The organism is Gilliamella sp. B2838 (assembly GCF_026536185.1).
Lineage (GTDB): Bacteria > Pseudomonadota > Gammaproteobacteria > Enterobacterales > Orbaceae > Gilliamella.
This window is the reverse complement of the sequence record NZ_JAFNOO010000010.1, coordinates 1-115,343: the sequence shown is the minus strand read 5'-3', so window position 1 is coordinate 115,343 and position 115,343 is coordinate 1. Positions and strand designations below refer to the sequence as shown.

The following is a 115,343-nucleotide window of genomic DNA, read 5'->3' as shown; positions in this document are numbered from 1 at the left end:
TTAGTGGTAAATTACTATCAATCAATTTGCCTTTTTCATGAAGTAATTCATAAACACGCATCGCAATTGCATTACCAGAGTCAATAAAAGTAGCGTGAGGAAAAATTACCTGCAACTCTTCTTTGATAAAAGGATAATGTGTACATCCCAATACAATAGTATCAGGGCAAACCGATAAACTTAGCCAAGGCTGTAATAACTGTTTAAGTTGCGGCATATTAACTGCCATACCTTGCAGTTTATTCTCTGCAATCTGTGCTAGTTCAGATAGCCCAAGTAATTCAACTTTACAATCAGGTGCAAACTGTTTAATCAAATTGTTTGTATAGGCTCTTTGAACTGTTGCTTTGGTTGCTAATAGCCCTATACATTTATTTTTAGTCATTTGACTAGCTGGTTTAATAGCTGGCACGACGCCAACAATCGGAAAAGAAAATTTAGCACGTAAACTAGGTAAACATATGGTACTTGCTGTATTACAAGCAATAACCGCTAAATCAATAGTATATAATTTGCTAATGTTATCAATAACATTAATTACTCTATCAATAAGAAACTGTTCTGATTTATCTCCGTAAGGGAACATTTCATTATCAAATGCATAGATATAGTGTAGATTAGGCATCTTTTTGTAGATTTCATTATAGACAGATAACCCACCGATACCCGAATCAAATATTAATATTGTTGGAGATTGTCTCGCTATGCTCATATTAAATAAAGATTAGGAAATTAAATCGACATTATCCTAAATTGAATAAAAATTTATGCAAGTAATTTTGTTTAAGGTAATACTGGCTTTTTTACTCATAAATTATTAAAATAGACGTCTAGATGGTAAAACTGCTAAAATAGAATACATCTCATCGCATATCAAGTATTGCATTTAATAAGTTAAAAGAAGGTATATCATGTCAGAATTTTTATTTACTTCAGAATCTGTTTCAGAAGGTCATCCAGATAAAATCGCCGATCAAATATCTGATGCAGTGCTTGATGCTATTTTAAAGCAAGATCCAAAAGCAAGAGTAGCTTGTGAAACTTATGTTAAAACTGGCATGGCTTTAGTCGGTGGAGAGATAACGACATCTGCTTGGGTAGATATTGAAGAGTTGACTCGCAAAACTATTCATGACATCGGATATACTAGCTCAGAAATGGGGTTTGATGCCAATTCATGTGCGGTACTCAATGCTATTGGTAAACAATCACCAGATATAAACCAAGGTGTCGATCGCAAAGATCCTCTTGAACAAGGTGCAGGTGATCAAGGCATTATGTTTGGTTATGCTACCAATGAAATGCCAAATTTAATGCCTGCAGCAATTAGTTATGCACATGATTTAATGCGTCGTCAGGCAGAAGTCAGAAAAAATGGAACGCTCCCATGGTTACGCCCTGATGCTAAAAGTCAAGTCACATTAATCTATCAAAATGGTCAGATAAAAGGCGTTGATACAGTAGTTTTATCAACCCAGCATTCAGAAGGTATTGAACAAAAAGCGATACAAGAAGCAGTAATGGAAGAAATCATTAAACCAACATTGCCTGCCAAATGGTTAACATCAAGAACCAAATACTTTATTAATCCTACGGGTCGATTTGTTATCGGTGGCCCTATGGGAGATTGTGGATTAACGGGTCGTAAGATTATTGTCGATACTTATGGTGGAGCTGCACGTCATGGTGGTGGTGCGTTTTCTGGAAAAGATCCTTCAAAAGTAGACCGTTCCGCTGCCTACGCAGCAAGATATGTTGCTAAAAATATTGTTGCAGCGGGACTTGCCGATAAATGTGAATTGCAAATATCGTACGCAATAGGCGTTGCAAATCCAACATCGATTTATGTCAATACTTTTGGCACAGAAAAGATTGATCATGATAAAATAGTGAATTTAATCAAAGAATTTTTTGATTTAAGACCTTATGGATTGATTCAAATGCTTGATTTGATTCAGCCAATTTATCAACAAACTGCTAGTTATGGCCATTTTGGTCGTGATATTTTCCCATGGGAAAAAACAGATAAAGCTACATTACTTCGCGATGCCGCAGGATTATAGACGAATACCCATTTTATTACATAATAAAGTCATGGCTTGTTTAAGGGAAAACCTAAGACAAGCCAGCCTTATTTTACACACCGTATTTCCTGAACCTAAAGTAATTTATAAAGTTAAAGGAAGTATTGCCGGTAGCGCACTGTTAACACGCTGGGAAATACAGCTTAATTCAATAATGTTAACTGACAATGGTGATACATTTATTGATGAAGTCGTTCCTCATGAACTTGCTCATCTACTGGTGTTTAAAACATTTGGTAAAGTTAAACCTCATGGCAAAGAGTGGCAATATATGATGTCTGAAGTATTAGGTAAATTACCAAAAGTAACCCATAACTTTACAATAAAGCGCAATAGCTATATGTACCGTTGTAATTGCCAAATCCACCATTTAACTAAAATCAGACATAATAAAATCCAAAACAATAAAACTAGTTATTTATGCCAAAAATGCGGTAGTATACTTAAACAAGTTATTCCAATTTAGACCATTACATGTGTAAACTCGATTTTCATTTTTATAAAAGTTCATTTTTTATTCTTCTCTTAGGTGTGTTTCTTTATATTTTCGGTAATTTTTATATTCCTCTATATAATGGGTTAACAGTTACACTTATTGAACACCTACAATCTCTCTTTTTATTATTTATGTGTGGTTATACGTTTTATTATGCAAAACGCGTACAACATCATGCTACCTTATATAAATTCTGGATTTGGACAATCTTTTGGTGGATTATGCTTTTTGGACGAGGAATCAGTTGGGGGCGTGATTTTTATCCTGACGTTCCACGTTTTTATTATAAAATCATTGCAGCTATTGTAATGGGTATACCATTACTGACGACTTTCTTACCAACAATCCGCAAAGAAATAGCACGGCGTTATAAATTTGAAAGTATTCCTTTTTGGCATATCTTTTTTGCATTTCTTTTTTTGGGAATTGCAGATATCGCAGAGCACCATCGTATGGGACACGAATTTTTAGTATTAACTCGAGAACGTAAAGATTTGATTGAAGAATTAATGGAAATTCCTTGCCTGCTCTGTATAGCATTAACAACTTTCTATATGCAAACAAATGAACAAAAAAGGTTGAGTAAATCATGTTAAGTTATCGTCATAGCTATCATGCTGGTAATCATGCAGATGTGTTAAAACATATTGTTTTAACCTTGTGTCTTGAATCGTTAAAAGAAAAAGAAAAATCGATTTTATATTTAGATACGCACTCTGGTGCTGGCCGTTATTTATTACAAAGCGAGCATGCTGAAAAAACGGGTGAATATTTATCAGGAATAAATTTAGTTTGGCAACAAATAGCTATACCAGAAGCTCTTACTCCGTATATTTCAGTGTTAAAACGATATAATCCTTTTGATACTTTGAAATATTATCCAGGTTCTCCTTTAATTGCTAAACAACTATTAAGAGAACAAGATAAATTGAATTTAACTGAATTACACCCAAGTGACTATCCTTTATTAAAGCAAGAATTTGCAAAGGATAAGCGCGCTAACGTGTTACGTGAAGATGGTTTTTTGCAATTAAAATCTAAATTACCACCACAATCACGTCGCGGCATTATTTTGATCGATCCATCTTACGAAATAAAAGAAGACTATCAAAAAATTCCAGCAGCAATTTATGAAGCTTATAAACGTTTTGCAACTGGAGTTTACTTGATTTGGTATCCAGTTGTGTCAAGAACACAAAGCCAAAAAATGATAGATGGAATTGTAAATTTAGGAATTAAACGAATATCACAATTTGAACTAGCATTAAAGCCGGATAATAATCATAAAGGAATGACCGCATCGGGCATGATTGTCATCAATCCACCTTGGAAATTGCATGAGCAAATGCAAACAATCTTACCGTGGTTATCCAATATTCTTGATACAGATAAGACGGGCAATATACTGATTAAAAAATTAGTGACAGAATAAATTGTCAGGTTAATAAACAAAATGCGAGGTTTTCTCGCATTTTAAATAATTATAAAGAAAACGTTAAAACTGAAATTATGGAAAAAAATGGCATGCAAATAAATAGATCCATAAAATAATAGTTAATAATAAAGATAAAAATACCGCTGCTGAACCATAATCTTTAGCTCGACCTGATAACTCATGTCTTTCCTTACCTATACGATCAACAACACACTCAATTGCACTATTAATCAGTTCAACAATCATGACTACACCAATCGAGCCAAGTAATAAAATACGTTCATAAATAGAAAAATCGATTAGCATCACAATAATATAAGCTACTATTAATAAAATTAATTCTTGACGAAATGCAGCCTCATACCTAATAGCCGATTTAAAGCCTTTTAAAGAATATTTGGTTGCATTAAAAATACGTTGTAAACCTGTAGATTTTTCCATCATAATATTCCAAATTAAAAATTATCTAACATATCCGTAATTCATTAGCCTTTGAAATCTTCTCTCCAATAAAACCGACTCATCCATATTTTCAAGCTCGTCAAGATCATTTAGTAGCTGCTTTTTCAATGAGGTAGCTACTGTACTATAATCACGATGCGCACCGCCAAGAGGTTCAGGCACAATAGAATCAATAAGATTTAATTTAAGTAATTTATCAGCTGTCATATTCATAGCTTCAGCAGCAACTGATGCCTTATCTGCGCTTTTCCATAATATAGAAGCACAGCCTTCAGGAGAAATCACAGAATAGGTACTGTACTGTAGCATATTCACTTTATCTGCAACACCAATAGCCAGTGCGCCGCCAGATCCACCTTCACCAATTACAGTACAAATTGTTGGCACTTTTAAACGTGACATTTCACGTAGGTTACGCGCTATGGCTTCAGCTTGACCTCGTTCTTCTGCACCAATCCCAGGATAAGCACCGGGTGTATCGATAAAAGTAATAATAGGTAATTTAAAGCGTTCAGCTAATTGCATCAGCCTTAATGCTTTACGATATCCTTCCGGAGCAGGCATACCAAAATTACGATATATTTTTTGTTTGGTCTCACGACCTTTTTGATGGCCAATAACCATAACAGCACGATCATCAATACGTGCAATTCCACCTACAATAGCTTTATCATCAGCATAAGCACGATCACCAGCTAATTCATCAAAATCAGTGAAAATCTCTTTAATATAATCTAATGTATACGGTCGGTTTGGATGCCGAGCTAGTTGTGCAACATCCCAAGGGGACAAGTTTGCAAATATTTTTTTAGTTAATTCACGACTTTTTTGATTTAACTGTTTAATTTCTTTATCTAAATTGATATCTAATTCCACTTGTTGTGAATCAATATTCTTTAAGGAATTAATTTTTGCTTCTAATTCCGCTATCGGCTTTTCAAATTCCAAAAAATTGCTCATAACGATTATGATTGCCTCTTGTGTTATTTGTATTTCCTAAAAAATACACTACTAAATACAGTATACTGACTATTTCTTAAGATAAAATTAAGCCAATTCTACTATGTAATACGCATTAAAGTCACCAATATTTATTTCAGTAAGCTTTAAGATATATTAAAATCATTTTACCTAATTCTATTGATATAAATTTTATTCTGAGTAGTTGATGAAAAATGCATCACTGATATATATGGGCTATTCGAACTCAAATTCAATACGCTCATTTCCAAGTAATGTTTTCAACTCTACGATTAAAGCATCTTCAGGAACTATACGCCAAGTTGTTCCAAATTGGATCCGAACGACCGAATCATCTCGATGATAATAAAGATTAACCGGTACACTTCCATGTCGATAAGGTTCTAAAATCTGTTGTAAACGCTGTAATATCGAACGATTAGCTTCAGCTTCAGTTAATGTAATAGCCAAGCCCTTAACATATTTAGCTCGAGCATCTTTCAAATCAACAATATCGCGAACAGACATCTTTAGTCCACCATTAAAATCATCGGGGCTAACTTGTCCTGACACTATCAGAATTTTATCTTTAACTAAAAGATGCCCAAACTTTTCTAAAGAATCGGCAAATAACATACCATCGATTCGACCAGAACGATCATCTAAAGTAAATAGACCAATTTTATTGCCTTTTTTGGTAATTCTAACTCTTGCATCAGCAACTATTCCTGCGAAGGTTGCTGTCTTTCCCCAACCAGTTGGCGCAGCTTCACTAATGCGTACGCCACCGGCATAACGATTGAGTTCTTTTAAATATTGCGTAACCGGATGGCCGGTTAGATAAAGTCCTAAAGCATCTCTTTCGCCATCAAGTAATACTTGAGCGGGTAATTCTGGTACTGCTGCATAAGCATGTTCAACTTGTTCAGGCTCTTCAGCTAATACGCCAAACATATCTTCTTGGCCAATATTTTGCGCTTTGGTATATTGCTCAGCTGCCTGCATTGCATCACTAATACTATGTAAAATTGCTGCCCGATGCGGTCCTAATTTATCAAAAGCACCGGCCATAGTTAGCTTTTCTAATACACGTCGATTGATTTTTTTCATATCTGTGCGCGCGCACAGTTCAAAAATATTTTTAAAATAGCCCCCACTATTACGAGCTTCAACAATTGCTTCAATTGGCCCTTCACCAACGCCTTTTATTGCACCAATGCCATAAACAATTTCGCCTTTGTCATTCACATGAAAATGGTACAAACCGCTGTTAATATCTGGAGGATTAACTTTTAGTCCCATTCGTAAGCATTCATCAACCAAGCCCACAATTTTATCGGTATTATCCATATCTGCTGTCATAACAGCTGCCATGAATTCAGCTGGATAATGGGTTTTCAGCCATAAAGTTTGGTAAGACACCAGTGCATAGGCGGCAGAGTGTGATTTATTAAAACCATAACCTGCAAACTTTTCAACCAAATCAAAAATATGCATTGAAAGTTCACCATCCACACCTTGTTTCTCAGCGCCTTCTTTAAAAACAGAACGTTGTTTAGCCATCTCTTCTGGTTTCTTTTTACCCATAGCACGACGCAGTAGATCAGCACCGCCTAAGGTATAACCGGACAAAGTTTGTGCTATTTGCATGACCTGTTCTTGATATAAAATAATCCCATAAGTTGGCTCTAAAATAGGTTTTAATGACTCATGTTGATATTTTATATCGGGATAAGAAACATCTTCTCGCCCATGTTTACGATCGATAAAATTGTCTACCATTCCTGACTGTAAAGGTCCCGGGCGAAATAATGCTACTAAAGCAATCATATCCTCAAAACAGTCTGGTTTTAAGCGCCGAATTAAATCTTTCATGCCACGCGATTCTAGCTGAAATACTGCGGTTGTTTCAGCTTTCAACAATAAATCGAAAGAGTCTTTATCATCCAGAGGAATGCGCGTAATATCAACAAGTTCTTTCCCTTCTCTAATCTGACGTTCATTAATCATTTTGATCGCCCAATCAATAATGGTTAATGTGCGCAATCCTAAGAAATCAAACTTAACTAAGCCAGCATATTCAACATCATTTTTATCAAATTGAGTAACAGGATGATGCCCTTCGGGATCACAATAAATAGGTGAAAAATCGGTAATTTTTGTTGGTGAAATCACAACACCACCCGCATGTTTACCTGCATTGCGAGTTACGCCTTCTAATTGACGAGCAATATCAATTAGCGACTTAATTTCCTCGTTATTATCATATAATTCTTGTAATTGTGGCTCAATTTCGAATGCTTTAGCCAGTGTCATACCTGGATCTAAAGGAATCAATTTAGAAATACGATCGACAAACCCATAAGGATGGCCAAGCACTCGCCCAACATCTCGAATTACAGCTTTAGCTGCCATTGTACCAAAAGTAATAATCTGTGAAACCGCATCACGACCATACATATCAGCAACGTGATCAATAACCAAATCACGTTTTTCCATGCAAAAATCGACATCAAAGTCAGGCATTGATACACGTTCGGGATTTAAAAAACGTTCAAAAAGTAAGTCAAAGGCTAGCGGATCTAAATCTGTTATTTTTAATGCATAAGCCACTAATGAACCCGCTCCCGAACCTCGACCTGGGCCAACTGGAATATCATTATCTTTTGACCATTGAATAAACTCCATCACGATCAAAAAATAACCGGGAAAACCCATTTGATTAATAACATTAAGTTCAGTTTCTAAACGCTCATCATATTCTGCTCGTTTTTGTGCTCTAATATCTGGATCAGGAAAAAGAAACTTTAGTCGTTCTTCAAGGCCTTCACGTGATTTATAGACTAGAAAATCTTCAGTAGACATATCCCCTGTTGGAAATTTAGGTAAAAAATATTCACCCAAACGTATAGTCACATTGCAACGCTTAGCTATTTCTACACTATTTTCTAAAGCCTCAGGAATATCTGAAAACAACTCACACATTTCCAGCTCATTACGCAGGTACTGTTCTGGTGAATAGTTCTTAGGACGATTAGGATCTTCAAGAGTGTTGCCATCATGTATCGCTACGCGAATTTCATGGGCCTCAAAATCAGAAGGTTGTAAAAAACGAACATCATTGGTCGCAACAACCGGCAACATATATTGTTCAGCAAGTTTTACTGCGCTATGAATAAACAACTCTTCGTTGTTACGTTTAGTACGAACTAACTCAAAATAAAAGTGATCATGAAAATTTTCTTTATAAAAATTGATAGCGTTACCGATTATAGACTCATTATTACGAATAATACCTATACCAATATCACTTTCCCGCCCAGCCAAAATTATAAGTCCGGTACGATATTGAGCTAACCACTGCTGATCAACAACTGGCATATCACCGATATATCCCCTTTCATAAGCTTTAGATATAAGTAATGTCAGATTTTTGTAACCTTCATTATTAGCAGCGAGTAGCGTTAATCGATAAATATCATCCGGTAATTGTGAGCTTCTGATTGCTAAATCAGCACCAATAATCGGCTTAATTCCTTTTGCCATCGCAGATCCATAAAACTTAACCAAACCACAAAGATTGGTAAAGTCGGTAATAGCAAAAGCAGGCATATGCAACTGGCTAACCTCATTAACCAGTGTCCCCACTTTAGCGATACCATCAACCATTGAAAAGTCACTATGTAGATGAAGATGAATAAACTTAGGCTCTGTCATATTTATCAGAAATAATTATGCTAAAAAATTGTTAGCGATTATATCACAAGCAATAGCAATATTCTTATTCTGTTTATCAACATGTTTTGTTTGAATTGAAAAAAGAAGGAATCTTTTGAATAACGTTGATCGATGAAAATGATTAAACTTATACCACCGATAATCTAATTTATCGGTGGGTAGAGATCAATTAAATTTTCTTAAATAACACTGAACCATTAGTTCCGCCAAAACCAAATGAATTACAAAGTGCATATTCTAAGTTTTTAACTTGACGAGCGGTATGCGGTACATAATCTAGATCACATCCATCATCAGGATTATCTAAATTAATTGTTGGAGGCACAGCCTGATCGCGTAATGCCAATACCGTAAAAATAGACTCAACAGCACCCGCAGCGCCTAGTAAATGACCAATCATTGATTTAGTTGAACTTACCATTACTTTGTTGGCATTTTCTTTAAAAATGCTTTTAACTGCTTGTGTTTCTGCTTTATCACCAGCTGGCGTTGATGTACCATGAGCATTAATATAGCCCACTTGCTCAGGTGTTATTCCTGCATCTCGAATAGCACATTTCATGGCTAATGCTGCCCCACTACCATCTTCTGGTGGTGAAGTCATATGATAAGCATCAGCACTCATACCAAAGCCGACAACTTCTGCATAAATTTTTGCACCGCGTTTTTTAGCATGCTCATACTCTTCTAAAAACATAATGCCAGCACCATCACCCAGTACAAAACCATCACGATCTTTATCCCATGGTCGACTTGCCGCTTTAGGATTATCATTATTAGTTGATAATGCACGCGCTGCACCAAAACCGCCAATACCAAGCGGTGTACTCGCTTTTTCACCGCCACCAGCAAGCATACCATCAGCATCACCATAGGCTATCATACGTGCTGCATGACCAATATTGTGTACGCCTGAAGAACAAGCTGTTGCAATTGTAATACTTGGTCCTTTTAATCCATAAATAATCGATAAATGACCAGCTATCATATTCACTATGGTAGAAGGAACAAAAAATGGACTAATTTTACGCGGGCCACCATTAATTAAAGCACTATGATTTTCTTCAATTAATCCAAGTCCACCAATACCTGAACCAATAGCACAACCAATACGTTCTGCATTTTCTTCCGAAATTTCAATACCCGCATCTTGCATTGCTTGTATACCAGCAGCAATGCCATATTGGATAAAATAGTCCATTTTACGAGCATCTTTACGTGAAATATTATAATCTTCGCCATTAAAATTTTTGACCATAGCGGCGAAGCGCGTTGCGAAAGGGGCAGTATCAAAGTGTTCTATTAGTTCAACACCACTTTGTCCAGCTAAAAGTGCTTGCCAAGTGGATTCAACTGTATTACCTACCGGAGATATCATGCCCATTCCGGTGACAACAACTCTGCGTTTAGACACATTGTCCTCCAGAAAAGGATTGAAATGAAATTTGAATCATTGAAAATTTTATGTTGAGTTTTCAATACATGAATATTAATTTTTATATAAAAATTAAAGATATAAATACAAACTAGGCGATCATTTGACCGCCTATTATGAAAACTCTGCTAACCTTATTGATTCGCAGTAATATAATCAATTGCTGATTGTACAGTTGTAATCTTTTCAGCTTCTTCATCAGGAATTTCAGTATCGAATTCTTCTTCTAAAGCCATAACTAATTCAACTGTATCAAGAGAATCAGCGCCAAGATCTTCAACAAAAGAAGATTCATTCTTAACTTCTTCCTCTTTCACACCAAGTTGCTCAACAATAATTTTCTTAACTCGCTCTTCAATAGTGCTCATACTCTTTTTTTTCCTATAAATATCGCCAAAAGCGGCGGTGAATGTAAGTTTATAAAATGTTGAAAAAGATGCAAATCATTTTTCAACCCAATTGCTTATTTTTTGCTCAAAAAGTCAAAATATTGGCTTATTCTACACTATTCTGATCAATTACACCATATACATGCCACCATTGACATGTAAAGTTTCACCAGTAATATAAGATGCTTCATCGGAAGCCAAGAATGCAACAGCATTGGCTATTTCTGATGGCTCTCCTAATCGTCCAGCTGGCACTTGTGCTAACGTCACGGCTTTTTGCTCATCGGTTAATGCTTCAGTCATATCTGTTGCAATAAATCCAGGCGCTACCACATTAACCGTAATACCTCGAGATGCAACTTCACGAGCTAATGATTTACTAAAACCAATTAATCCTGCTTTAGCTGCCGCATAGTTAGCTTGCCCTGCATTACCCATTGTACCAACAACAGAACCGATTGTAATAATTCGTCCATAACGTTTTTTCATCATAGATCGCATTAAAGCCTTAGATAGGCGGAACACCGAAGTTAAATTGGTATCTAAAATAGATTGCCACTCTTCTTCTTTCATTCGCATTAATAAATTATCACGAGTGATACCAGCATTATTCACTAAAATATCAATATCACCAAATTCAGTTTTAATAGCATTAATGACAGATTCAATCGATGCTTCATCAGTCACATTTAAAGCAAAACCTTTGCCATGTGTACCTAAATATTGACTGATTGCTTCAGCACCTTTCTCTGTTGTTGCAGTGCCAATAACAGTTGCACCACTAGCAACTAACTTTTCAGCAATCGCTTTACCTATCCCGCGACTTGCACCAGTAACTAAAGCAATTTTTCCTGATAGGTTCATAACTACCCCTTTTATCTTCTATTTAGTATTTTCTATTGCAACATCTAATGACGCTTTATCATTGACAGCACATGCTGATAACGAATCAACAATACGTTTAGCCAATCCAGTTAGTACTTTACCTGGCCCTATTTCAACTAACAGTGTTACACCTTGTTTCGCCATTTGCTCAACAGTTTCTGTCCAGCGAACAGGGCTATAAAGCTGCGCAATTAATGCGGCTTTAATTTTTTCTGCTGAGGATTCAATCTTAACATCAACGTTATTAATAACCGCAAATTTTGGCGTGTTGAAAGTAATTTCATTCAAGGCAATAGCTAATTTTTCAGCCGCGGGTTTCATTAACTCACAATGGGAAGGAACACTAACAGCTAATGGTAAAGCACGTTTAGCACCTGCTTCTTTGCAAAGTACGCCAGCGCGCTCTACAGCTTCTTTATTACCGGCAATAACAACTTGTCCTGGTGAATTAAAATTGACAGGCGCAACAACTTGGCCTTGCGATGCTTGTTCACACGCTTTACTTATTGACTCATTATCTAAACCGATAATGGCATACATCGCACCAGTTCCTGTTGGTACAGCCTCTTGCATAAGTTTGCCACGTAATTCAACTAATTTAATTGCATCTTTAAAATCAATCACGCCAGCACATACCAATGCCGAATATTCACCTAAACTATGTCCTGCCATAAATTCAGGTTGTGCACCATTAACACTTTGCCAAACTCTAAACGTAGCAACTGAAGCAGCTAATAAAGCTGGTTGTGTTTGCCATGTTTTGTTCAGTTCCTCAACTGGACCTTGTTGTACCAATGCCCATAAATCGTAACCTAATACTTGTGACGCTTCGTCAAAAGTAGATTTTACAATTGGATAATTGTCAGCAAGATCTTTTAACATACCGACGGCTTGTGAACCTTGTCCTGGAAAAACCATTGCAAATTTGGTCATTTTTAATTCCTTGAATACTCAAAATAATTTTTGTTTAAAATCTAACGAGCGCAGAGCCCCAAACAAAACCGCCACCAAAAGCTTCTAATAAAATTAGTTGGCCTCGCTTAATACGGCCATCTCGCACACCTGTATCTAATGCACAAGGGACCGATGCGGCTGAAGTGTTGCCTTGTTTATCTAAAGTAACAATAACTTTACTTAAATCCATATCTAAACGTTTTGCTGTGGCTGAAATAATTCTTAAATTTGCTTGATGTGGTACTAACCAATCTAAATCGGATTTATTAAAGGAATTTTCTGTTAGTAATTCATCGACTAAATTTGAAAGCTCTTTGACAGCAATTTTAAATACATCATTGCCTTGCATAGTCATATAAACGGGATCATTCATATCACGGCGATCAACATAAGGATATTTTAATAACTCGCCGTAACGACCATCAGCATGAAGATGTGAAGCAATAATCCCAGGTTCTTGAGAAGCACCAACCACAACAGCACCGGCACCATCGCCAAAAATGATAATTGTTCCACGATCTGTTGGATCGACACCACGAGTTAGCATGTCCGAACCAACCACTAATGCATATTTAATTGCACCACTTTTTATATATTTATCGGCAATATCAAGTGCATAGACGAACCCTGAACATGCAGCAGAAACATCAAAAGCAATGACATCTCCGATAGCTAACTTTGCTTGCAGTTCGGTGGCTGAGCTAGGAAAAGCATTCACTGAAGTTGCGGTGGCAACTATAATCATACCTATCTCATTTTTATCAATCTTTGCCATTTCAATAGCATTTAAAGACGCTTCATAAGCCATAGAAGTTACTGTTTCGTCTGGTGCTGCAATGCGTCGTTCTTTTATTCCTGTTCGTGTTGTGATCCATTCATCACTGGTATCGACCATTTTTTCAAGATCGGCATTGGTTCTTATCTGTTTTGGAAGATAACTCCCTGTTCCTAATATCTTTGTATACATCTAATTATTCGCTCTTAGGTAGTACGGAAGAAAGGCTGCTTGCAATCTTCTCAGGTATATTGGTTTGGATAGCCAAAATAGCTTGTTCTATTGCTGCAAAGAATGATTTTTGATTAGCGCTACCATGACTTTTAATCACAATGCTTTGAAGCCCAAGCAAACATGCGCCATTATATCGTCCGGGATCTAAATAACCAAAATTTTTAGACACCTTTCTTTGTAACCACTTACTTAATAGTTTCATTAATAATGAATTATGGCCAATAGATAGCTTAAATGAAGACATGAAAATTTTAAGTAAACCTTCTACTGTTTTTAATGTCACATTACCCACAAAGCCATCACAGACTAGTACATCGGTTTTACCAGTTAAAAGCTCGTTACCTTCTAAATAGCCGATATAATTAATATTATCATTCGATTTTAAAATCGCTGCTGCAGCACGTATTTTATCCAAACCTTTTGTATCTTCTTCACCAATATTAAGTAAAGCAACTCTGGGATGATCAATTTTAAGCACTGTTTTGGCTAAGATCTGCCCCATTATGGCAAATTGCACTAACATATCACTATCACACTGAGCATTAGCACCTAAATCCAATACTACTGTATTTTGATTATTTAATGCAGGAATGATGGCAACTAATGCAGGACGGTCAATACCAACTAGTGCATGTAATAATAGCTTAGACAGTCCCATTAATGCACCAGTATTACCAGCGCTAACGCAAGCTTGAGCTTGGTTATTTTTAACCAATTCTAGCGCTATTCTCATTGATGAGCCATGGCTATGCCGGATGGCATAAGCGGGTTTCATATCATTAGCAATAACAGATGTTGATTCGATCAACATTAGTCGATGGTCTTGTTGATATTGCTTGACAAACTTTGCATTTTCTTTAGATAAAAAAAGACTAATTTCTGCCGGATCACCCACCAGAAAAATAGAGAGATTTGGATAACAATTTAGTGCTTGTATTGCAGCAGGAACAATCACACGAGGACCAAAGTCCCCGCTCATAGCATCTAACGCAATGGTTAGATTATCCAAAATGTCACCTGAAGATTTCTAATGACTAAATAATTATTTAGAAATCACTTTACGACCACGATAATAACCATCAGCGGTTACGTGATGACGTAAATGTGTTTTGCCTGATTCATCAACTGAGATATTAGCAGCAGTTAATGCATCATGAGAACGACGCATACCACGTTTTGCACGAGTTTTACGATTCTGTTGAACAGCCATGGATTTACCCCTTATTCTTTAAACTAACTAAAATTGCAAATGGATTCGGCTTTTCATTCTCAACAGGAATTTCACCAAATACCATATCTGCCTCTGACACTTCGCAGTGTTTACTATCATGTACCGGCGCAATTGGTAACGAGAGAATAATTTCGTCCTCAAGTAACGCTAATATATCGACCTCGCCAAACTCGTTCATAAAAACGGGTTCATAATGTTCCGGTAACGCCTCTGCCTGAGCATCGCTCTTAACAGGACTAAATTTATTCATCACATGAACTTCAGTGATAAAAGGTTTGAAACAACGTTGACAAATAAGCTCCAACGTTATTTTTGCATCAATTGCGATAACACAAAGTTTCTGCTCATCATAATAAAAAGACAAACTACACTCAATATCGCTTTTCAGACTTTCAACCCTTGTTGCACTTTGCGCTGGATAGTATCCAACATAATCAAGTCGTTTTTGTGCCGCTTTGACAGGGTCAATTGTTAATGGCAATTTATTTTGCATAAGATAAGCTTGCTACCTTGAAAATTATTTTATGTAGTTAAAAACTACACAATGCCGTAAGGCGCGCATCTTACCTTTAAATGACCATTTCGTCAATGGGCGCAACTAATATTATTTGTATTAGTTATTGATTATTCCCTTAATATTTTATCAAATATATTTATTTTAATTTCGTAAAAAGTTTAATATAAAAAAATGCAATTTCGACTATTAACAATACCAATGACAGTTTAAGACAATCGTCCAAAGCTATCTTTGACGATAGCTTGGAAATCTTCAAAGGTTTTACTATTTAATAAACGTTTGGTTGAACGTTCCTTCACTAAATTGACAAACAAATTATAAATTCGCATCGCATCTTCATATTCATCCTTACTAATTGCTAATAAAAAAATGACGTGTGCGACTTCATTTTTATCCCATAAAATTCCTTGTGGCGCTAATATGGTTGTCACAACCGTCTTTTTGGCCAACAGACCTACTGAGTGAGGAATAGCAATATTTTCACCTAATAATGTTGAAACAATCGCTTCACGTTCAATGACAGAATGATAAAAAGATGCATCGACATATCCTTGCTTTTCTAAACGATGACAAACCACTTTAAAAAGTTCTGATTGTGTTATTGGTTTATCCATGATAAGAAAAAATTTTTTGTCGAAAAAACGCTCGATCATATAGGGCATTGTTCTGTCTATCATAGCCAATCGCCCTAATTGCTCGAGTTGATAGGCAGTTGGAAATGGCGCTATTTTAACAATTTGCTTATCTTTTTCAGTTAAGCGTACGGTTGAGACAATAAAATCTTCCTCAATATTTGTTAACTGCTCATATTCTCGATAGGAAAGTATACGACTAATTTGAATATGTGGAAAATCACGCTTAATTTTTGATTCAATCATACGTAAGGTTGCATTACCAAGATCACTCACTAATAGTATTTGAGCATATCTTTCATGACCAGCACTATAATTACGTTCTAATGCGACACCAATGTGCACAGCCAAGTAACTGATCTCATCTTCGGTCATTTTTGATTCGGTATATTTTTCCGTATTTGCTAGTGCTGATAAGGTAATATCATAAGCAAACGGATAATATTGTTTTATTTCTTGCAATAAAGGATTTGTTGTACGAATTTGATATTTCACACGCGATAGCATCGATGAAACGTGGATTGACATATCTTCGAATAATTTTTCATCCTTCAATAAATTATAGTGATAAGTATGATTAATATAAGATAAAATATGTTTTACAAGCGCTAAACTTTTTGCTTGATTTGGCGAATCAATAATGGTGCGAGACATGATTTGAACGCATAAATAATTCAACTCAGCTTGAGAAAGTACACTACCTAAAAAATAAGAAAACTCTTCCGATATCTCTTGAGATGCGCCAATAACAGTACTATTAATCTGATCTATTTGATAATCAATTAACTCATAACCTTGCGTAATTCGGCTAATTGAAACAGCACAACTATAGAGTAAATAACTTTTTCCTTCAGCGTTTAATTTTAATTCAAAACGCTCAATTTGATCTTGCAATACCTTTGCTAAATAATCCAACTCAATATCATTTAATATATGTTTTTGAAGTCTACCAATTGTTAAAGTATCTTCCGCCATATATCGTTGCCATAAAATATCGGTTAAACATGCTCGAATGGAAGACTCTTCACCAATTAAACGCATACCATAATAGGGACGGTTTTCTAATTGCAAATTATACTTATCTAAATATTGTTTAACTTCAATCACATCATTTTGCAACGTACTACGACTTAAAAACCATTTATCAGCAATATCATCTAATTTGACAGAATTAGATTGTGTGAGAAAAGCGATTATTAAAGCAACTATCCTTTCTTTGCTTGTTCTTGGAATATTTTCTATTGAATGCGAATTAGCTAAAGCTGCATAACGTTTAGCATCAGATATTAGCAGTTGATAACCAATATTTTTAGTATAATCAATTTGCGCGCCATAATGACATAAAATATCATTAAGTGCTGAAATGTCAGTACGAATAGTACGAGTAGATACCGAAAAACGGTTAGCGAGTTCCTGTTGAGGCAGCGTTTCGTTTTTTATGGTATCAAATAAATACGCTAATCGCTGATAAGAAAACAGCACTTTAGATGACATTATTCATCCTACCAATTTTTGTGTAATTGCCAAAAGTTTTTCAACATCAGCAGTGCGCGTTTCTCCTGTCGCTTGATTAATAATAGAACTATAAATATGTGGAATAATCCTTTTCACACCAGCATCTAAAGCTATCTTCAAAATGACTTCATAGTTGTCTAAATCGATTCCCCCTGTGGGTTCGAGATAAAAATCTTGTTCAGCACAACACTTTGCCACATATTCAAATTCGGCTCGATGTTTTAACCCACCCATTGGAAAAAATTTGATTGAACTTCCGCCCATATCTTTGAGTAATGCAATTGCTGTTTCAATCGGTACCTCGCTCTTGGTAGTTTTACTACTTAACGGACCAGTAGCAATATTGACCAATCCAATTCTACCCGTTGGTGATACTAAGCCATTAATCACAGTCTCTTTTTGACCTAACAATGCACGGCTAGCTCCCACACCAGTAAAGACTTGATTGACATGTTGTGGTTGAAGTACTGCTGATATTTCAGATACCATATCTGACTGATTCGGATCGCCAGCGCCCAACCCTATTGAAATAGCATTATCAATTGCTTGCGCATATTTTTTCATATCGGTTATTGCTGATTGATTATCACAATAGTTTTTCGATAAAATACCGACTACAACATGAGTTTGTGCTGCTTCATAAACGGCTTTAGCATTATCAATTGAGTTAGCCAGAACATTTAAACAGACACGATCATTATAATAATTAGGTGTCAACTGCATTATTTTACTCCTAGTATAATACGTTTAATTTTATTATAAATAATGTCAAGTTGAGCAGAAGTTACACTACGTACATCAACATCAACTTTACCTTCGTTAGCTTTATATTCGCGAAAATAAACAGCAATTTCACCTTGCTTCATTAATTCAACTATTTCGATAGCACTTTTACCTATTACAGTGCTATCAAATGCGATTTCTGTACGAGCAATATCTCGCCCTGCACTATCCCAAACCACGTTGGCTAATACGCCAGGTAAAGAATTAAGATTATCAATAAATGGGGTCATTTTACTCACCATTTGCTGACCAGTTTCTTGCTTAGGATCGTTTACATAAAGTTCAATGGCTTTAGTTAAACCTAAAATACCTTCTTTTCCCACCTTCATTGGGCGTCCAATGCCTTGAGATTGAAGTTTTAACCATTCAATTGCTTGATGACGACCAATCACTAAACCACTTGTCGGTCCTTCAATTGCTTTTGCACCACTATAAATAACTAAATCAGCTCCTTGCTGATAATAGATATATAAATCCTCTTCTGCGGCAGCATCAACAATCAGTGGTATATTATGTTTTTTGGCAATGGTAGCTGCTTGTGCAACTGTTAACATACTTTTTTGCACGCAATGGTGTGACTTAACATATAAAATGGCTGCTGTATCAGCATTAATTAATGATTCGATATGTTCGGGTTTACATTCGTTAGCGTAACCTGCCTCAACGACAATCCCGCCACCTAAAGACACCATTGTCCCAATTGGTGCACCAAAATTGACGTTATGTCCTTTAGGAACAATAATTTCACGAGGTACATATTTATCAGACGAATGTAGATTAAATAATAGATCGCGATCATCCTTAATAATTAACCCTGCAACAGCTTGTGCTATACCTGCTGACGCACATGAAACCACGACTGCACTTTCGACATTGAGTAATTTGGCAATATATTGCCCAGTTTTATCAACTAAATCTTTGATTTCAAAATATTCGCTTAAACCATGCGATACCGCATCCACCACTTCAGGTCTTGGTGTTGAAACGCCTAAAATAGTCATACGCCCTGACGCATTAATGACCTTTTTTAAATGATATTGACTATAAACGTCTTTTTCAGTTTGAGATTGTGAGCGCATTTTTACTACCTTCTTCTGTTATTTCTATGTATAACGAATGTTTTGTCGAATCAGCAACAATCGATGCTAAAGGCACGAATTGTTCATGACATCGTCTGACTTCACCTTCTGAATCAGCTAACTCAATAGCTTGTTGTTTAATATCAAAAACAGTCAAATCAGCATCATAACCAACTGTTAACTTGCCCTTATTTTTAAGACGCAAAACTTGTGCCGCATTTTGAGTAACACTATCAATAATTTTTTTTCGGCTATAACCAAGACAAATAAACTTGGTCATCACATTTGCTAAACTAAATACGGGACCTTGTAAACGATTTTTAGAATAAATGTCGGAACTAATTGTATTAGGATAAATATCTAAGCACTTAGCACGCTCAGCAACAGCAAAGCTAAAGCTTTCTCCACCATGGCCAATATCTAAAATTACGCCACGTTCAATAGCGCGTTTGATTGAATCGCGCAAATTGTTTTGTTTATCAAATATTTGATTTGGCTTACCATTAAAACAGTGAGTAATAATATCGCCTTTAGTTAATAAATCGGCAATTTCATCTAGTTCTGGCGGATTATTCCCTACATGAATCATCAGTGGTAAACCGGTCTTTTTCTGCATCTCTTTCGCTTTGATTAATGGTAAAATACCATTTTCACCCACCACACTACGGCTCATCCTAACTTTTATTCCAATAATAAAATGAGGATATTTAGCTAAAGTTTTGTCAAATAACGCGACATCAACATCTTGCATATCGGCAAGTTCATTTTGTCTAATTAAGCCAATTTTTGAAATATTCAAAAATGAATAAACATGAGTCTGCACTTGCTGAGCTAATTGATAGAATTCATCAACATCAAGTGCACCAACACTACCTGCATCCACAACAGAAGTTACGCCCGCTTTAACCCCAATTAAATCAGGCTCATCATGATAGATGGGTGAACGCGCAAAGCAATGAGTATGAGAGTCGATCCATCCGGCACTGACATAATATTTCTGTTTTAGGTCTAAAATGCGAATAGTTGGATCTGAAATGGCACTGTCTATTTTGACAATTTTTCCTTGATAAATAGCAATGTCGGTTATCGAGTCATCAATTAATATGGCGTTTCTTATAATTAAATCATACATAAGTTGTTCCAAATCCGCTGTAATTTAACCAACTACAGCGGAGAGTTAACATTAGACAATTGGAAATATTCCACCAAAAATCATCGCACCTAAAATTGCACCACCTGTAATTGGCTTTTTCCATACATAAAAAAGTAATGCACCAAGTAAAGAGCCAATACCAATAGGAATTGAAGCTACCATAGCTGATAAAATAATCATTGGTCCTAAGAATCGTCCAGAAGCATTACCGGCACCCATCATCACATCAGCACCAAAAGTCGATCCACTGCCACTATTAACAGTAAACTTTCGGATAAGAATAATAATGGCGCCAATCATTGCACCTAACACTAATCCTGTCGCTAATGCAGCTAAAAAGTTTTCAACAGGAAAGGTATAACCACCCGCTAACAATAATGCTGGTACACCTAATCCAATACCTGTTTGTAAAGCGCCACCAATATCCAATATGCCAACTAATGAACCTTCAATAACGCGGGCAAACAAAAAACTAGCGCCAAATGCTGCAACTGCACCATAATCACCGGTTGTCATTCCTGATTTGAGCATTGCAACAAACGCAATCTCATTAAATGCACCTATACCATATACATAAAAAGTATGCGTTCCAGCAAAAATACCTGCTGATAAAAGTCCACAAATAATCGGGAATGACCAATTGGCATACCAAAAACTTTTATTAATGGTTGTTTGAGTATTCATAATGTGTTATTCCCTATATTATTTAAACCAATAAGACAGACCATCTCGAAATGAATTTATCATCTTCATATCAAAACCGCGAAAATATCCACTCATCACAAATAGAACAATGATCGCAACTAACATAATCTTCATAACACGATTCCAGCCACTGTCATCTACGCCTTTACCAATTAGGATGCCTAAAACTAAGCCCGGTACAGCATTACCCATAATCAATTGAGCAAGTCCGCCAAACAATGTCCCCCAAAAACCACTACGACGACCAGCATCTAACGCTGCCAACCAAAAGATAACAGGCATTACGGTTGCCACAAGCAGATTTGCCGCAGGGACTAATACTTTCGTCGCGGTAATTTTTAGGGAATCAGGAATAACAGAAGTGGTGGTATTTAAAAATAACACCACAATGACGCCGACAAATGCACAAGCTAATGCCATTTTTTTAGGATCATGTAGCGTTTCGGCAAGATTACGATTTTTTATCATCAGTAACGATGCTCCCCAGTTGGGAATAATTCGGTGATCGACATCTTGGGTAAAAGAGCCCGCAGCCACTGATGATGCCCATGCATTAAAAAAGAAACCAAGACCAAATGAGAAATGCGCCGCAGGATCACCTTCACAAGAATTAAGTTCGCCAAGTGTTCGAAAAGCCCCCATACCTTGATAGGTTGGCGCATGAAACATTCGAGCAGCCCCGGCACCAACGCCAAAACCACAAAGTCCACCAATAATAATAGACTTTAATGCAATAATTAGAATTTCCATCATTTCCCTTATACGTTATGTTATTCAGATTTAAATTCAATATCCGCAAGATTAACGAAACTTACATTAACAGAGACATCAAGAGTGATGTCGTAAAGGGTTCTTTTCCTTGGCAGAAAAACAAACAAAAAGCGCTCAGTTGTTATCATTTGTTTTGCTGATACAACTTGAATATCTTGTGGTTCAATACGTAATACAATATCGCCGATATGGTTAAATACCTCTTTTTGAACCTGGCTTAATGCTATTGCAAATGCCCGTTGTTTAGATTCACCTTTACCATTTACCCTGACAGACAACTGTTGTGTTTTTTTCATTTTTATCTTCACACTTATGGACGTGGATTTTTTTTCAAAAATGCTTGTGCAATACGCTTGCCAAGTTCTTGTGTATCCATAAAACCAAAACCAAGAACTTTACAACCATCATTAATTGCGGTCTCACCTTCCTCTATTGATCGCATACCATGGCGTTGTGAATAGCCATATTTATTTTGTGCAGTAATCGCACCTGCGCCGCCGCTACCGCAAAACGATAAGCCCAAATCAGCATGCTTCTCATTCATGACATCACCTAACTTCATATCAGCTGCCATACCAGGAATAACAATTGCCCTACAACCTTCTACAGAGTTAATTCCTTCGGCAATCTTTTGCCCTTTTCCCATCCTATCGCCAATAACAATGACTACTTCAGTCATACTATTTCTCCTATTAATTATTGTTTTTTAATTGTCTAGTAATCTTTTCAATTTGCCTTAGCTACCTCATAATGCACAGCCAATAAATAGGCTTCTTCCATTGGCAAATTATCAAATAATTCTACTGTTCTGCGAGCTAGCGCTAAAGATTCCTGTGAAAGTTCATCAAATAAGCTTGGATCAATTTCTGGTAATTTTTCAAGTGTTTTTGCCCGTTGCACCATAGCTTTAACGTGCGAAAGTAACATAGCCTTTTGCACATCATTTTGCGTAATTTGCTGTTCAATCAACCAGCCATTTATAATTTTAATAATTTGTGATGTAACTAATTCTGGTTCAAGATTATCCTCGATCATGCGAAACTTTATTGATGACATAACACACATAATTCTCTTCTTTTTTAAGCATGGATTAAGCGTAAATGAAACCACAATTAACGTGGATAGAGACTTTTTCCGTCAACAACAGGAAATTAATTATCATTTATCGCAATAAATGGCGTCATCTGCGTTTATAGAGGGAAAAATTAAATTAAGCCAGAATAAACAGATTGTTAAATTTGTGAGTTTGATCATAAAAATGATACATAGAGAGAGAAGTGAAGATTTTTTATTTTTGGGATTTTATACGCAAAAGTTTTGGAATTTTTGTGGTTTTGCTTAAATTCAGGGTAGGATGCTATACTGAAACGTACTTATTTCCTTAAAATTCTTGACAACGTTTTTTGATTTTTGTTCTTTAGGATCTCGGACGTGAGTAATTTTGTGATTTTTTCATTTCGGTGCAAACGTCCGAAATCCTACCATACAAAAAATCTCTTTTAAGAAATTTAAAAAATACTATACCTTTATGTATAGCGCCCTTAAAATCTTTACCAACTACCAGAAGCACCACCGCCGCCACTGCGTCCGCCGCCTCCACCACCGAATCCGCCAGAACCACCAAAACCACCACTATTACCACCAAAACCTCCGCCACCACCGCGTCGGTTAATGCCCCCTCCACTTCCTTTAGCCATTAAAATACCACTTAAAATGGTACTTGCTACAAAAGCTAAAAATAATAGTGGTAATGCAATATATAGTGGAAAGCCATGCCATAATGTAAATCCGCCAACAGAGAGTCCATTGAGTAATCCTGTGCTTAAACTTCGTTTTGCACTGATTTTGCTTGAGTTAGATAAGATAAAGTTAGCAATGACAAAACAGATAAAAAATGAGACTAATCCATAATTAAAAACAGTTGCGCCAAAGTCACTTGCTAGCAATGAATTCAGATTCTGTTGTGAGTCATCATCGGTTGTAGTGTCTGAATTATCGATTTTTTGACTTAATACGGTTAAAGCGTCGTATATGCCTTGATAATAGTTATGTTGTTTAAACTGAGGTGCAAGTTGGTCACGAATAATGTGGCTAGCAATCAAGTCGGTAATGGTGCCTTCAAGACCATAGCCGACTTCGATACGCATACGTTTATCATCTTTAACGATCAGTAACAATATGCCATTATCACGACCTTTTTTACCAATTTTCCAGTCAATAAAAACCCTATCGGCATATTGCTCAATCGTTTCATTATCAAGCTTCGCTATCATCAATATCGCAATTTGTGCACCATCAGTACGTGGTTTTTCAAACGCAATTAAACTTGATTCTAGCTTATCGATTTGTGACGATGTCAGGGTATGCGTGATATCAATAACACGTTGGCTAAATACGGGGATCTCAGTTAACCCATAACTCAGCCAACTGATCATCAATAGCACGCTGAATACAAATAACCTTTTCATTTATATTTACTGTCCAAAATTGACAGCAGGTGCATCAGAGATCTGTTTTTCATTATCAACCGTAAATTGTTGCTTAGGTTGTTGACCTAAAATATCTGCAACCCATTTAGTTGGTAGCGTACGGATATAACTGTTAAAATTTTTAACCGTTTCAATGTAGCGTCCTCTTGCTACTGTAATACGATTTTCTGTACCTTCAAGTTGGCTCATCAAATCTTGGTAAAGTGTATTAGCTTTAAGATCGGGATAATTCTCACTTACAGCAATAAGCCTGCTTAATGCTGAACTTAAATCGGATTGTGCTTGTTGGAATTTCGAAAATAAAGCAGGATCCGTTAACTGATCAGCATTAATTTGAATCAATCCAACTTTAGCTCGTGCATCAGTGACTTGTGTTAATACTTCTTTTTCATGAGTTGCATAACCTTTTACTGTATTAACCAAATTAGGCACTAAATCAGCACGTCTTTTATATTGGTTAATAACTTCTGACCAAGAAGCTGCAACCGCCTCATCTTGAGTTTGAATACTGTTATAATCTTTAAAAAAGATAAATCCACCAATAATAATGAGTACAAGAATAACTAACAAAGATTTTGATTTCATTATAAACCTCTTATAAAGTACTTAACTTTGGTTAAATGTGAATACTAAGTAATTAAGCAACGATGAAAAATAACTTATTCTGACATCCAGTTACTGCTTTAAATAACCATAATGCACAAAAGCAAATGGCGTAAAAACAACAATAGACAACTTAATCGATAAAGATGAGATTATTAGAGATAAAGACAAAAATTTATGTCGCTAACTGATTGTTATCATTCACTATATTTCAGTTGCATACCACATAGTTTAAATTAACTGTTAAATATTATATCGAGTTTTAGCAAACTTGCGAAGTATAATCGAAGGAATTTATGCAAAACACTTCATTGCTTTATTAATGGTTGCTCACAAAGCCATTTATTATAAGTATAACAATCTTTTAATTTTTACCGATAATTATAATCAGATTATTGGCTATAAAATCACTTCAAAGCATTCAAGCTCTGCTGGCGCAAAATAGATATCATGATTATTTGACCGATTATTGGTATTTCGATGAGTATGTTTGAAATGTTCAGAGTTTACCCAAGCGTCAAAATCCGCTTTAGTTTCCCACTCTGCAAAAGATGAAAATAGTGTATAGCTTTCTTCAGTTTTTCCTTGTAAGAAATAAAAACGATTAAATCCTTTCATCTCTTTCAAATGGCTATCACGATTTCGCCATATATCAATAAAAGTATCTTCGCTACCACGTTTAATTTTAAAACGATTCATGACTATATACATAAATATCTCCTTTTAATTTACTTATGTCCGATAAAAAAATAGCACGTTTACACGTGCTATTTTAAAAATTAAATCAACCAATTATTGATTGTTGTTTTCTTCCGCTGCAGAGTTAAGTAATTCAGCTAAGTTTGCTGTTGCTTCTTCAGCAGAAACAGTTGTTTGAATGTCATCAGTTGATGGCATTGCACGTTTACGTAAACGCTCTTTATGGTAAGCATAACCCGTACCAGCCGGAATTAATCGACCAACAATAACGTTTTCTTTCAAGCCACGTAATTCGTCGTTTTTACCCGCAACTGCTGCTTCAGTTAATACGCGAGTCGTTTCTTGGAACGATGCCGCAGAAATAAATGATTCAGTAGTAAGTGATGCTTTAGTAATACCAAGCAGATCATGCAAGTAAACAATTGGTTCTTTACCTTGTGCTTCAAGTTCACGATTAATAATTTTCAAGCGTGATACTTCAAGTTGTTCACCGTCAAGTAGACGAGAACCACCCGGATGAATAACTGTCGCTTTACGTAACATCTGACGAACAATGACTTCAATGTGTTTATCATTGATTTTTACACCTTGTAAGCGATAAACTTCTTGAACTTCGTTAACGATGTAACGTGTCACTGCATTAACACCACGTAAACGTAAAATGTCATGTGCAGATTCTGGACCGTCAGAAATCACATCACCACGTCCAACTTGTTCACCTTCAAATACGTTAAGTTGACGCCATTTTGGAATCATCTCTTCATATGGATCACTACCATCAAGTGGAGTGATAATTAAGCGACGTTTACCTTTGGTCTCTTTACCAAACGAGATAATACCATCGATTTCAGCAAGAATTGCTGGCTCTTTCGGTTTACGTGCTTCAAATAAGTCAGCAACGCGTGGTAAACCACCGGTAATATCTTTGGTACCAACCGATGCCTGTGGAATACGTGCAAGGGTATCACCCACATTGATTTCAGCACCATCTTCTAATTGGACTAATGCTTTACCAGGTAAGAAGTATTGCGCGAGCATTTCAGTGCCAGCAACATAAATATCATTACCTTTTGCATCCACAATCTTAATTGCCGGACGTAAATCTTTACCTACCCCAGTACGTTCAGCCACATCTAAAATTGCAATTGATGATAAACCTGTCAATTCGTCGGTTTGACGAGTAATAGTTTGACCATCAACCATATCTACAAATTTGACAAAGCCTTTCGCTTCAGAGATAACTGGCATGGTATGTGGATCCCAGTTAGCGATTGTTTCACCAGCATCAACTGTTGCGCCATTACCTTTGGTTAAAATCGAACCATAAGGAACTTTGTAAGTTTCTTTCATTCGACCCAATTCATCAATAATGGTTAACTCAGCATTACGAGATGTAATAACCAGTTTCTTATCTGGGTTAGTTACAAATTTAGCATTGGTTAATTTAATGCTACCTTTGTTTTTCACTTGAACACTCGATTCTGCTGCCGCTCGCGATGCCGCACCACCAATATGGAACGTACGCATGGTTAACTGTGTACCTGGCTCACCGATTGATTGTGCTGCAATAACACCGATTGCTTCACCTTTATTCACCAAGTGACCACGGGCAAGGTCACGACCATAACACTTCGCACAAACCCCAAAATCAGTATCACACGAAACCACAGAACGGACTTTCACACTATCAACTGATTCAGCTTCGAGTAAATCACAATAACTTTCATCAAGTAGTGTATTACGAGGAATTAAAATATCTGCACTACCTGGTTTTAATACATCTTCTGCTGTTACACGACCTAATACACGTTCACGAAGTGGCTCTTTAACATCTCCACCTTCGATAACGGGTGTCATTACTACACCTTCTAACGTGCCACAGTCATCTTCAATAACAACGAGATCTTGCGCCACATCAACTAAACGGCGAGTTAAGTAACCTGAGTTCGCTGTTTTTAATGCGGTATCGGCAAGACCTTTACGCGCACCATGGGTCGAGATAAAGTACTGAAGAACGTTCAACCCTTCACGGAAGTTTGCCGTAATTGGGGTTTCGATGATAGAACCATCCGGTTTTGCCATCAAACCACGCATACCTGCTAACTGACGAATCTGAGCGGCAGAACCACGAGCACCTGAGTCGGCCATCATATAGATGCTGTTAAAAGAAGATTGTACTTCTTCTTTGCCTTCACGGTTAGTCACTTTTTCAGTTGATAAGTTATCCATCATCGCTTTTGCAACACGTTCATTGGCTGCTGCCCAAATATCGATAACTTTATTATAACGTTCACCAGCGGTAACTAAACCTGATTGGAACTGTTCTTGAATTTCAGCAACTTCAATTTCAGCTTCATTGATGATTTGCGATTTTTTCGCTGGAATTTCCATATCATCAATACCAACTGATACACCTGAACGAGCAGCATAAGCAAATCCAGTGTACATTATTTGGTCAGCCAAAATGACGGTTTCTTTCATACCTAATTGACGATAACAGATATTCAAGATACGAGAAATCGCTTTTTTACCTAGTGGTTGGTTAATCACAGAGAAGCTCATACCTTTCGGCATAATTAACCATAAGATAGCACGACCAACTGTAGTATCTACCACAGAGGTTGTTTCTTCCCACTCACCAACACTGTTACGTTGGCTTTCTGTTATACGTACTTTAACTTTCGCATGTAACTCAACTAAACCTAAACGATACAGTTTTTCTGCTTCTTTAGGACCAGTTAAAACCATGCCTTCACCTTTCGCATTGATTTTGTCACGCGTCATGTAGTAAAGACCTAATACCACGTCCTGAGAAGGAACAATAATAGGCTCACCGCTCGCAGGTGAAAGGATATTATTGGTTGACATCATCAACGCACGCGCTTCTAATTGCGCTTCTAACGTCAATGGAACGTGCACCGCCATTTGGTCACCATCGAAGTCAGCATTGAATGCCGCACAAACTAATGGGTGTAATTGAATCGCTTTACCTTCAATTAGAATAGGTTCAAATGCCTGAATACCTAATCTATGTAGTGTCGGCGCACGGTTTAGTAATACTGGATGTTCACGAATAACTTCATCTAAGATATCCCAAACAATTGCATCTTCACGCTCAACCATTTTCTTGGCTGCTTTAATGGTAGTTGCATAACCACGACGCTCTAATTTACCGTAAATAAATGGTTTGAATAGTTCAAGTGCCATTTTCTTCGGTAAACCACATTGATGTAATCGTAAATATGGACCTACAGTAATTACAGAACGACCCGAGTAATCGACACGTTTACCTAATAAGTTTTGACGGAAACGACCTTGCTTACCTTTAATCATATCGGCAAGTGATTTTAATGGACGTTTGTTTGAACCAGTAATAGCACGACCACGGCGACCATTATCTAATAATGCGTCGACAGATTCTTGTAACATACGTTTTTCATTACGTACAATAATATCTGGCGCAGCTAAGTCTAATAAACGTTTTAAACGGTTATTACGGTTGATCACTCGACGATAAAGATCATTTAAATCTGATGTTGCAAAACGTCCGCCATCAAGTGGTACTAATGGACGTAAATCAGGTGGCAACACAGGTAATACGTTTAAGATCATCCATTCAGGTTTATTTTCTGATTGAATGAATGCTTCGATAATCTTAATCCGTTTAGTGATTTTTTTCCGTTTTGTTTCAGAGTTTGTCGTTGAAAGTTCGTCACGTAGTGCTTCACATTCCGCTTGCACATCAATATTACGTAATAATTCTTGAATAGCTTCCGCGCCCATACGAGCATCAAATTCATCGCCAAACTCTTCTAACGCATCTAAATATTGTTCTTCTGTTAAGATTTGACCACGTTCTAAGTTTGTCATTCCGCCGTCAAGAACCATAAATGATTCAAAATAAAGCACACGTTCAATGTCACGAAGTGGCATATCTAATAATAGACCAATACGTGATGGTAATGATTTTAAGAACCAGATATGTGCAGTTGGTGATGCAAGCTCAATATGCCCCATACGTTCACGACGCACTTTAGCTTGTGTGACTTCAACGCCACATTTTTCACAAATTACACCACGATGTTTTAAACGTTTATATTTTCCACATAAACATTCATAATCTTTAACGGGTCCAAAAATACGCGCACAAAATAATCCATCACGTTCAGGTTTGAACGTACGATAGTTAATTGTTTCAGGTTTTTTAACTTCACCAAAAGACCATGAACGAATCATATCAGGAGAAGCAAGGCCTATCTTGATAGCATCAAAGTCTTCTGTTTTTGTTTGTGCTTTTAGAAACTTTAGTAAGTCTTTCACAATTGGCTCCTATGGAGTTAAACCAATTAGATAACTTATCATTGCTGATAAGTTATCCCTATAAATAGAAATCATTTTTAGTTAGTGAAGATTACTCTTCATCTAACTCGATATTAATACCTAGCGAACGAATCTCTTTTAACAATACATTAAATGATTCTGGAATCGCAGGTTCCATACGATGATCACCATCTACAATATTTTTATACATCTTAGTACGGCCGTTTACGTCATCTGATTTGACCGTTAGCATTTCTTGTAGTGTGTAAGCAGCACCATAAGCTTCAAGTGCCCATACTTCCATCTCACCGAAACGCTGACCACCAAATTGAGCTTTACCACCCAATGGCTGTTGAGTAACCAGACTATATGAACCTGTAGAACGTGCATGCATCTTATCATCAACTAAGTGATTTAATTTAAGCATGTACATATAACCTACCGTTACCGGACGTTCAAACTGTTCACCCGTACGGCCATCATATAATGTAATTTGACCTGAAGTCGGTAAATCACCCAATTCTAGTAATGACTTGATTTCTTGCTCTTTTGCACCATCAAATACTGGTGTAGCAAGTGGCATACCATTACGTAAATTTTGTGCCAATGTCATCACTTCTTGATCGGTAAATTCTGCAACATTAACTTTTTGTGCAGCACCTAAACCAAGATCGTATGCTTTTTGGATAAACTCACGTAATTTAGCAAGTTCTTGCTGTTCTTTAAGCATTGTATCAATTTTTTGACCAATACCTTTAGCCGCCATACCTAAGTGGGTTTCGAGAATCTGTCCAATATTCATACGTGATGGAACCCCTAGTGGGTTTAACACGATATCAACTGGACGTCCTTTATCATCATATGGCATATCTTCAATTGGGTTGATTTTTGAGATAACCCCTTTGTTACCATGGCGACCCGCCATCTTATCACCAGGCTGAATTTGACGTTTAACCGCTAAATAAACTTTAACAATTTTGAGCACTCCAGGTTGTAAATCATCACCTTGAGTAATCTTCATGCGTTTAGCTTCAAGTTTTTTGTTAAACTCAACTTTAATTTCTTCGTGCTGCTCGGCAAGTTGCTCTAATTGTGCTTGCTTATCTTCATTAGCAATCCCAATAGTTAACCATTTTTCACGTGGCAGAGCATCTAATTTATCTGCTTTGATACCACCAGAAATTAACACATCACGAATACGTGCAAACAATGCTGCTTCTAAGATCTTAAGTTCTTCAGTCAAATCTTTTCGTGCTTGTTTAAGCTGCATCTCTTCGATTTCAAGTGCACGTTTATCTTTTTGTACACCATCACGCGTAAAGACTTGAACATCAATAACTGTACCAGAAACACCATTTGGTACACGTAATGAAGTATCTTTAACATCAGATGCTTTTTCACCGAAAATAGCACGTAGTAATTTCTCTTCTGGTGTTAATTGTGTTTCACCTTTAGGCGTCACTTTACCAACCAGAATATCACCACCTTTTACTTCAGCGCCGATATAAACAATACCAGACTCATCGAGTTTAGAAAGTGCTGCTTCACCCACATTTGGAATATCAGCAGTAATCTCTTCAGCACCTAATTTAGTATCACGAGATACACAAGATAACTCTTGAATATGAATCGAGGTGAAACGGTCATCTTGTACCACTTTTTCAGAGACTAAAATCGAATCCTCAAAGTTATAACCATTCCATGGCATAAATGCCACGCGCATATTTTGACCAAGTGCTAACTCGCCTAAATCCGTTGATGGACCATCTGCAAGCACATCGCCACGCTCAACTTTTTCACCTAACTCCACACATGGAATTTGGTTAATACAAGTATTTTGGTTAGAACGGGTGTATTTGGTTAAGTTATAAATATCAATCCCTGTTTCACCAGCATACATTTCGTCAGCATTGACATTGATTACGATACGTGATGCATCAACATATTGAACAGTACCACCTCGACGAGCAACAGCAGTTACACCTGAGTCAACCGCAACTGCACGTTCCATACCTGTACCAACAAATGGTTTTTCCGCTTTTAATGTCGGTACTGCTTGACGTTGCATGTTTGCACCCATCAAGGCACGGTTCGCATCATCGTGCTCAAGGAATGGGATTAATGAAGCACCAACAGAAACGATTTGTTGTGTTGATACGTCCATATAATGAACTTGTTCCGGGCTATATAAACCAGATTCACCATTTAAACGACAAGTCACTAAATCTTCTTTAAAACGACCATCATCATCTAAATTTGAGTTTGCCTGTGCAATAACAAATTCACTTTCATCGATTGCTGATAAATAGTTAATCTCATCAGTTACAACGCCATCAATGACTCGGCGATATGGGGTTTCTAAGAATCCATACTCATTAGTACGAGCATACACCGCCAATGAGTTAATCAAACCAATGTTTGGACCTTCAGGTGTTTCAATCGGACATACGCGACCATAATGAGTTGGATGTACGTCACGCACCTCAAAGCCTGCACGTTCACGCGTTAAACCACCCGGACCTAAGGCAGAAATACGACGTTTATGCGTAATTTCAGATAATGGATTGTTTTGATCCATGAACTGCGATAACTGACTCGAACCAAAGAATTCGCGAATTGCCGCTGAAATTGGTTTAGCATTAATCATATCTTGTGGCATTAATGAATCAAGATCGCCTAAAGATAGACGCTCTTTTACAGCTCGCTCAACACGAACTAAACCAATACGGAATTGGTTTTCTGCCATTTCACCAACACTACGAATACGACGATTACCTAAATGGTCGATATCATCCACTTCGCCATGACCATTACGGATAGCGATAAGTTTCTTCATGACATCAACGATATCGCCTTTGGTTAACACGCTTTCGCCTTCGATATCTTCACGCCCTAAAGAACGATTAAACTTCATACGACCTACTGCTGATAAGTCATAACGTTCGTCAGAGAAGAATAGATTATCAAATAGTGCTTCAGCTGCTTCTTTTGTTGGTGGCTCACCAGGGCGCATCATACGATAAATTTCAACTAATGCACCTAAACGGTCACGAGTTGAATCAACATTTAATGTTTCAGAAATGAATGCACCATGATCTAAATCATTGGTAAATAATGTTTCAATTTTTTTATGGCCAGCATTGGTTAATTCAAGCAATAGCTCTAACGAAATTGGCGTGTTAGCAAAAGCAATAACTTCACCAGTCTCTTCATTAACATAATTTTTTGCTAATACTTTATTAACGATATATTCAACTGGTACATCAATCTTAGTTACTTTATCTTTTTCTAGTTCACGAATGTGGCGTGCGGTTATACGACGGCCTTTTTCAGCATAAACTTTACCTTTTGATTCAATATCAAACAGAGCCGTTTCACCACGTAAACGCTCAGGAACCAGATCCATTTTTAATTTTGATTTGCCAACTTCAAAAATAGTTTTTTCAAAGAAAATATCTAAAATTTCTTCTGTTTCATAACCAAGCGCTCGTAAAATAATTGTCGCTGGAAGTTTACGACGACGGTCAATACGAGCAAAAAGATTGTCTTTTGGATCAAATTCGAAATCAAGCCAAGAGCCACGATAAGGAATAATCCGCGCATTATATAAAACTTTACCAGAAGAGTGCGTTTTACCTTTATCACTATCAAAGAACACACCCGGACTACGATGTAATTGTGAAACGATAACACGTTCAGTGCCGTTAATCACAAATGTACCATTATCCGTCATTAAAGGAATTTCGCCCATATAGACGTCTTGCTCTTTAATATCTTTAACTGTTCCTTCTGGCGCATCTTTATCATAAATAACTAAACGTAATTTAACGCGCAACGGTGCTGAGTAAGTGATCCCTCTAATTTGACATTCTTTAACATCAAACACAGGTTCGCCCATTTTAAAGCTCACGTATTGTAACTCAGCGTTACCACTATAACTTTTTATCGGAAATATTGAACGAAAAGCGGCTTCTAAGCCGTACTGACCTTCTGGATCTTGCTCAATAAATTTCTGGAACGAATCAAGTTGAATAGAAAGAAGATACGGTATATCCAAGACTTGTGGACGTTTACCAAAATTCTTACGAATTCGTTTTTTCTCGGTATAAGAGTAAACCATTAGTTCCTCAACTTGCTTATCTGCTATTTTAGCATGATTAAATATTCATCAGGGGTATTACTATCTATCAAATAAGAACGCCTGACACCTCATCGAAAATATCTATAAATATCAATTGATTAGGCTTAATAAATATACTATTTCTTTATTACTTTTTATTGATAGTCTTCAAATAAAATTCTTTGACTTTTTACAGCGCAAAAAGGCTGGAGGTAAAAACCCCCAGCCACTTAGCTTACAATTGATAAACTTATTTAAGTTCGACAACTGCACCAGATTCTTCAAGTGCCTTTTTAAGTTCATCTGCATCAGCTTTGCTAACGCCTTCTTTAACTGTTGCTGGAGCTGATTCAACAAGATCTTTCGCTTCTTTTAAGCCTAAACCTGTTGCACCACGAACCGCTTTGATAACAGCGACTTTGTTAGCGCCAACATCTTTTAAGATTACATCAAATTCAGTTTTTTCTTCTGCTGCTTCAGCTGGACCAGCTGCTGCAACTGCTACAGCTGCCGCTGCAGAAACGCCAAATTTTTCTTCCATCATTGATACAAGTTCAACAACATCCATTACAGACATTTCAGCAACTGCATCTAAAATTTGTTCTTTAGTGATAGACATAATATAGTTTCCCAAATTTACAATTTTTTAATTAATAATATTCACAATCACACTGCCAATTAAGCAGCTTGTTTTTGATCGCGAACTGCTGCAAGAGTACGAACCAATTTGCCAGCTGCGGCTTCTTTCATGGTTGACATCAAGCGAGCTAATGCTTCTTCATAAGTAGGTAATGTTGCTAAGCGATCAATGTTCGCTGCAGTAATCAACTCACCTTCAAAGGCTGCGGCTTTAATCTCAAATTTTTCATTTTCTTTTGCAAACGCTTTAAAAATACGCGCAGCAGCACCTGGGTGCTCATTTGAAAATGCAATAAGAGTTGGACCAACAAACGCATCTTTTAAGCACTCGTATTGAGTTCCCTCAACAACGCGGCGTAATAAGGTGTTACGAACAACACGCATATAAACACCCGCTTCACGAGCAGATTTACGTAATGCAGTCATCTTTTCTACAGTTACGCCACGAGAATCAGCAACAACTGCAGATAGCGCACCTTTGGCGATTTCATTAACTTCAGCAACAATTTCTTGTTTATTTTGAAGATTTAGTGCCATTGGTATTGCTCCTGGATTATATACTAGGCAAAGCCTAGACTTATTTTAACTAACTACACATGTAGCTAGCACAACCACGATGAGCAGAATCCCTCTATTATATCTTATCAGGTTCTGTCACCGTCTACGTAGGAAGATTAAGTAATTAAATATCAATTACACCTACGGTCTTGGACGGGGTCTGGTTAAGGCCAGACACCAACCGATTTTTTTGTTTAATTATCGAAATAATTAAACTGTTGCATTTAATGTCGCTTGATCGATAGCAACACCTGCGCCCATTGTAGTAGATAGGCTAACTTTCTTCACAAATACACCTTTAGCAGATGCAGGTTTTGCTCGTTTTAACGCAACAAGTAATGCTTCTAAATTCTCTTTAAGTTTATCTGCATCAAAATCAGCTTTACCGATAGTGGTATGGATAATACCATTTTTATCATTACGGTAACGAATTTGACCAGCTTTAGCGTTTTTGACTGCTTCAGCAACGTTAGGTGTTACAGTACCCACTTTAGGGTTTGGCATTAAACCACGAGGCCCTAAAATTTGACCTAATTGACCAACAACACGCATAGCATCTGGTGATGCGATAACCACGTCAAAATTCATTTCGCCTTTTTTGATTTGATCCGCTAAATCGTCCATACCCACTAATTCAGCGCCAGCTTCTTTAGCGGCATCAGCGTTTGCACCTTGAGTAAAGACTGCAACACGAATACTACGACCGGTTCCGTGTGGAAGTACAATTGCACCACGCACATTTTGGTCTGATTTACGTGAATCAATACCTAAATTAACTGCAACATCAACGCTTTCTGTAAATTTAGCAGTGGCAAGTTCTTTTAATAAAGCAATTGCTTCGTTGATATCATATTGTTTAGTCGCATTCACTTTTTCGCGGATAAGTTTAGCTTTTTTAGATAGTTTAGCCATGAATTAACCCTCCACTTCCAAGCCCATTGAACGTGCAGTCCCTTCAATAGAACGCATCATCGTTTCAATGGTAGCACCATTCATATCTGCAGCTTTTAATTCAGCGATTTCGCGAATTTGCGCACTCGTTACTTTACCTACTTTTTTCTTGTTAGGTTCGCCAGAACCAGACTTGATTTTAGCAGCTTTCTTTAATAATACTGCCGCAGGTGGAGTTTTAGTAACAAAAGTAAATGAACGATCAGAATAGACTGTAATAACAACAGGAATAGGTAGACCTTTTTCCATGCTTTCTGTTTTTGCATTAAATGCTTTACAGAATTCCATAATATTAACACCGTGTTGACCAAGTGCTGGACCAACTGGTGGACTAGGATTTGCTGCACCAGCTGCAACTTGCAACTTGATGTAAGCTTGTACTTTTTTTGCCATTTTTAGTTTCCTTTTCTCGGGTGCAAACGCCTCTATTAATAAATAGACAGCTCCCCTAAGTTAAATGAGGGCAGAATTATCCTACAATCGATTAATAAATGCAAGATTTATTTATTACACATAAAAGCAGGCAATATTTACCGCCTGCTTTTATTTAATAACAATGTTATTCAAGAATTAAAGTACATTAATTGCATTAAGCTCTTTAAATGCAAGTTCTAAACGTGCAACTAATGATTCTTGTCCTTTACGTAACCATACACGTGGATCGTAATATTTTTTATTTGGAGCATCAGGTCCTTCTGGGTTGCCTAATTGACCTTGTAAATATGCTTCGTTGGCTTTGTAATAATCTAAAATACCAGCCCAGTTTGCCCATTGCGTATCAGTATCGATATTCATTTTAACAACACCGTAACTAACTGCTTCAGCAATTTCTTCAGGAGTAGAGCCTGAACCACCATGGAATACAAAATTCAATGATTTTTCAGGTAAGCTAAATTTTTCAGAAACATATTTTTGTGAATTATCGAGAATTTTTGGTGTTAACTTAACATTTCCTGGTTTATACACACCATGAACATTACCAAATGATGCTGCGATAGTAAAACGTGGACTAATTGCACTTAGACGTTCATAAGCATAAGCGACATCTTCAGGTTGAGTATAAAGTGCTGAACTATCCATATGGCTATTATCAACACCATCTTCTTCACCACCAGTACAACCAAGCTCTAACTCTAATGTCATTTTCATTGCTGACATACGAGCAAGGTATTGGCAACAAATATCAATATTGTCTTTTAAAGTTTCTTCTGATAGATCGATCATGTGAGAAGAAAATAGTGGTTTGCCAGTTTTAGCAAAATGCGTTTCGCCAGCATCAAGTAACCCATCAACCCAAGGCAGTAATTTTTTTGCACAGTGATCGGTATGAACAATCACTGGTACACCATATTTTTCAGCCATTAAATGCACATGTTTAGCACCAGATACAGCACCTAACACTGCACATTCTTGACCTTCAAGTTTTAAACCTTTACCCGCAATAAATTGTGCACCGCCATTAGAAAATTGCACAATAACAGGCGAACCAACTTTAGCTGCTGTTTCAATAACCGCATTGATTGTATTAGTGTCAACACAGTTTACAGCTGGTAATGCAAAATTATTTTCTCGTGCAATTTGAAATACTTTTTGCACATCATCACCAGTTACCACACCAGGTTTAACAACATCAGAAATCTTTGTAGCCATTTTATTACCTATAAATTTATTTATATAAAAAGTAAAGGATGAGTGATTGGCTCATCCTTTTTTATTAAATGTCTTAATTACGCTTTAGCTCTCGCTTCTAGCATTGCAACAGCCGGTAATTTTTTACCTTCCACAAATTCAAGGAAAGCTCCACCACCAGTTGAGATATAAGAGATTTTATCTTCAATTCCGAATAAATCAATTGCAGCTAATGTATCACCACCACCTGCGATTGAAAAACCTGCACTATCAGCAATAGCTTTCGCTACAATTTCAGTGCCTCGACGGAAATTCGGGAATTCAAACACACCAACAGGGCCATTCCATAAAATAGTTTTGGCTTTTTTGATGATATCAGCTAATGCTTCTGCTGATTTATCACCTAAATCAAGAATTTGTTCATTTTCTTTAACATCTTTTACTGATTTTTCAGTGGCTGTAGCCGTTTCGCTAAATTCAGTAGCCACACGCACATCAGTTGGAACAGGAATATGGCAATTTGCCATTAATTTTTTTGCCTCAGGAATTAAATCTGCTTCGTAAAGTGATTTACCAACATTATAACCTTCAGCAGCAATGAAAGTATTTGCGATACCACCACCAACGATAATTTGGTCAGCGATCTTTGATAAAGAATCAAGTACTGTTAACTTAGTTGATACTTTAGAACCCGCAACAATCGCAACCATTGGACGAGCTGGGTTATCAAGCGCTTTACCTAAAGCATCTAATTCAGCAGCTAATAATGGACCTGCACAAGCAACTGGCGCAAATTTACCAACACCATGAGTAGACGCTTGAGCGCGATGTGCTGTACCAAAAGCATCCATAACATAGATATCGCAAAGTGCGGCATATTTTTTTGATAAAGCTTCATCATCTTTACCTTCGCCGACATTAAAACGTACGTTTTCAAGCACAACAAGTTCACCTTCTTTAACGTCAACACCGTTAAGATAATCTTTAACTAGGCGGACAGGAAATGAAACATGTTCTTTTAAATAATCAACAACAGGTTGCAGTGAAAATTCTGGATTATATTCTCCCTCGGTTGGACGCCCAATATGCGAGGTTACCATTACTTTAGCACCTTTTTTAATTGCCTCTTCAATTGTTGGCAATGATGCTTTAATACGTGCATCAGAGGTTACTTTACCATTTTTAACTGGCACATTAAGATCTGAACGAATAAATAGACGTTTTCCTTTTAGATCAAGATCTTGCATTCTAATAATAGACATGAGACATCCTCTTATGAAATATAAATAAAATAAATTTTACATTATTCTAACATAAAAAATAAGATTAGGTTACTTTCATTAACGCTTAAATAGTAAACATTTACGTTAAATACTTAATCGAAAAGCCACAAAATTTTTTTATCTAACAGCATTGACAAAAGAAAGAAAATCAGGCATATTTTGCCGCCTTATTAATATCTAATTTTTCTAAATTTGGGAGTTGACTTTGGCTAATATCAAATCAGCTAAGAAACGTGCGGTTCAATCCGAAAAACGCCGTAAACATAATGCTAGTAACCGTTCAATGATGCGTACTTATATTAAAAAAGTTTACGCAGCTGTTGCAGCTGGTGATAAACAAACAGCTGAAGTAGCATTTAAAGACATGCAAGCAGTTATTGACCGTCAAGCGGCTCGTGGTCTAATCCACAAAAACAAAGCAGCACGTCATAAAGCGAATTTAATCAAACAGATAAAAGCATTAGCTTAATACTTTATTCTGTTAGTTACTATAGTTAATTAAGAACCTAGCAAAAAGTGGTGAAAACCACTTTTTTTATTTATGTGCTAATCATTTATCAATAACAAATAAAAACAAAGAGAGTTTATTGTGGTTCAGCGTGATTATGTGAGAAAAAAGAGCCAATCTAAAAAAAATAAGTCACGAAATATGCCTAATTTAATGATATTATTAGCTATTATCATTATTATTCTGTTCTCTGCTATTCTCTACTTTGTTTCAAATAATAAACCTACGCAAATTACTGAACAGCCCAAAGCGAAAACTCAACCTCCGGCAATCACGTTACCAGAACAACCCCAAGAAAGATGGACATATTTAAAAGAGTTAGAAACGCCAAATGCTAGCTCTAACGCTCAAACAAATTCTGTTGCAAGTGAACGACAACAAATTCTTGATAGTTTTGTCAATAATTCACGTCCTGTTACAACTACACAAAATGCCAATAACACGAATAATGCTAACACACAAATAACAACGACTTCAGCCCCATCACAAACAAGTCAAATAGTGAATACCTCAAATAAATGGTCACTACAATGTGGAGCTTTTAAAGATAAAGCTAATGCTGATACACTAAGAGCCAAACTTGCTATGACAGGAATAAGTGGTAATATTTCTGCAGGTCAACTGTATCGTGTGACTGTCGGACCTTTTACCAACAAAAATGAGGCTGATAAAACAATGAGCTCGTTACTCAGTAATGGTATTAACAATTGTGTTGTTTCTAACAAATAAAAACGATGAAAACATTTAAGCACATACAACTGTTCTCAAAAATGTTATGGTGGCGGATCAACCATGACCGTTTAACGACATCATCTGCAGGGTTAGCTTATACCACGATACTCGCACTGGTACCGTTGATTACGGTAATCTTTTCTTTACTGTCTGCTTTTCCAATGTTTAGTGAAGTGAGTCGATCATTGAAGCAGTTAATTTATAGTAATTTAGTACCAACAGCCAGTGACACTATCCAAAACTATCTGGAACAGTTTATTGCCAATACAAAGAAAATGACTGTGGTTGGGATAATCGGACTAATTGTCACATCGTTATTATTGATCAATTCAATTAACACAGCTCTCAATCATATTTGGAAAACAAAACGCAAACGCTCATTAATTTATAATATAACCATTTATTGGACAATATTAACCTTAGGCCCTATTTTGGCTGGCAGTAGCGTAGCGATAAGTTCATATATTTTTTCGTTAAAATGGATTTCTACAGCGATAACCAGTAACCTACTAATTAGCATTTTACCATTTCTTATTTCTGTTATTGGTTTTTGGTTACTTTATAGTATTATTCCTACCGAATCTGTCCCTTTTAAAGAGTCATTTATTGGCGCAATCGTCGCTGCAGTCTTATTTGAAATAGGAAAGCGAGCATTTTCACTTTATGTTAGCTCTTTTCCTACCTATCAATTGATTTATGGTGTGGTATCTTCGATACCTATTATGTTGGTTTGGATTTACTGTTCATGGTGTATTGTGCTATTTGGTGCAGAGTTTGCCGCGACATTGACTGACTATAACCGCCAACAAAAACAATCTATTGAAAATCAGTCTCAAGTGGAATAATAAAATCTATGATTGCCTTAATACAACGCGTTACGCAAGCCAGTGTTACTGTTGATAAACAAATTATTGGACAAATCAACCATGGCCTACTTATTTTATTAGGTGTTGAGCAAGGTGATGATCAACAAAAAGCCACTCGATTATGTGAAAAAGTTCTAGGCTATCGTATTTTCAGCGATAGTGAGGGAAAAATGAATTTGAATGTTCAGCAAGCTAAAGGTGAGGTATTAGTTGTTTCTCAATTTACACTTGCTGCTGATACCCAAAAGGGAATGCGACCTAGTTTTACTAAGGGAGCAAAACCCGACGAAGCCAATAAACTCTATCAATTTTTTGTCGAGCAATGTAAAAAACAAATTAATACCCAAACTGGGCAATTTGCTGCCAATATGCAAGTATCATTGATTAATGATGGTCCGGTTACTTTTTGGTTACAGACTTAAAATATTATTCATGCCTCAACAAATAGATTAACTAAAAAGTGAATTATTTTACCGTAAAAGACGAATAAACAATTTCAGTAAAATTGTTATTTATCACCTTTATAATCATCTTAAATTTTTTAACATATCTATTGCTGATGCTTGAGGGGATAAACCTAATTTATTTAGCTTAGTAAGATAATATTGTTTTACATCTTCCCAATAGTAGTAAGGATAATGTTCAGTTTTGACAGGAAGATGCACTTCCTGCTCATTTAACAGAATCTTTACCAGTATCGGTTGATCTACTTTTTTACTTTTATAAAAAATCCATTGCATATTTGCCATCATAGGAATAATTTTATCTGCCTGCCAAACCAAAGGATATTGTACTATCGGATTTGCAACTGTTGCAGTCCCTTCTATTTCAAGTAAAGTCGCCAAAGGCGATACGGTTTCGGCATGGGCAAAACGCAAATTAGCGTCAATATTATTATTCTTTATAGCAAAATCTGCTGTATTTAACATATCCCATAGTAAAGGTGCAGCTATTTTAATCTGAATACCATTTGCATCAAAGGCTGGACCTATTTGTAGATAATTTTTTACAGTAACGATATTATTAAATTGTGTTTTTTCATCTTCATGAAAAAATGAATTAAGATCCACATGATTTTCTGCTAATAATTGTGGAGAAAAAGCGAGTAATTCTTGATACAACTGATAAACTGCAATAACAAAATCCATTGATTTTATGGATGAATTTTCATTAATTTCAAGACCTTTATCTAAATATTTTTGGATAAACTCATCACTAAAAATTCGGTGTAAAAAATGGTACCCCATCTCCCATGAATCTGGCATATTTTCAATCAATTTTATTGCATTTTTCACTTTTTTACTTTGTTTAAATTCCTCATAAGCGGGGGAATACTCGAAAAAACGCAATAATGTTTGTTGATCTTCTTGCTGTTGCGTGACGTTGATTTGAGGATATTTTGAATGAAAAGCTTCAACAAAAATGTTTGCTGTCTCTTTAGCTCTGGGTGAACTTGAAGAGATAACCTCAATTTTCTGACCTTTAAAAACAGAAGGATAATTATTCAACATCCGCTGACTGATTAAACGAATATTTTGTCGTCCCAGATCGGTTAGAGCGCCATAATGGCCTTTATTCAATTGTGTAATACGGCTAATTTGGTCAAGCAAATCTTTACCAAGATGCGTCAACTGACCCTTATTTTCAGCGATTAATAAAGTTTGGTAGGCAATATCTTCATATTTTGATTTGCTAATATAACGCGATCCATGCCGCCCAACATGATCAATATAAAAAGCATCGTAACCATCAGGCGCTGGTGTGTATGTGTATTTCGAATCAAAATGATATGCAGTTTTAGATCCTGCCGCTATTTGCTGTTCGGCAAATCCCATACAAGAAAAGGCAAATAAACACAGAGCACAAATTTTTTTGGCATAATCCATAAAAATACTCCTGACAATTAAATATCTATTTACCAAACTTCTCAGTAAAAAATTAACTTATATAACACAATAAACGTTTAATTATAATGTAGCCAAATTGAATGTTTCAGATAGTATTGTGATCAGTCGAATTAAATCATTTAATTTTTATTCTACCTATTATAAATGGCAAGGTCAAAAAACAGATTATTATTTTAAGTCATCTCTTTTTAATTTTTGTAAAAAGGATTATCTTATTACCCATTAAAAATAACCTTTGCTTAATTGATAAAAAAACTAATGAAATTATATGGATTTACTGGTACTAAAATTTGTTGTGCTTTCATTTCGGCATGTATAACAACCCCTTATAACCTCACTCGCTTTTTTAAAGACCTTATTGCAGGCATTACAGTTGGTATTATTGCAATTCCGCTAGCAATGGCACTAGCTATTGCCAGTGGTGTACCGCCTCAACATGGACTTTATACGGCAATTATTGCAGGATTAGTCATTGCATTAACAGGCGGATCGCGTTATAGCGTTTCGGGTCCAACTGCTGCTTTCGTTGTTATTTTATATCCAGTTTCGTTACAATATGGATTAGCTGGATTATTAGTAGCGACACTATTATCCGGTTTTTTTCTAATTTTAATGGGCGTTGTAAGATTAGGTCGATTAATTGAATATATTCCTCTACCCGTGGTTTTAGGTTTTACATCTGGTATTGCAATTACTATTGCCACCATGCAGATCAAAGATTTTTTTGGCTTAACACTCGAACACATGCCCGAAAATTACATTACAAAGGTCATTGAATTAGCAAAAACATTACCCACTATCAACATAGCCGATACCCTAGTTGGAATCGTGACATTAATTGTCTTAATTGTCTGGCCAAAATTTCGAGTAAAAATATCAGGTCATTTACCTGCCTTAATTGCTGGTATTGCCGTTATGTTTATTTTTAAACAATTTGGTTATCAAATTGAAACCATCGGTTCTCGATTCACTTATACGTTAGCCGACAATAGTATTGGTCATGGCATTCCATCGGTGTTACCTGAATTCATTTTGCCATGGCAATATACGGATTTTAATTTAGACTGGTCTACGCTCTCCGCGCTGCTCCCCATTTCACTCACTATGGCGATGTTATGTGCTATTGAATCACTGCTTTGCGCTGTAGTATTAGATGAAATGACTCATACCAAACATCATTCCAATAGTGAATTGATCGGTCAAGGATTGGGAAATATCATTGCGCCATTTTTTGGTGGAATTTCAGCAACAGCAGCTATCGCACGTTCTGCCGCCAATGTCAAAGCGGGTGCGACATCCCCTGTTGCTGCAATGCTACATTCAATCATTGTTTTATTAGCGCTTATCTGCTTTGCTCCACTTTTATCTTATATCCCGCTTTCAGCCATGGCAGCATTATTATTAATCGTGGCGTGGAATATGAGCGCAGTACAACGCGTAATTTATATCATTAAACGCGCACCTAAAGATGATATTTTGATTATGCTTATTTGTATGTCTTTAACCGTATTATTTGATATGGTGATTGCTATAACACTTGGCATAGTCTTAGCTTCAATTCTATTTATGCGTCGCATTGCACATATGACACGTTTGGTTGAAATCAATCGAACCAATGAAAAAACATTAGTTCTCCGCATTAATGGACCACTATTTTTTGCCGCTGCTGAGCGCACCTTTTCGGAAATTTACCAGAAAATAAATGGCTATGAGCATATTGTATTACAATGGGATGCGGTGCCTATTCTTGATGCTGGTGGATTAAATGCATTAATTCATTTTATTGATGAATTACCAAAACAGGTTGATTTATCAATTTGTGAATTACAATTTCAGCCGCTAAAAACAATAGCGAGAGCTAAAATTGTACCTGTTCCGAATAAATTGATGTTTTTCTCAACACTTGATGAAGCACTGAAAGATAAAGAATAATTTTATATTTAGTTTTATTATATTAACGCTATAAAAAACACAACAAAACTCAACCCTAATCATTGTTGTGTATATTGTATTAAACTGTAATAGCTTATCTTTTTTCGTCAATCGTTATTGGCAAAATTATTGATAGGCATATACCCAACAACATAAATTAATCATGACAATATAGGAAATGCATATGATAACTGATTTAAACAATATTAATAATCTCAAACAAAAATCAAACTGGTTTATTTTAGTTGGTATAATTTTAATCGTGTTAGGATGTTTAGCACTAGGCTATCAATTCGTCGCAACTGTCTTTTCAGTGTATTTTATTGGAACATTAATTTTAATTGCAGGTATTGCTCAAGCAGTACACTCTTTTAATATTAAAGGTTTTGGACAATCAGCGTTATGGGCTGTAATGGGCGTTTTATATATTTTTATTGGTTTAATGTCATTTTTCCAACCTATCGCTGTATCATCAGCGTTAACATTAGTGGTTTCTATTCTACTGATTATGAGTGGCTTTACTCAAATCTTTGCGGCAATGAACAACCGCTATTTACCACGCTGGGGATGGGTTTTAACCTCAGGAATCATCACATTAATTTTAGGATTTATGATACTTGCAGGTTGGCCATATAACAGCCTTTGGGTATTAGGCATGTTTTTAGGTATTGATCTTATATTCCAAGGTTGGGCATATGTAGCAATTGGTTTTGCACTTAAAAATCGATAGTCTAAACTCAAAAGTTGCTCACTAACTTAGTGTATAAATTATGTGAGCAACAACTTTCACTACAATGATGTCATACTCTATAATTGATGTTTGGCAAATACAACCAAATAACTATTTGTAATTTTTATTCGTTTTTGCTTTGACTTCTTTCATGGATTGTAAAATTCGATGATAGTTATCAAGCCTTGAAGGGGCTATTTTTCCATCAATAACCGCTTGTTGCAACACACAACCTGGCGTTGTCAAATGATCACAATCACGAAATTGGCATCCCCCTAAATAATCAGCAAATTCTTTAAAACCACTAATAACCTGCTCAGGTTCTAAATGCCACAAACCAAACTCACGAATACCTGGAGAATCAATAATGTCGCCACCATTAGGCAGATGATATAACCTCGTTGACGTGGTGGTATGTTGACCAAGCCCAGATATTTCTGAAACATCGCCTGTGAGTGCAAATTGCGATTGATGAGGTAATAATAAGTTAATAATACTTGATTTTCCCACCCCTGACTGCCCAACTAAAATAGATACCTTATTTTGTAAGGTCTGTTGTAACGCTATAATGCCCTGCTGATCTTGACAAGAAACAAAAATCACCTGATAACCAATTTGGCGATATATGGCTAATTGACTTTCAACGTCTTTACGTTGTGAATCAGTAAGCAAATCAATCTTGTTTAACACAATAATTGGCGAGATGTCTGTTGCCTCACAAGCAACTAAATAGCGATCAATAATATTAAGCGATAATTCAGGCAAAACAGCTGAGATAATGACGATTTGATCGACATTCGCAGCGACCGGCTTAACACCATCATAAAAATCAGGACGAACCAACTCTGAATGGCGAGGGTAAACGGCCTCGATAATACCATTGGTATTTGGCTCTAAACTTTCACGCCAAACCACTTTATCGCCAGTCACCAATGAAGGTAAAGTTCGACGAATACTACATCGACAAATTTTGCCTAAACTATCCTCCACATCCGCAGACTTACCAAAACGGCTAACAACCACACCATCACTTGGTGACGTGAAGTTGGCTAAGTTTTCATCTGACTTTATGGCTAAACGTTGTTGATGTTTCGCAGCCATGCGTCTTTTTTGATTTTGAGATAATTGATTTTTTGCCACAGTCAATAATTTTTACTAAAACAGTTTGACAGTTATGCTACACTAGTCAGCATTAAAAAGAAAATTTCTATGACATATTATGACTACATCATCACAAGTTAACAGTAATAATCTTATCTGGATTGACCTTGAAATGACAGGTCTGAATCCCACTGTTGATCGCATCATCGAAATCGCCACAATTGTGACTGATTCAGATCTCAACATTGTTGCTGAAGGTCCTGTTATTGCCGTACATCAATCCGATGAACAACTGGCGCTGATGGACGATTGGAACAAAAATACCCATGGAAAATCAGGTTTAATTGAACGCGTTCGTCAAAGTCAAATCAATGAACAGCAAGCAGAACAACAAACCATCGAATTTTTAAAACAATGGGTACCAGAAAACTGCTCCCCCATTTGTGGCAACACTATTGCACAAGATCGTCGTTTTTTATTTAATTACATGCCTAATTTAGAACGTTACTTTCATTATCGTTATTTAGATGTCAGCACTATTAAAGAGTTAGCCAAACGTTGGAAACCTGAGATATTAAAAGGAATAAGTAAACAAAGTACACACCAAGCGCTTGATGATATACGCGACTCAATTGCTGAACTTACTTATTATCGTAAGTATTTTTTTAATGTAACCCAATAATTAGACATGTTGGATAATTGTTATGCAAATTCTATATAATGTCCTGTTATATATTATCCAACCATTAATATGGATAAAATTACTGTGGCGTAGCCGTAAAGCACCAGCTTATCGCAAACGTTGGTTAGAACGCTATGGTTTTTGTAAACACAAAGTCAAACCAAATGGCATTTTAGTTCATGCCGTATCTGTTGGTGAAACCATTGCCGCCATTCCGCTAGTAAAAGCGTTACAGCAGCGATATCCCGATTTACCTATTACTGTTACTACAATGACGCCAACGGGTTCAGAACAAGTAAAATCATTATTAAAAGATAGTGTCAGCCATGTCTACTTGCCTTACGATCTACCTTGTGCATTACATCGATTTCTTAAAATCGTATCACCTAAATTGGTGATTATTATGGAAACAGAACTTTGGCCCAATTTGATATCCCAGTGCTATAAACGCCATATCCCAGTGATTATTGCCAATGCTAGGTTGTCAGAGCGATCGGCTAAAAGGTATGCTAAGTTAGGAAAAACGATTAGCCACTTATTGGCTAAAATTAGTACTGTCGCGGTACAAAATCACCAAGATGGCGAGCGTTTTATATCGCTAGGCTTGCCAAAAGAACATTTGTCCATCACCGGCAGTATCAAGTTTGATATCAACTTAACAAATCAACAGCAACAACAAATAATCGCATTAAAACAACAATGGCAATTAAATCGACCGGTATTAATTGCAGCAAGTACACATACTGGTGAAGATGAAATTATCTTATCTGCTTTTAAACTATTACTGCAAAAACACGCTAATCTTTTATTAATTTTAGTACCCCGTCATCCTGAACGTTTTAATACTGTTGAAAAGTTAATTAATAATGAAGGTTTTAATTACATCAAACGCAGTAATCAACAAATACCAACGCCCCAAACACAAATAATTTTAGGCGATACAATGGGAGAGTTAATGGTGCTTTATGGTATTGCCGATATTGCCGTAGTTGGAGGTAGTTTCGTCAAACACGGTGGACATAATCCATTAGAACCCGCTTTACACCATATTCCTATTATCAGCGGAGAGCACTATTTTAATTTCAACGTTATTTGTGAACAGCTCATTGCTGATAATGCAATGATTATTAGTGATAGTTCAGCCAATAAATTGGCTTTATTCGTTGATAATTTATTAACTAACCCAACTCACTGCAAGCAAATTGGCGAAAAAGCACACTATGTGTTAAAACAAAATCAAGGTGCTTTAGCTAAGTTACTTGCTATTATTAACCATTATCTTTGTTAATCGAAGGGTGATTTGTGGATAATAAACAAGGCTTATTATTAGTGAATCTAGGCACACCTAGCAAATTAACACCAGATGCAATAAAACAATATTTAACAGAGTTTTTATTGGACAAGCATGTGGTCGATTTACCTTATTTGTTATGGTATCCCATTTTAAAATATCTAATATTACCCAAACGTGTTCCCTATATTATAAATCACTATAAAAAAATATGGGTCAATAACTGCTCACCTTTACTCCACTACAGTCAATTATTATGTGACAAGTTACAACATGAGCTACCAGAAACTCACTGCGAGCTGGCAATGACTTATGCTCAACCCGATATGCAGTCGGCACTCAATAATCTTAAATCATGCAATAAAATTACTGTATTACCCTTGTTCCCACAATACTCTACCACGACAACGCTTGCAGTATTGGATAAATTAAAACAGATGATTAAACGTGATAGTCATTTTAATAATATTAACTATATTCGCGATTATGCTGACAATCCATGTTATATTCACGCGCTTTATACACAAATTGAACAGGCAATTTTAAAAAATGGAAAGCCGGAAGTATTACTACTTTCTTATCATGGTATTCCTGAACGTTACCGCAAAAGACGTCAAGAAGATTATATTGAGCGTTGTCAACTCACTACCGAATTATTGATAAAAAAATGTCATCAAAGTGGTCTTGATTTATCAATTCAGATGGCTTATCAATCGAAATTTGGTAAAGGAAAATGGGTCGAACCTAACACCAGTGATATCCTACAAAATCTAGCGAATACTGGTATCAAACATGTACAAGTCATGTGCCCTGGCTTTTCCGCTGATTGTATTGAAACCCTATACGAAATCGATGATGAAAATCGGCAAATATTTCTACAATCTGGTGGTGAACAATTCTATTATATTCCAGCACTAAATGATTCTCGTTTACATATTGAATTAATAAAAAGTTTGGTTAATTGTGATAAAACCTATCCTTTAACCTAAATTAGTCGACATAATGTTAAACATTAATCATAACCACTAATCAAAAGGCTAATCACTTAAAACGCATATATGCTTCAATTATAAATTCGAAATTGATTACAATTAATGCGAAATAATGAGCGGCCAACAATATTTGATTTAACGTGTGGTAGGATAATAAATATCAATATTATTAGCAGTAAGGAAAAATAGATGAAAATAATTATTATCGGTGCTCAAGCAGCTGGAGCAAGTGCCGCAGCAAAAGCTAAAAGAATCAATCCCGAGGCAACTATCCGTATTTATGAAAAATCCGATATCGTATCGTTTGGTGCTTGTGGTTTACCCTACTTTATTGGTGATCACTTTAGTGATGCCAACGAAATGATATCACGAACACCCCAACAGTTCGAAAAAGACGGTATTGACATAAAAATTCTTCATGAAGTTGTTGCAATAGATACTCTATCTAAAAAATTGAAGATAAAAGATCTGACTAATGGACACTGTTTTGAAGACACTTACGACAAATTACTTTTAGCGGTGGGTGCAAGTCCAATCATTCCACCATTTTCAAATGATAAACTCAAAAATATTTTTACACTTCGTGATCTCTATGATGGTCAAGCAATTAAAAAAACGCTAAATGATGCTCAAGTTAACAATATTATTGTGGTTGGAGCTGGTTATATTGGACTAGAATTGGTCGAATCACTTGTTGCATTAAACAAAAAAGTTAAGTTGATTCAATTGGATGATAGAGTATTAGTTGATGCATTCGATGCGCAAATTACCGATATCATAGCTGAAAATATCAAGCAATATTGCGATTTACATTTGCAAGAAAAAGTACTTGGTTTTGGTGGACAAGATAAAGTCACCCACGTGATAACCGACAAAAACCAGTACCCAGCCGATATGGTTATTATTGCAACAGGTGTAAAACCCAATAGCTGCATTTATAACAATTTAGGGATTAGTACCTTAAAAAATGGTGCGATTATTACTGATGCGTTAGGCCAAACCAATATTTGTGACATCTATGCAGCAGGCGATTGTGCCGCACTTTATCACAAGGTTAGCCATGATATGGTCTATATTCCATTAGCGACCGGAGCAAATAAACTTGGCAAAGTTGTAGGTGAAAATTTAGCCGGCGGACACTGTCAATTTCCTGGAACCTTAGGTACATCAGCATTAAAAGTGTTTGATATTGAAGCTGGTCGAACAGGTATTACAGAAAATGATGCTAAAAAAGCAGCCATTGCCTATAAAACCGTTGTAGTAAAAGATAAAAACCATAGCAACTACGTTGCTGGGCAAACCAGCATAACCGCTAAACTAATTTATCATGCCGAAACTCGTATTATTTTAGGTGGACAAATTGCCGGGGGGGTTGGAGCAGCGTTAAGAGTCAATGTGTTAGCAACAGCAATATGGGCAAAAATGACCATTGATGAATTAACTATGTTGGATTTTTTATATGCTCCTCCTTTTTCTAGGCCATGGGATGTTTTAAATATCGCAGGATCCATCGCAAAATAGCGAATACATAATCAATCAGGGTTATCGAACAACTATATTGCAAATTAGCGATTAATATTCAATTAAAGTAAACACAATACTGAAATATACCCATTGATAGATTAATTAAATCAGAAATTTATTTTATAACCGATATATTTACATTTTTTATTTGATAATTAAATTTATCAGCAAAGGCGAGGTTCAACTATGTCAGATGCCATTTTTCAAGGAACTTTTTTTGAAAAGTTCTTATCCATAACTCATTACCAAACCTTAATTGGAATTGGACTTTTACTTGTCTGCTTTTTTGCTGTAATGAGGCCATTACAAAACCGAAAAGTCAATTTTTCGATTCGTATGTTAGTCGGATTAATACTTGGCGCAGTACTTGGTTTAGGCATCCAAGCTGCTGCTGGATTTCCTGATACATCAAGTGTTTGGATGCAAGAAACAGCAACATGGTATGGTCTTTTTGGGCGTGCATTTATTGCCTTTATTCGTATGCTAGTTATTCCACTCATCTTTGTATCCATCGTTAAAGTCATCATTGATTTTTCCGGAAAAGACAATCTCCCTCAGATTGCTTTTAGAGGTATCTTTTGGTTACTCTTTACTACGGCTATCGCTTGTTTGGTGGGTATTATACTTGCCAACCTATTTTCCCTCGGTGAAATGAGCAAAGCATCAGAACTTCAAGCTCAAGCAAAACAATATACCAATATAATTGATACGTTTATCAACCTAATACCCAGTAACATTATCGCCTCAATGGTTAAAGAAAATATTGTTGGTTTAGTCATCTTTTCTGCTTTGATGGGAATTGCTGCCAATCGAATGGAAAAGAAAAATCCTAAACCAATCGAACTATTTAAAACATTTATCGAAGCGCTATACAAAATTGTCATGTCAATTGCTATGACAGTAATAAAATACATGCCTTACGCGGTAATAGCTTTACTTGCCCGTACCATCATTTCTAATGGTATACCGGCTATTATTCAAGTTTCCAGTTTTGTCGTTGCCATTTATGTTGCGACCTTAATTATGCTAATTGTGCATATTGCTATTGTATTAACGCATGGTATATCACCAATAACATTTATCAAAAAAGCGTTGGGTACATGGCTATTAGCCTTTACCAGCAGGTCATCTGTTGGCACATTACCTATGACAATTTCTACATTAACTGTCAGAATGGGGGTTAATACCGGTACAGCTAATTTAGTCTGCTCGCTTGGTAGTACAATGGGGATGAACGGCTGTGCTGGCTTCTTTCCAGCATTACTTGCAGTCATGGTTGCACATATGGTTGGTATTGATACTAATATTCAATTTTATATTATGTTAGTGATTGTCGTTGTGATTGGTTCAATCGGTATTGCGGGTATTCCTGGCACCGCAACCGTTGCGGCAACTGTCGTATTATCTGGAATGGGCATGGCTGAGTATTTTCCGTTGATTGGTATGGTCCTTGCTGTTGATCCAATTATTGATATGGCCAGAACTTTAGCCAATGTATCTGGTGCAATGACCGCGGCGATTGCCACTGATCGTGAAGTAGGTTTGATGGACTTGAACGTATATAATGATCCTAATGTGACACTTGAAAATGAATCAACAGATGCCTAATTAGGTTGCTATTATTAAATAGTAAGCTAAATGTCAGCTGAGATAAACACAATCAATATTTTAACAAATTACACTAATGATAAAGTGGAGTAGATTACAAATAATCATTTAGATTGAAAATCTACAAATTGTGTACATCTCAATTAATAAATTCAAAATAAAAAAGGTGCGAAATGCACCTTTCTTATAATCCATTAATGACAGTAAAAACATTAAAGCGTTTTAAGCCAAGCTTTTACATCATTACCTAAACTTTTGTGACGCATTGCGTATTGTACAAAAGTTTGAACATAACCTAATTTATTACCGCAATCATGGCTACGACCTTTTATACAATAAGCATCAACCGGATCTTCTTCTAGTAACATTGCAATAGCGTCGGTTAATTGAATTTCACCACCAGCTCCTAAAGGCGTTTTAGCAAGTAATGGCCAGATTTTTTCAGATAATACATATCGTCCGACAACTGATTGATTAGAAGGCGCAGCGTCAATGGTCGGTTTTTCAACTACACTATACATCTGAGCAGTATTGCCTGCTAATAGCGCTTCACCACGGCAATCGACAATACCATAAGAAGAGACTAACTCTTTTGGCACTGGTTCGACCATGATTTGACTACGTTTGGTTTCTTGATAGTTACTAATCATCGCTGCTAGATTGTCTGTGCTAAGATCACTATCATATTCATCAATAATTACATCCGGTAACACGACCGCAAATGGCTCATCGCCAACTAAAGGGTAAGCGCATAATACTGCATGACCAAGCCCTTTAGCTAAGCCTTGACGAACACTGGTTATCGTCACATTTTTTGGCAAAATACCTTGCACTTCTTGGAGTAATTGACGTTTAACTCGGGCTTCTAGCATAGCTTCTAATTCAAAACTTGTATCAAAATGATTTTCGATAGAATTTTTTGATGAGTGCGTTACAAAAATAATTTCTGTGATTCCAGCTGAAATACATTCTTTAACGACATATTGAATAAGTGGTCTATCCACAACAGGCAGCATTTCTTTAGGGATGGCTTTAGTCGCAGGCAACATGCGAGTACCCAGCCCTGCAACAGGGATAACTGCTTTTTTTACTTTTCCATTTACTGATGGTTCAAAATTTAGTGTCATTTTATTTCCTTAAAAACAAATTAACTGACAACGCTGTTATAGCTATAAATACTATAACAGCGATTAACAAAGGTATTTTTGATTGGTATAAACTTTAGCATACAAGCAATCGAAATACTCAAATAAATTATTGCTACAAAATTTGATATTAGATAAGCCACTTTGGTTTTAGATTGTAATACAAAATCAGTCAGAACGGTATTAGATATCAATAAAACATCTTAGATTAATCTAAAAATATTTAACAAAATTAGCAAAGGCTTATTTCAGCTTAACAAGCAATAGACACCATTATCGTTTATCTTAAATAAGAACAAATCGCCATTTGATGCTAGCGAAAAAATCCAACGATAACCAATGAGAGAATTAGATGATTAATATAAAGTAAGAATGCAACTCAATTTCACAAAAAATTACTCAAATACGATATAAAATAAGGTCAACCAAGCAAAACCTATTATCAGTCGATTAACAAATATCGCAATGAATTTTGTTCTCTCATATAATGCCTATTTATTTATCGATATCTCATTAGACTCAATTAATAAAGGGTTATCTTTATCTTTGGCTAAAGAATCAATAGCAATATAAACAATTTGGCAATTTTGTAAAATTGCTTGTCTAACAACAAATTTTGCTTTGCGATCGCGTTCTTGTTTTTGTGCAGGGCTAATATAAAGATCATCGTAACCGTCATCATACAAGGTAGCCCTATCTAATAAACTTTGTGTTCGCCAAAAAGTTTCCTTAGGATAATCACGTGTAAAAATCTGATCGGTTAGCTTGCCTTTTATACCTGCATAACTTGAAGATAAATGCTTACTAGCACGACTTTGCGCGATATAAATTGATTGGTAACTTTTTTTATTGGAAGGAAGTAAATTTAACGAAAACTCAACGCCTGCGCGAGTTGAGTATTGGCAATTATGCATAACTGAGGGTGCAGTTCGAAAATTTAATGAACCACACCCAACAAGTAAAAAAAACACGACGAAAATAATAAGACGCTTCATTTTTACTTAAGTATATTCACAAAATAACCGTTTTCACATTTACCTTGCAAATAGACTACTTTGTCTTATTTACATTTTATCGCTAACTTTTTCAGCAGTATTTGAAATAGCTTTACCGCCAGATTGAACATCTTTACCTACACCATTTACTGTATTACATCCAGTAACTAATGTTGTCATTACAAGACCGAACACAATAATTAACATTTTTTGCAACATTTGATACTCCTTTCATTATTTACATTGTTATTTTAGTGTAGCAAATGCTTCTGCCACACGATGAATGTTATGGTGATTTAACCCAGCCACACACATTCTTCCGCTGCCCACCAAATAAACAGCAAAGTTATCTTTTAATTGTGTAACTTGATTTTGGGTAAATCCAGTGTAACTAAACATACCACGTTGTTTAACTAAATAATCAAAATTACGGTCTAACGATTTGTTTTTTAATAATTCAACTAAGGTTGATCGCATTGTCACAATACGATTACGCATTGATGCCACTTCTTTGAACCATAACGCTTTAAGATCATTATTATTTAAAACATAAGACACAAGATGTGCGCCATAAGCTGCTGGACTTGAATAATTACGACGAACGGTCGCTTGAAGTTGCCCAAGCACATGACTTGCGACTTGGCTATTATCACATAAAACCGACAAACCACCAACTCGCTCACCATAAAGGGAAAATGTTTTAGAAAAAGAGTTACTGATAAGTCCACACAATCCTACTTCTGCGGCCTTTCGAAGCGCATATGCATCATCGTCAATATTTTCACCAAAGCCTTGATAAGCAATATCCATAAAAGGAATTAAATCTCGATTTTTTAAAACTGCTATGACTTTATCCCATTGATCGTGCGTTAAATCAGCACCTGTTGGGTTATGGCAGCAAGGATGCAGTAAAACAATGCTTTTAGCCGGTAATTGGTCTAAAGTTTGAAGCATAGCATCAAATTTTACGCCACAGGTTTTATCATCGAAATAAGGGTATTGATTGACCTTAAAACCTGCCCCACTAAAAATGGCAATATGATTTTCCCAAGTAGGATCACTTACCCAAACCTGAGAATATGGAAAATAGCGATATAAGAAATCGGCACCAATTTTTAATGCACCCGATCCACCTAGTGTTTGAATAGTTGCAATTCGCTTATCTTTATAAGCGCTGTGATTTTCACCAAAAAGCAAAACTTGAATAGCTTGACAATAAGCAGGCAATCCACTCATCGGTAAATAAAGTTGCGCACCTTGATTATGCTGATAGATATAATCGCGAGCAGCTTTAATACATGATAATTGTGGGACGACACTGTTTTCATCATAATAGTAGCCAATACTTAAATTGGTCTTGTTTTCTCTATTATCATTATTAAATTCTGCGACCAAAGATAAAATTGGATCGCCCGCATACGAATCGATTTTTTCAAACATATTGACTACCTACTAACACAATCAACACTGACTAATAGTTGTAGATTATTACATCAACTTAATTGTCAATCAATCACTAAATAAAAGTTTAACAACAAATAATTAGAGCGATATTTACTGAGTAAATAAAGGCAAAATATTCATTCTTAAACTATAAAAATAGACCAATCTATACGCAATTAGCTCAATCTATTAGTTATAGTTTATTTATCGTAAGCATTAGCACTTTATGGTGCTAACAGAATATGTCACGCTTATTTAACTGCAATCACTTCAATTTCTACTTTTGCATCTTTAGGTATTTTAGCTACTTGTACGCAAGAGCGTGCCGGAAATGCCGCATTGTTCTTAGTAAAAAATGACTCATAAATAGCATTCACTGCGGCAAAATCATTCATATCTGCTAAAAATATAGTTGTCTTGACAATATTATTGATCTGATAACCCGCAGCTGTCACAATTGCTTTAACATTAGCTAAACTTTGTTTGGTTTGTTCCTCAATAGACGTTGCCATTTGACCAGTAACAGGATCGAGTGGAATTTGCCCAGATGCAAATAACATATTACCTAAATCAACCCCTTGAACATATGGACCAATTGCAGCAGGCGCTTTATCGGTACTAATCACTTTTTTTACCATGTTTGATTTTCTCCTTTTTCATCTTGTCTGGTTAATCATTCATCTCAATACATTCATTTATTTTGTCTATTGCCATTTCAACAGTAACCTAATTTACTGTCAAGTTTGTACTTGATTATGATCGTGGGACTTCTGACAAATTTCTGCTATGATAAACATAATTTTTTTATTTATTGAGAGTTAACATGTTTGAGAATTTAACCGACCGTTTATCACAGACATTTCGCAATATCAGTGGGCGTGGGCGTCTGTCTGAAGATAATATTAAAGAAGCACTACGTGATGTGCGCATGGCATTACTTGAGGCCGATGTTGCTTTGCCTGTTGTTCGTGAGTTTATAAATCAAGTTAAACAAAAAGCTGTCGGCTTAGATGTTAGTAAAAGTCTAACACCAGGCCAAGAGTTTATCAAAATAGTCCAAGATGAACTCACTCGTGCCATGGGCGAAGTCAATAGCTCACTGAATTTGGCAACCCAACCCCCAGCTGTGATTTTAATGGCGGGTTTACAAGGTGCAGGTAAAACGACCAGCGTCGCGAAATTAGCGAAGTTTTTAAAAGAAAAACAGAAAAAGAAAGTACTCGTCGTTTCTGCCGATGTCTATCGTCCTGCTGCGATTAAACAATTAGAAACCTTAGCTAAAGCGATTGATGTTGAATTTTTTCCTTCCGATATTAACGAAAAACCAGTCAATATTGTTAATAAAGCAATTAACCATGCTAAATTACAATTCTTTGATGTGCTGATTGTCGATACCGCAGGCCGTTTACATGTCGATAATGACATGATGGACGAAATCAAAGCACTACATCAAGCAATTAATCCAATTGAAACCCTATTTGTGGTTGATGCGATGACGGGTCAAGATGCCGCTAATACAGCTAAAGCTTTTGATGAGGCTCTGCCGTTAACCGGTGTTATTTTAACCAAAGTCGATGGTGACGCACGTGGCGGTGCTGCATTATCAATTCGGCATATTACAGGTAAACCAATTAAATTCTTAGGCATGGGTGAAAAAACTGATGCTTTAGAACCATTTTATCCTGACCGTATTGCCTCTCGAATTTTAGGCATGGGCGATGTGATTTCTCTGATTGAAGAGTTACAAAGCAATGTCGATCGAGAAAAAGCAGAAAAAATTGCTAAAAAACTCAAAAAGGGTGACAAATTCGATTTTAACGACTTCCAAGATCAACTCAAGCAGATGCGTAATATGGGTGGAATGGGCGCCATGTTGGCTAAACTACCGGGTGTTGGTCAATTACCAGACCATATCAAAGCTCAAATGGATGACAAAATTACAATTAAAATGGAAGCCATTATTGGATCGATGACACTAAAAGAACGCGCCAATCCTGAAATTATTAAAGGATCGCGTAAACGTCGTATTGCTAATGGTTCGGGTACGCAAGTGCAAGATGTTAACAAACTATTAAAACAGTTTGAAGATATGCAAAAAATGATGAAGAAGATGAAAGGCGGCGGCATGATGAAAATGATGCGCCAAATGAAAGGACTTATGGGCGGGGGAATGGGCTTACCAAGACGCTAATGCGCAATTATTGCAATATATAATTGCGTCTAACCTATTCAATTTTCTAATCTAAACAACACATCGCACCCAATATTAGTTTTGCGATGTGTTTTCTGAGTTAATGACTGGCTTGATCGATTTAATCTTAGCCGGTCGATTCATCGCCAATACGGTTCCTATTGATGAGATAATAATTAACCCAATAGCAAACCATTGATAATGAGTTAATTGCTCATGCAACACTATCAAACCTGAAAATGCTGCAAATACTGGCGATAAACTCATTAGCGTACTAAATGTTTGAGCCGGTAACCTTGGTAGTGCAACCATATCTAAGGCATAAGGTATAGCCGACGCTAATAAAGAAACGACAAAAACTAACGGTAATAAGTCTATCGAAAACATAGCACTGCCACTTTGCCACACACCAATTGGAAATAGCAAAAATGACGCAATAATAGATCCAATTGCAACACTTGATGAACCGTGAATAGCACCTGATTGACGCCCAAAGAGTATATAACATGCCCAACATGCACCGGCGGATAATGCCAACAAAATACCCATCGGATCTAAATCATTGGATGCTTGATGAATCGGTAATAACATCGCTAACCCGACAACCGCAATGGCTAACCAGACAAAATCAGTCAAACGACGACCAGAAAACATCGCTACCATAATAGGACCGGTTAATTCAATGGCAACAGCAATACCTAACGGAATACGAGCAATAGCATTATAAAAGCTCAAATTCATACAGCCCATTGCAACACCATAGCAAAAAATATATTTGAAAGCTTGTTTGGTTATTGGTTTACGCCAAGGCTTGAAGATAATCGATAACATAACCGATGAAAAAGTCAGTCGCCAAGCGGTCATCCCTTCTGGACCAAGTACAGGGAACAAGTATTTCGCCATAGATGCACTACCTTGAACCGAAATCATCGAAATAAATATTAAAAAAACAGGCCAAGTACGGTTAAACATAAAGTATTACTCTGACAAAATTTGACAATGATTATTCAAATAGTGAATATCAAACAGTTTAAAGAAAACGATGCTGCTCAGCATCAAACACAAACATGCTCAGTCAGCTTAGTTTTCTCTTTTAACAGATAGCAAAGCAAGATCTTGCAGCGCTTTTTTGTAAGGTGAATCAGGTAAAATTGCAATAACATCAAAGGCTTTTTGGGCCTCCTGCTGTGCAGTTTGTAACGTAAATTCGAGAGATCCACAGTCTTGCATAATCTGTAAAATACGATCTAACAAATGTCGCCCATTACCTTGTAAAATAGCTTGACGAATTAATTCAGCATCATCACTGTTGCCAGCATTATGCATAGCATGTAACAACGGTAATGTTGGTTTACCTTCATTAAGATCATCACCTAAATTTTTACCCAATTTTTGATTACTATCAGCACTATAGTCCAATAGATCATCAATAATTTGAAATGCGGTACCTAAAAATTTACCATACTCTTGCAAGGCTAATTCTTGCTGCTCATTAGCGCCAGCTAATACCGCAGCAGAATGGGAGGTGGCTTCAAATAAACGCGCGGTTTTGCGATAAATAACTTCCAAATATTGCTCTTTAGTAATGTTTGGATCATTACAATTAATTAACTGTTGCACTTCACCTTCAGCAATAACATTTGTTGCCGCTGACATGATAGTCAACACTTTAAACGATTCGGTGCGTACCATCATTTGAAATGATCGCGTATAGATATAATCGCCAACTAATACGCTAGCGGCATTACCAAAAAGTGCATTAGCGGTTGATTTTCCACGTCGTAAATCAGATTCATCAACCACATCGTCATGTAGCAATGTCGCTGTATGAATGAATTCAATAAAAGCAGCAGCAATAATGTGTTTATCGCCCTGATAATTAAGCGCCTTAGCAATTAATAATGCGATAACAGGGCGAATACGTTTGCCGCCGCTACTAATAATATAATTACCTAATTGATTAATTAAAGCGACATCAGAGCTAAGCTCTGCCTGTATTGCTGCGTTAACTTTTACTAAGTCATCTTTTATAAGATCGAGAATTTGATTCATTGATGGATTATTCATCAGCCTAACCGCTAAAAACAATAGAAATTTATTGACTATTATCTGATAAATCTTTTTGTGCAACAAGTTATTGATATATCATCTTTAAAAAAAAACTACAAATGATAAGCATTTTCATTTAAAATGCCATCCTTAAGTAAAAAATGATAATTATTATGAAGATTAACTTTGATATTGATATCAATACTGAAAAAGATCCGCAAATTGTTGCTCAGAAAAAGCCGAAAGGTACTTATTTATTTACCTCCCTTTCGGTCGCTTCACACTTATGCTTATTCGCCTTATTATTTAGCTCCGCACTATTTGCCAAAGATATCATTGTTGAAGAAGGAGACAACTCAATCAAAGCTGTGATGGTTGATTTATCACAATTAGCAGCGCCTGAACAATCTTTAGTTGAAGACAAACCTGAAATAAAAGGTGACAATAACAGTGATGTTATCGACAATAAACCTATTGAAGAAACACCAGTAGAACCAGTTGTTGAGCCAGAAGTTATTGAAGAAAAAAAACCAGAGCCAGAACCCGTTAAAATACCGGATAAACCAGTTATCACACCTGAAAAAGAGGTGGTAAAGCCACAACCCAAACCAAAGAAAAAACCACAACCGACACAAAAATCATCACAACAACAAGTTAGACAAGAAGTTGCAAGTGAAAATATGGCTAGCACTTCGGTCGCACCTAAAATATCGGATAATCGCCAATATTCGGCAAGCGCTTCTCCAATTAGTCGAAATCAACCAGAATACCCTAGACGAGCACTCGATATGCGTTTAGAAGGATATGTCATTGCTATGTTTGATGTTAATAGCGAAGGGCGTGTTGAAAATATCAGAATTATTGAAGCGCAACCCAATAATATTTTTAACCGATCGGTAATTAATGCCATGAAGACATGGAAATACAAACCTATTGCTGCACAAAATTTAAAAATCAAAATTGTATTTAATCGGGATAAATCAATTAATTTAGACTAATAATCAAACGCTAGACTATATACAATTCATTAACAATAATTAAACTAAAAGCCATAATCTTTTTAAACAATGATTATGGCACTTTTTATCACTCAATAACCGATGCTTTATTGGCCATCAGCTTTTCAATTTCACTAGGCTCTTTAGGTACAGCAGAAGTGAGCACTTCGTTACCCGATGAAGTAATTAAAATATTATCTTCAATACGAATCCCAATCCCTTTATATTGATCAGGTACATCGGCATTTTGGTTAATATATAATCCTGGTTCAACAGTCAACACCATACCTGGTTTTAAAAGATAAAGGCGATCACTTCCTACATCGTGAACATCAATGCCTAACCAATGCCCTAAACCATGCATATAAAATTCAGTATACGCCTTATCAGCGATCAATTTATCCACATCGCCTTGCATAATACCTAATTTTACCAATCCCTCGACCATAATTTTAATCACGGTCTGATTAACTTGGTTAATTGAGTTTCCGGGTTTTAAGAGCTTAATTGCGGCATATTGTGATGCCAGAACAATATCATAAATTTCACGTTGAGCCTGACTAAATTTACCGTTTATAGGGAATGTTCGCGTAATATCACCCGCATAATGCTGATACTCACATCCCGCATCAATGAGTACCAAATCACCCTCTTTCAATGGTGCACTATTATTTTCATAGTGTAAGATACAGCCATTATTACCGCTTCCAACAATAGTATTATAAGCAGGATATCGGGCACCATGACACGCGAATTCATATAAAATTTCTGCCTCTAAGTGATACTCATACAAGTTTGGCTTACATTTTTGCATAGCCCTTCGGTGAGCTTGAGCACTGATATCACAAGCCTGCCGTAAAATATTTATCTCAAAATCTGATTTAAACATTCGCATTTTATGCACAACAGGCCGCCAATCACTGATTGAAATTGGTTTTAAACCAGTGGATTTACCTTCTTTGATTAAAGCTCGTAATGCTTTTTTAATAATCTTATCCGCGTATTGATACTGCTCATCGGCATAATAAACGATATCTTTTCCCTTCAAGATTTTTGGTAAATTAGCATTAATGCTGTCAAAACAATAAGCCTCATCCACCCAAACTGTGTCTAAAGCAAGCGCTTGCCCTAAACGATAACCGGTCCATGTTTCAGCTAAAGGATCTTTTTTTCGATTAAATAAGACATAACGTGCCTGATTATCATGTTGTTTAATTACTACAAAAACCGCTTCTGGCTCATTAAAACAAGTAAAATACCAAAAATCACTATTTTGCCGATAAGGGTAATGCGTATCGTTACTTCGAACAACTTCTGGCGCTGCAAAGAAAAGTGCCACACTATTGGTTGCCATTTTAGCAAGTAATGTTTCACGACGATTACACAGTTCAGTTTTAATATCTGTATCTATCATTTTAATGATCCTAAAAAGAAATGATTATTCCAATTAATGAATAGTCGGTACAATATCTGATTCATTAAATTCATCGTAGCACAACATTGAGGTGATACGGACATACTCTTTAATTTCTTCAAAAGCAAAACCAAGTTCTTGCTGATCCTCATTTTCATCATAACCAAGCTTGACTATTTGACGTAAATCATAAATCGCTTCGCCAACATCACCTTTTAATCGGTTAATCGTTGGTTGAACTAAACCTATTCCCAGTAAAAAATGATTAACCCAACCAACTAATTCATCGATCTGCGAAAACAGATCATGCTCACTAAGTAATAACTCAAACTCAAAATTTTCATTAGAAAATTGCTGTTTGGTTAAATCATAAAGCTTTTTAATTTGTTGCTCTAATGGTTCTGCAATCGCCTCTCCATTATTTAACATATCCTTGACTAATGGACGCCAACTTTCATCATGATTACCACCCGCTAAAATCCCGGATATAAAACCATGTAATTCAGCAGCATTAATCCCAATGTTACATTCGATTAATTGACGATTTAATTCGTCATAGTTAATAGTATCAGTCATTACCCCACCCTGATCTTGTCACGTCAATAAAATGCACCCTGCACTTTCACTAATAATTAGTATATAATTCATACCTAGTTATAAATAATAAACAGGTTACCAAGCTTTATAAAGGAATTATTTTGAACATTGCAAGTTTATTCATCAAATTTCCCCTGCTATTTATCACGTTTGCTTTAACATTAACAGCCTGTAGTTCATGGTCATCAAACAAAGGTGTTATTATTCTCGATCTACGCGATAAAACCCATACCTATGTAAAAAGCCAAGATTTACCAAACCATTATAAATTAGGAACGAGTGAACAAGAACTGCAACGATTTGAAACATTCTGTGAGCAAGAAATTAAAATTTCAAAGCATGATGGTAGCGAAGAGGCCGTTTTTGAAAACATTAAACATGGTGTTCATGGGCAAGTTGAATTCAAAAAGTGTAGTGATAAGATCACTCGAATTTACCAATATTGATAAAATATGACTAATCTTGAGGTATTACTAAAAATAATATTAACTGTTTCAAAGTTATATTAAATCTTACTGGCGTTTCTGGCAGTTTTTATTTATATTGTTCGCGTAAATGATAATATTTTTGGGAGTAAAAATAACTATGTACAAGCAAGATGTCACAATTACTGCATCGAATGGTCTTCATACCCGTCCTGCTGCACAATTTGTCAAAGAAGCAAAAAACTTTAACTCTGAAATTACAGTTACATCCAATGGTAAGAGCGCAAGTGCTAAAAGTTTATTTAAATTACAAACTTTAGGATTAACACAAGGAACAACAATTACAATTTCTGCTGAAGGCGAAGATGAAAAAGAAGCAGTACATCATCTAGTAAAATTAATTCCAGAATTAGAATAATAACTCCCAATTAGCTATGAACAGTTTTAAAATTGAATAAGGATTAAATGTTATGGTATCAGGTATACTTGTTTCTCCCGGTATCGCTTTTGCAAAAGCGTTATTATTAAAAGAAGAGCCTATTGTTATTAATAATAAACAAATTCTTGATAACAAAATCGATGCAGAAATTGAACGTTTTAAAGAAGCTCGTCAAAAGTCTAGCGAGCAACTTAACGCTATCATGGAACGAGCTAAATCAACATTAGGTGAAGATAAAGCGGCTATCTTTGAAGGTCATATTATGCTTCTTGAAGATGAAGATCTTGAACAAGAAGTTATTTCACGAATCGAAAGTAAACACTCAAGCGCCGATGCGGCAGTACAATCTGTATTTGAAGCACAAGCAAAAGAGCTTGAAAATTTAGACGATGAATATCTAAAAGAACGTGCAGCAGACATTCGTGATATTGGTAAACGATTACTAAAAAATATTTTAGGCATCGAAATTGTCGATTTAAGTGCAATAAGCCAACCTTGTATTTTAGTTGCAACGGATCTTACACCCTCTGAAACCGCTCAATTAAATTTAGAAATGGTGTTAGGCTTCATCACTGATGCAGGTGGACGCACTTCACACACATCAATCATGGCTCGTTCATTAGAAATTCCAGCAATCGTGGGGACATCTAATGCAACACAAGAAATCAAACAAGGTGATTTTGTAATTTTAGATGCCATCAACAATGCAATTTACATCAATCCGGATCATTCAACTCAAGAAAAGCTAAAACAAGTTCAAGCAAAATATCTTGCCGACAAAGAAGAACTCGCTAAATTGAAAGATTTACCAGCTGTTACCCTTGATGGGCATCAAGTGGAAATTTGTGGCAATATTGGTACCGTACGCGATATCGCTGGTGCAGAACGTAATGGTTATGAAGGTGTTGGTCTTTATCGTACTGAATTTTTATTCATGGATCGTGAAAGTTATCCTGATGAAGAAGAACAATTTAAAGCGTATAAAGAAGTAGCACAAGCCACTAATGGTTTATCTGTCATCGTCCGTACTATGGATATTGGTGGTGATAAAGATGTTCCTTATATGCATCTTCCAAAAGAAGAGAATCCATTCCTAGGCTGGCGAGCGATTCGTATTTGCTTAGATAGAAAAGAAATACTTCATGCTCAGTTGCGCGCTATTTTACGTGCATCAGCATTTGGTAAACTTCGCATTATGTTCCCAATGATTATTTCTGTTGAAGAAATTCGTCTATTAAAATCAGAAATCAATATTCTAAAAGAACAATTAAATGCAGAAGGTAAAGCATTCGATAAAAATATCGAAATTGGTGTCATGATTGAAACGCCAGCTGCTGCGGTAATTGCACATCATTTAGCGAAAGAAGTTGATTTCTTTAGTATTGGTACTAATGATCTAACACAATATACATTAGCCGTTGATCGTGGTAATGAGCTTATTTCACACCTTTATAATCCACTTTCACCATCGGTATTAACTTTAATTAAGAAAGTTATCGATGCGTCTCACCAAGAAGGTAAATGGACAGGAATGTGTGGTGAGCTTGCTGGTGATGAAAGAGCCACTATCTTATTACTTGGTATGGGGCTTGATGAATTCAGTATGAGTGCGGTATCTATTCCGAAAATTAAAAAATTAATTCGTAATACTAATTACCAAGAAGCGAAAAAATTTGCAGATACAGCATTAGAAAAAGCAACAGCTAAAGAAATTCTTGATTTAATACAAACTTATACCGCTGAAAAGCAAATTTGTTAGGAGACAACGATGGGACTGTTCGATAAAATAAAGCAATTTGTGTCCGATGATAGTAAAAATAGCATCGAAATTATTGCGCCACTAAGTGGTGAAATTGTCAAAATCGAAGATGTACCTGATGTGGTTTTTGCTGAAAAAATTGTCGGTGATGGTGTTGCAATCAAACCTTCTGGGAATAAAATTGTTGCGCCATTAAGTGGTAAAATTGGCAAAATCTTCGAGACCAATCATGCTTTCGCCATCGAATCAGACGAAGGTATTGAGCTTTTTGTGCATTTTGGTATTGATACAGTAGAACTAAAAGGTGAAGGTTTTACACGTATAGCCGAAGAAGGTCAGCAAGTTAAAGTAGGTGATACAATTATAGAGATTGATTTACCATTACTGGAAAGTAAAGCAAAATCAGTCTTAACACCGGTTGTCATTTCCAACATGGAAACCATTGCCGAACTAACTAAATTATCGGGCACTGTCGAAGCAGGAAAAACACCAATAATGCGAGTTAAGAAGTAATTACTGATCTTGTTAGCTATAAAAAAAACCTTCAGTCCAAAAACTGAAGGTTTTTTATTGGTTCAACTATATTGAATCAATAAAATCAGATTAACGCCACTTTTTATACTGATTAATTAAGTTATTGGTTGATTGATCGTGAGAACTTACCGGCTTATCATCAGCCAATTCAGGTAAAATTCGACCCGCTAACTGCTTGCCAAGTTCAACGCCCCATTGATCAAAACTAAATATATTAAGGATAACACCTTGTGTGAAGATTTTATGTTCATACATCGCAACTAATGCACCGAGAGTATAAGGCGTAATTTTTTTCACTAAAATTGAATTAGTCGGTTTGTTACCTTCAAATACTTTAAATGGCACAACGGATTTAACTTCATCTAAACGTTTACCTGCTGCAATAAACTCTTGTTCAACTTGCTGCGCTGTTTTACCAAAAGCCAATGCTTCTGTTTGAGCAAAAAAGTTAGATAACAATTTTGGATGATGGTCCCCAACCGGATTATGGCTGATAGCTGGTGCGATAAAATCACAAGGGATGAGCTTAGTACCTTGATGAATGAGTTGATAAAACGCATGTTGCCCATTGGTTCCTGGTTCGCCCCAAATGATTGGACCAGTCGTATACGTTGTTTTATTACCATTACGATCAACACTTTTACCATTTGACTCCATATTTCCTTGTTGAAAATAAGCAGCAAAGCGATGCATATATTGATCATAAGGTAAAATAGCTTCGGTTTCAGCACCACAAAAGTTATTGTACCAAAGCCCTATTAACGCGAGTAATGCAGGAATATTTTTATCAATTGGCGCACTTTGGAAATGTTTATCCATAGCATGACCGCCAGCTAAAAATTGTTTGAAATTATCAAATCCAATAGATAAAACAATCGATAACCCGATTGCTGACCACGATGAGTATCGCCCACCGACCCAGTCCCAAAATTCAAACATATTTGCCGTATCAATGCCGAATTTTTCAACTTCTTTGGCGTTAGTTGATAACGCGACAAAATGTAATGCAACCGCTTTATCATCTTTTGCAGCATCAAGTAACCATTTACGTGCAGTTTGTGCGTTGGTCATGGTCTCTTGGGTAGTAAACGTTTTAGATGCAACTAAAAATAAGGTTGTTTCAGGATTTAATCCTTTGAGCGCTTCAACAATATGCGTACCGTCAACATTCGATACAAAATGCATGGTTAAATGATTTTTATAAGGGCGTAAAGCTTCTGTAATCATATGTGGACCAAGATCCGAACCACCAATACCAATATTGACAACATCGGTAATTGCTTTACCGGTATAACCTTTCCACTCACCGCTAATCACTTTTTTACTGAATGACGCCATTTTTGCCAGTACGGCATTAACGTCATCCATGACATTTTTTCCATCGACATAGATCGGGTTATTTTCTACATTACGCAATGCTACATGTAAAACAGCACGGTTTTCAGTACGGTTAATTTTTTCACCACTATACATCGCTTTAATTGCGCTATTTAAATCACATTCTTGCGCCAATTTGTAGAGAATGTCCAATGTCTCTTGTGTCACACGATTTTTTGATAAATCGACCAAAAATTCATCTTCAAATGGAATACTGAGTTTTTCAACACGATTAGGTTCATCTTTTAAGATCTGTGCAATAGTTTTATTATGGTGTTTTTGGTAGCTTGTTTGCAGTGACTTCCAAGCGGAAGTAGTAGTTGGATCAATTGACTTTAACATAATAAATTCCTTAAATAATATAGCATTACTAACCATAATATAACTATGACTAACATGATGCAAGATAAGGATCTTTTATCTTTTATTTTTAAATTAATCACGCTAAAAATTTATCAAAAGCGCTATCTAATGGTCCTTTCAAACAATTTTTCAATCTTCCTTCTGCAACATTGTCATCTGACTTGGCTTACCAAATATTCAGTTTTTGGGTTGCGAAGTTCGGGAAGTTCTTGTACTGAGTTTGACAGCGTTCTTAATGGGGATCAAATACCACAAAATCGGTGACACCACCGGCTACCTATCATCCCTTTGCCCCATGCGCCGACTTTTTGCAGTATTTTAATAAACTTACTTGCCTTCACTATAGGTATATACAAGATAACAAATTGACTCATGCCATTAGTTAACGCGCCAGCGATGAAACCTAAGTGAGGTGTATGGAAATTTAGCGTTTCACCAATCGATTTATAATGGATAATTTCTGCATAGACCCGAGGTAAAAAAACGGAAATACCCAATTAATTAAGGTGCTATCCCATAAAAATCAAAGTTGTTTTCTACCCATCTCGTATTCCGTCCAATGACAGAAAAATTCAATTTATAAAATAGACATCAAACGACATTACATAGATAGTGAATGATTAACACCAAACCAGTTAATTTAGTACTATTTCTTTAAATGAAGACATGATTTATTTTCACTTAATCATCAATAGTTAAATTACGTGTGGTTAAATCATATGGTGTTAATTGATAAACGTAATAGTTCAGCCAATTACTAAATAATAAATAAGCATGGCTACGCCATGTCGCTTTAGGAGCTAACTCAGGATTATTGTCAGGAAAATAGTTATAAGGTATTTGTGGATTAATACCGGCTTTTAAATCACGAAAATATTCATTAGCTAACGTGAAAGAATCATATTCCGGATGGCCAGTCACAAACGCCATACGTTTATCGGCTGTTGCCATTAAATATGGTCCGGTTATCTCAGATTCTGCCAAAATGGTTAAATCAGTGTAATGTTTAATTTTATCAACAGGAAAATCAGCATAACGCGAATGAGGGGCTAAGAAAGTATCGTCAAAACCGCGTGTTAAAATGGCATTAGGCTGAGCGATTTGGTGCTGATAAACCCCAGATAGTTTTTGGGTGCGTGTAAATTTTGGCAAATCATATAAAACATTTAACGCTGCTTGTACCGCCCAACAAACAAATAAGGTGGAAGTCACATGATCTTTCGCCCATTTGATAATTTCAGTCAATTTAGGCCAATAAACAACATCTGAAAATGCAACTTTGCCTAATGGCGCACCGGTAATAATAAGCCCATCAAAATTCTGATCTTTTATATTATCAAAATCACAATAAAAACTATTTAAATGCTCAGCCGGTGTATTTTTTGATTCGCGTTGATCAATACGTAATAGCTGGATATTAACTTGTAAAGATGAGTTGGAAAGTAAGCGTAAAAATTGATTTTCAGTCTCGATTTTTTTAGGCATTAAATTAAGAAAAAGAAGCTTGAGTGGACGAATTTCTTGAGTATTGGCCCGAGATGAAGTCATAACAAATACATTTTCATTACGTAATACATCAACCGCAGGTAATGAGTCAGGAATACAAATTGGCATAACAAAAGCTCCTAAAAACAATGAGTTATTTTTAAACACCTAAAATAGACGTCTAGAAATCCATATAGCTAAATATAGAGTGTTTTATATTATTTGTCGAGATTTTTATTTAATCAATTAGCTAACATAATTCACAAAAAATCATGAGAATAGTTAACCGTTATTATAGGATAGATGAAAGCTTATCGAGCTAAAGATGATATAAGAAAAATCAATACACGTTAAAAAGCTCGGGTATCAGTTCGCCAGCTATCTGCGGTTAACGCTTCACCAAAATAACTATTAATTAATTTTTGGGTAATATCGCTTAACGGCGATGCTAACACTTCTGCTGTGTTACCATACTCAACAACATCCCCATTATGCATAACTAAAATTTCATCACTAATATGCTTCATCATACCAATATCTTGTGTGACATAAACATAAGAAATATTATGCTCGGCTTGTAGTGATAACATTAAGTTAACAATTTGAGAACGCATTGAAATATCTAACGCCGCCAAAGCTTCATCAAGAATAATGACTTTAGGTTTTAATATTAATGCCCTAGCTAATGCGACTCGCTGTTTTTGCCCCGCCGCCATAACCGAAGGATAATAAGCAGCATGCTCAGGTAATAACCCAACTTGTTTTAATACATCACTAATTAATCTTTCACGCTCATAAGCATTATATTTAGTATTATGTTTTAAAGGTATTTCTAACAATTGACCAATGCGTAATCTTGGATCAAACGAACTTTCAACATGTTGAAATATCATGCGAATAAGTTGACAGCGATAATGATAATCGCCATATTCAACCTTATTACCGTCAAGCCAAATATCGCCACTATCTGGTTTTATCATACCAACCAACATTTTAGCCAACGTCGATTTTCCCGATCCATTTTGCCCAATAATGGCTAACGTTTTTCCTTCATTTAACGAAAAAGATACCGGATTAACAGCATTAATTAGCAGCGTACCCAACAAGCCTTTAGGTATTTTAAAACGCTTCGATAAATTACGCACTTTCAGTATTGGATTCATGATCTGTTCCTATTTTATATAACTACTCATCCATATTTAACGGAAAATGACAAGCAACAGAATGATCTTTTATCGAGATAAGGTCAGGTGCTTGAATACATTTTTTTTGAGCATAAGGACATCGTGGACCTAAACGACAACCGATAGGTAAGTGTTCGAGTGATGGAATTACACCCGGAAGTGTATTTAATGGGCTTTTGTGTGGCATAGCTTTACCAAAATCAGGAATAGCATAAATTAAAGCTTGAGTATAAGGATGATAAGGCGATTTAATTAAATCTTCGCTGTCAGCAATTTCAACCGTTTGCCCACAATAAAGGACATTGATCCGGTCGGTCCATCTGGTGACCATCTGTAAATCATGACTAATAAGTAAAATCGTCGTACCAATATTTTGATTCATACTGGCAAGTAATCTAAATATCTGCGCTTCTGTGGTTGCTTCCATCGCATTAGTTGGTTCATCCGCAATTAATAGTTTAGGTTGATTGGCTAACGCAATAGCAATCATGACTTTTTGGCACTCACCTTCTGTTAATTCAAACGGGTAAGATTTTAATATCTCTTTATGGTGTTTAATCCCTACTCGGTGCAGTAATTCAACTGCACGATTTTTGCGCCAAAATAGCCGCTGCCACCAATGTCCTTTAAACGTTCGCCTTGGAATTGCATCAACTAATTGCTGGCCAATTTTCATAGACGGATCTAAACAAGATTGTGGTTCTTGAAATATCATCGAAATATGTGCGCTAATGACCTTGCGACGTTGCTTTGTCGTTAGTTTAAGTAAATCAATATCATTAAAATAAAAACGATCGGCTGAAATCTTCCAATTATGATTCGTCACACCCAAAATAGCTTTAGCAATCAGACTTTTACCTGAACCCGATTCACCCACTAATCCACGAATTTCACCTTCTGATAATTTCAAATTAACACGATCTATCGCGCGTAATAGTCCATCTGGGGTGATAAATTCAATGGTTAAATTGCGAATATCTAACAAAGCCATAATTAATGTCCTGCTCGACGGCCATATAAACCAAAATTGAATAGATAAACAAACGTAATTGTCGCAGACACCGCTAAACCTGGAGCTAGAAATGCTAAATAATTACTATCAATAATATCTTTCATTTTAAACATCATCATACCTAAATCTGGTCGTGAAAGATCGTTGGCAAAGCCTAAAAAAGTGATAGTCGTTATGGCTAAAATAATTGAACCAAATAGCGAGACAATCTCAGTCAAATATACAGGTAAAATATTAGGTAAAATATAATGATTTAAAATTGAAAATGGCGATAAGCCATCAAGACGATATGCCGTGATATAAGTTTTATTCCATTCATTAATCGCCCGTTGATGAATATTATAAATAAAACGTGGCGTATAGGATAAGCCAACGACAAATAACATATTGGTGATATCATCTTCCCATAATAAGCTAATGACAATCACACCTAATAGTGGTGGAACTACCATACAAAATCGAAAAATAAATATGACAAATGGGCGTATAAACGAAACAAAAAACATAAGGTAATTAATTAAACCACCAATTACTACCACATAAAATACCGCTTTTAGTGTCATTGATATTGTGGAACGATATCCAATAAGCAGATAATCAAAAATATCTTGCCCATTAGCATTGGTACCTAAAATATGATTCAAATCCCCATTTGCCCACCAAGCTGGCGGTAATAATGTTGGATAAATAGGATTTAAATTGGCATGAAAAAACCACTTCGTTGATAACGCCACAAAAGCGATAGCTAATATGCCATAAAATCCGACAATTGAATAAAGATTACTATGCAATCGATTAAAGCATAATTTTATGTTTTTAAATAATTGTGCAACCTTAGACATAGTGTTCCTTATGGCGCAAAGGATAGATAGCAATTGCCGTAATATCGCCTAATAAGGTGAGTAGGCTTATTACAGTACCACAAGCAAGAATCGCAATAGAAATAATAAAATAATTATGGTGATGATAAGCAATCATCACCCATTGCCCTAATCCCACTCGATTGAATAGAATTTCAATCACCATCGTTGAAAATAATAGTGTTGTTGTATTGTAAGTCAATTGTGGAATTGTCGCAGGAATGGAATTAGGTAACAAATGGCGACGTAAAATTTTAAAAGGTGATCGCTCCCGAATAATCGCCATTTTAATATAATTTTGTCGTGAAGTACTTTTAACATTTTGACTGACTAACTGAATCGTCATAATGCTCGGTTGAATGGCTAAAATAATGATAGGCAATAACAAATGATGCAACTGATCAAGCAGAGCGGGTAATTTGACTTTTTTAGATGAAATTAATATATCCAACAAAGAGGTACCAGTAATAGATGGTGATACATTAAAATTCATTGATACCGACCAAGTAGGCGATAACAAGTACATAATAATGATAACCAGCATAACGATTGGGCAAGAATATAGCAATAAACTCACTAAACGAATGGCGGTATTTAACCAGTTAATATTGCTTAAACCCAGAAAGATACCTAAAGGTAATCCAACAAACAAAGCGACCAATAAAGCCAAAATACAAAGTTCAAATGTTGCCAACAGTGTATGAAAAAACGGCACAGTTTCACCTGTTATCAATTTAAACTGCCCTTGAAGCAATTGCTTAAAAAAAGCACTGTAGGCATCAACAAAACTTAGACTATTGAAATTAAACATTGAATTAGGCGCAAAATAGACTAAACAGAAGCTAATCTGAGCCAATACGCAGATAATAAATAAAAACGTCACTATTTTTTTGAAAATATAGATAATCATTGTTTATCTTTATCGCTAGTATAAATAAAACACGGTAGTAGCTATTACCGTGTTTTATTTAGTTGATTGATTAATCAGGTATAACCGGTTTACTTGCTGCGGCATAAGCATGATCTTGCGCACTTAAACCGCCAGCATTACCTTTTCCTTGATATTGATAATCCGCTTCTTGACGTGATTTTATACCCGTTTCCGATATCACATAATCAGGTGCAGGGGCTTTTGTCATCACTGACGAAGAGTAGCCGGTTGAATGCGTAATTGTATTATCCAATTTACTCTCATTGGTATTTTGTTCGATATCATTAAAATCAAACTGCAAATTACCTTCAGGTTGATTCGATACTGACACCGTATCATTAACCACTGGACCATCACTTGCCACTTGATCTTCTTTAATAATAATCGGCAATAATAATGAAGGTATCACTGCCACAGCAGCATTAGGTTCATCCTGAGTCAATTGACTATAATCAATCGATACGCGTCCTAAAGCTAATTCTAATGATGCCGCAGCAAATGGCAACGGCATTGGTGACTGCTTAAGTTCAGTATTTTTAACTCGTCGCTTATTACGTTGACCGTTCATACGTAAATGCCTTGATGTACGTCGTTGGCGTTTAGGTTGTACATCAGCAATAACATTATTATCCGTTGGTTCAGCGGCAATAACTGGCAACAATAAAGTTGGAATAATGACTCTTTCATTTGTTGTTCCGCTTTCAATTTGATGTTGAGTAATTGTCTCAACATTTTTCACGCGAACGCTTTTGGTTAATGTGCGCTGTTGTCGTCTTGGTTTAACCTCTTTTGGCTTACTTGGTGCTGTTTCGTTCGCCACTTTATCTGCTTTCGTTGCATTAACAGCAGTTGCCGAATTTGCATGACTATTTTGTTTACTTCGACGATGATTAGTTTTATTACTCGCTTCTTTTACTACAGCTTCAGAAGAAGATGGCGTTGTCACTAACTCATTATTGGCGTTATTGACGGTATTATTTTGACGATTATTACGTTGACGCCTGTTATTTGAACGCTGATTATCGCGTCGTTTGGCCGGTTGAGGTTTGACTTCTGGCTGTGGTTTTTCTTTTTCACCTGCAAATAATTGGCGTATCTTACCGAATAACCCACCGAAAAAGCTTCCTGAATTTTCAGCTTTTTTAGTTTCAACCTTAACTTTTGTAATGGTACTAGCTTCGACTTTAGGACCTGATAAGACCGCTTGTTCAACAACCACTTCCGTTGCCTGATCTTCTTCCTCTTCTTCAAGTTCACGGATCAATTTAGGCAGATTATAACTTAGTACATCAGTCTCTTCTCCACTTCGTTTACGAATCACTTTATAAAGTGGCGTTTCCATCTCTTCATCACCTGCTATGACAATTTTCACATCTGGGTGCATTCTTTCAATATTAGTGATGGCGCGACGTTTTTCATTAAGTAAATAACTGGCAATAGGAACAGGAACAATTACATCAATCTGAACAGTATTATCCTTCATTGCCTCTTCTTGGATTAATCGCAAGATAGAAAGTGATAATGAGTTATTATCACGAACCGTACCCGTCCCTTGACAGCGAGGACAGATATGATGCGTGGCTTCTCGTAATGAAGGGCTTAAACGTTGACGTGACATTTCAAGTAAACCAAAGCGCGAAATACGAGTGGTTTGAATCCTTGCACGGTCAGTTTTCATCGCTTCTTTTAAACGATTTTCAACTTCGCGTTGGTTACGAATTGGGGTCATATCAATAAAATCGATAACAATTAACCCACCTAAATCGCGCAAACGTAACTGACGGGCGATTTCCTCTGCGGCTTCAAGGTTAGTATTAAACGCGGTTTCTTCAATATCACTACCACGGATTGATTTGGCTGAGTTAATATCTATCGCGGTTAAAGCTTCGGTTGCATCAATAACAATCGAACCACCAGAAGGTAAGCGAACTTCTCGCTGGAATGCTGATTCAATTTGTCCTTCGATTTGGAAATGATTAAATAACGGCACATCACCATCATAAAGTTTTAATCGGCTAACATATTCTACTCGCCCTAAATCAACAAGCCGTTTTTTAGCAATTTCAAGCACTTTAGGATTATCAATTAAGATATCGCCCACATCATCACGCAAATAATCACGAAATGCCCGAGTAATAATGTCACTTTCTTTATGAATTAGGCTCGGCGCTGGATGATTTTTCGATTCGTTTTGGATCGCTGTCCAATAGTTAACTAATGCATCTAAATCTTGCTGTAACTCTTCTTGGCTTTTACCTACACCAGCAGTTCTAGCAATAACGCCCATACCTTTAGGTTTTTCAATCGCATCAATAATCCGTTTTAAATCGGCTCGCTCTTCACCCTCTATTCGTCGTGAAACCCCACCTGCACGAGGATCGTTTGGCATTAAAACTAAATAACTCCCCGCTAAACTAATGTAAGTGGTAAGCGCTGCACCTTTTTTGCCACGAATTTCTTTTTCGATTTGAATTAAAACTTCTTGGCCTTCTTGTAAATTTTTAATACTTCGACGACCAGTCACATTAGAGGGGAAATAGCTATCAGCAATCTCTTTTAGGGGTAAAAATCCATCACGTTCACCACCATAAGAAACAAAAGCCGCTTCCAAACTTGGATTAATTTTAGTAATTTTGCCTTTATAAATATTGGCCTTTTTTTGCTCATGCCCAAGACTTTCGATATCTAAATCATATAAGCGTTGGCCATCAACAAGAGCAACACGCAGCTCTTCTTGCTGGGTTGCGTTGATTAGCATTCTTTTCATTATTCTACACTCTTAATTAATCTTAATTAATTGTAGGTAGAACCTTACTATTAATAAGTGCTTATTTTCACAATGATCATTAATGGTACTTAACTAAATATTTTGATATGGTATTCATTATTTTAGTTGTGTTATTTTTGTTATTATTTTATGTGAATCCAATATCTGTTACACAATATCTATACAAAATTTTAGGCATCATTAGAATTCAAAAATCTTGCATACTTTTTGAACTATTCCTAAACATATAATTCATCGATATTATTACTTTGGTTAATTTGCAAACCGCAGTGAGGTTATCGACCTTGGCTAACAAACTAAATCTTTATGTGATTGTTTAAAATAAACATATTATTTAATTATAATGATTCTACTTACGCTATTTTATTTTTGATAAATTGTAATGTCTAACGCCATTGCTGCATTACAAGGATAAAAAATCCTGTCTTATTATTAACGTTTCAGCAAAGGATAGCAAGTAAATTAAACTTCAAATTTTATAGATAGTTAGCAAGTTATTTTAAATGCCTTATAAATACTGTTGAGTCAATAGTCAAAAACTAAGCTTATTCCCAATATACTTTATACTAAAACATCATAATAACCTGAAATATTTTTACAGTTTTTTTATTCTGTGATTGATAACGCAAAATCGAGAATCAAAGCTCACTCGCTTAGTGCATATCTAAATCGATTGAGTATAATGACTGTCAAACAATGGTTAAAGAGAACACCTTACTTTATGGATAATTGTGAAAAAAATGCATTAGTCGAATTTACTTCACGTTGGATACATCAATTTGATGGCGCGCCGCACAATGACGAACTCCACGCTCTGCCCTCTCCTTGTATCATAAAAACCCAAAATTTATCGGTTTATTGGCAACCTTTTTTATTACAGCCACCGAAAAATCTAATGATTATTGAACAAGTCGTTGGTCTTAAATTACACCCAAGTGCTCATCTTTTTTATGGTAGCCAATATGCTGGCAATATGAGTGCAATCTTTGACAATATTGAATTACTCTTAATACAAGCTTGGAATGATGATGATTTTTCGAATCTGGAACAAAATTTAATTGCGCATCTAACCCAACAAAAAAAATTAAAAAGGATCCCCACTATTTTTATTGCGTCAACCAATGACAGTACCGAAATTATTGCAATAAATAATTTAACAGGGGAAGTCGTCAAAGAGGATTTGATTAGTGGAGAATTGACAACGTTAAGTCAGGATTTAACCGCTTTTTTAAATAAATTAATTGTTACTTGTTAAACAATAATTGTATACCAATAACGCATTAATTATATAGATAATAAACAAAATTAACTATTATCGAAATTGTATCTTACAAAATAATGTGTATATAATGCATTGAAAGTCATTAGATCAGATAGGTGAATTATGTTTGAAAATTTAACAGCAGCTCCCGCCGATCCCATTTTAGGATTAGCAGATCTTTATAATAAAGATGAACGCACTAACAAAATTAATCTTAGCGTTGGTGTTTACAAAGATGAAACAACTAAAACACCTATTTTAGAAAGTGTAAAAAAAGCAGAACACTTTTTATTAACTGATGAAACGACCAAAAGTTATTTACCTATTGATGGTGTCAATGCTTTTAACGTAGCAACTCAAAAACTTCTGTTTGGTCGTGAAAATGAACGTGCAAGAACCGCGCAAGCGCCGGGTGGAACGGGTGCATTACGAATTATGGCCGACTTTTTAGCACGCCGAACTAAAGTAAAACGAGTTTGGGTCAGTAATCCATCTTGGCCAAATCATCGCAGTGTATTCCAAACAGCAGGGCTTGAAGTGCGTGAATATCATTACTATGACCCACAAAACCATGAACTTAATTTTGATGCAATGATGAGTGATTTAAGTCTAGTTGCAGCTGGTGAAGCTGTGCTATTTCATGGTTGTTGCCATAATCCGACAGGCATTGATCCGACCACAGAACAATGGCAAGCCATTGCCGATTTAGCCTTAAAAAATGGTTGGTTACCGCTTTTTGATCTGGCTTATCAAGGTTTTGGTCAAGGCATTGAAGAAGATGTTTACGGATTAAAGTTGTTTGTCGAAAGTCAACCAGAACTACTGATTGCTAGTTCTTATTCAAAAAACTTTGGCCTGTATAACGAACGCGTTGGCGCATTTACCTTAATTGCTGCCGATAGTGAAATTGCCGATCGCGCTTTTAGCCAAGTTAAAACCATTATTCGAGCAAATTACTCAAATCCACCTGCGCATGGTGCAAAAATCGTTTCTTATATTTTAAACAATGATGAATTAAAAGAAGAATGGATAGATGAATTAACCAATATGCGACAACGTATTCACCGTATGCGTCAATTATTTGTCAAAACCTTACAAGAAAAAGGCGCTAACCAAGATTTTAGTTTCATCGCTAAACAAAATGGTATGTTCTCATTTAGTGGTTTAAGTGAAGAACAAGTACTAAAATTGCGTAACGATTATGGCATTTATATTGTCAATTCAGGACGAATTAACGTTGCAGGCATGACGTTAGATAACATGTCAAGACTGTGTGAATCAATTGTAGAGGTTTTATAAAATTTATTTTGCTATAAAATTGGGGTGAATTAATTCAATCTTTCATAAGATAAAATTAGTATCACCTACCGATTTTTTAGCAACTGCACCATATTACTGAAAATATAGCGGCTTGATAGCACTATTTTCTGACCTTTTAAGGCATTGTATAACATCCATCCATAATTATCGTGCCATTATTCACAATATTGCTTCTTAAAATATCTTCTCTACTACAACACATAACACGATATTCCTTTTAGTTATAACAATAGACAAACTGATTATTAGACGATGATCGAATTATTATGAATAATTATTAAACAGAGTAGAGAATAATTATTGAGGGTGATTTAGTGGCATCACACGTTATAGATTTTTTGATTTTAGGTAATAATTTTGGCACGAGTGAAATGCGCGCCATTTGGTCAGAACAACATCGTTTAGAAAAACAAGTACAAGTTGAAGTCGCCCTGGCGCAAGCACAAGGTGAACTGGGTGTGATACCACGCGAGGTTGCTGATGCAATTATTGAAAAAGCCGATGCTTCTCAACTATCTATTGAACAAATAGCCGATGAGGCCGCTAAAGCCAAACACTCCTTAATGTCAACCATCAATGCACTGCAAAAACAAGTCGGCGAAGCAGGTCAATTTATTCATTATGGCACAACGACCCAAGATATTGTTGATACGGCGACAGTTTTACAACTAAAACAATCATTTGCAATAATTGAGCGTGATACCAAACTGATCGCGAATGAACTCAAACGGTTAGCCAAACAATATCAATATTTACCGATGGTTGGGCGTACTCATGGTATGCAAGCACTTCCAACAACGTTTGGCTTTAAGCTTGCAGTTTGGTTAGATGAGTTTGTTCGCCACTTACAACGGTTAAATGAAATTAAACAACGAGTACTGGTCGGTAATATCAGTGGCGCAATTTGTACCTATGCATCAATGGGTGAGCTAGGGCCGAAAATTGAACAGCAGGCATTAACCTTACTCGGTCTTAATACTCCGAATATTGGCTGGCAAGCAGCTCGTGATCGGTTTTCAGAATACGCATCAGTCATCGCCTTAATCAGCGGCACACTCGGTAAAATTGGTAATGAATTTTATAATTTAATGCGTACTGAAATTAATGAGGTAGAAGAGCCTTTTTCAGACGGAAAAATTGGCTCAACGACCATGCCACATAAACGCAATCCAGCAGCACTAGAAGGTCTTGCCAGCTTAACGGCGCCATTATTAAAAAGTGTGGCGCTAATTCATGAATCAATGAAAGTTGAACATGAACGTGACGCCATGAGCTGGCGAGCTGAGTGGATCGCCCTGCCTGAAATTAACCTTTATATTTCTGCACAATTACAAACAGCATTAGCTGTTTTGAAAGGTTTAAAAGTCAATGCCGAACAAATGCTCACCAATTTGTCATTACAAAATGGCTTATTACTGTCAGAGAAGGTCATGTTTGAAATCGGTAAACGGTTAGGTAAACAGACAGCACATCATTTAGTTTATCAAAATGCAATGAAGGCTTTTGAACAGCATCGCCCCTTTAAAGCGGTATTATTAGAAGATCCCAACTTGAACCAAGAATTTACCGATACTGAGCTTGAAAACTGGTTAAATCCAATTAATTACTTAGGATCAGCATCCGAAAAAGTCCAGCAAGTGATTGATTATGCGGATAAAAGCGGAGTGTTAATATGATTTTTCGCTTGATGACTTATGATGATATTCCTGCTTATCAAACGTTATTACACAATGCCTATCAGGCAGTCAGTCAATTAGGCATTCATTTTGCCGCTGCGACTGTTGACCGATTTACCATTGCCAATCACATTGAATCGAATGCGGTGTATGTTACTGAAAAAGATAGCGAATTAGTATCAACGTTGAGTATTCGCTTTCCTTGGGGTAATAATCCTGGACCTTATGGCTTACCCCATTTAGGCTGGTTTGCAACCAATCCCCAATATAAAGGTCAAGGCTATGGCAATGCATTATGGGACTGGGTAGAAAATCAAATTTTAATCAATCAATTAAAATTACCTGCGGTTACATTAGGTACTGCACAAAATCATCCTTGGTTAGCACAAATTTATATCAATAAAGGTTATCGTCCGATTGGTCAAGCTGACTTAACACCAGATCACACTACACTTTATTTTGAAAAAATACTTAATCATAAAAATTATACTCAATGGAAATCAAGGAGTAATTAACGATGAGAACAATAAAAACGATAGTATCGGCCGTATTATTTGCAAGCTTGACGTTACTAGTTGGTTGTGATGATAAAGCGACCAATCAAGCAACAGAACAAAAGGTCATTAAAGTTGGCTCGACAGGACAAAGCTATCCAAATGGCTTCAAACAAGACGGCAAGTTAATTGGTTTTGATGTGGAAGTGACACAAGCGATTGCTAACGAGTTAGGCTATCAAGTTGAATGGGTCATTGCTGAATTCGGTGGCTTAATGGGGCAGTTCGATTCAGGGCGATTAGATACCATTGCCAATGCTGTTGCAATAACGCCGGCCCGTCAAGCCAAATACGATTTTTCCAATGCTTACAGCTTTTATGGTAGCCAAATAGTTACACATAAAGATAATCAAACCATTAATACTCTTTCTGATTTTAAGGGTAAAACTATTGCTGGCGTGCTGGGTTCAAATCACATTAACAATTTGAAAAAAGCATTCCCAAATAATGAAGTCACAATTAAAACTTACGAAACAAGAGACGGCGCAATGTATGACACTGAATATCAGCGTGTTGACGGTTATGTAAATTCTAAACCAATTTTACTTGCTGAAATTAAACGAAAAAATTTACCGTTTAAATTAGTCGGTGAACCAATAACTATCGAACAAGTAGCGTTCCCATTTAGTAAAGATGAAAAAGGTAAAGCACTACGTGAAAAATTCAATCAAGCTTTAGAAAAATTACGTGCAAATGGAACATTGAAAAATCTATCAATTAAATATTTTGGCGAAGATATTACCTCATGAATTTTAACATAGACTATTTTTTAGGTGTGTTCCCGCAGATTTTACCTTATTTGCCAGTAACACTCTTTATTTCTATCGTATCGATTATTTTCGCCATTGTTTTAGGACTCGCTATCGCACTAGTAAGAAACAATAACATTGTTATTGTCGATTCGATTTTTTCGCTGTTTATTTCGCTATTTCGAGGGATCCCTTCAGTTGTTTTACTATTTATTATCTATTATGGCTTACCCCAAATTTTTCCTGCATTAAAACAGATGGGCGCAACTACAGCGGCCATTATCTGCTTTAGCCTAAAATATTCAGCGTATTTAGCCGAAATTTTTCGGGCAGGATTAACATCAGTCGATATTGGTCAAAAAGAGGCAGGACTTACATCAGGTTTAAGTATCTTTCAAGTTTATCGAGGCATAATATTGCCACAAGCTATGGTCAACGCTCTGCCAAATACTGGTAATATGTTTATCTCTTTACTTAAAGATTCATCCGTGGCTTTTTTTGTTGGTGTGCAAGAATTACTTGCCGCAGGGAAGATGTTAACGGCAAACTCTTTTCTTTATTTTGAAACCTACTTAGCGGTGGGTATTGTCTATTGGCTAACTGTTGTTGCTTATTCTTGGATACAAAAACAGTTAGAACGTAAACTCACCAAGCCCTATCATCGTTAAGGAGCAAAGGAATGATTTCTGTATCTCATTTATCTAAACGGTTTGCTGATAATGAAGTGCTAAAAGATATTAACTTGCAGGTAAAACAAGGCGAAGTTGTCGCTATTATTGGCCCTTCTGGTTCAGGAAAATCAACATTATTACGTTGTTTAAATTTACTGGAAAAACCCAATACAGGTACAATTCGTATCGGTGAGGTTGTTCTTAATTGTAATCAGTACAGCCATAAAGATGAAAGCAATTTACGTAAACAATCTTCCATGGTATTTCAACACTATAATTTATTTAAAAATAAAACAGCGTTAGAAAATATTACCTACCCACTTAGGGTGGGTAAAAAAATGAATAAAAATCAGGCTAAAGAGCTTGGCATATCACTATTAACCCATGTAGGCATGCTCGAATATGCAAATCAGTACCCAAGTACTTTATCCGGAGGTCAACAACAGCGGGTTGCCATTGCTCGAGCATTAGCGGTGAGGCCCAAAGTACTATTATTTGATGAACCTACATCAGCGCTCGATCCTGAGCGGGTACACGAAGTATTACAAGTCATGTTACAACTTGCTAAAGAAAACATTACCATGATCATTGTCACGCACGAAATGGAATTCGCCAAATATGTCGCTGATCGTATCATTTTTATGGCAAATGGTATCATTATAGAAGAAGGTGTAGCTAAATCTGTTATCGATAATCCACAACATGCCCTCACGCAACGCTTTTTGCGCCAATTAAGCGACGATATTAATTTCGAAATTTAGTGAATACCTTGTTCATTGAATAAAAGTCAGAAATCATTCTATCGCTTAAAGGGTTAAAGCGTTAACCAATGTCGTTTAACAAATTGGTCAACGCTTAGTCCTGTAGCCAATTGATAGATATCTTTCACTAAATTATCGGCTTTTTGTTCGTTCCCTACTGCTTTTTTTAATTTTAACTGCATCTCAAGCTTGGTATAGGGATTGTTTGGGGAACCTTTAGGGCTATCAATCCGCTGACAAATTGTATTTCCAGAATTAAAATGAATCTCTACCACAACATAGCGTCCAGTATAAGCGCCTGGTTGTGCGGTAACATCTATCTGACAGCTATCTTGAGTTTGATAGGTACGTTGCATTTTTTGCATCAATTTATGGATATTCTTTGGTATAGGATTTGAGGAAAATTGTTCAAAATCAAGTGGGATCCCCAATAGCGTTAACGCTAAAATATATTCAGCAGAAAATCGCCCCTGTTCCGCTAGGGTTGGTGATGAATAAATTAGCGCGGCATCACTGTTCGGTGGTGCAAAGAAAATTGTGATATGAGATATATCATGACAATTAAATTGTGGATGCTGAAACAGTAATTGTCCCGCATCAGCTATATATGCAGCTGCAGAACAGTAAGAATAAGTCTTAAACCATAATCCAGGGTTAGCGATCTTCCAACTTTTGCCCCATTGATTTAATCTAAAATTACCATTACCTTGCCCATAAACCGCTAGAAACCCTAATTTGTCATCGAGAAAATCTTTATCAGCCGATATCCCAATACTTAACCATGCAATAGACTGGATCGCCTGTTGAGCCGCTAATCCTGCATGTAAAAATTTAATCGGTGTGCCCATGAGTAAGCGCATTCCTGACGCTTGAGTTGCTGCTAACGCTAATGCTTGAGATATAAAAGGCATATCATACAAATAACAAATTGCTGCCGTTGCTGCCATTGCCCCGAGCGTAATAGTTGTATGCCAACCTTTTTCATAATGCTGTGGATTGACGCTTTTACCTAATAAAGCCATGACTTCAACACCAATAATATACGCGGTTAAAAACCGGTGTCCATTCAGATCAATCGCGTTTCGGTTGTCTAATCGAATACTGGCAAACAGTGCCGATAAAATAACAGCCGAAGGATGTCCTCGCACATCAGCATGCACATCATCATAATCTAAGCAGTGCGCTTGATAGCCATTAAATAAGGCAGCCTGGCGTGCTGTTGCCAATTTTTTTTGCCCAACCAGCCAAGATCGGGCATGCCCACCTTCATCCTCTATCCACGCCAAGAGCTTTTGTGCATCACTATCATCATGCGCTTGTAAACTACATGCAAAATAATCAATCACACCATTAATCGCACACTCAATTGTGTGAGGATCAGTAATTAGCGGTGTATTTTTTATTAAACAACTTAACTGTTTGCCTAAATTCATTCGCTGCTCATTAAAACGGTTTGATTTACTTACTCATTAAAATAACCGATAACCAGTAATAAATTAAAGATTATAAAATTATATTTTTATAACTAAAAATCATTAGATTATACAGTTGCATTGATATAGGCTTTCTTGAGTAAAATTTTATATGTTAAACTAAATCACCTTTGAGTTATCCATATCAGAAACTAGCAAGTTTTATTATGTCAATTTGTTATATTGCCTTAGGAAGTAATTTACAAGATCCCCTTGCGCAAGCAAAACAGGCTATTACAGCTTTAAAACAATTGCCCAAGACTCATGTTGTCGATGTTTCACCTTTTTACCGGAGTAAACCGCTAGGTCCTCAGGATCAAAATGATTATCTTAATGCCGTAATTAAGCTATCAACGTCCTTATCGCCCATTGAATTGTTGGATCAGTTACAATCGATTGAACAATCACAAGGGCGCGTTCGCAAAGAAAATCGTTGGGGAGCAAGAACGTTAGATCTTGATATTTTGTTATATGATGAGTTAATCATGAACACTGAACGATTAACCATTCCACATTACCATATGAAAAAAAGAGAATTTGTTCTTTATCCCTTATTTGATATCGCTCCAGACTTAGTCTTACCTGATAACGATAACTTGTATGACTTAGTCAAGAAATGCCCCGAAAATGGATTAAAAAAGTGGGATAATTGATTATTTCGATTAATAACATAGAGTTGTCACATTTTATTTCGATTTAAGCAAAAAAAAATTAAAAAAAATTTGCCAACGGCTAATTTATTGCTATAGTTTACCGCTTGCAAATAATCTGTACTTAAGGGGATTGCTGTGAAAAAGGAACAAAAAGTAAATACATCTTCTCTAAGCCTGCTTTCAATTGCGGGACTTGAGCCTTATAAAGAGGCCAAAGACGAGGAGTATATGAATCCTAAGCAATTGAAGCATTTCAAACTCATCTTAGAAGCGTGGCTTGCTCAATTACAAGGTGAAATGGGAAAAACTGTTTCACACATGCAAGATGAAGCTGCAAATTTTCCAGATCCAGCTGACCGAGCAACTCAAGAAGAAGAATTTAGCCTGGAATTACGTGCTCGTGATAGAGAACGAAAACTGATCAAGAAAATTGAGAAAACATTAAAGAAAATCGAAACCGATGATTTTGGTTATTGTGAGTCTTGTGGCGTAGAAATTGGCATTCGTCGCTTAGAGGCAAGACCTACGGCTGATTTATGCATCGATTGTAAAACACTTGCTGAACTTCGCGAAAAACAGATGGGTATGTAAACCTATTTGTTAAAACTCACTATTTAACAACTATGTCTAAGCGCTATATTGGTCGCTTTGCACCGTCACCATCCGGACCTTTACATTTTGGTTCGTTGGTGACCGCCTTAGGTAGCTATTTACAAGCAAAATCAAAGCATGGTAAGTGGCTCGTTCGAATTGAAGATATCGATCCGCCAAGAGAAGTAAAAGGTGCATCATCCTTAATATTAAAAACGTTAGACGCACTCAACTTATATTGGGATGACCACGTCCTTTATCAGTCCGCATGCAGTGAACGCTACCGAGCTGCATTAAACCAGTTACTACAAAACCAACAAGCCTACTATTGTAATTGCACAAGACAACGAATACAGTTATTGCCTAACGGATTTTATGATGGTTTTTGCCGCCAACAACACTTAACGCTAAAGGATGATCAACCATATGCGATACGTTTAAAGCAAAATCACCCTATTTTTGAGTTCACAGATAAAATTCTAGGTTTACAAAAAATTGCAGCAATAAATGCGAATGAAGATTTTATTATTCATCGCAAAGATGGTTTATTTGCTTATAATTTAGTAGTGGTACTCGATGACCATCAACAAGGCATCACCGAAATTGTCCGCGGCGCAGATTTATTGCCCGTTACTGGTAAACAAATATCACTTTATCAGCTTTTTGGTTTTAACGTTCCCAGCTACTGCCACCTGCCTTTAGTGCTGGATAATAATGGCAATAAATTATCTAAACAAAATCACGCTAAAGCCATTGAACTTAGCAATACTCAATCAATCACTGCGCAAGCATTACAATTTTTAGGTCAACCTTTACCGCTTGATTGGCAAGATGCAACTCAGCAACAGCTACTTGATTGGGCAATCAGCCATTGGAATCTCGCATTAATACCGAAACAAAATAAGCCATTATCCACCAATGTAGGATAAATTCGGCGTAATACCAACTTTATGTTGGTGCAATAGATGTTTTTCAGGTTTTATCATTAGTGAGGCTAAAATTCGTGCTTTTAATTGTGCTTTTTGTTCAGAACTAGCCAGCAAATCACGCAAATCTACTGCGGCATCACCAAATAAACAATAATGCAGTTTACCGATTGAAGAGACCCTTAAGCGATTACAACTTTTACAAAAATCTTTTGAATAAGGCATAATCAAACCAATTTTACCCAAGTATTGAGGATGAAAATAAACTTTAGCTGGACCAGATAAAGCTTGTTTAGGCTGTAACTGCCAACCTTGTTCAATGAGCTGTAATTCAATGGAGTGACCCGCTAAATGATAACGATTAAAAAGGTCTTGGCTTTCACCGGTTTCCATAAGTTCAATAAAACGTAACTCTACCGGACGCTGTTTTATCCAAGCTAAATAATCGCTCAATTTATCATTCATATTTTTCATTAATACAGTATTAATTTTAACTTTTTTAATACCTACTTCTAATGATTTTTCCACCCCTTGCAATAGTTCTTTAAGTTTATCTTGACCTGTAATTAATTTAAATAAATGGGGTGAAAAACTATCAATACTAATATTAATCGAACTCAGTCCAGCTTGATGCCAATGATGAACATTTTTTAATAAACGTGAACCATTAGTCGTCACCGCCACATCGCGAACACTAGGATAAGAAGCGATCATTGATAAAATATCGATAAAATCTCGACGTAAGGTCGGCTCTCCACCGGTTAAACGAATTTTATGCACACCAAGTTCAGTAAAGATCGATACAATATTATCGATCTCATTGAGCGTTAAGAAGTGATGATCTTTATTCGGGCGATAACCATTGGGTAAACAGTATTGACACTGAAAATTACACAGTTCGGTAATCGACAAGCGTAGATACTGAAATCGACGCTGATAATTATCCATTAATTGCATATATAACAAACACCTTATCCAAATCGGGAAGCATAGCCATTTCTGCGCTATACCGCGGCTAAGTTACCATATGAAACTAAAAATTCACTTAGGTAAAATAGCTTCAGAGTTTGTTTTAGTCTAGCATAGACTCGATTTTTTGACTATGAACAATTAATCAATATCAACATAATAAATAACAATTTAGTACTCAAATTATTGATTCGTGCTAGTCATTGCCATTTTAGGTAATGATAACTGTAATGTAATTTGGAATAGATGGAGCATGACGATAAAGATAAACCCACCGCATACCTTCTTTATGAAGTTTTAGGTAGTGCTTAACTAATTTATCAATTTCTCAATTTACTGACAGTGCCTTTAAGTAAACAAAAATCTTTTTTCATAATTGTCACATTTCCTTATGACTTAATCTATGTAATTGATAATTTAATCATCATATTATAAAAATCTAATTTATATCAATATTACTTATACCTTTTAGGATATATCAATTTATTAGAATATTACATTATTCTTAACTTTACTTATTAAAAGTTCTGGTTGAATATATAATGATTTTTTGTCGATAAAACCGTCAAATGGAGGTGGTAATGATTACCCATATTAGCCCGTTAGGATCAATGGATTTGCTTGCGCAAGCTGAAGTTGATATGTTAAAAAAATCTGCTAATAGTGAGCTTTATCAATTATTTAGAAATTGTTCTTTAGCGACCCTTAATGCGGGTAGTAAAACCGATAGTACCAAAGAGTTATTAGATAGATTTAAATCGTTCGAAATTAATGTAATTAGTAAAGAACGCGGGGTGAAATTAGAGTTAATTGATGCGCCCGAAAGTGCTTTTGTCGATAAACGAATGATTCGCTCTATTCAAGCCAATCTTTTTGCTGTACTGCGCGATATTCTCTTTTTAAATAGCCAAATCAGTGCCGTTAAACAATTAGTGTCTAATGTTAAATTGGATAGAGATCACTCATTTTATATCACCAATCTGGTTTTCTCTATTTTACGTAATGCTAACGCATTACATGTCGGCGAAGAGCCCAATTTGGTTGTTTGTTGGGGGGGCCATTCAATTAACGAAAGTGAATATTACTATGCCAGACAAGTAGGAATGCAACTTGGCTTGCGTGAACTTAATATTTGCACTGGCTGTGGACCAGGCATTATGGAAGCGCCAATGAAAGGGGCTGCTGTTGGCCATGCTCAACAACGTTATAAAGATAGCCGTTTTATCGGCCTAACCGAACCATCAATTATCGCGGCAGAACCACCAAATGCGTTAGTTAACGAACTCATTATTATGCCGGATATCGAAAAACGACTCGAAGCCTTTGTACGTATTGCTCACGGTATTATTATTTTTCCAGGTGGGCCTGGCACCGCTGAAGAATTGCTTTATATTTTAGGTATTATGCTCAATCCAGAAAATAAACATCAAGCACTCCCTCTTATTTTAACCGGTCCCAAAGAGTGCGAAGACTACTTTGCTGCGATTGATAGTTTTATTCGCAATACCTTAGGTGATGAAGCAACTAAACTTTATCAAATTGTCATTGATTCGCCAGAACAAGTTGCTCGTATAATGAAAGAAGGGGTAAAACAAGTGAAAGCTTCGCGTTTAGCTACTGGCGATGCTTACGGCTTTAACTGGCTATTAAAAATAGATGAATCGCTACAACACCCATTTGAGCCAATACACGAAAACATGGCTTCGCTCAATTTACATAAAGATCAGCCAGTTGAATTATTAGCTGCTGATTTGCGCCGAGCGTTTTCTGGTATTGTTGCAGGTAATGTAAAAGAGTTTGGTATGAAACAGATTGCCGAGCATGGTCCCTATAAATTGCAAGGCGATAAAGAGATCATGACACAACTTGATAATTTACTGCGTAGTTTTGTTAAACAAGACCGCATGAAGTTACCTGGTGGTACTGCATATAAACCTTGTTACGAAATCTGTTATTAACTGAGCCAATAAAATAAAAAAACATAATTTGTAGGTCACTTTAACATTTAAAAAGAGTAATCATCACAACTAGGGATTAGTTGTTAGTGTTAAAGTGACTGATAAATTAGTTCAATAATGACTTTATTTGTAATCAACAAATCTACCAACAACTCTGGATTGTTATCTAATTAAGATGTCGGTAGACCATTGTTTTAATTAACCTAACGGTCAAAAATCATTTAAAATATCTAACGCTTCTGAGACTTTTTTGACGCCAAAAACTTGCATATTTTCAGGCTTCTTTTTAGGCATATTGGCAAAAGGTACAATCGCTTTTTTAAAACCATGTTTTGCAGCTTCAGCAATTCGTTCTTGTCCACTCGGTACTGGGCGTATTTCGCCGCCTAAGCCAATCTCGCCAAAAATCACCACATCTTGTGGTAATGGGCGATTACGAAAACTCGATACCAATGCAGCAATTAATGCTAAATCGGCGCTAGTTTCAGTGACTTTTACCCCGCCAACAACGTTAACAAAAATATCCTGATCAGCCATTTGTAACCCACCATGACGATGTAAAACAGCAAGTAATAGTGCTAATCGGTTTTGCTCTAGCCCTACAGTAACTCGTCTTGGATTACCATACATTGAGTGATCAACAAGGGCTTGAATTTCAACCAATAAAGGTCTTGTTCCTTCCCATAGCACCATAACAGAGCTACCGGGTAACATTTCATCACCGCGACTTAAAAAGATTGCTGATGGGTTACTCACCTCTTTTAGGCCTTGTTCTGTCATGGCAAATACACCTAACTCGTTGACCGCACCAAAACGATTTTTATGACTACGTAGTGTTCTAAAGCGAGAATCGGCATCACCATCTAATAAAACTGAGCAGTCGATACAGTGTTCAAGCACTTTTGGTCCAGCTAGTGATCCATCTTTAGTCACATGACCAACCATAATAATGGCAATACCTTTAGTTTTGGCAAAACGAGTCAAATAAGCAGCGGTTTCACGCACTTGGGCGACGCTACCGGGTGAAGATTGAATATCAGCAAGATGCATAACTTGAATAGAGTCAATAACCATTAATTTAGGTTGTGACTGTTCTGCCAGTAAACAAATTTGTTCAATGCTGGTTTCAGACAGCATATTGATGTTATCGGTGGGTAATCCTAATCGATGTGCACGCATAGCAACTTGTTGCAATGATTCTTCACCAGTTACATACAGCGTGTTCATTAGCGTAGAAAGCTTGCTCATGGTTTGCAGTAATAACGTACTTTTGCCTGCTCCGGGATTACCACCAATTAAAATAGCACTGCCAGGGACAACTCCACCACCAAGTACGCGGTCAAATTCAGAAAATCCAGTTGAAAATCTTGGTAGCGCTTCCAAACTAATTTCAGATAATTTTTGGATTTTAGCTTGTCCTGCACCACCAGCATAACCGGATAATCGATCATTACGTGATGAAGTACTGGCTAATCTAACTTCCGTAATAGTATTCCATGCATGACAAGCGCTACATTGACCTTGCCAACGAGGATAGTCAGCACCACAATCATTACAGACATAAGCACGCTTTACTGTTTTTGCCAAACTCTTCTCCTAACCTTCACTTAATAAACTGGTTGATAAAATACACCACAATCCGGTTAAATCCGCATAATTAATGCTAATCCGTGCTTTTTCCACCACTTTGGGTTTACCATGATAAGCTACACCAAGACCCGCTATACGAAGCATCATTAGATCATTAGCACCATCACCGATAGCAACAGTTTGCTCTATTGGAATATCTAGTGATGTCGCTAAATGCTGTAAGGTTCTGGCTTTGTATTTTGCATCAACAATCGGCCCGATAACCTTACCCGTTAATTTACCGTTTTTAATTTCTAACTCATTGGCATAAGCATCAACTAACTTTAACTTTTGTTTTAGATGATCAGCAAAATAGGTAAAGCCGCCTGAAGCGATTGCAACATGCCAATTTTTTTTATGTAATTCTCTCACTAAATAAGATAAGCCTGGCGTAAGAGGTAACGTGTCTTTCACCTGTTGCAAAATAGTTTGCTGGGCACCTTTAAGTGTTGCTACTCTTTTACGTAAACTTGTAGCAAAGTCAAGTTCGCCACGCATGGCTTGTTCCGTCACAGCAGCCACTTGTTCACCAACCCCCTGTAATTTAGCCAGCTCATCAATGCATTCAATACCAATTGCGGTCGAATCCATATCCATAACAAGTAGTCCCGGTGAATGTAATGATGGCAAATTATCAATGGGCGCAACATCAATATTTAAAGCCAATGAAATGGATTTAGCCTTTTTAGGCATAACTCCCGCAATTCTAACGATCTGATATGTTTTAATTTTCCACGATGACACAATTACCATGGGCATAGCAAGTTGGTTTTGGAATTTTGATAAAACAGTTTTATTTAATTTTTTGCCATAAATAATCCAACCTGTTTTACCCGCATTATAGTCAAGGGGTACCACTTCGCATCCATTCAAAGATAGCGGTAAACCTTGCCAAGATTGAATATTTTCAGGTAAATCATTGTAGGTAAGTGTGTAAGCCATATCAGAAAATCTTTATAACGTGAAACGAAGCCAGAATTTATCATATCTAAAAAAGATTGTCCAAATGGGTAAGGTGTTTTATATTCAGTATCTAAACATAAATTAAATTCGTCAAAGTGTCTTTACCTTTTTAAGTTTGATAATTGTATTTGGTTGAATTTCAATTTATCAAAACCATTTTAATACTTACCCATATCATTATAGGATGTCATAGCGTTAATGCCCACAAGCAAAGTTGTTCTAATGCAGGACGTATCCGTTCACCCTGTGGGGTCAATCTATATAACACTTTTAATGGCGGTTTATCCCCAAAAACAGTGCGAGTAATTAAGCCATCCTCTTCAAGCTTTTTAAGTTGAAGACTTAATGTCATATCGGTAATTTCTGGGATGATGGTTTTTAATTCACTAAAGCGTTTTTCGCCAGAAAGTAAATAATGAAGTATCACCCCTTTCCATTTTCCACCAACTAAATCCATCGCTAAACTGATAGGGCAATAATACGTTTTATTGTTATAAGTTTTTACAGTGCTTTGCTTGTCTAATTCCATTTAACTACCTAACGCTTTAAGTTTATAACTATCTAATTTGATAGATATTGCCATAAACCTATTAAGGCATAAACTAATAATAGTCACTCATATTTTTATAGTATAAATCCAAAAGGAATCATCATGGCATTAATTATTTTAGGTCATCCCAATATTGAACAATCTATTGCAAACAAAACCATTATAGAATCATTGCAAAAACAGATTACGGATTTAGAAATTCGTAATATTCACCAACTTTATCCAGATTACAAAATCAATGTACAAGAGGAACAAGCCGCTTTACTGAGGCATGATCTTATCGTTTTACAATACCCTATGTATTGGTTTAACATGCCAGCAATACTTAAAATATGGTTTGATCAGGTATTAACCTACCAATTTGCTTATGGCTCGCAAGGCGATAAATTAAAAGGTAAAAAGTTATTACCAAGTTTAACAATTGGGCAAGCTGAGCAAAATTTTCAAGAATATAGCGCCGATTTAATCAAAAATTTACTTGAATCGGTTAAGGTTTCAGCACGCTACACACAAATGGAATATCTTCCACCGGCATTACTCTATGGTGTTTCTCCAATTATGAAAGGTGAAAGTGAAATAAAAGCAAATGCCTTAGAACATTCAAAACAGTTAGCTCAAAGAATAAAAAAATACAGCTAATCGGTAAAGGATGATATGTATTAATAATATATATCATCCTATGTGATGCGTTAATCTGTTTGATTTAATTAATACTACAAAAACTATCAATCCCAGTTTGATTAATAAAAATAGTTTAACCTTGCCTTGTTATTTAGCTCAAAATTCTTTTACTCAGGTATTTTTACTAAAAAAATCCCAATAGAAATAACGATCACAATTTGCTATATCTATAAGTAAAAAATCCTTTTTAAAAATAGAAAAAACAATCATCTACCATCACCTTGCTAAACGGTTAACATCTGTTAAAATTAACGTTTAGTACAATTAACACTTTGATCTCGTCGTTATTATTAAATGGTGAGTTGAGTTTAATTGTTTTAAATGATGCAAAATTTACATACGAATAATATCAATATGATAACATCAAACCAACCTAGAAAACGCTTACCTTCGATTCTCGTATTCATAGCGATCTATCTTATCTGTCAAGCAGTGGTTTTTTTGTCAAAACCAACATTTCGTTTGCTCGAAAAGCTTGCTTACGTGATTGATGATTTTCTTAATTATACGGGTATTGCTTTAGCTGACGGTGAATTTGATCCCGCTGGATTGTGGGTAATTTTGGGTGTGCCATTTTTGTGTGCGATTGTAATTTTTTATCTTCTCAAAAAATTAACCAATAAGATAAAGCCTTTCTCGTCAATAAAATAGGAAATAAATCACTATGCTCAGTTGAGCATAATAAGTCATAAAAAGCTTTATTTCTTATCATAAACTCTAAAGACCCTATCTATGAGCAAAAAACAGCGCTCACCTTTAAGCGTTAAATTTTCTGCAATACCGCGTAGAAGAAGCCGTCGCCGCCATGTTCACTTGGTAGTAGTTGTTTAATTTCACCTTGTAATTGGGCATCACGATATTCATTGAGAAAACGCGTGATCTGTGCACTGTTTTCATCTGGTAAGATTGAACAAGTAGCATAGACTAAGGTTCCCCCTATTTTCAAATAGGGCCAAATTTGAGTTAAAATAGCGTACTGTAACGCAACTAATTGAGCAATATCGCTATCACGACGTAACCACTTGATATCAGGATGTCGCCGAATCACCCCTGTTGCCGAACAAGGTGCATCAAGCAAAATGCGATCAAAAATTCGTCCTTTACACCATTTTTCAGGGGTTAAACCATCACCTACTTTGACTTCGGCGTGCTGTTTTAAACGTTGCAAATTTTGTTCAATACGTTTTGCTCGATTAGCATCAACATCAACAGCCAATAGGTGGGCTTGTGGCGCTATTTCTAAAATATGCGTAGTTTTACCGCCTGGTGCTGCGCACATATCTAATATCTGTTCACCATTTTGAGGTGCCAATAAGTAAGCGGCATATTGGGCAGATAAATCCTGTACCGTTACCGCACCGTCTTCAAAAGAAGGTAATTTGTTCACGTTAACCGGTGTAATTATCTGTAATGCACTTGGCATTGATGGATAAACTTGTGATTCAATGTTTATGTCAGCTAATCGTTGCTGGTAATCAGCTACACAATAGTGATTTTGATTAACACGCAACCACATAGGTGGTTTTTGATTATTAGCAGCAATAATTGCTTGCCATTTATCAGGATAAGCTTGCTTAAGGCGATTAACTAACCAACTTGGGTGTAATGTTCGGCTTGTTTGCTCTTTGCTGCTTTGACTAAAAGTTTGTTGTAACGAGGCTTGTTGGCGTAAAAATTCACGTAATACACCATTAATCAAACCCTTTAGTGACGATTTTTTTAAAACATTAACCGCATTGACCGTTTCACCAACTGCGGCATGTTCAGGAATACGGGTATAAAGAATCTGGTAAATCCCGACGAATAATAGATAATGCAAAACGCTATTTTTGCCAGTCATAACTTTAGCCATGAGATGATGAATATAAAAATTGAGCTCCGGTAATACTCGCATTACCCCAAAACAAATCTCTTGAACTAAACTACGATCTTTATCAGCTATTTTATCATGTTCAGCAGTTAACGCTGTATTGAGTGATTGCCCACCTTCCAATACATTGAAAATGACCTGTGCACAAACTGCACGAATGTTAGGGTATAATTTTTTATTCATACAAGAGAATAACCTTGCTCAATTAGAGAGCGACTTATTATAAAATTAATGAACCCACCCAACCCGCAATAAATAAGGGGATATTAAAATGGGTGAAAGTTGGAATAACACTATCACGAATATGGTCGTGCTGCCCGTCACTATTAAGCCCAGCTGAGGTTGCTAAGATAGTATCAGATGGAGGAGAACCAGCATCGCCAATAGCGCCTGATGCACCAATTAAACAGACTGTTGCAATCGGTGAAAAACCAAGTTGAACACAAAGTGGTACATAGATAGCAGCAATAATTGGCACAGTTGAGAATGAAGAGCCAATACCTAATGTAATCACTAATCCGACTAACATCATCATAAATGAGGCTATCACTTTGTTGCCAGCAAATAAAGCTGCACTATTAATAACTAAAGGCTCAATTTCGTGAGTTTGTTTTAAAACTTCGGCAAAACCTTGTGCAGAAATCATCACAAAACCAATCATTGCCATCATTTTTATACCATCAGTAAAAACACCGTCGGCTTCGCCCCATTTAATTGTGCCTGATACAATAAAACAAATAAAACCAATTAAGGCGCCTAGAATCATTGAGCCAGTATAAAGTTGGATACTAAACGATAGCACTATTGCTAAAAGTGAAACAAAAAGTGAACGCTTATTCAGATTATTTAACGCGGATAAATTGGTCTCTTGGCGAATAATTTTATATTCACGAGGTTTTCGGTAACTGACAAAAATCGCCCATAATAAACCGATAAACATACCTAGAGCAGGTATTGCCATAGCATGCATGACGTTGACATGGCTCACATCCATACCTGATGAGATAATATTTTTTAATAAAATCTGATTTAAAAAGATGTTGCCAAAACCTACGGGTAAAAACATATAAGGTGTGATAAGACCAAATGTCATAATACAAGCAATCATTCGTCTATCTAATTGCAAACGTGACATAACATATAAAAGTGGTGGAATTAAAAGTGGTATAAAGGCAATATGAATAGGAATAACATTTTGTGAGGAAATACTTACTAATGCAATAATAATGATTAATAACCATTTAATTCGGGTTTTCGCACTGCTTGATGTCAGCTGCTCAATAGCTTTATCGGCCAATAACTCTGGTAAGCCTGATTTTGATATTGCAACCGCAAAGGCACCAAGCATGGCATAAGATAGGGCAATATTAGCACCATTACTAATACCGGTATTAAAGGCATCAATGGTTTCTTTTAATGATAAATGACTAAATAGCCCACCTATAAATGCCCCAATAATTAAACTAATTACGACATGAACACGGCAGAGCGATAAAATTAACATGCAAACTACCGCGACAACAACTGCATTTATGGACGAAAACAAATCAAGCACTATATTCATAAAAAGATTTTCGGTTAATCAGGAAAGCTTAGCATTTTAGGTGATCGATACTGAAAGTGCAATTGATAGTGTACACTCACTAATTAGCAGATTTAACAGTAGCAATGTAGATTTGCGCTTAGTTTTAACGATTTATGATAGGCTTAACTTAAAAAGACTAGCTTAATTAATCAACGATTTTTTTCAATTTGGTTAATTTAACTCTTTGATTTTAAGCATCAGTTATCAAACTTATACAATTATTGATAACATTCGACACGTTACAGAATCGACTATAAATGATTGTTGAGATTCGACAATAATGGCTAAGCGATAAAATAATCGGTATAAGCTCAGCGCAATAATTTCATAAAATTTATCATTTATATAAATTAACTTTTCAATATAAAGTACAATACATTAAATTGGTTATTAGCGCACAATAAGATACCGATTATTCAATGTGTTATAAAATAACTTTCTTATCATTGTCACTCAATCCAGTTATAATGGTGTTTAATGCAGTTTTAATTGTACAAGATAAAAACCTAGGTAATAGAATTGATTACTTACTCTATTTAAAAATTAAGTTCTGCGATCTACAAAAGTTTGTTATGGAGTGTTGCTAATGAGAAGTAATATAGACGGTCATTTTTTACTGATTGGTTTAATGGCATATCCTATTCGTCACAGCTTATCCCCTCAAATGCAAAATACCATTTATTCTAAATTGGATATTCCTTATGTCTATTTAGCTTTTGAAGTCGATCAAGAAAAGCTAGCCGATGCTATAAAAGGGCTTCGTGCACTAGGATTACGTGGTAGCGCTGTATCTATGCCAAATAAACAATTGGTTTGTAACTATTTGGATAAGTTGACTCCTGCTGTTGAAATGAGTGGCGCTTGTAATACTATTTCTAATGATAATGGTGTATTGACCGGTTATAACACAGATGGTATTGGTTATATGCGCATGCTCAAAGAAGCTGGGGTTGATGTTATTGGCAAAAAAATGACAATACTTGGAGCAGGTGGTGCAGCAACAGCAATTGTGGTTCAAGCAGCGCTCGACGGAGTAAATGAGATTGCTATCTTCAATCAAAAAGATGATTGCTATGCTAAAATTGAAACTGTTGCTAAAAAATTGAATGAAAACACCAAGTGTAAAGTTCAGGTTTTTGATCTTGCCAATGAAACGCAATTACGTAAAGCAATAGCTGATAGTGCCGTACTATGTAATGCGACTGGGGTTGGCATGAAACCACTAGAAGGACAGAGTTTAATAACCGACCCTACTCTACTAAGGCCTGAGCTTGTCGTCACTGATTGTATTTATAGCCCTCGCAAAACCAAATTATTAGAAATTGCTGAAAAACAAGGTTGTAAAACCTTAAATGGTATTGGCATGATGTTATGGCAGGGTGCTGCTCAAATAAAAATTTGGACGGGTGAGGATGCCCCCATTGAGTATGTAAAAGAGAAAATGGGATTTAATGATTAATAGATAGCAAGATTTTTTTTGGATTGAATTACTAGCTAATTATAACGATTTAAATGACTAAAAAAAAATAGTATCAATTTATTGAGCTTCAAATTGCTATCTGACTTAATATCAAAGAAAAGCGATACATTATTACTTTCTATTAATAAAAATTTATTGCTAATAGGATATGACATGAAAACAATTACTATAAAAAATATAGAGATAGGTAAAGGTGCCCCTAAAATCATTGTGCCACTAGTTGGTAAAACTGAAGAAGAACTGCTTGAAGAAATTACCTATCTACAAGATATCGATTTTGATGTTTTAGAATGGCGTGCCGATCATTATTGTCACGTTGATAATCTCGACTCGGTAAAGGCCATGGCAAAAAAAATGGCTGATTTATTACCAAATAAACCGATTTTATTTACCTTTCGAACTGCAAATGAAGGGGGGGTAAAACCTTGGCCGTTAAGCGCTTATGTTGAGTTAAATAAAACGATGGCATCAAGCGGTTTAGTTGATTTAATTGACGTTGAGGTGTTTATTGGTGATAGCTATGTTAAAGAAATTATCGATGTTGCCCATAAAAATAATGTCTTTGTTGTGGCTTCAAATCACGATTTTGAAAAAACACCAACTAAAAGCGGTATTATTTATCGATTACGTAAAATGCAAGATTTAGGTGCAGATATCCCTAAAATTGCGGTTATGCCCAAAAAGACTGAAGATGTATTAACACTTCTTGCCGCCACCACCGAAATGAATGAAATGTATGCTACTAAACCAATTATCACTATGTCAATGGCTGGTCTTGGCGCAATTAGCCGAATAGCTGGCACAATATTTGGTTCAGCAATGACATTTGGTGCGGCTAAAAATGCATCAGCCCCCGGACAGCTTGATGTTAAACAATTGCGTTATATCTTAGATGTGTTATATCGCTGTAAACAATAGCTCCATTATGCAATAAAATGTAAGATTCATTCCTATGAATAGCAGACACTTAGACTACCTAGCTTCATAAAGATAGGGGCAAATTTTACATTGTTTTTAATAAGTAATAACAAAAAATCAATTTATTCGTAGTGTCATGATTAATAAATATTTATAATACTGGATAATATCGTTATAACTTATCTTTTAAGTTATTAAAATAATACGGTCTAAAGATTGTGCAAATTAACTAACGATAAAATGCTAACAAGTATATACTCAATACATTGCTCTTTTCTGGTGTTAAAGATGCATTATTTAGCTTTACCAACAACATACTTATTTTAAGTTTGGTTGATAAGTTAAAAATTAAAGAGATTAAAGTATATCAATAACACAAAAGTATGAGGTTTATTTTTTTATGTTCTCTTGGTGGACAAAAGCTTATTTTTTTCTTATCCAGATCCTAGTGAAACTTTTTGTCAAAAGTAAACCGATTCCAACAGATCCAATTACAGAACTAGGTTTAGATACGCACCGACCTGTTTTATATGTACTACCGTATAATTCACAAATCGACTTAATGGTAGTTCGGTCACTATGCTTACAATATAAGCTACCCGACCCTTTAGATAGTATAGAGGTTAATGGTAAAACTGTACCAGCCTACATTTATATCGACAAAGGTCCTGGTATTTTTGCATCCAATCGCCAACAAAATAAAACCATCGAAATTTTAAAAGATTATATTTCGGCTCATCAACAAAATCCTAATCTTGATATACAAATGTTGCCCGTTTCGGTTATGTTTGGGCGCCGACCAGACAAAGAAGGCAAAAAAATGCCTTCACTACAAGTATTAGGTGCAACCTATAAATTGTTTAAGATTATTATTTCTGGGCGTGATTGTTATACTCGTTTTTCTAAAACAGTTTCACTTAAGACTATTGAATTTGATGAAAAACAGGATATTTCTGTTTTAGCACATAAGCTAGCTCGGGTAGCACGTATTCATTTTGCAAAATTACGAATGGCATCAGTTGGTCCCAAATTACCCGTTCGGCAACAGATGCTAAATAAGTTACTAAATAGTCCAAGACTGGCCGATGCGATACAAGAAGAAGCAAAAAGTAAAAATATTAGCTTAGATAAAGCTAAAAAAAATGCATTAGCCAATTTAAACGAAATTGCCGCTAATTTTTCTTATCGTATGCTCAGAGTAACAGACTTTGTTCTTACTTGGGCCTGGCATAAACTTTACCAAGGACTGAAAGTCACCAATGCAGATCCTGTGCGTGAACTGGCACAAAATGGGCATGAGATTGTTTATGCGCCTTGTCATCGTAGTCATATGGATTATTTATTACTCTCCTACGTACTTTACCGACAAGGATTAGTCCCGCCTCACATAGCAGCGGGTATAAACCTGAATTTCTGGCCTGCAGGTCCAATATTTAGACGACTTGGCGCTTTTTTTATTCGTCGCTCATTTAGAGGAAATAAGTTATATACAGCAGTGTTTAGAGAATACTTAGCCGAACTGTTTATCCGTGGTTACGCTGTTGAATATTTTATTGAAGGTGGACGCTCACGTACAGGTAGATTACTTGATCCTAAAACAGGCATGTTAATGATGACAGTACAAACATTGTTACGTGGTGATGCAAGACCAATTACGGTTGTACCTGTGTATATAGGTTATGAACATGTTTTAGAAGTCGCAACTTACGCCAATGAACTACGCGGCGCACAAAAAGAAAAAGAAAGCTTATGGCATACACTTAAAGCTTTCTTAAAATTGAAAAAGTTAGGTTTTGGCTATGTCAACTTTGGTCACCCTATTTTGCTTAATCAATTTTTAAACCAACAGATACCTGAGTGGCGTGACGCAATCGAGCCAACAGGCACAGTCCGCCCTAACTGGTTAACGCCTACAACCAATTTACTCGCCAAGCAAATTATGGAACGGATTAATGCGTCAGCAGCAATTAATGCGATGAATTTATGTTGTTCAATACTATTGGCCGCAGATCAACGAGCGTTAACTAAAGTCAGACTACTTGAACACATCGACTATCTTCTAAAATTGTTAAAGAAAATCCCTTATTCCGATTTGATAACCATTCCCGATCAAACGCCAGAAGAGCTGTTTGAACACGCTAAAGAAATGGGAAAATTTGTGATTACAACAGATGAAGTGGGTGAAATGGTTGGCTTAACAACAGAGCAAGCCGTGCTAATGACGTATTATCGTAATAACATCCAGCATTTGCTAATCATCCCAGCGTTAGTTGCCAGAATTTTAATAAAGCATAATCGGATTTCTTCAGAAGAAGTGATTAATCAAATCAAATTATTATTCCCGTTAATCAAATCAGAGCTATTTCTTTATCATAATGATGAACAACTTACTCAATATGTGAATAAAATCATTGAAACTTACGCTGAGTTAAATTTAATTAGTTATTCACCTGATAAATTAACCTTAAATTATTTAAAAATGTCAGCATTACAATTACTTGCTTCATCCTCAAAAGATACTTTGCAGCGCTATATGATTGCGTTTTCTTTGTTACAAAAAGATCCGTCTATTAGTCGTGCTACTTTAGAAAAAGAAGGGCGGCTTATTGCCGAAAGATTATCGGTTTTACATGGTATTAATGCCCCAGAATTTTTTGATAAAGGCGTATTTGCTACATTAGTCAGCTCACTACGTGAACAAGGTTATTTAGATGATCAAGGTGGTGCTAATTTAGCTAAAATTGCCACTATGCATGAAACGCTTAAACCTTTGATTACGGCAAGAGTGATGCAAACTATAGATGAGATAAATCCTTTAGTAGCTCAATAAAATAGTCAATAAGTTTCAGAAAATCAATGATTACGATTAAGTAAAAATAAAGATTTATATCGAATACTTTTCTGAAGCTTATTTCAAAAAATAATTTTTTTATATCTTTTTTACTAAGCTTAAAACCTTTATTTTTGTCTTTTTTGACCTATGTCAAACTTTGTCAGTTCATTTCCGTTTTTTCCTTTATTTCTATTAAATAAACGATTATTATTAGTATAAATAGGGATGTTTATAGCCTCAAACATAATAAATCAAATAATGTAATGTCAGCTTTTTTAAGGAGTTCATATGCTATTGAACCGTAGACAGTTCTTTAAGATCTGTGCTGGTGGTATGGCAGGAACAACGGTAGCTACACTCGGATTAGCGCCAACTGTAGCACTCGCACAAACTCGCCAATATAAATTAATCAAATCAAAAGAAACGCGTAATAATTGTACCTACTGTTCGGTTGGATGTGGAATGTTACTCTACAGCCGTGGAGATGGCGCCAAAAATGCCGAATCGTCTATTTTTCATATCGAAGGCGATCCTGATCATCCTGTTAGTCGTGGTTCACTGTGCCCAAAAGGTGCCGGTGTCCTTGATTATATTAAAAGTGAGCAACGGGTTAAATATCCGGAATATCGCGCACCGGGCTCAGATAAATGGCAACGTATTAGTTGGGATGAAGCCATTGATCGCATTGCGCGTTTGATGAAAGCTGACCGAGATAAAAATTTTATCGAAAAAAATGAGAAAGGTACAACGGTTAATCGCTGGACAACTACCGGTTGGCTTGTCACATCGGCAGCAAGCAATGAAACGGGTTGGTTAGCTTTTAAAGTGGCGCGTGCGTTAGGCATGTTAAGCCTTGAAACCCAAGCAAGGGTTTGTCATGGTCCTTCTGTATCAAGCCTAGCGGCCACTTTTGGACGCGGCGCAATGACAAATAACTGGAATGATATCAAAAACGCAAATGTCGTTATTGTCATGGGGGGAAATGCAGCTGAAGCCCATCCAGTTGGATTTAAATGGGCTATTGAAGCCAAAATTACTAACGGAGCAGAACTGATCGCCATCGATCCGCGTTTTCATCGAACGGCTTCTGTTGCTGACCATTATGTCCCAATTCGTTCAGGAACAGATATCACATTTTTACTGGGTGTGATTAATTATTTAATTACCCATAACGAAGTCAACTTTGAATATTTGGTAACCCACAGTAATGCAAGTTTACTCGTACGCGATGATTTCAATTTTGATACCAATACCGGTTTATTTAGTGGTTATGATTCATCTAACCGCCAATACGATCAAACAACATGGGCCTATCAAAAAGATGAAAATGGTTATGCCCTCAGGGATAAAACACTGAGTCATCCTCGTTGTGTTTGGAACCTATTAAAACAACATGTTAGTCGTTATACACCTGAAATGGTCAATAAAGTAACCGGCAGTCCTATTGACAATTTTTTACATGTTTGCCGATCTTTAGCCAGTACTAAAACTAATGATAGAGCTGCGACGTTCTTATATGCTTTAGGGTGGACTCAGCATACTTATGGTTCACAAATTATCCGCACTGCAGCTATGATACAACTTATTTTAGGTAATATTGGTGTAATGGGCGGCGGAATTAACGCCTTACGTGGTCACTCCAATATTCAAGGTTTAACTGATGTCGGTTTATTATCTAACCGTTTACCTGCTTATCTTGATTTACCAAAAGAATCACAAATCACGCTCGCACAATATTTAGAAGAAAAAACACCCAAACCGCTTGGTCCGAGCGAAGTTAACTTTTGGGGCAATTATCCAAAATTCTTTGTCAGTTTTATGAAGTCAATGTACGGCGATAAATCAACAAAAGAGAACGATTGGGGTTTTGATTGGTTGCCTAAGTGGGACAAAACGTATGATGTTTTAAGATTTAGTAAGATGATGCGTGATAAACAAGCTAATGGCTTTATTTGTCAAGGGTTTAATCCACTTGCAGCGCTACCTGATAAAAACAGTATTCGTGAAGGTTTATCCAATCTAAAATTTTTGGTAAGCATTGATCCAATGCCAACAGAGACAGCCGAATTTTGGAAAAACCACGGTGAATCTAATGATGTCGATCCAAGTAAAATCCAAACAGAAGTTTTTAGATTACCATCAAACTGCTTTGCAGAAGAAAATGGCACCATTGTAAACTCTTCTCGATGGTTACAATGGCATTGGGCAGCGGCAAGACCACCTTATGAAGCAATATATGATCCAGAAATTATTGCACGTATCTTCTTAAGAATAAAAGAGCTATATGCCGAAGAAGGTGGTGCGTACCATGAAGCTATCGATAATTTAACTTGGGATTATCAAGACCCTGAAGGTCCAGCTGCCGAAGAGTTATCCAAGGAGTGTAATGGTCGAGCATTAGCAGATTTAACCGATGCTAATGGCAATGTCATACTTAAAAAAGGCCAGTTATTAAGCGGTTTTTCCCAATTAAAAGCCGACGGAACTACGTCTTCAGGTATTTGGATCTTTTGTGGTTCCTGGACAGAACAAGGTAACCAAATGGCAAGACGCGATCCTAGCGATCCATCAGGTAAAGGCGTTCATGCTGGTTGGGCTTGGGCGTGGCCAATGAATCGACGAGTCTTGTATAACCGCGCATCAGCAGATGAAAATGGTAAACCTTACGATCCTAAACGCGTTTTAGTCAAATGGAATGGCTCAAGTTGGGTAGGAAATGATGTACCTGACTTTACCGCAACCTTATCACCAAGCACTGGTGCGGGTGCTTTTATCATGAATAATGATGGTTTAGGTGGACTATTTTGCTTAAATCGACTAGTTGATGGACCATTCCCTGAACATTATGAACCATTTGAAACACCTATTACGACCAATCCTCTGCACCCAAGTCAAATTAGTAGTCCTGTGGCTCGTGCATTTAAAGAGGATTTAGCGCGATTAGGTAATGCTGAACAATTTCCTTATGTGGGTACGACTTATAGTATTACCGAACATTTTCATTTTTGGACTCAGCATGCAAGACTAGCATCAATTACTCAACCTGAACAATTTATAGAGCTGAGTGAAAATCTAGCCAATAAAAAAGGTATTAAACTTGGCGATACCGTAAAAGTCACTTCATACCGAGGCTATATTAAGGCTAAAGCGGTTGTGACTAAGCGCCTTCCAACATTGACTGTTGATGGTAAAGAAATCGAAACCATTGGAATTCCGATCGTTTGGGGATTCACAGGTCAGACTAAGAAAGGATTTTTAGTGAATGAATTAACGCCACATTTAGGTGACGCTAATTCACAAACTCCAGAATATAAATCATTCTTAGTCAATATCGAGAAAGTTACCACTGCGGCATAAAAGGAGGGAAAATTATGTCATTACAAACTCAAGATATTATTCGCCGCTCTGCAACAAATGCATTAACTCCGGCTCCACGAGCTCGAGATTATCAACAAGAAGTGGCTAAATTAATTGATGTAACTACGTGTATTGGTTGCAAAGCATGTCAAGTCGCTTGTAGCGAATGGAATGATTTGCGAGCCGAAATTGGTCATACTGTCGGCGTATATGATAATCCAGCAGATTTAGAACCTAAAGCATGGACGGTAATGCGCTATTCAGAAGTTGAAGTCAATGGTAAATTTGAATGGCTTATTCGTAAAGATGGTTGTATGCACTGTGCCGATCCTGGTTGTTTAAAAGCTTGCCCATCTGAAGGTGCAATCATACAGTATGCGAATGGAATTGTTGATTTTCAATCAGAGCATTGTATTGGTTGTGGTTACTGTGTGGCGGGTTGTCCATTTAATATTCCTCGGGTCAGTAAAGAAGATAATCATTCTTACAAATGCACTTTATGTGTCGATCGCGTAGCGGTTGGTCAAGAACCCGCTTGTGTTAAAACCTGCCCAACTGGCGCTATCCATTTTGGTACAAAGCAAGATATGATTCGCCATGCAGAACATCGAATCGAAGATTTGAAAAAACGCGGTTTTGAACACGCAGGTCTTTATGATCCTCAAGGTGTAGGGGGAACTCATGTTATGTACGTCTTACATCATGCTGATCAACCTGAGCTATACCATGGTTTACCAAAAGATCCACATATTAGCGAAGTTGTTAAATTCTGGAAAGGTGCATGGAAGCCACTTTCAGCTGCTGCGTTTGTTGCAACATTTGGAGGTTTATTGTTCCATTATATGGGTGTTGGCGCAATTGAAGTGGATGAAGAAGACATTGAACATGAAAAACAGGCTGATGCACAAGCCCGAAAACGACTAGGTTTGCCAGCTTTTTCACGAAAAAATACAGCAAATTCATCACAACAGGAGAGCCATCATGAATAAGAAAGGCATGATACTTAGAACACCACTTATTGTTCGCTTCTGTCACTGGTGTATGGTATGTCTGTTTATTTTAACTGCACTATCTGGACTGTCATTATTTTTTCCTTCAATAAAATTATTTGGATTAGTGCTTGGTACCCCGCAATTAGTTAGGGCATTACACCCAATTATTGGCTGTATTGTGTTTGTCCTTTTAATGTTTATGTTTGTAAAACTGGCTCACCATAATATTCCTAATAAGAATGATCTTATCTGGATAAAAAACTTCAAAAAAGTGATTATGGGTAAAGAAGAAGGTATTCCTATTGGCAAATATAATGTGGGTCAAAAGTTTCTATTTTGGTGCATTATGAGTTTAATTTTTGTGTTATTTGTGACAGGAATGATCATGTGGCGCCGATATGTTTCTGATTACTTTCCAATACCAATTGTTCGTTTAGCTATCTTTTTCCACTCTTTTGCGGCAATTTGTTTAATCTTACTTGCTATTGGTCATGCTTATATGGCAATTTGGGTTAAAGGTTCGATTAAAGGAATGATAACAGGCTACGTTTCACGTGCTTGGGCACGAAAAAATCATTCATCTTGGTATGAAGCAGAAATGTCAAAAATATACCAAGAAGAACTTAAAACAAGTACCGAAGCTAAAGAAGCTCAATCGACTAAAATAGAACAAAAGCCCGCTTAATAAAACTTTGTAGATTAAACGCCTAATCTCCGCTGATACTGATCAGCGGAATAAGCTAATTTGGCATTAAGATTTAGATAAAATAATAATTATGGTCATTAATAATGAGTATTAAAATCATCCCTCAGCAGCAACTTGAACAACAAACTATAAACTCTGTTATTAGGCAAATTCCATTATTATTTTATCCCTCACCTAAAACACTGTATATTCGTCGTGCAAAACGACTAAAAGAGTTAGCCGCAAAAAGCACATTCAGTGATTATCTTAACTTTTGTGCAGCAATAGCTGAGCAACAAGCTAATTTAGTTAAACACAATCCAATTAATATTGAGATTGTAAACATCAAAAACAGTGAATATCCGCCATTAAGTTTAGCCAATCTTCCTTTATCGACCTTTTGGCAAGATTATCTAAATCAGTTATTCACGCTAATGACTAACACAACCGAACAAGTTACTTCAGTTATACACCAGCTGAAACAAAATAGTACACAACAATTACAAGAAAAAGCACTTCATTTACTCAATGGTGAGTTTGAATGTGTAGCAGGGAATGAAGCAGTATTTATCTGGTCTGCTTTATCGGTTTATTACTGCCAACTTGCCAGCCAAGTTAAAGGTAAAGCGATAGCAGAAAGCACAGATAAAAATTGGCTATGTCCAGTCTGTAATAGTATGCCTGTTGCCAGTATTATCCAATTAGGTAGTAATAATGGTTTACGATATTTACATTGCAGTTTATGTGAAAGCGAATGGTATGTACCTAGAATAAAATGTACTAGCTGTGACAATATGAAAGATATTCAATACTTTTCATTAGATAATGAATTAGCTGCAACAAAAACGGAGTGTTGTGATGCTTGTCACAGTTACTTAAAAATTTTAGATCAAGATAAAGATCCTCACATTGAAATCGTTGCTGACGATATTGCTTCCTTAATATTAGATATTAAAACTGAAGAAGAAGGATATGCCAAAAGTGGGATAAACCCATTTATATTTGCCCAATAAAAAACCAAGTGTAAAAGCGTTATTCATTAAAGTTATCTAAGCTAGATTTCTAATATAACTTACATTTTTGAGGATTTTATAAATACAACTTAACTTTTTTTATTAATAACGCTAGAATGACACTATTGTACTAGTTGATGAGTGTATTTTATGAAGCGCTTTATTTTATTGATAATATTGTTTTTACTTACGCCTTTTTTTAGTTTTGCCGATTCGATAAAAAATGTAGCTATTACCGCGATAGTTGAACATCCCTCATTAGATCAAATTCGTGATGGTGTAAAAGATGAGTTAACTAATAGTGGCTTTAAATTAAATGAGAATTTAACTGTGCAATATAAAAGTGCACAGGGTAGCAGTGCAACAGCAGCTCAAATAGCACGGCAATTTGTCGCGGCAAAACCTGATGTGATTGTTGCTATTGCCACACCTAGTGCCCAAGCAACTGCGGCAGCGACTAAACAAATCCCAATCGTTTTTGCTGGCATTACCGATCCGATTGCAGCTAAATTAGTTAAAAATTGGCAGCCTACAGGTACCAATATTACCGGTGTTTCTGATTACCAAGAAATTGGACCACAAATTGATTTTATGAAGAAGATCGTTCCTAACATGAAGTCAGTTGGTTATATTTATAGCCCAAGTGAAATTAACTCAACTGTTGTATTAAAAAATCTTCAAACACAGCTAGCCGCACAAAATATGATACTTTTTGCAGTTCCCGCACAGCGAACAGCAGATATTTCAACAGCCGCAAATACGTTAAAAGGTAAAGTTGATTTAATCTATACAACTACCGATAACAATGTCGTTTCAGCCTATGAGTCGTTAGTTAAATTTGCGAATGAAAATAAAATTCCACTTTTAGCATCATTTCCTGATGCCATAGAGCGAGGAGCCGTCGCCGCTTATGGTATGAGTTATTACGATGTTGGTCGACAATCGGGAAAACTTGTGGTTAGAATATTAAAGGGCGAAAAACCAGGTAACATTGCTCCCGAAATAGGGCAAGCATTACAGTTAGTGATTAACCTTGATGCGGCTAAAAAACAAGGCATTACGTTACCAACCGACGTTATCCAATCTGCTTATAAAGTTATTGGGCAATAGCTAATTCCTACAATAAATTTCTTCACAATATTGCTCACTATAGTGAGCAATAATCATGCAAAAACTCATTGATATTCAATATAGAATGTAACATATATAATTAATCATCATCTATAGATAATAACTAAGATTAGAGAAAATAATTAAGTTTTGCACTTAACTTGTAATGAAATATTTACACTCATAACTATTTTTCAGTGTAGATATTTATTCAGTTTTGCTTTATAGTAACTGAATATTCAGTTTGGTTGTAAAAAAAATATTACAGGAGTACTCATATGCGTAATTCTATTATAAAAATTTGTATGCTACTCGGTTTATCGGCAGTCGCTTTTTTATCTTCGGCAGAGCCACAAAATGAACAAAAATACGTTGCTATCACTGCAATTGTTGAACACCCAGCATTAGACAATGTTCGTAAAGGGGTTGAAGATGAATTAAAAGAGAGTGGTTATATTGCAGGTAAAAACTTGAAATTACAATTTGCCAGCGCACAAGGTAGTAGTGCTAATGCTGCCCAAATTGCTAAACAGTTTGCTGCAAGTAAACCCGATGCTATTGTCGCAATTGCCACACCTAGCTCGCAAGCGTTAGTTGCAACAACGAAAACGATTCCGATTGTTTTCACAGCAGTTACCGATCCTGTCGCTGCAAAATTAACGCCAAGTTGGGAAGCGTCAAAAACAAATGTCACAGGTGTATCTGACGCGCTATCATTAGATTCTCAAATAGAAATGATGTTAAAGATTAAACCTGATGCAAAAAATATTGGTTACGTTTATAGCCCAAGTGAAGTGAACTCAACAATTGTTCTTAAAGCATTGCAAGTGGCTTTAGATAAACGCGGAATGAAAATTATTGCCGCCCCAGCCCAGCGGACTTCTGATATCTCAACTGCAGCTAGAAGCTTAAAGGGTAAAGTTGATATGATTTATACAACAACCGATAATAATGTTGTTTCCGCTTATGAAGCTTTAGCCAAAGTTGCTAATGAAAGTAAAATTCCTTTATTGGCATCCGATCCCGATTCTGCTGAGCGAGGCGCGATTGCCGCTTTGGGTATGAGTTATTACGATCTAGGTCGACAAGCTGGTAAAATTGTCATTCGTATACTCAATGGAGAAAAACCAGGTGATATTCCACCTCAAATTGGTAATGTTACCCAATTAACAATTAATAAAAAAGCTGCAGAACGCCAAGGCGTGACATTATCTGAAGATGTATTAAAATCTGCAGCAAAAGTTGTCGAAAAATAATTTTTTACTCTTTCAACACCTAACCGCCAACTTTGGCGGTTACTTTTAATGGATCGTTTTCATGTCTTTTGAATTTTTATTAGGCTCAATTGGAATTGGACTTATTTATGCACTGGTTAGTTTAGGTGTATTTATCTCATTCCGTTTACTTGATTTTCCTGATCTTACTGCCGATGCCAGTTTTCCACTTGGCGGTGCTGTTTGTGGATTATGTATCTATATCGGTATCGATCCTTGGATAGCTACGTTATTAGGTATGTTTGCTGGTTGTATTGCAGGTGCAATGACAGGCATACTGTATGTCAAACTCAATATATTACAGTTACTTTCTAGTATTATTGTTATGATTGGACTTTACTCGATCAATTTACGAATTTTAGGTATTGGACCTTATATCATGGGTGAAACACCTAAAATGGCTGGTTCGCCTAACCTCTCTTTATTGGATGCTAGAACAATATTTTCGCCTTTCATTACCGAAGATTACAGTAATCAATATATCGTCCAACCATTAATGGTATTAGGATTTGTCATTGTGTTTTGGATAATACTAAATTTATTTTTAAACACACAGATGGGGTTAGCATTACGAGCAACCGGAACAAATCAAAGAATGGCCAAATCTCAAGGTATTCCGACAGGAGGGATAACTATTTTAGGCATGGCTATATCAAATGGTCTAATTGCACTTGGTGGATCGTTGTTTGTGCAAACTCAAGGGGGTTCTGATATCACCATTGGTGTGGGAACAATTGTTATTGGACTTGCTTCTATTATCATTGGTGAAAGTATATTTCCAACTAAACGCATTTGGGCTGTCATGCTTGCGGTTATTTTTGGTTCTATTTTGTATCGATTATTTATTGCCTTTGCCCTAAGTAACGAATTTTTACAAAATATAGGTGTAGGTACAGAAGATTTAAATCTTATTACTGCAATATTAGTTGTGCTTGCTTTAGTTCTACCTAAACAGCTAAAAAAGCATTCAAAGAAAAGAGGAAGTAAACATGATTAAAGTTGGAGAATTGCAATTAACTTTTAATCAGGGTACGCCGATTGAAAATCATGTATTACGCGGATTAAATCTTAATATTAGTGAGGGAGAATTTGTTACTATTATAGGAAGTAATGGTGCGGGAAAAAGCTCACTACTTAATGTAATTAGTGGCGATTTATTTGTTGACTCAGGTAGTATTATTATAAATGGACAAGATGTTACGCGTTGGCCAGCATGGAAAAGAGCGGGTATGGTTGCTAGAGTATTTCAAGATCCGATGGTAGGGACTTGTGAGAATTTAACTATCGAAGAAAATCTCGCTATTGCCTACAACCGTGGACATCGTTTTACCCTATCACCAGCGCTAAACCGTAAACTACGTATCTTATTTAAAGACAAATTAGCTACTTTAAATTTAGGGCTTGAAAATCGATTATCCGATATGATGGGTTTGCTATCTGGTGGACAGCGACAGGCAGTGAGTTTATTAATGTCAACATTACAACCTTCAAAAGTATTATTACTTGATGAACATACTGCTGCACTCGATCCTAAAACAGCACAATTTGTTTTAGAACTAACTAATGATATTGTTTCTAAAAACCGTTTAACAACAATAATGGTAACACACTCAATGAAACAAGCTTTAGAATATGGTAATAGAACAGTGATGCTTCATCAAGGGCAGGTGGTACTTGATGTCTCAGGAGAACAACGAGATAAACTAACCGTTACTGATTTATTAGATATGTTTGAAAAAACACGAGGCGAAAAAGTCACTGACGATGCCCTACTTTTAGGTTAATAATTATGATAAGCAATATTTTTAATTAAAATATTGCTTTCTTTACTCAAAAGAATCCGTCTATACGCGTTTAGTATCTTATTTTTTCCTATCACATTTTCTCCAAACATCGTATAGTATGAACACAAATTACTTGTTTATATTCATCAATAATAAGTAAAAACAGCTATTTTATTAAGGAGAAAATATGAAAAAAACACTATTATCTTTAGCACTTATCACATTAACCTCAACTGCTTTTGCCAACGAACCGATCAAATCAGCAGAAAATACAGCAGCTGAAGCAAATCAAAATACTAAAACATTCCACGGTAAAAACCACTTACCATTAAATCACCAAAAACCGTTGTTGGATATTACAATTACTAGCAATAATCCAGAAGAAACCATCAAAAAAATTACAACATTTTTTCCTGAAGAAAAAGGAAAACAATATAGTGTGCATGTTTCTATTAGTGAGTTGCCTGAATTGAATGATAATACTCAAAAACCACAAACAGAACAAACTCCGGAAACCAACACCCAAGAAAATAATGCACAAAATTAATGATTATTGAATTAAAAAGCCCAATATTAATTGGGCTTTTTTAGCTGTGTTTAAAACACGTAGATAATTTTTCACGGACTATCATTAGCGCAAACCCTAATAAATTTTTGCCACACCACGTTAATGGATTATCAATATTCAGTGCATCTTGGGATAAACCGATTCCCCATATGTTATCAACTGGACTCGCTTCAACTAAAATACGTTGTTGAGTAGCTAGTAAAAAATTAGCTAATTGTTGATTTTGCGAAAATTTGGCTAAGTTACCTTTAATAACGATAGATAAACACTGCTCTTCCCATATTTCAGGTATAAATCCTGTTATTTGACGGCCAAGCGCTTTAGCCAAACCAGGATTATTTGCATTTAGGATATCTTGTAACATCTTTTGATCGTTAAATAATCTCGCTTTTTCTGCCATCATATAATGCTCAGCCGTTGCATAATCAATACCGTCAATGTTGAAATGACTTGGATACCCTAAAAACAGGACTTGGTAATAATGGATGCGGGTTCCTTCTGTTTATGGCTCGAAAAATATAGATATTTGAAACGCTTTCCATTGCTATAACGTTGACATAATTGATAAATATCCATAGATCATCCTTTTATACTAGAAAGCATATTATAATAATTATGTTTTATAGTAACAATTAAACACATGAATTAGCTTGCTAATATTACCATTTATAAATATTGAGTGAATCACAACCACATAGAAAATAAAGCATAAATAAACATTTAATAAATCAAGAAGTATAACTCGATAATAAATACCTAGATTAATTGAGATATGACTAAACAAGTTGAATAAAAATGAAAATTAAAGTAGATAACTTAATTTTTGATTAGCAAAAACAGAGGAAATTGAGATCTTCTTATTTTATAAAAATAATAAATAATATAGTGCTTAGTAAATCAATATCTAGCTACATTTAAAACGGGGTAATAATTTCAAAATCATCGACCCGCTGCGTCACTTATCATCTATATTACCGTAAAAGCAAAAAAGCCCAGCATCTCTGCTGGGCTCTCGCACTAATTTAAAAGTCTGGCGGCACCCTACTCTCACATGGGTAATACCCACACTACCATCGGCACTACGGCGTTTCACTTCTGAGTTCG

The 115,343-nt window shown here is 36.1% G+C and carries 104 protein-coding genes, 1 pseudogene and 1 riboswitch (1 of these 106 running past the window's edge); of the genes and pseudogenes, 46 read left to right on the top strand and 59 right to left on the bottom strand.

Translation table 11 applies throughout. The annotated features are described in order from the left end of the window. On the bottom strand, positions 1–712 hold the 5' portion of the coding sequence (gene murI, locus J3U63_RS10935) for a glutamate racemase (protein WP_267348858.1). The gene continues 116 nt to the left of window position 1, outside the view; the window shows 712 of its 828 coding nt (coding positions 1–712); the start codon lies at positions 710–712; its stop codon lies off the left edge, out of view. 199 nt (positions 713–911) lie between these two features. Here murI and metK point away from each other — a divergent pair, with 199 nt between their 5' ends. From metK to J3U63_RS10915, 4 genes are read left to right on the top strand one after another with little or no spacing between them, the layout of a single operon-like run. Next, positions 912–2,063 (top strand): methionine adenosyltransferase, encoded by a 1,152-nt coding sequence (gene metK, locus J3U63_RS10930; protein ID WP_267334189.1) that lies wholly within the window; start codon positions 912–914, stop codon positions 2,061–2,063. Further along, on the top strand, positions 2,047–2,550 hold the full coding sequence (locus J3U63_RS10925) for a SprT family zinc-dependent metalloprotease (protein WP_267344563.1): 504 nt from the start codon (positions 2,047–2,049) through the stop codon (positions 2,548–2,550). The genes metK and J3U63_RS10925 overlap by 17 nt, the downstream gene beginning before the upstream one ends. A gap of 8 nt (positions 2,551–2,558) precedes the next feature. After that, positions 2,559–3,176: a hypothetical protein gene (locus J3U63_RS10920; protein WP_065634148.1), complete on the top strand. Its 618-nt coding sequence runs from the start codon at positions 2,559–2,561 to the stop codon at positions 3,174–3,176. Then, positions 3,170–4,012 carry a 23S rRNA (adenine(2030)-N(6))-methyltransferase RlmJ gene (locus J3U63_RS10915; RefSeq protein ID WP_267371490.1) on the top strand — a complete coding sequence of 281 codons (843 nt, stop codon included), beginning with the start codon at positions 3,170–3,172 and terminating at the stop codon, positions 4,010–4,012. The genes J3U63_RS10920 and J3U63_RS10915 overlap by 7 nt, the downstream gene beginning before the upstream one ends. A gap of 75 nt (positions 4,013–4,087) precedes the next feature. On the opposite strand, the gene J3U63_RS10910 is transcribed toward J3U63_RS10915, so the two are convergent. From J3U63_RS10910 to pgk, 31 genes are all read right to left on the bottom strand, one after another. Next, a complete protein-coding gene (locus J3U63_RS10910) occupies positions 4,088–4,456 on the bottom strand; it encodes a diacylglycerol kinase (RefSeq protein WP_141671541.1) in 369 nt (122 codons plus the stop codon). Positions 4,457–4,477: 21 nt separating this feature from the next. Next, on the bottom strand, positions 4,478–5,437 hold the full coding sequence (accA, locus tag J3U63_RS10905; RefSeq protein ID WP_267371489.1) for an acetyl-CoA carboxylase carboxyl transferase subunit alpha: 960 nt from the start codon (positions 5,435–5,437) through the stop codon (positions 4,478–4,480). A gap of 237 nt (positions 5,438–5,674) precedes the next feature. Continuing rightward, positions 5,675–9,154 (bottom strand): DNA polymerase III subunit alpha, encoded by a 3,480-nt coding sequence (dnaE, locus tag J3U63_RS10900; protein ID WP_267371487.1) that lies wholly within the window; start codon positions 9,152–9,154, stop codon positions 5,675–5,677. Positions 9,155–9,344: 190 nt separating this feature from the next. Further along, the gene (gene fabF / locus J3U63_RS10895) at positions 9,345–10,589 is read right to left on the bottom strand and encodes a beta-ketoacyl-ACP synthase II (protein ID WP_267334183.1); all 1,245 of its coding nucleotides are present in this window, start codon (positions 10,587–10,589) and stop codon (positions 9,345–9,347) included. Between the two features lie 155 nt (positions 10,590–10,744). After that, on the bottom strand, positions 10,745–10,978 hold the full coding sequence (acpP, locus tag J3U63_RS10890; protein WP_034948180.1) for an acyl carrier protein: 234 nt from the start codon (positions 10,976–10,978) through the stop codon (positions 10,745–10,747). 150 nt (positions 10,979–11,128) lie between these two features. After that, on the bottom strand, positions 11,129–11,863 hold the full coding sequence (fabG, locus tag J3U63_RS10885) for a 3-oxoacyl-ACP reductase FabG (RefSeq protein ID WP_267371486.1): 735 nt from the start codon (positions 11,861–11,863) through the stop codon (positions 11,129–11,131). An 18-nt stretch (positions 11,864–11,881) separates the two neighbouring features. Further along, positions 11,882–12,817, bottom strand: coding sequence for an ACP S-malonyltransferase (gene fabD / locus J3U63_RS10880; protein ID WP_267344559.1), 936 nt, complete (start codon positions 12,815–12,817; stop codon positions 11,882–11,884). A 34-nt stretch (positions 12,818–12,851) separates the two neighbouring features. Then, entirely contained in the window at positions 12,852–13,805 is a 954-nt protein-coding gene (locus J3U63_RS10875; RefSeq protein WP_065634140.1) for a beta-ketoacyl-ACP synthase III, read from the bottom strand. A 4-nt stretch (positions 13,806–13,809) separates the two neighbouring features. Further along, positions 13,810–14,856 carry a phosphate acyltransferase PlsX gene (plsX, locus tag J3U63_RS10870; protein ID WP_267334181.1) on the bottom strand — a complete coding sequence of 349 codons (1,047 nt, stop codon included), beginning with the start codon at positions 14,854–14,856 and terminating at the stop codon, positions 13,810–13,812. A 33-nt stretch (positions 14,857–14,889) separates the two neighbouring features. Beyond that, positions 14,890–15,057, bottom strand: a complete 168-nt coding sequence (gene rpmF, locus J3U63_RS10865; protein ID WP_065557369.1) for a 50S ribosomal protein L32 — start codon at positions 15,055–15,057, stop codon at positions 14,890–14,892. A 4-nt stretch (positions 15,058–15,061) separates the two neighbouring features. Further along, on the bottom strand, positions 15,062–15,571 hold the full coding sequence (yceD, locus tag J3U63_RS10860; RefSeq protein WP_267334180.1) for a 23S rRNA accumulation protein YceD: 510 nt from the start codon (positions 15,569–15,571) through the stop codon (positions 15,062–15,064). Between the two features lie 230 nt (positions 15,572–15,801). After that, positions 15,802–17,721, bottom strand: a complete 1,920-nt coding sequence (locus J3U63_RS10855) for a BglG family transcription antiterminator (protein WP_267371485.1) — start codon at positions 17,719–17,721, stop codon at positions 15,802–15,804. A 3-nt stretch (positions 17,722–17,724) separates the two neighbouring features. Beyond that, entirely contained in the window at positions 17,725–18,465 is a 741-nt protein-coding gene (gene dagF / locus J3U63_RS10850) for a 2-dehydro-3-deoxy-phosphogluconate aldolase (protein ID WP_267371483.1), read from the bottom strand. Beyond that, complete coding sequence (locus tag J3U63_RS10845; protein WP_267334177.1) at positions 18,465–19,604, bottom strand: DgaE family pyridoxal phosphate-dependent ammonia lyase; 1,140 nt, start codon at positions 19,602–19,604, stop codon at positions 18,465–18,467. Before J3U63_RS10845 ends, dagF begins: the two co-directional genes overlap by 1 nt. Beyond that, positions 19,582–20,736 (bottom strand): amidohydrolase/deacetylase family metallohydrolase, encoded by a 1,155-nt coding sequence (locus J3U63_RS10840; protein WP_267334176.1) that lies wholly within the window; start codon positions 20,734–20,736, stop codon positions 19,582–19,584. Before J3U63_RS10840 ends, J3U63_RS10845 begins: the two co-directional genes overlap by 23 nt. 51 nt (positions 20,737–20,787) lie before the next feature. Then, positions 20,788–21,441, bottom strand: coding sequence for a DUF4310 family protein (locus J3U63_RS10835; RefSeq protein WP_267371480.1), 654 nt, complete (start codon positions 21,439–21,441; stop codon positions 20,788–20,790). A gap of 18 nt (positions 21,442–21,459) precedes the next feature. Then, positions 21,460–22,212, bottom strand: coding sequence for a DUF4311 domain-containing protein (locus J3U63_RS10830; protein ID WP_267344553.1), 753 nt, complete (start codon positions 22,210–22,212; stop codon positions 21,460–21,462). A gap of 20 nt (positions 22,213–22,232) precedes the next feature. Further along, positions 22,233–22,529 (bottom strand): DUF4312 family protein, encoded by a 297-nt coding sequence (locus tag J3U63_RS10825; protein WP_267334173.1) that lies wholly within the window; start codon positions 22,527–22,529, stop codon positions 22,233–22,235. 14 nt (positions 22,530–22,543) lie between these two features. Next, the gene (locus J3U63_RS10820) at positions 22,544–22,912 is read right to left on the bottom strand and encodes an SFCGS family glycine-rich protein (protein WP_267334172.1); all 369 of its coding nucleotides are present in this window, start codon (positions 22,910–22,912) and stop codon (positions 22,544–22,546) included. Positions 22,913–22,959: 47 nt separating this feature from the next. Further along, on the bottom strand, positions 22,960–23,289 hold the full coding sequence (locus J3U63_RS10815) for a hypothetical protein (protein ID WP_267334171.1): 330 nt from the start codon (positions 23,287–23,289) through the stop codon (positions 22,960–22,962). Positions 23,290–23,783: 494 nt separating this feature from the next. Continuing rightward, on the bottom strand, positions 23,784–24,668 hold the full coding sequence (locus J3U63_RS10810; RefSeq protein ID WP_267371478.1) for a TPM domain-containing protein: 885 nt from the start codon (positions 24,666–24,668) through the stop codon (positions 23,784–23,786). 39 nt (positions 24,669–24,707) lie between these two features. After that, positions 24,708–25,307: a LemA family protein gene (locus tag J3U63_RS10805; RefSeq protein WP_267371476.1), complete on the bottom strand. Its 600-nt coding sequence runs from the start codon at positions 25,305–25,307 to the stop codon at positions 24,708–24,710. Between the two features lie 417 nt (positions 25,308–25,724). Beyond that, positions 25,725–26,036, bottom strand: coding sequence for an antibiotic biosynthesis monooxygenase family protein (locus J3U63_RS10800; RefSeq protein WP_267371474.1), 312 nt, complete (start codon positions 26,034–26,036; stop codon positions 25,725–25,727). Positions 26,037–26,117: 81 nt separating this feature from the next. After that, on the bottom strand, positions 26,118–30,344 hold the full coding sequence (gene rpoC, locus J3U63_RS10795) for a DNA-directed RNA polymerase subunit beta' (RefSeq protein WP_267334167.1): 4,227 nt from the start codon (positions 30,342–30,344) through the stop codon (positions 26,118–26,120). Positions 30,345–30,435: 91 nt separating this feature from the next. Further along, the gene (gene rpoB, locus J3U63_RS10790; protein ID WP_267334166.1) at positions 30,436–34,464 is read right to left on the bottom strand and encodes a DNA-directed RNA polymerase subunit beta; all 4,029 of its coding nucleotides are present in this window, start codon (positions 34,462–34,464) and stop codon (positions 30,436–30,438) included. Between the two features lie 250 nt (positions 34,465–34,714). Then, entirely contained in the window at positions 34,715–35,083 is a 369-nt protein-coding gene (gene rplL / locus J3U63_RS10785; RefSeq protein ID WP_034884317.1) for a 50S ribosomal protein L7/L12, read from the bottom strand. Positions 35,084–35,142: 59 nt separating this feature from the next. After that, complete coding sequence (gene rplJ / locus J3U63_RS10780; protein ID WP_065634123.1) at positions 35,143–35,640, bottom strand: 50S ribosomal protein L10; 498 nt, start codon at positions 35,638–35,640, stop codon at positions 35,143–35,145. A gap of 231 nt (positions 35,641–35,871) precedes the next feature. Next, a complete protein-coding gene (gene rplA, locus J3U63_RS10775; protein WP_065634122.1) occupies positions 35,872–36,573 on the bottom strand; it encodes a 50S ribosomal protein L1 in 702 nt (233 codons plus the stop codon). A 3-nt stretch (positions 36,574–36,576) separates the two neighbouring features. Further along, on the bottom strand, positions 36,577–37,005 hold the full coding sequence (rplK, locus tag J3U63_RS10770; RefSeq protein ID WP_034884321.1) for a 50S ribosomal protein L11: 429 nt from the start codon (positions 37,003–37,005) through the stop codon (positions 36,577–36,579). 177 nt (positions 37,006–37,182) lie between these two features. Further along, the gene (gene fbaA / locus J3U63_RS10765) at positions 37,183–38,262 is read right to left on the bottom strand and encodes a class II fructose-bisphosphate aldolase (protein ID WP_065634121.1); all 1,080 of its coding nucleotides are present in this window, start codon (positions 38,260–38,262) and stop codon (positions 37,183–37,185) included. A gap of 77 nt (positions 38,263–38,339) precedes the next feature. Then, the gene (gene pgk / locus J3U63_RS10760; protein WP_065634120.1) at positions 38,340–39,503 is read right to left on the bottom strand and encodes a phosphoglycerate kinase; all 1,164 of its coding nucleotides are present in this window, start codon (positions 39,501–39,503) and stop codon (positions 38,340–38,342) included. A gap of 226 nt (positions 39,504–39,729) precedes the next feature. Here pgk and rpsT point away from each other — a divergent pair, with 226 nt between their 5' ends. From rpsT to dtd, 4 genes are all read left to right on the top strand, one after another. Further along, entirely contained in the window at positions 39,730–39,993 is a 264-nt protein-coding gene (gene rpsT, locus J3U63_RS10755) for a 30S ribosomal protein S20 (RefSeq protein WP_065634119.1), read from the top strand. A 120-nt stretch (positions 39,994–40,113) separates the two neighbouring features. Further along, a complete protein-coding gene (locus J3U63_RS10750; RefSeq protein WP_267371473.1) occupies positions 40,114–40,761 on the top strand; it encodes an SPOR domain-containing protein in 648 nt (215 codons plus the stop codon). 5 nt (positions 40,762–40,766) lie between these two features. After that, positions 40,767–41,609 (top strand): virulence factor BrkB family protein, encoded by an 843-nt coding sequence (locus J3U63_RS10745; protein WP_267334164.1) that lies wholly within the window; start codon positions 40,767–40,769, stop codon positions 41,607–41,609. Between the two features lie 8 nt (positions 41,610–41,617). Next, on the top strand, positions 41,618–42,052 hold the full coding sequence (dtd, locus tag J3U63_RS10740) for a D-aminoacyl-tRNA deacylase (protein ID WP_267334163.1): 435 nt from the start codon (positions 41,618–41,620) through the stop codon (positions 42,050–42,052). Positions 42,053–42,157: 105 nt separating this feature from the next. On the opposite strand, the gene J3U63_RS10735 is transcribed toward dtd, so the two are convergent. After that, the gene (locus J3U63_RS10735; RefSeq protein ID WP_267367384.1) at positions 42,158–43,516 is read right to left on the bottom strand and encodes a histidine-type phosphatase; all 1,359 of its coding nucleotides are present in this window, start codon (positions 43,514–43,516) and stop codon (positions 42,158–42,160) included. Positions 43,517–43,795: 279 nt separating this feature from the next. Here J3U63_RS10735 and dauA point away from each other — a divergent pair, with 279 nt between their 5' ends. Together dauA and J3U63_RS10725 are read left to right on the top strand one after the other, a co-directional pair. Beyond that, positions 43,796–45,469: a C4-dicarboxylic acid transporter DauA gene (dauA, locus tag J3U63_RS10730; protein WP_267334161.1), complete on the top strand. Its 1,674-nt coding sequence runs from the start codon at positions 43,796–43,798 to the stop codon at positions 45,467–45,469. 184 nt (positions 45,470–45,653) lie between these two features. Next, the gene (locus J3U63_RS10725; protein WP_267334160.1) at positions 45,654–46,199 is read left to right on the top strand and encodes an HdeD family acid-resistance protein; all 546 of its coding nucleotides are present in this window, start codon (positions 45,654–45,656) and stop codon (positions 46,197–46,199) included. 111 nt (positions 46,200–46,310) lie between these two features. Here J3U63_RS10725 and rsgA read toward each other — a convergent pair whose 3' ends face one another. After that, positions 46,311–47,339 carry a small ribosomal subunit biogenesis GTPase RsgA gene (gene rsgA / locus J3U63_RS10720; protein ID WP_267371470.1) on the bottom strand — a complete coding sequence of 343 codons (1,029 nt, stop codon included), beginning with the start codon at positions 47,337–47,339 and terminating at the stop codon, positions 46,311–46,313. A 79-nt stretch (positions 47,340–47,418) separates the two neighbouring features. On the opposite strand from rsgA, the gene orn reads away from it, so the two are divergent. The 5 genes from orn to J3U63_RS10695 all read left to right on the top strand — a co-directional run bounded on the left by orn (position 47,419) and on the right by J3U63_RS10695 (position 53,397). Continuing rightward, positions 47,419–47,982 carry an oligoribonuclease gene (gene orn / locus J3U63_RS10715; RefSeq protein WP_267334158.1) on the top strand — a complete coding sequence of 188 codons (564 nt, stop codon included), beginning with the start codon at positions 47,419–47,421 and terminating at the stop codon, positions 47,980–47,982. A gap of 22 nt (positions 47,983–48,004) precedes the next feature. After that, positions 48,005–49,270: a lipid IV(A) 3-deoxy-D-manno-octulosonic acid transferase gene (waaA, locus tag J3U63_RS10710; protein ID WP_267371467.1), complete on the top strand. Its 1,266-nt coding sequence runs from the start codon at positions 48,005–48,007 to the stop codon at positions 49,268–49,270. A gap of 14 nt (positions 49,271–49,284) precedes the next feature. Continuing rightward, positions 49,285–50,262 (top strand): ferrochelatase, encoded by a 978-nt coding sequence (gene hemH, locus J3U63_RS10705; RefSeq protein WP_267371465.1) that lies wholly within the window; start codon positions 49,285–49,287, stop codon positions 50,260–50,262. 192 nt (positions 50,263–50,454) lie between these two features. Further along, a complete protein-coding gene (locus tag J3U63_RS10700) occupies positions 50,455–51,786 on the top strand; it encodes a CoA-disulfide reductase (protein ID WP_267371461.1) in 1,332 nt (443 codons plus the stop codon). Between the two features lie 189 nt (positions 51,787–51,975). Continuing rightward, a complete protein-coding gene (locus tag J3U63_RS10695) occupies positions 51,976–53,397 on the top strand; it encodes a cation:dicarboxylate symporter family transporter (protein WP_267371459.1) in 1,422 nt (473 codons plus the stop codon). A gap of 212 nt (positions 53,398–53,609) precedes the next feature. Here J3U63_RS10695 and galU read toward each other — a convergent pair whose 3' ends face one another. The 5 genes from galU to J3U63_RS10670 form a co-directional block, all read right to left on the bottom strand. Further along, positions 53,610–54,524 (bottom strand): UTP--glucose-1-phosphate uridylyltransferase GalU, encoded by a 915-nt coding sequence (gene galU / locus J3U63_RS10690; protein WP_267334153.1) that lies wholly within the window; start codon positions 54,522–54,524, stop codon positions 53,610–53,612. Positions 54,525–55,033: 509 nt separating this feature from the next. Continuing rightward, positions 55,034–55,537: a hypothetical protein gene (locus J3U63_RS10685; protein WP_267371458.1), complete on the bottom strand. Its 504-nt coding sequence runs from the start codon at positions 55,535–55,537 to the stop codon at positions 55,034–55,036. A gap of 69 nt (positions 55,538–55,606) precedes the next feature. Beyond that, on the bottom strand, positions 55,607–55,756 hold the full coding sequence (locus J3U63_RS10680) for an entericidin A/B family lipoprotein (protein ID WP_081297505.1): 150 nt from the start codon (positions 55,754–55,756) through the stop codon (positions 55,607–55,609). A gap of 27 nt (positions 55,757–55,783) precedes the next feature. After that, positions 55,784–56,977: an aromatic amino acid transaminase gene (locus J3U63_RS10675; protein ID WP_267371456.1), complete on the bottom strand. Its 1,194-nt coding sequence runs from the start codon at positions 56,975–56,977 to the stop codon at positions 55,784–55,786. 254 nt (positions 56,978–57,231) lie between these two features. Next, complete coding sequence (locus J3U63_RS10670; RefSeq protein ID WP_267334150.1) at positions 57,232–57,618, bottom strand: RidA family protein; 387 nt, start codon at positions 57,616–57,618, stop codon at positions 57,232–57,234. Between the two features lie 185 nt (positions 57,619–57,803). On the opposite strand from J3U63_RS10670, the gene ffh reads away from it, so the two are divergent. Then, the gene (gene ffh, locus J3U63_RS10665) at positions 57,804–59,171 is read left to right on the top strand and encodes a signal recognition particle protein (protein WP_267334149.1); all 1,368 of its coding nucleotides are present in this window, start codon (positions 57,804–57,806) and stop codon (positions 59,169–59,171) included. A 75-nt stretch (positions 59,172–59,246) separates the two neighbouring features. On the opposite strand, the gene J3U63_RS10660 is transcribed toward ffh, so the two are convergent. Beyond that, positions 59,247–60,143 carry an EamA family transporter gene (locus J3U63_RS10660; protein ID WP_267334148.1) on the bottom strand — a complete coding sequence of 299 codons (897 nt, stop codon included), beginning with the start codon at positions 60,141–60,143 and terminating at the stop codon, positions 59,247–59,249. 108 nt (positions 60,144–60,251) lie between these two features. After that, entirely contained in the window at positions 60,252–61,238 is a 987-nt protein-coding gene (gene ispB, locus J3U63_RS10655; protein ID WP_267334147.1) for an octaprenyl diphosphate synthase, read from the bottom strand. A 155-nt stretch (positions 61,239–61,393) separates the two neighbouring features. Between ispB and J3U63_RS10650 the strand changes: the two genes are divergently transcribed. After that, positions 61,394–62,218, top strand: a complete 825-nt coding sequence (locus J3U63_RS10650) for a TonB family protein (RefSeq protein WP_267334146.1) — start codon at positions 61,394–61,396, stop codon at positions 62,216–62,218. Positions 62,219–62,306: 88 nt separating this feature from the next. On the opposite strand, the gene pepP is transcribed toward J3U63_RS10650, so the two are convergent. Together pepP and J3U63_RS10640 are read right to left on the bottom strand one after the other, a co-directional pair. Then, positions 62,307–63,632 carry a Xaa-Pro aminopeptidase gene (pepP, locus tag J3U63_RS10645; protein WP_267334145.1) on the bottom strand — a complete coding sequence of 442 codons (1,326 nt, stop codon included), beginning with the start codon at positions 63,630–63,632 and terminating at the stop codon, positions 62,307–62,309. Positions 63,633–63,665: 33 nt separating this feature from the next. Next, positions 63,666–64,208 (bottom strand): UPF0149 family protein, encoded by a 543-nt coding sequence (locus J3U63_RS10640; RefSeq protein WP_267334144.1) that lies wholly within the window; start codon positions 64,206–64,208, stop codon positions 63,666–63,668. Positions 64,209–64,330: 122 nt separating this feature from the next. Here J3U63_RS10640 and J3U63_RS10635 point away from each other — a divergent pair, with 122 nt between their 5' ends. From J3U63_RS10635 to crr, 4 genes are all read left to right on the top strand, one after another. Then, positions 64,331–64,675 (top strand): hypothetical protein, encoded by a 345-nt coding sequence (locus J3U63_RS10635; protein WP_267334143.1) that lies wholly within the window; start codon positions 64,331–64,333, stop codon positions 64,673–64,675. Positions 64,676–64,814: 139 nt separating this feature from the next. After that, on the top strand, positions 64,815–65,072 hold the full coding sequence (gene ptsH, locus J3U63_RS10630; protein WP_065634096.1) for a phosphocarrier protein Hpr: 258 nt from the start codon (positions 64,815–64,817) through the stop codon (positions 65,070–65,072). 52 nt (positions 65,073–65,124) lie between these two features. Then, a complete protein-coding gene (gene ptsI, locus J3U63_RS10625) occupies positions 65,125–66,852 on the top strand; it encodes a phosphoenolpyruvate-protein phosphotransferase PtsI (RefSeq protein WP_267334142.1) in 1,728 nt (575 codons plus the stop codon). 9 nt (positions 66,853–66,861) lie between these two features. Further along, positions 66,862–67,365, top strand: a complete 504-nt coding sequence (crr, locus tag J3U63_RS10620; protein WP_065634094.1) for a PTS glucose transporter subunit IIA — start codon at positions 66,862–66,864, stop codon at positions 67,363–67,365. A gap of 90 nt (positions 67,366–67,455) precedes the next feature. On the opposite strand, the gene pgi is transcribed toward crr, so the two are convergent. The 8 genes from pgi to rne all read right to left on the bottom strand — a co-directional run bounded on the left by pgi (position 67,456) and on the right by rne (position 77,365). Then, complete coding sequence (gene pgi, locus J3U63_RS10615) at positions 67,456–69,105, bottom strand: glucose-6-phosphate isomerase (RefSeq protein ID WP_267334141.1); 1,650 nt, start codon at positions 69,103–69,105, stop codon at positions 67,456–67,458. A 263-nt stretch (positions 69,106–69,368) separates the two neighbouring features. After that, complete coding sequence (locus tag J3U63_RS10610; RefSeq protein WP_267371455.1) at positions 69,369–69,623, bottom strand: hypothetical protein; 255 nt, start codon at positions 69,621–69,623, stop codon at positions 69,369–69,371. A 184-nt stretch (positions 69,624–69,807) separates the two neighbouring features. After that, positions 69,808–70,740, bottom strand: coding sequence for a homoserine O-acetyltransferase MetA (gene metA / locus J3U63_RS10605; protein ID WP_267334139.1), 933 nt, complete (start codon positions 70,738–70,740; stop codon positions 69,808–69,810). A gap of 221 nt (positions 70,741–70,961) precedes the next feature. Beyond that, complete coding sequence (locus J3U63_RS10600) at positions 70,962–71,777, bottom strand: ATP-binding cassette domain-containing protein (protein WP_267334191.1); 816 nt, start codon at positions 71,775–71,777, stop codon at positions 70,962–70,964. A gap of 19 nt (positions 71,778–71,796) precedes the next feature. Further along, positions 71,797–72,786, bottom strand: a complete 990-nt coding sequence (locus tag J3U63_RS10595; protein WP_267334138.1) for an oligopeptide/dipeptide ABC transporter ATP-binding protein — start codon at positions 72,784–72,786, stop codon at positions 71,797–71,799. Between the two features lie 2 nt (positions 72,787–72,788). Beyond that, the gene (locus J3U63_RS10590; RefSeq protein WP_267334137.1) at positions 72,789–73,649 is read right to left on the bottom strand and encodes an ABC transporter permease subunit; all 861 of its coding nucleotides are present in this window, start codon (positions 73,647–73,649) and stop codon (positions 72,789–72,791) included. Beyond that, positions 73,642–74,577, bottom strand: a complete 936-nt coding sequence (locus tag J3U63_RS10585; RefSeq protein WP_267334136.1) for an ABC transporter permease subunit — start codon at positions 74,575–74,577, stop codon at positions 73,642–73,644. Before J3U63_RS10585 ends, J3U63_RS10590 begins: the two co-directional genes overlap by 8 nt. A gap of 70 nt (positions 74,578–74,647) precedes the next feature. Then, positions 74,648–77,365 (bottom strand): ribonuclease E, encoded by a 2,718-nt coding sequence (gene rne / locus J3U63_RS10580; protein WP_267371452.1) that lies wholly within the window; start codon positions 77,363–77,365, stop codon positions 74,648–74,650. Positions 77,366–78,068: 703 nt separating this feature from the next. On the opposite strand from rne, the gene syd reads away from it, so the two are divergent. The 7 genes from syd (at position 78,069) to J3U63_RS10545 (ending at position 84,378) form a co-directional block, all read left to right on the top strand. Then, positions 78,069–78,641, top strand: a complete 573-nt coding sequence (gene syd, locus J3U63_RS10575) for a SecY-interacting protein (protein WP_267334134.1) — start codon at positions 78,069–78,071, stop codon at positions 78,639–78,641. A gap of 129 nt (positions 78,642–78,770) precedes the next feature. Then, positions 78,771–79,946, top strand: coding sequence for an aromatic amino acid transaminase (locus J3U63_RS10570; RefSeq protein ID WP_267344534.1), 1,176 nt, complete (start codon positions 78,771–78,773; stop codon positions 79,944–79,946). 335 nt (positions 79,947–80,281) lie between these two features. After that, entirely contained in the window at positions 80,282–81,643 is a 1,362-nt protein-coding gene (gene purB, locus J3U63_RS10565; protein WP_267371450.1) for an adenylosuccinate lyase, read from the top strand. Continuing rightward, on the top strand, positions 81,640–82,158 hold the full coding sequence (locus J3U63_RS10560) for a GNAT family N-acetyltransferase (RefSeq protein ID WP_267344532.1): 519 nt from the start codon (positions 81,640–81,642) through the stop codon (positions 82,156–82,158). Before purB ends, J3U63_RS10560 begins: the two co-directional genes overlap by 4 nt. Positions 82,159–82,160: 2 nt before the next feature. Further along, positions 82,161–82,946, top strand: coding sequence for an amino acid ABC transporter substrate-binding protein (locus tag J3U63_RS10555; RefSeq protein WP_267334130.1), 786 nt, complete (start codon positions 82,161–82,163; stop codon positions 82,944–82,946). After that, positions 82,943–83,614, top strand: a complete 672-nt coding sequence (locus J3U63_RS10550; protein ID WP_267334129.1) for an amino acid ABC transporter permease — start codon at positions 82,943–82,945, stop codon at positions 83,612–83,614. Before J3U63_RS10555 ends, J3U63_RS10550 begins: the two co-directional genes overlap by 4 nt. Before the next feature lie 11 nt (positions 83,615–83,625). Then, positions 83,626–84,378: an amino acid ABC transporter ATP-binding protein gene (locus J3U63_RS10545; RefSeq protein ID WP_267334128.1), complete on the top strand. Its 753-nt coding sequence runs from the start codon at positions 83,626–83,628 to the stop codon at positions 84,376–84,378. 53 nt (positions 84,379–84,431) lie between these two features. On the opposite strand, the gene J3U63_RS10540 is transcribed toward J3U63_RS10545, so the two are convergent. Next, on the bottom strand, positions 84,432–85,811 hold the full coding sequence (locus J3U63_RS10540; RefSeq protein ID WP_267371447.1) for an MmgE/PrpD family protein: 1,380 nt from the start codon (positions 85,809–85,811) through the stop codon (positions 84,432–84,434). A gap of 206 nt (positions 85,812–86,017) precedes the next feature. On the opposite strand from J3U63_RS10540, the gene folK reads away from it, so the two are divergent. From folK to gluQRS, 3 genes are all read left to right on the top strand, one after another. Further along, entirely contained in the window at positions 86,018–86,503 is a 486-nt protein-coding gene (gene folK / locus J3U63_RS10535) for a 2-amino-4-hydroxy-6-hydroxymethyldihydropteridine diphosphokinase (protein WP_267334126.1), read from the top strand. 135 nt (positions 86,504–86,638) lie between these two features. Beyond that, positions 86,639–87,094, top strand: coding sequence for an RNA polymerase-binding protein DksA (dksA, locus tag J3U63_RS10530; protein WP_065634076.1), 456 nt, complete (start codon positions 86,639–86,641; stop codon positions 87,092–87,094). Positions 87,095–87,126: 32 nt separating this feature from the next. Then, positions 87,127–88,023 carry a tRNA glutamyl-Q(34) synthetase GluQRS gene (gene gluQRS / locus J3U63_RS10525; protein ID WP_267334125.1) on the top strand — a complete coding sequence of 299 codons (897 nt, stop codon included), beginning with the start codon at positions 87,127–87,129 and terminating at the stop codon, positions 88,021–88,023. Here the strand turns inward: gluQRS and moaA are convergent. Beyond that, entirely contained in the window at positions 88,003–88,977 is a 975-nt protein-coding gene (moaA, locus tag J3U63_RS10520) for a GTP 3',8-cyclase MoaA (RefSeq protein ID WP_267371445.1), read from the bottom strand. The two genes, gluQRS and moaA, sit on opposite strands and share 21 nt — an antisense overlap. After that, positions 88,973–89,097, bottom strand: a riboswitch (molybdenum cofactor riboswitch). Its footprint overlaps the gene before it by 5 nt. A 473-nt stretch (positions 89,098–89,570) precedes the next feature. Here moaA and ppnN point away from each other — a divergent pair. Further along, entirely contained in the window at positions 89,571–90,947 is a 1,377-nt protein-coding gene (gene ppnN, locus J3U63_RS10515) for a nucleotide 5'-monophosphate nucleosidase PpnN (RefSeq protein WP_065634073.1), read from the top strand. A gap of 210 nt (positions 90,948–91,157) precedes the next feature. Here the strand turns inward: ppnN and radA are convergent, their stop codons facing one another. The 3 genes from radA to J3U63_RS10500 form a co-directional block, all read right to left on the bottom strand. Continuing rightward, positions 91,158–92,534 carry a DNA repair protein RadA gene (gene radA, locus J3U63_RS10510; RefSeq protein ID WP_267371443.1) on the bottom strand — a complete coding sequence of 459 codons (1,377 nt, stop codon included), beginning with the start codon at positions 92,532–92,534 and terminating at the stop codon, positions 91,158–91,160. 9 nt (positions 92,535–92,543) lie between these two features. Next, on the bottom strand, positions 92,544–93,518 hold the full coding sequence (gene serB, locus J3U63_RS10505) for a phosphoserine phosphatase (RefSeq protein ID WP_267334121.1): 975 nt from the start codon (positions 93,516–93,518) through the stop codon (positions 92,544–92,546). Between the two features lie 208 nt (positions 93,519–93,726). Next, a complete protein-coding gene (locus J3U63_RS10500) occupies positions 93,727–94,068 on the bottom strand; it encodes a winged helix-turn-helix transcriptional regulator (protein ID WP_065799233.1) in 342 nt (113 codons plus the stop codon). Between the two features lie 123 nt (positions 94,069–94,191). Between J3U63_RS10500 and J3U63_RS10495 the strand changes: the two genes are divergently transcribed. Together J3U63_RS10495 and J3U63_RS10490 are read left to right on the top strand one after the other, a co-directional pair. Then, positions 94,192–94,728: an NAD(P)H-dependent oxidoreductase gene (locus J3U63_RS10495; protein WP_267334120.1), complete on the top strand. Its 537-nt coding sequence runs from the start codon at positions 94,192–94,194 to the stop codon at positions 94,726–94,728. Positions 94,729–95,211: 483 nt separating this feature from the next. Next, on the top strand, positions 95,212–95,421 hold the full coding sequence (locus J3U63_RS10490; RefSeq protein ID WP_267348907.1) for a hypothetical protein: 210 nt from the start codon (positions 95,212–95,214) through the stop codon (positions 95,419–95,421). A gap of 112 nt (positions 95,422–95,533) precedes the next feature. On the opposite strand, the gene rsmB is transcribed toward J3U63_RS10490, so the two are convergent. Continuing rightward, positions 95,534–96,823 carry a 16S rRNA (cytosine(967)-C(5))-methyltransferase RsmB gene (gene rsmB / locus J3U63_RS10485; RefSeq protein WP_267334118.1) on the bottom strand — a complete coding sequence of 430 codons (1,290 nt, stop codon included), beginning with the start codon at positions 96,821–96,823 and terminating at the stop codon, positions 95,534–95,536. Positions 96,824–96,860: 37 nt separating this feature from the next. Then, complete coding sequence (locus J3U63_RS10480) at positions 96,861–98,204, bottom strand: Na+/H+ antiporter family protein (RefSeq protein WP_267334117.1); 1,344 nt, start codon at positions 98,202–98,204, stop codon at positions 96,861–96,863. Positions 98,205–98,811: 607 nt separating this feature from the next. Here J3U63_RS10480 and J3U63_RS10475 point away from each other — a divergent pair. The 12 genes from J3U63_RS10475 (at position 98,812) to J3U63_RS10420 (ending at position 114,218) form a co-directional block, all read left to right on the top strand. After that, positions 98,812–99,684, top strand: a complete 873-nt coding sequence (locus J3U63_RS10475) for a shikimate dehydrogenase (RefSeq protein ID WP_267334116.1) — start codon at positions 98,812–98,814, stop codon at positions 99,682–99,684. Positions 99,685–99,858: 174 nt separating this feature from the next. Beyond that, a complete protein-coding gene (aroD, locus tag J3U63_RS10470; protein ID WP_267334115.1) occupies positions 99,859–100,623 on the top strand; it encodes a type I 3-dehydroquinate dehydratase in 765 nt (254 codons plus the stop codon). Positions 100,624–101,023: 400 nt separating this feature from the next. Beyond that, on the top strand, positions 101,024–103,453 hold the full coding sequence (gene plsB, locus J3U63_RS10465) for a glycerol-3-phosphate 1-O-acyltransferase PlsB (RefSeq protein WP_267371441.1): 2,430 nt from the start codon (positions 101,024–101,026) through the stop codon (positions 103,451–103,453). A gap of 291 nt (positions 103,454–103,744) precedes the next feature. Continuing rightward, complete coding sequence (fdnG, locus tag J3U63_RS10460; protein WP_267344519.1) at positions 103,745–106,813, top strand: formate dehydrogenase-N subunit alpha; 3,069 nt, start codon at positions 103,745–103,747, stop codon at positions 106,811–106,813. 14 nt (positions 106,814–106,827) lie between these two features. Beyond that, on the top strand, positions 106,828–107,802 hold the full coding sequence (gene fdxH / locus J3U63_RS10455; protein WP_323849464.1) for a formate dehydrogenase subunit beta: 975 nt from the start codon (positions 106,828–106,830) through the stop codon (positions 107,800–107,802). Further along, positions 107,795–108,490 carry a formate dehydrogenase subunit gamma gene (locus tag J3U63_RS10450; RefSeq protein ID WP_267334112.1) on the top strand — a complete coding sequence of 232 codons (696 nt, stop codon included), beginning with the start codon at positions 107,795–107,797 and terminating at the stop codon, positions 108,488–108,490. Before fdxH ends, J3U63_RS10450 begins: the two co-directional genes overlap by 8 nt. Before the next feature lie 104 nt (positions 108,491–108,594). Further along, the gene (fdhE, locus tag J3U63_RS10445) at positions 108,595–109,503 is read left to right on the top strand and encodes a formate dehydrogenase accessory protein FdhE (RefSeq protein ID WP_267344517.1); all 909 of its coding nucleotides are present in this window, start codon (positions 108,595–108,597) and stop codon (positions 109,501–109,503) included. A 150-nt stretch (positions 109,504–109,653) separates the two neighbouring features. Then, entirely contained in the window at positions 109,654–110,613 is a 960-nt protein-coding gene (locus J3U63_RS10440) for an ABC transporter substrate-binding protein (RefSeq protein ID WP_267334110.1), read from the top strand. 278 nt (positions 110,614–110,891) lie between these two features. After that, on the top strand, positions 110,892–111,869 hold the full coding sequence (locus J3U63_RS10435) for an ABC transporter substrate-binding protein (RefSeq protein ID WP_267334109.1): 978 nt from the start codon (positions 110,892–110,894) through the stop codon (positions 111,867–111,869). A gap of 61 nt (positions 111,870–111,930) precedes the next feature. After that, complete coding sequence (locus J3U63_RS10430; RefSeq protein WP_267344516.1) at positions 111,931–112,884, top strand: ABC transporter permease; 954 nt, start codon at positions 111,931–111,933, stop codon at positions 112,882–112,884. Next, complete coding sequence (locus tag J3U63_RS10425; protein ID WP_267334107.1) at positions 112,877–113,671, top strand: ABC transporter ATP-binding protein; 795 nt, start codon at positions 112,877–112,879, stop codon at positions 113,669–113,671. Before J3U63_RS10430 ends, J3U63_RS10425 begins: the two co-directional genes overlap by 8 nt. 187 nt (positions 113,672–113,858) lie before the next feature. Continuing rightward, on the top strand, positions 113,859–114,218 hold the full coding sequence (locus J3U63_RS10420; protein ID WP_267334106.1) for a hypothetical protein: 360 nt from the start codon (positions 113,859–113,861) through the stop codon (positions 114,216–114,218). 40 nt (positions 114,219–114,258) lie between these two features. Here J3U63_RS10420 and J3U63_RS10415 read toward each other — a convergent pair. Beyond that, a pseudogene (locus J3U63_RS10415) lies at positions 114,259–114,815 on the bottom strand (NADAR family protein). Positions 114,816–115,343: the final 528 nt, after the last annotated feature.

Coding starts and splice junctions, on each gene's coding strand:
- J3U63_RS10595 (WP_267334138.1), bottom strand. CDS start 72,786: ATGGCTTTGTTAGATATTCGCAATTTAACCATTGAATTTATCACCCCA.
- rpmF (WP_065557369.1), bottom strand. CDS start 15,057: ATGGCTGTTCAACAGAATCGTAAAACTCGTGCAAAACGTGGTATGCGT.
- J3U63_RS10875 (WP_065634140.1), bottom strand. CDS start 13,805: ATGTATACAAAGATATTAGGAACAGGGAGTTATCTTCCAAAACAGATA.
- folK (WP_267334126.1), top strand. CDS start 86,018: ATGTCAATTTGTTATATTGCCTTAGGAAGTAATTTACAAGATCCCCTT.
- J3U63_RS10825 (WP_267334173.1), bottom strand. CDS start 22,529: ATGAAAAAAACACAACAGTTGTCTGTCAGGGTAAATGGTAAAGGTGAA.
- ffh (WP_267334149.1), top strand. CDS start 57,804: ATGTTTGAGAATTTAACCGACCGTTTATCACAGACATTTCGCAATATC.
- fdxH (WP_323849464.1), top strand. CDS start 106,828: ATGTCATTACAAACTCAAGATATTATTCGCCGCTCTGCAACAAATGCA.
- J3U63_RS10725 (WP_267334160.1), top strand. CDS start 45,654: ATGATAACTGATTTAAACAATATTAATAATCTCAAACAAAAATCAAAC.
- crr (WP_065634094.1), top strand. CDS start 66,862: ATGGGACTGTTCGATAAAATAAAGCAATTTGTGTCCGATGATAGTAAA.
- rpoB (WP_267334166.1), bottom strand. CDS start 34,464: ATGGTTTACTCTTATACCGAGAAAAAACGAATTCGTAAGAATTTTGGT.
- J3U63_RS10590 (WP_267334137.1), bottom strand. CDS start 73,649: ATGTCTAAGGTTGCACAATTATTTAAAAACATAAAATTATGCTTTAAT.
- accA (WP_267371489.1), bottom strand. CDS start 5,437: ATGAGCAATTTTTTGGAATTTGAAAAGCCGATAGCGGAATTAGAAGCA.
- metA (WP_267334139.1), bottom strand. CDS start 70,740: ATGCCAATTTGTATTCCTGACTCATTACCTGCGGTTGATGTATTACGT.
- yceD (WP_267334180.1), bottom strand. CDS start 15,571: ATGCAAAATAAATTGCCATTAACAATTGACCCTGTCAAAGCGGCACAA.
- pgk (WP_065634120.1), bottom strand. CDS start 39,503: ATGTCTATTATTAGAATGCAAGATCTTGATCTAAAAGGAAAACGTCTA.
- dauA (WP_267334161.1), top strand. CDS start 43,796: ATGAAATTATATGGATTTACTGGTACTAAAATTTGTTGTGCTTTCATT.
- ppnN (WP_065634073.1), top strand. CDS start 89,571: ATGATTACCCATATTAGCCCGTTAGGATCAATGGATTTGCTTGCGCAA.
- J3U63_RS10480 (WP_267334117.1), bottom strand. CDS start 98,204: ATGAATATAGTGCTTGATTTGTTTTCGTCCATAAATGCAGTTGTTGTC.
- J3U63_RS10800 (WP_267371474.1), bottom strand. CDS start 26,036: ATGTATATAGTCATGAATCGTTTTAAAATTAAACGTGGTAGCGAAGAT.
- J3U63_RS10545 (WP_267334128.1), top strand. CDS start 83,626: ATGATTTCTGTATCTCATTTATCTAAACGGTTTGCTGATAATGAAGTG.
- waaA (WP_267371467.1), top strand. CDS start 48,005: ATGCAAATTCTATATAATGTCCTGTTATATATTATCCAACCATTAATA.
- dtd (WP_267334163.1), top strand. CDS start 41,618: ATGATTGCCTTAATACAACGCGTTACGCAAGCCAGTGTTACTGTTGAT.
- ptsI (WP_267334142.1), top strand. CDS start 65,125: ATGGTATCAGGTATACTTGTTTCTCCCGGTATCGCTTTTGCAAAAGCG.
- syd (WP_267334134.1), top strand. CDS start 78,069: ATGACTGTCAAACAATGGTTAAAGAGAACACCTTACTTTATGGATAAT.
- J3U63_RS10495 (WP_267334120.1), top strand. CDS start 94,192: ATGGCATTAATTATTTTAGGTCATCCCAATATTGAACAATCTATTGCA.
- J3U63_RS10840 (WP_267334176.1), bottom strand. CDS start 20,736: ATGTATGATTTAATTATAAGAAACGCCATATTAATTGATGACTCGATA.
- rplJ (WP_065634123.1), bottom strand. CDS start 35,640: ATGGCACTAAATCTTCAAAATAAACAAGAAATTGTTGCTGAAGTTAAT.
- J3U63_RS10475 (WP_267334116.1), top strand. CDS start 98,812: ATGAGAAGTAATATAGACGGTCATTTTTTACTGATTGGTTTAATGGCA.
- fdhE (WP_267344517.1), top strand. CDS start 108,595: ATGAGTATTAAAATCATCCCTCAGCAGCAACTTGAACAACAAACTATA.
- J3U63_RS10440 (WP_267334110.1), top strand. CDS start 109,654: ATGAAGCGCTTTATTTTATTGATAATATTGTTTTTACTTACGCCTTTT.
- J3U63_RS10640 (WP_267334144.1), bottom strand. CDS start 64,208: ATGACTGATACTATTAACTATGACGAATTAAATCGTCAATTAATCGAA.
- rsmB (WP_267334118.1), bottom strand. CDS start 96,823: ATGAATAAAAAATTATACCCTAACATTCGTGCAGTTTGTGCACAGGTC.
- rplK (WP_034884321.1), bottom strand. CDS start 37,005: ATGGCAAAAAAAGTACAAGCTTACATCAAGTTGCAAGTTGCAGCTGGT.
- plsB (WP_267371441.1), top strand. CDS start 101,024: ATGTTCTCTTGGTGGACAAAAGCTTATTTTTTTCTTATCCAGATCCTA.
- metK (WP_267334189.1), top strand. CDS start 912: ATGTCAGAATTTTTATTTACTTCAGAATCTGTTTCAGAAGGTCATCCA.
- gluQRS (WP_267334125.1), top strand. CDS start 87,127: ATGTCTAAGCGCTATATTGGTCGCTTTGCACCGTCACCATCCGGACCT.
- fabG (WP_267371486.1), bottom strand. CDS start 11,863: ATGAACCTATCAGGAAAAATTGCTTTAGTTACTGGTGCAAGTCGCGGG.
- ptsH (WP_065634096.1), top strand. CDS start 64,815: ATGTACAAGCAAGATGTCACAATTACTGCATCGAATGGTCTTCATACC.
- fbaA (WP_065634121.1), bottom strand. CDS start 38,262: ATGGCTACAAAGATTTCTGATGTTGTTAAACCTGGTGTGGTAACTGGT.
- J3U63_RS10540 (WP_267371447.1), bottom strand. CDS start 85,811: ATGAATTTAGGCAAACAGTTAAGTTGTTTAATAAAAAATACACCGCTA.
- J3U63_RS10425 (WP_267334107.1), top strand. CDS start 112,877: ATGATTAAAGTTGGAGAATTGCAATTAACTTTTAATCAGGGTACGCCG.
- J3U63_RS10925 (WP_267344563.1), top strand. CDS start 2,047: ATGCCGCAGGATTATAGACGAATACCCATTTTATTACATAATAAAGTC.
- J3U63_RS10695 (WP_267371459.1), top strand. CDS start 51,976: ATGTCAGATGCCATTTTTCAAGGAACTTTTTTTGAAAAGTTCTTATCC.
- rne (WP_267371452.1), bottom strand. CDS start 77,365: ATGAAAAGAATGCTAATCAACGCAACCCAGCAAGAAGAGCTGCGTGTT.
- J3U63_RS10810 (WP_267371478.1), bottom strand. CDS start 24,668: ATGATCAGTTGGCTGAGTTATGGGTTAACTGAGATCCCCGTATTTAGC.
- J3U63_RS10500 (WP_065799233.1), bottom strand. CDS start 94,068: ATGGAATTAGACAAGCAAAGCACTGTAAAAACTTATAACAATAAAACG.
- J3U63_RS10420 (WP_267334106.1), top strand. CDS start 113,859: ATGAAAAAAACACTATTATCTTTAGCACTTATCACATTAACCTCAACT.
- dnaE (WP_267371487.1), bottom strand. CDS start 9,154: ATGACAGAGCCTAAGTTTATTCATCTTCATCTACATAGTGACTTTTCA.
- J3U63_RS10550 (WP_267334129.1), top strand. CDS start 82,943: ATGAATTTTAACATAGACTATTTTTTAGGTGTGTTCCCGCAGATTTTA.
- pgi (WP_267334141.1), bottom strand. CDS start 69,105: ATGTTAAAGTCAATTGATCCAACTACTACTTCCGCTTGGAAGTCACTG.
- J3U63_RS10745 (WP_267334164.1), top strand. CDS start 40,767: ATGAAAACATTTAAGCACATACAACTGTTCTCAAAAATGTTATGGTGG.
- pepP (WP_267334145.1), bottom strand. CDS start 63,632: ATGATAGATACAGATATTAAAACTGAACTGTGTAATCGTCGTGAAACA.
- J3U63_RS10450 (WP_267334112.1), top strand. CDS start 107,795: ATGAATAAGAAAGGCATGATACTTAGAACACCACTTATTGTTCGCTTC.
- ispB (WP_267334147.1), bottom strand. CDS start 61,238: ATGAATAATCCATCAATGAATCAAATTCTCGATCTTATAAAAGATGAC.
- J3U63_RS10845 (WP_267334177.1), bottom strand. CDS start 19,604: ATGCGCTCACAATCTCAAACTGAAAAAGACGTTTATAGTCAATATCAT.
- J3U63_RS10915 (WP_267371490.1), top strand. CDS start 3,170: ATGTTAAGTTATCGTCATAGCTATCATGCTGGTAATCATGCAGATGTG.
- J3U63_RS10910 (WP_141671541.1), bottom strand. CDS start 4,456: ATGGAAAAATCTACAGGTTTACAACGTATTTTTAATGCAACCAAATAT.
- J3U63_RS10650 (WP_267334146.1), top strand. CDS start 61,394: ATGAAGATTAACTTTGATATTGATATCAATACTGAAAAAGATCCGCAA.
- J3U63_RS10685 (WP_267371458.1), bottom strand. CDS start 55,537: ATGAAGCGTCTTATTATTTTCGTCGTGTTTTTTTTACTTGTTGGGTGT.
- J3U63_RS10735 (WP_267367384.1), bottom strand. CDS start 43,516: ATGGATTATGCCAAAAAAATTTGTGCTCTGTGTTTATTTGCCTTTTCT.
- J3U63_RS10920 (WP_065634148.1), top strand. CDS start 2,559: ATGTGTAAACTCGATTTTCATTTTTATAAAAGTTCATTTTTTATTCTT.
- fdnG (WP_267344519.1), top strand. CDS start 103,745: ATGCTATTGAACCGTAGACAGTTCTTTAAGATCTGTGCTGGTGGTATG.
- rplA (WP_065634122.1), bottom strand. CDS start 36,573: ATGGCTAAACTATCTAAAAAAGCTAAACTTATCCGCGAAAAAGTGAAT.
- aroD (WP_267334115.1), top strand. CDS start 99,859: ATGAAAACAATTACTATAAAAAATATAGAGATAGGTAAAGGTGCCCCT.
- fabD (WP_267344559.1), bottom strand. CDS start 12,817: ATGACCAAATTTGCAATGGTTTTTCCAGGACAAGGTTCACAAGCCGTC.
- dagF (WP_267371483.1), bottom strand. CDS start 18,465: ATGCAGTTGACACCTAATTATTATAATGATCGTGTCTGTTTAAATGTT.
- J3U63_RS10570 (WP_267344534.1), top strand. CDS start 78,771: ATGTTTGAAAATTTAACAGCAGCTCCCGCCGATCCCATTTTAGGATTA.
- J3U63_RS10835 (WP_267371480.1), bottom strand. CDS start 21,441: ATGAATACTCAAACAACCATTAATAAAAGTTTTTGGTATGCCAATTGG.
- J3U63_RS10680 (WP_081297505.1), bottom strand. CDS start 55,756: ATGTTGCAAAAAATGTTAATTATTGTGTTCGGTCTTGTAATGACAACA.
- acpP (WP_034948180.1), bottom strand. CDS start 10,978: ATGAGCACTATTGAAGAGCGAGTTAAGAAAATTATTGTTGAGCAACTT.
- J3U63_RS10830 (WP_267344553.1), bottom strand. CDS start 22,212: ATGGAAATTCTAATTATTGCATTAAAGTCTATTATTATTGGTGGACTT.
- J3U63_RS10430 (WP_267344516.1), top strand. CDS start 111,931: ATGTCTTTTGAATTTTTATTAGGCTCAATTGGAATTGGACTTATTTAT.
- J3U63_RS10585 (WP_267334136.1), bottom strand. CDS start 74,577: ATGATTATCTATATTTTCAAAAAAATAGTGACGTTTTTATTTATTATC.
- J3U63_RS10555 (WP_267334130.1), top strand. CDS start 82,161: ATGAGAACAATAAAAACGATAGTATCGGCCGTATTATTTGCAAGCTTG.
- J3U63_RS10815 (WP_267334171.1), bottom strand. CDS start 23,289: ATGTCATCAATAAAGTTTCGCATGATCGAGGATAATCTTGAACCAGAA.
- J3U63_RS10560 (WP_267344532.1), top strand. CDS start 81,640: ATGATTTTTCGCTTGATGACTTATGATGATATTCCTGCTTATCAAACG.
- galU (WP_267334153.1), bottom strand. CDS start 54,524: ATGACACTAAATTTTGAACCATCAGTAAATGGAAAAGTAAAAAAAGCA.
- J3U63_RS10700 (WP_267371461.1), top strand. CDS start 50,455: ATGAAAATAATTATTATCGGTGCTCAAGCAGCTGGAGCAAGTGCCGCA.
- J3U63_RS10435 (WP_267334109.1), top strand. CDS start 110,892: ATGCGTAATTCTATTATAAAAATTTGTATGCTACTCGGTTTATCGGCA.
- J3U63_RS10820 (WP_267334172.1), bottom strand. CDS start 22,912: ATGACTGAAGTAGTCATTGTTATTGGCGATAGGATGGGAAAAGGGCAA.
- J3U63_RS10675 (WP_267371456.1), bottom strand. CDS start 56,977: ATGTTTGAAAAAATCGATTCGTATGCGGGCGATCCAATTTTATCTTTG.
- J3U63_RS10855 (WP_267371485.1), bottom strand. CDS start 17,721: ATGTCATCTAAAGTGCTGTTTTCTTATCAGCGATTAGCGTATTTATTT.
- orn (WP_267334158.1), top strand. CDS start 47,419: ATGACTACATCATCACAAGTTAACAGTAATAATCTTATCTGGATTGAC.
- rplL (WP_034884317.1), bottom strand. CDS start 35,083: ATGTCTATCACTAAAGAACAAATTTTAGATGCAGTTGCTGAAATGTCT.
- serB (WP_267334121.1), bottom strand. CDS start 93,518: ATGGCTTACACACTTACCTACAATGATTTACCTGAAAATATTCAATCT.
- J3U63_RS10670 (WP_267334150.1), bottom strand. CDS start 57,618: ATGGTAAAAAAAGTGATTAGTACCGATAAAGCGCCTGCTGCAATTGGT.
- J3U63_RS10805 (WP_267371476.1), bottom strand. CDS start 25,307: ATGAAATCAAAATCTTTGTTAGTTATTCTTGTACTCATTATTATTGGT.
- moaA (WP_267371445.1), bottom strand. CDS start 88,977: ATGCAATTAATGGATAATTATCAGCGTCGATTTCAGTATCTACGCTTG.
- J3U63_RS10660 (WP_267334148.1), bottom strand. CDS start 60,143: ATGTTTAACCGTACTTGGCCTGTTTTTTTAATATTTATTTCGATGATT.